This window comes from Micromonospora saelicesensis, from assembly GCF_900091575.1.
In the GTDB taxonomy this organism is placed as follows: domain Bacteria; phylum Actinomycetota; class Actinomycetes; order Mycobacteriales; family Micromonosporaceae; genus Micromonospora; species Micromonospora saelicesensis.
The window spans coordinates 1-115,343 of record NZ_FMCR01000008.1 but is presented as its reverse complement, the minus strand read 5'-3'; the positions used below and the strand labels follow the sequence as shown (position 1 = coordinate 115,343).

Annotated in this window: 102 protein-coding genes (1 of these 102 running past the window's edge); 56 read left to right on the top strand and 46 right to left on the bottom strand. The window is 72.5% G+C overall.

The genetic code is table 11. From position 1 onward, the window contains the following. Together pknB and GA0070561_RS28950 are read left to right on the top strand one after the other, a co-directional pair. Positions 1-1,080, top strand: partial view of a Stk1 family PASTA domain-containing Ser/Thr kinase gene (gene pknB, locus GA0070561_RS28955; protein WP_091407614.1) — the 3' portion only. 909 nt of this gene lie to the left of the window's left edge; 1,080 of the gene's 1,989 nt are visible here — the last part of the coding sequence; the start codon falls outside the window, past its left edge; it ends in the stop codon at positions 1,078-1,080. Beyond that, positions 1,080-1,949, top strand: a complete 870-nt coding sequence (locus GA0070561_RS28950; RefSeq protein ID WP_091407611.1) for a deoxyribonuclease IV — start codon at positions 1,080-1,082, stop codon at positions 1,947-1,949. Before pknB ends, GA0070561_RS28950 begins: the two co-directional genes overlap by 1 nt. Before the next feature lie 128 nt (positions 1,950-2,077). Here GA0070561_RS28950 and GA0070561_RS28945 read toward each other — a convergent pair whose 3' ends face one another. The 4 genes from GA0070561_RS28945 to GA0070561_RS28930 all read right to left on the bottom strand — a co-directional run bounded on the left by GA0070561_RS28945 (position 2,078) and on the right by GA0070561_RS28930 (position 7,013). Beyond that, a complete protein-coding gene (locus GA0070561_RS28945; RefSeq protein WP_373861511.1) occupies positions 2,078-3,118 on the bottom strand; it encodes a threonine aldolase family protein in 1,041 nt (346 codons plus the stop codon). Between the two features lie 87 nt (positions 3,119-3,205). Continuing rightward, positions 3,206-4,612 (bottom strand): class II 3-deoxy-7-phosphoheptulonate synthase, encoded by a 1,407-nt coding sequence (locus GA0070561_RS28940; protein ID WP_091407607.1) that lies wholly within the window; start codon positions 4,610-4,612, stop codon positions 3,206-3,208. A gap of 87 nt (positions 4,613-4,699) precedes the next feature. Next, positions 4,700-5,206, bottom strand: coding sequence for a nuclear transport factor 2 family protein (locus tag GA0070561_RS28935; protein ID WP_091408066.1), 507 nt, complete (start codon positions 5,204-5,206; stop codon positions 4,700-4,702). 181 nt (positions 5,207-5,387) lie between these two features. After that, positions 5,388-7,013, bottom strand: coding sequence for a glycosyl hydrolase family 18 protein (locus GA0070561_RS28930; RefSeq protein ID WP_091407605.1), 1,626 nt, complete (start codon positions 7,011-7,013; stop codon positions 5,388-5,390). Between the two features lie 167 nt (positions 7,014-7,180). On the opposite strand from GA0070561_RS28930, the gene GA0070561_RS28925 reads away from it, so the two are divergent. After that, entirely contained in the window at positions 7,181-7,672 is a 492-nt protein-coding gene (locus GA0070561_RS28925) for a glutathione peroxidase (RefSeq protein WP_091407603.1), read from the top strand. A gap of 365 nt (positions 7,673-8,037) precedes the next feature. Beyond that, positions 8,038-8,712, top strand: a complete 675-nt coding sequence (locus GA0070561_RS28920; protein WP_091407601.1) for an NADPH-dependent F420 reductase — start codon at positions 8,038-8,040, stop codon at positions 8,710-8,712. A gap of 31 nt (positions 8,713-8,743) precedes the next feature. Here GA0070561_RS28920 and GA0070561_RS28915 read toward each other — a convergent pair whose 3' ends face one another. Then, positions 8,744-10,345 carry a glycosyltransferase 87 family protein gene (locus GA0070561_RS28915; RefSeq protein ID WP_091407598.1) on the bottom strand — a complete coding sequence of 534 codons (1,602 nt, stop codon included), beginning with the start codon at positions 10,343-10,345 and terminating at the stop codon, positions 8,744-8,746. A gap of 69 nt (positions 10,346-10,414) precedes the next feature. Next, positions 10,415-10,960 (bottom strand): hypothetical protein, encoded by a 546-nt coding sequence (locus tag GA0070561_RS28910; protein ID WP_141710486.1) that lies wholly within the window; start codon positions 10,958-10,960, stop codon positions 10,415-10,417. Positions 10,961-11,072: 112 nt separating this feature from the next. Here GA0070561_RS28910 and GA0070561_RS28905 point away from each other — a divergent pair, with 112 nt between their 5' ends. From GA0070561_RS28905 to GA0070561_RS28895, 3 genes are all read left to right on the top strand, one after another. Then, positions 11,073-11,744, top strand: a complete 672-nt coding sequence (locus tag GA0070561_RS28905) for a class I SAM-dependent methyltransferase (RefSeq protein ID WP_091407592.1) — start codon at positions 11,073-11,075, stop codon at positions 11,742-11,744. Positions 11,745-11,852: 108 nt separating this feature from the next. Then, positions 11,853-12,722: a DUF4397 domain-containing protein gene (locus tag GA0070561_RS28900; RefSeq protein WP_091407589.1), complete on the top strand. Its 870-nt coding sequence runs from the start codon at positions 11,853-11,855 to the stop codon at positions 12,720-12,722. Beyond that, the gene (locus tag GA0070561_RS28895) at positions 12,719-13,396 is read left to right on the top strand and encodes a class F sortase (RefSeq protein ID WP_244166478.1); all 678 of its coding nucleotides are present in this window, start codon (positions 12,719-12,721) and stop codon (positions 13,394-13,396) included. Before GA0070561_RS28900 ends, GA0070561_RS28895 begins: the two co-directional genes overlap by 4 nt. A 14-nt stretch (positions 13,397-13,410) precedes the next feature. On the opposite strand, the gene GA0070561_RS28890 is transcribed toward GA0070561_RS28895, so the two are convergent. The 5 genes from GA0070561_RS28890 to GA0070561_RS28870 form a co-directional block, all read right to left on the bottom strand. Continuing rightward, a complete protein-coding gene (locus GA0070561_RS28890; protein WP_091407586.1) occupies positions 13,411-13,761 on the bottom strand; it encodes a DUF2203 domain-containing protein in 351 nt (116 codons plus the stop codon). Positions 13,762-13,807: 46 nt separating this feature from the next. Further along, positions 13,808-14,626: a pyrroline-5-carboxylate reductase gene (gene proC / locus GA0070561_RS28885; protein WP_091407583.1), complete on the bottom strand. Its 819-nt coding sequence runs from the start codon at positions 14,624-14,626 to the stop codon at positions 13,808-13,810. Between the two features lie 72 nt (positions 14,627-14,698). Beyond that, the gene (locus GA0070561_RS28880; RefSeq protein ID WP_091408060.1) at positions 14,699-15,727 is read right to left on the bottom strand and encodes a 6-phosphofructokinase; all 1,029 of its coding nucleotides are present in this window, start codon (positions 15,725-15,727) and stop codon (positions 14,699-14,701) included. Positions 15,728-15,889: 162 nt separating this feature from the next. After that, a complete protein-coding gene (locus GA0070561_RS28875; protein WP_091407580.1) occupies positions 15,890-16,393 on the bottom strand; it encodes a pyridoxamine 5'-phosphate oxidase family protein in 504 nt (167 codons plus the stop codon). Positions 16,394-16,471: 78 nt separating this feature from the next. Continuing rightward, positions 16,472-16,969 carry a polyadenylate-specific 3'-exoribonuclease AS gene (locus tag GA0070561_RS28870; RefSeq protein WP_091407578.1) on the bottom strand — a complete coding sequence of 166 codons (498 nt, stop codon included), beginning with the start codon at positions 16,967-16,969 and terminating at the stop codon, positions 16,472-16,474. A 269-nt stretch (positions 16,970-17,238) separates the two neighbouring features. Between GA0070561_RS28870 and GA0070561_RS28865 the strand changes: the two genes are divergently transcribed. Further along, positions 17,239-17,931, top strand: a complete 693-nt coding sequence (locus tag GA0070561_RS28865) for a Crp/Fnr family transcriptional regulator (RefSeq protein ID WP_091407574.1) — start codon at positions 17,239-17,241, stop codon at positions 17,929-17,931. 185 nt (positions 17,932-18,116) lie between these two features. On the opposite strand, the gene GA0070561_RS28860 is transcribed toward GA0070561_RS28865, so the two are convergent. Next, a complete protein-coding gene (locus GA0070561_RS28860) occupies positions 18,117-18,374 on the bottom strand; it encodes a hypothetical protein (protein WP_084597913.1) in 258 nt (85 codons plus the stop codon). A gap of 118 nt (positions 18,375-18,492) precedes the next feature. On the opposite strand from GA0070561_RS28860, the gene GA0070561_RS28855 reads away from it, so the two are divergent. After that, the gene (locus tag GA0070561_RS28855; protein WP_244166477.1) at positions 18,493-22,002 is read left to right on the top strand and encodes an AAA family ATPase; all 3,510 of its coding nucleotides are present in this window, start codon (positions 18,493-18,495) and stop codon (positions 22,000-22,002) included. A gap of 28 nt (positions 22,003-22,030) precedes the next feature. Here the strand turns inward: GA0070561_RS28855 and GA0070561_RS28850 are convergent, their stop codons facing one another. Beyond that, on the bottom strand, positions 22,031-22,723 hold the full coding sequence (locus tag GA0070561_RS28850; RefSeq protein WP_091407571.1) for a lysophospholipid acyltransferase family protein: 693 nt from the start codon (positions 22,721-22,723) through the stop codon (positions 22,031-22,033). 322 nt (positions 22,724-23,045) lie between these two features. Between GA0070561_RS28850 and GA0070561_RS28845 the strand changes: the two genes are divergently transcribed. Beyond that, positions 23,046-23,897, top strand: coding sequence for a hypothetical protein (locus GA0070561_RS28845; protein ID WP_091407568.1), 852 nt, complete (start codon positions 23,046-23,048; stop codon positions 23,895-23,897). 159 nt (positions 23,898-24,056) lie between these two features. After that, entirely contained in the window at positions 24,057-25,553 is a 1,497-nt protein-coding gene (locus GA0070561_RS28840; protein ID WP_244166492.1) for an alpha,alpha-trehalose-phosphate synthase (UDP-forming), read from the top strand. 19 nt (positions 25,554-25,572) lie between these two features. Here the strand turns inward: GA0070561_RS28840 and GA0070561_RS28835 are convergent, their stop codons facing one another. The 6 genes from GA0070561_RS28835 to GA0070561_RS28810 all read right to left on the bottom strand — a co-directional run bounded on the left by GA0070561_RS28835 (position 25,573) and on the right by GA0070561_RS28810 (position 30,890). Beyond that, positions 25,573-26,367 (bottom strand): alpha/beta hydrolase, encoded by a 795-nt coding sequence (locus tag GA0070561_RS28835; RefSeq protein WP_091408054.1) that lies wholly within the window; start codon positions 26,365-26,367, stop codon positions 25,573-25,575. Between the two features lie 79 nt (positions 26,368-26,446). Further along, positions 26,447-27,853, bottom strand: a complete 1,407-nt coding sequence (locus GA0070561_RS28830; protein WP_091408051.1) for a flavin-containing monooxygenase — start codon at positions 27,851-27,853, stop codon at positions 26,447-26,449. Positions 27,854-27,970: 117 nt separating this feature from the next. Then, a complete protein-coding gene (locus GA0070561_RS28825) occupies positions 27,971-28,663 on the bottom strand; it encodes an endonuclease/exonuclease/phosphatase family protein (RefSeq protein WP_091407563.1) in 693 nt (230 codons plus the stop codon). Positions 28,664-28,674: 11 nt separating this feature from the next. Beyond that, positions 28,675-29,622, bottom strand: a complete 948-nt coding sequence (locus GA0070561_RS28820; protein WP_091407561.1) for an ROK family glucokinase — start codon at positions 29,620-29,622, stop codon at positions 28,675-28,677. 76 nt (positions 29,623-29,698) lie between these two features. Further along, positions 29,699-30,403 (bottom strand): hypothetical protein, encoded by a 705-nt coding sequence (locus GA0070561_RS28815; protein WP_091408048.1) that lies wholly within the window; start codon positions 30,401-30,403, stop codon positions 29,699-29,701. 31 nt (positions 30,404-30,434) lie between these two features. Then, on the bottom strand, positions 30,435-30,890 hold the full coding sequence (locus GA0070561_RS28810; protein WP_091407559.1) for an SRPBCC family protein: 456 nt from the start codon (positions 30,888-30,890) through the stop codon (positions 30,435-30,437). Between the two features lie 118 nt (positions 30,891-31,008). On the opposite strand from GA0070561_RS28810, the gene GA0070561_RS28805 reads away from it, so the two are divergent. The 7 genes from GA0070561_RS28805 to GA0070561_RS28775 all read left to right on the top strand — a co-directional run bounded on the left by GA0070561_RS28805 (position 31,009) and on the right by GA0070561_RS28775 (position 39,445). After that, on the top strand, positions 31,009-32,823 hold the full coding sequence (locus GA0070561_RS28805; RefSeq protein WP_091407557.1) for an AMP-dependent synthetase/ligase: 1,815 nt from the start codon (positions 31,009-31,011) through the stop codon (positions 32,821-32,823). A gap of 14 nt (positions 32,824-32,837) precedes the next feature. Further along, entirely contained in the window at positions 32,838-34,529 is a 1,692-nt protein-coding gene (locus GA0070561_RS28800) for a sensor histidine kinase (RefSeq protein ID WP_091407555.1), read from the top strand. A gap of 7 nt (positions 34,530-34,536) precedes the next feature. After that, the gene (locus GA0070561_RS28795) at positions 34,537-35,205 is read left to right on the top strand and encodes a response regulator transcription factor (RefSeq protein ID WP_030337723.1); all 669 of its coding nucleotides are present in this window, start codon (positions 34,537-34,539) and stop codon (positions 35,203-35,205) included. 189 nt (positions 35,206-35,394) lie between these two features. After that, entirely contained in the window at positions 35,395-36,204 is an 810-nt protein-coding gene (locus GA0070561_RS28790; protein WP_091407552.1) for an SAM-dependent methyltransferase, read from the top strand. 79 nt (positions 36,205-36,283) lie between these two features. Next, positions 36,284-37,942 carry a putative bifunctional diguanylate cyclase/phosphodiesterase gene (locus GA0070561_RS28785; RefSeq protein WP_244166491.1) on the top strand — a complete coding sequence of 553 codons (1,659 nt, stop codon included), beginning with the start codon at positions 36,284-36,286 and terminating at the stop codon, positions 37,940-37,942. A gap of 235 nt (positions 37,943-38,177) precedes the next feature. Then, entirely contained in the window at positions 38,178-38,762 is a 585-nt protein-coding gene (locus tag GA0070561_RS28780) for a TetR/AcrR family transcriptional regulator (protein ID WP_091407547.1), read from the top strand. Between the two features lie 20 nt (positions 38,763-38,782). Further along, positions 38,783-39,445, top strand: coding sequence for a lysophospholipid acyltransferase family protein (locus GA0070561_RS28775; protein WP_091407544.1), 663 nt, complete (start codon positions 38,783-38,785; stop codon positions 39,443-39,445). A gap of 13 nt (positions 39,446-39,458) precedes the next feature. On the opposite strand, the gene GA0070561_RS28770 is transcribed toward GA0070561_RS28775, so the two are convergent. The 5 genes from GA0070561_RS28770 to GA0070561_RS28750 form a co-directional block, all read right to left on the bottom strand. Beyond that, positions 39,459-40,583, bottom strand: a complete 1,125-nt coding sequence (locus GA0070561_RS28770; RefSeq protein WP_091407542.1) for a glycosyltransferase family 4 protein — start codon at positions 40,581-40,583, stop codon at positions 39,459-39,461. Continuing rightward, complete coding sequence (locus tag GA0070561_RS28765) at positions 40,580-41,839, bottom strand: M48 family metalloprotease (protein ID WP_091407540.1); 1,260 nt, start codon at positions 41,837-41,839, stop codon at positions 40,580-40,582. Before GA0070561_RS28765 ends, GA0070561_RS28770 begins: the two co-directional genes overlap by 4 nt. A gap of 99 nt (positions 41,840-41,938) precedes the next feature. Further along, a complete protein-coding gene (locus GA0070561_RS28760; protein ID WP_091407537.1) occupies positions 41,939-42,157 on the bottom strand; it encodes a hypothetical protein in 219 nt (72 codons plus the stop codon). A gap of 617 nt (positions 42,158-42,774) precedes the next feature. After that, positions 42,775-43,494: a DinB family protein gene (locus tag GA0070561_RS28755; protein WP_208603880.1), complete on the bottom strand. Its 720-nt coding sequence runs from the start codon at positions 43,492-43,494 to the stop codon at positions 42,775-42,777. Between the two features lie 140 nt (positions 43,495-43,634). Continuing rightward, positions 43,635-45,086 carry an NYN domain-containing protein gene (locus GA0070561_RS28750; RefSeq protein ID WP_091407533.1) on the bottom strand — a complete coding sequence of 484 codons (1,452 nt, stop codon included), beginning with the start codon at positions 45,084-45,086 and terminating at the stop codon, positions 43,635-43,637. Between the two features lie 127 nt (positions 45,087-45,213). On the opposite strand from GA0070561_RS28750, the gene GA0070561_RS28745 reads away from it, so the two are divergent. The 5 genes from GA0070561_RS28745 to GA0070561_RS28725 all read left to right on the top strand — a co-directional run bounded on the left by GA0070561_RS28745 (position 45,214) and on the right by GA0070561_RS28725 (position 50,716). Further along, positions 45,214-46,968 (top strand): DEDD exonuclease domain-containing protein, encoded by a 1,755-nt coding sequence (locus GA0070561_RS28745; protein WP_091407531.1) that lies wholly within the window; start codon positions 45,214-45,216, stop codon positions 46,966-46,968. Positions 46,969-47,094: 126 nt separating this feature from the next. After that, entirely contained in the window at positions 47,095-48,888 is a 1,794-nt protein-coding gene (locus GA0070561_RS28740) for a RelA/SpoT family protein (RefSeq protein WP_091408046.1), read from the top strand. 52 nt (positions 48,889-48,940) lie between these two features. Then, complete coding sequence (locus GA0070561_RS28735; protein ID WP_091407528.1) at positions 48,941-49,483, top strand: NUDIX hydrolase; 543 nt, start codon at positions 48,941-48,943, stop codon at positions 49,481-49,483. Further along, entirely contained in the window at positions 49,480-50,349 is an 870-nt protein-coding gene (locus GA0070561_RS28730; RefSeq protein WP_091407526.1) for a nucleotidyltransferase family protein, read from the top strand. Before GA0070561_RS28735 ends, GA0070561_RS28730 begins: the two co-directional genes overlap by 4 nt. Positions 50,350-50,428: 79 nt before the next feature. Next, positions 50,429-50,716 (top strand): Lrp/AsnC family transcriptional regulator, encoded by a 288-nt coding sequence (locus GA0070561_RS28725; protein ID WP_074313163.1) that lies wholly within the window; start codon positions 50,429-50,431, stop codon positions 50,714-50,716. Positions 50,717-50,820: 104 nt separating this feature from the next. Here the strand turns inward: GA0070561_RS28725 and GA0070561_RS28720 are convergent, their stop codons facing one another. From GA0070561_RS28720 to ctaE, 5 genes are all read right to left on the bottom strand, one after another. Then, complete coding sequence (locus tag GA0070561_RS28720) at positions 50,821-51,513, bottom strand: DUF4142 domain-containing protein (RefSeq protein ID WP_091407523.1); 693 nt, start codon at positions 51,511-51,513, stop codon at positions 50,821-50,823. Between the two features lie 193 nt (positions 51,514-51,706). Continuing rightward, on the bottom strand, positions 51,707-53,338 hold the full coding sequence (gene qcrB, locus GA0070561_RS28715; RefSeq protein ID WP_091407521.1) for a cytochrome bc1 complex cytochrome b subunit: 1,632 nt from the start codon (positions 53,336-53,338) through the stop codon (positions 51,707-51,709). Next, the gene (gene qcrA, locus GA0070561_RS28710) at positions 53,335-54,423 is read right to left on the bottom strand and encodes a cytochrome bc1 complex Rieske iron-sulfur subunit (protein ID WP_091407518.1); all 1,089 of its coding nucleotides are present in this window, start codon (positions 54,421-54,423) and stop codon (positions 53,335-53,337) included. The genes qcrB and qcrA overlap by 4 nt, the downstream gene beginning before the upstream one ends. A gap of 64 nt (positions 54,424-54,487) precedes the next feature. Then, entirely contained in the window at positions 54,488-55,324 is an 837-nt protein-coding gene (qcrC, locus tag GA0070561_RS28705) for a cytochrome bc1 complex diheme cytochrome c subunit (protein ID WP_091407516.1), read from the bottom strand. A 70-nt stretch (positions 55,325-55,394) separates the two neighbouring features. After that, positions 55,395-55,994: an aa3-type cytochrome oxidase subunit III gene (ctaE, locus tag GA0070561_RS28700; RefSeq protein ID WP_091408043.1), complete on the bottom strand. Its 600-nt coding sequence runs from the start codon at positions 55,992-55,994 to the stop codon at positions 55,395-55,397. A gap of 108 nt (positions 55,995-56,102) precedes the next feature. Here ctaE and GA0070561_RS28695 point away from each other — a divergent pair, with 108 nt between their 5' ends. The 4 genes from GA0070561_RS28695 (at position 56,103) to GA0070561_RS28680 (ending at position 59,126) form a co-directional block, all read left to right on the top strand. Next, positions 56,103-57,023, top strand: coding sequence for a cytochrome c oxidase assembly protein (locus GA0070561_RS28695; protein ID WP_373861692.1), 921 nt, complete (start codon positions 56,103-56,105; stop codon positions 57,021-57,023). Between the two features lie 103 nt (positions 57,024-57,126). Continuing rightward, positions 57,127-57,522, top strand: a complete 396-nt coding sequence (locus tag GA0070561_RS28690; RefSeq protein ID WP_091407513.1) for a helix-turn-helix domain-containing protein — start codon at positions 57,127-57,129, stop codon at positions 57,520-57,522. A gap of 91 nt (positions 57,523-57,613) precedes the next feature. Next, positions 57,614-58,657, top strand: coding sequence for an anthranilate phosphoribosyltransferase (gene trpD / locus GA0070561_RS28685; RefSeq protein ID WP_091407511.1), 1,044 nt, complete (start codon positions 57,614-57,616; stop codon positions 58,655-58,657). A gap of 265 nt (positions 58,658-58,922) precedes the next feature. Beyond that, a complete protein-coding gene (locus tag GA0070561_RS28680) occupies positions 58,923-59,126 on the top strand; it encodes a hypothetical protein (RefSeq protein WP_091407508.1) in 204 nt (67 codons plus the stop codon). Positions 59,127-59,302: 176 nt separating this feature from the next. On the opposite strand, the gene GA0070561_RS28675 is transcribed toward GA0070561_RS28680, so the two are convergent. Beyond that, positions 59,303-59,728 carry a cytochrome c oxidase subunit 4 gene (locus GA0070561_RS28675; RefSeq protein ID WP_091407506.1) on the bottom strand — a complete coding sequence of 142 codons (426 nt, stop codon included), beginning with the start codon at positions 59,726-59,728 and terminating at the stop codon, positions 59,303-59,305. Between the two features lie 9 nt (positions 59,729-59,737). Beyond that, positions 59,738-60,709, bottom strand: coding sequence for an aa3-type cytochrome oxidase subunit II (gene ctaC, locus GA0070561_RS28670; RefSeq protein ID WP_091407504.1), 972 nt, complete (start codon positions 60,707-60,709; stop codon positions 59,738-59,740). A 230-nt stretch (positions 60,710-60,939) separates the two neighbouring features. Here ctaC and GA0070561_RS28665 point away from each other — a divergent pair, with 230 nt between their 5' ends. Both GA0070561_RS28665 and GA0070561_RS28660 read left to right on the top strand, forming a co-directional pair. Then, positions 60,940-62,091, top strand: a complete 1,152-nt coding sequence (locus GA0070561_RS28665; RefSeq protein ID WP_091407502.1) for a cysteine desulfurase family protein — start codon at positions 60,940-60,942, stop codon at positions 62,089-62,091. After that, positions 62,088-62,321 carry a sulfurtransferase TusA family protein gene (locus tag GA0070561_RS28660; RefSeq protein WP_091407500.1) on the top strand — a complete coding sequence of 78 codons (234 nt, stop codon included), beginning with the start codon at positions 62,088-62,090 and terminating at the stop codon, positions 62,319-62,321. The genes GA0070561_RS28665 and GA0070561_RS28660 overlap by 4 nt, the downstream gene beginning before the upstream one ends. A 133-nt stretch (positions 62,322-62,454) precedes the next feature. Here the strand turns inward: GA0070561_RS28660 and GA0070561_RS28655 are convergent, their stop codons facing one another. From GA0070561_RS28655 to GA0070561_RS28645, 3 genes are all read right to left on the bottom strand, one after another. Further along, positions 62,455-63,435 (bottom strand): carbohydrate kinase family protein, encoded by a 981-nt coding sequence (locus GA0070561_RS28655; protein ID WP_091407497.1) that lies wholly within the window; start codon positions 63,433-63,435, stop codon positions 62,455-62,457. Between the two features lie 198 nt (positions 63,436-63,633). Then, positions 63,634-64,002: an iron-sulfur cluster insertion protein ErpA gene (gene erpA, locus GA0070561_RS28650; RefSeq protein WP_091407494.1), complete on the bottom strand. Its 369-nt coding sequence runs from the start codon at positions 64,000-64,002 to the stop codon at positions 63,634-63,636. A gap of 181 nt (positions 64,003-64,183) precedes the next feature. Further along, entirely contained in the window at positions 64,184-65,323 is a 1,140-nt protein-coding gene (locus GA0070561_RS28645; protein WP_091408039.1) for a glycerate kinase family protein, read from the bottom strand. A 68-nt stretch (positions 65,324-65,391) separates the two neighbouring features. On the opposite strand from GA0070561_RS28645, the gene nadA reads away from it, so the two are divergent. From nadA to GA0070561_RS28615, 6 genes are all read left to right on the top strand, one after another. Beyond that, on the top strand, positions 65,392-66,591 hold the full coding sequence (gene nadA / locus GA0070561_RS28640; protein WP_091408037.1) for a quinolinate synthase NadA: 1,200 nt from the start codon (positions 65,392-65,394) through the stop codon (positions 66,589-66,591). 212 nt (positions 66,592-66,803) lie between these two features. After that, complete coding sequence (gene murA / locus GA0070561_RS28635) at positions 66,804-68,159, top strand: UDP-N-acetylglucosamine 1-carboxyvinyltransferase (RefSeq protein WP_030337972.1); 1,356 nt, start codon at positions 66,804-66,806, stop codon at positions 68,157-68,159. Positions 68,160-68,273: 114 nt separating this feature from the next. Continuing rightward, positions 68,274-68,867 (top strand): DUF3043 domain-containing protein, encoded by a 594-nt coding sequence (locus tag GA0070561_RS28630; protein WP_091407492.1) that lies wholly within the window; start codon positions 68,274-68,276, stop codon positions 68,865-68,867. A gap of 194 nt (positions 68,868-69,061) precedes the next feature. Then, positions 69,062-69,622, top strand: a complete 561-nt coding sequence (locus GA0070561_RS28625; protein WP_091407490.1) for a helix-turn-helix domain-containing protein — start codon at positions 69,062-69,064, stop codon at positions 69,620-69,622. 383 nt (positions 69,623-70,005) lie between these two features. After that, the gene (locus GA0070561_RS34390; protein WP_425255916.1) at positions 70,006-74,976 is read left to right on the top strand and encodes a WG repeat-containing protein; all 4,971 of its coding nucleotides are present in this window, start codon (positions 70,006-70,008) and stop codon (positions 74,974-74,976) included. Positions 74,977-75,020: 44 nt separating this feature from the next. Further along, positions 75,021-76,019, top strand: a complete 999-nt coding sequence (locus GA0070561_RS28615) for an aldo/keto reductase family protein (RefSeq protein ID WP_091407487.1) — start codon at positions 75,021-75,023, stop codon at positions 76,017-76,019. Between the two features lie 109 nt (positions 76,020-76,128). On the opposite strand, the gene GA0070561_RS28610 is transcribed toward GA0070561_RS28615, so the two are convergent. Together GA0070561_RS28610 and GA0070561_RS28605 are read right to left on the bottom strand one after the other, a co-directional pair. Continuing rightward, a complete protein-coding gene (locus GA0070561_RS28610; protein ID WP_091407484.1) occupies positions 76,129-76,923 on the bottom strand; it encodes a site-2 protease family protein in 795 nt (264 codons plus the stop codon). Beyond that, positions 76,923-77,123, bottom strand: coding sequence for a hypothetical protein (locus GA0070561_RS28605; protein WP_091407482.1), 201 nt, complete (start codon positions 77,121-77,123; stop codon positions 76,923-76,925). The genes GA0070561_RS28610 and GA0070561_RS28605 overlap by 1 nt, the downstream gene beginning before the upstream one ends. 144 nt (positions 77,124-77,267) lie before the next feature. Between GA0070561_RS28605 and GA0070561_RS28600 the strand changes: the two genes are divergently transcribed. The 4 genes from GA0070561_RS28600 to GA0070561_RS28585 all read left to right on the top strand — a co-directional run bounded on the left by GA0070561_RS28600 (position 77,268) and on the right by GA0070561_RS28585 (position 83,174). After that, the gene (locus tag GA0070561_RS28600) at positions 77,268-79,073 is read left to right on the top strand and encodes a serine/threonine-protein kinase (protein WP_091408031.1); all 1,806 of its coding nucleotides are present in this window, start codon (positions 77,268-77,270) and stop codon (positions 79,071-79,073) included. A gap of 49 nt (positions 79,074-79,122) precedes the next feature. Further along, the gene (locus GA0070561_RS28595) at positions 79,123-81,048 is read left to right on the top strand and encodes a bifunctional adenosylcobinamide kinase/adenosylcobinamide-phosphate guanylyltransferase (protein ID WP_091407479.1); all 1,926 of its coding nucleotides are present in this window, start codon (positions 79,123-79,125) and stop codon (positions 81,046-81,048) included. Next, on the top strand, positions 81,038-81,811 hold the full coding sequence (locus tag GA0070561_RS28590) for an adenosylcobinamide-GDP ribazoletransferase (RefSeq protein ID WP_091407477.1): 774 nt from the start codon (positions 81,038-81,040) through the stop codon (positions 81,809-81,811). The genes GA0070561_RS28595 and GA0070561_RS28590 overlap by 11 nt, the downstream gene beginning before the upstream one ends. Positions 81,812-81,878: 67 nt before the next feature. Then, positions 81,879-83,174 (top strand): DUF2314 domain-containing protein, encoded by a 1,296-nt coding sequence (locus GA0070561_RS28585; protein ID WP_091407474.1) that lies wholly within the window; start codon positions 81,879-81,881, stop codon positions 83,172-83,174. Between the two features lie 139 nt (positions 83,175-83,313). Here the strand turns inward: GA0070561_RS28585 and gcvT are convergent, their stop codons facing one another. Continuing rightward, complete coding sequence (gene gcvT, locus GA0070561_RS28580) at positions 83,314-84,444, bottom strand: glycine cleavage system aminomethyltransferase GcvT (protein WP_091407472.1); 1,131 nt, start codon at positions 84,442-84,444, stop codon at positions 83,314-83,316. 162 nt (positions 84,445-84,606) lie between these two features. Here gcvT and GA0070561_RS28575 point away from each other — a divergent pair, with 162 nt between their 5' ends. Further along, a complete protein-coding gene (locus GA0070561_RS28575) occupies positions 84,607-86,181 on the top strand; it encodes a leucyl aminopeptidase (protein WP_091407469.1) in 1,575 nt (524 codons plus the stop codon). Positions 86,182-86,231: 50 nt separating this feature from the next. Here the strand turns inward: GA0070561_RS28575 and GA0070561_RS28570 are convergent, their stop codons facing one another. Beyond that, on the bottom strand, positions 86,232-86,561 hold the full coding sequence (locus GA0070561_RS28570) for a hypothetical protein (protein WP_091407467.1): 330 nt from the start codon (positions 86,559-86,561) through the stop codon (positions 86,232-86,234). 178 nt (positions 86,562-86,739) lie between these two features. Between GA0070561_RS28570 and lpdA the strand changes: the two genes are divergently transcribed. After that, positions 86,740-88,131, top strand: coding sequence for a dihydrolipoyl dehydrogenase (lpdA, locus tag GA0070561_RS28565; RefSeq protein ID WP_091407464.1), 1,392 nt, complete (start codon positions 86,740-86,742; stop codon positions 88,129-88,131). Positions 88,132-88,197: 66 nt separating this feature from the next. Further along, a complete protein-coding gene (sucB, locus tag GA0070561_RS28560; protein WP_091407462.1) occupies positions 88,198-90,042 on the top strand; it encodes a 2-oxoglutarate dehydrogenase, E2 component, dihydrolipoamide succinyltransferase in 1,845 nt (614 codons plus the stop codon). 64 nt (positions 90,043-90,106) lie between these two features. Here sucB and GA0070561_RS28555 read toward each other — a convergent pair whose 3' ends face one another. Continuing rightward, positions 90,107-91,042, bottom strand: a complete 936-nt coding sequence (locus GA0070561_RS28555; RefSeq protein ID WP_091407460.1) for an SDR family NAD(P)-dependent oxidoreductase — start codon at positions 91,040-91,042, stop codon at positions 90,107-90,109. A gap of 154 nt (positions 91,043-91,196) precedes the next feature. On the opposite strand from GA0070561_RS28555, the gene GA0070561_RS28550 reads away from it, so the two are divergent. Together GA0070561_RS28550 and GA0070561_RS28545 are read left to right on the top strand one after the other, a co-directional pair. Beyond that, on the top strand, positions 91,197-92,534 hold the full coding sequence (locus GA0070561_RS28550) for a low temperature requirement protein A (protein ID WP_091407458.1): 1,338 nt from the start codon (positions 91,197-91,199) through the stop codon (positions 92,532-92,534). A gap of 102 nt (positions 92,535-92,636) precedes the next feature. Next, a complete protein-coding gene (locus tag GA0070561_RS28545) occupies positions 92,637-93,173 on the top strand; it encodes a hemerythrin domain-containing protein (protein WP_091407456.1) in 537 nt (178 codons plus the stop codon). Here GA0070561_RS28545 and GA0070561_RS28540 read toward each other — a convergent pair. Continuing rightward, complete coding sequence (locus GA0070561_RS28540) at positions 93,128-93,514, bottom strand: MerR family transcriptional regulator (RefSeq protein ID WP_091407453.1); 387 nt, start codon at positions 93,512-93,514, stop codon at positions 93,128-93,130. The two genes, GA0070561_RS28545 and GA0070561_RS28540, sit on opposite strands and share 46 nt — an antisense overlap. Positions 93,515-93,570: 56 nt before the next feature. Between GA0070561_RS28540 and GA0070561_RS28535 the strand changes: the two genes are divergently transcribed. After that, the gene (locus GA0070561_RS28535; RefSeq protein WP_091408029.1) at positions 93,571-94,569 is read left to right on the top strand and encodes an aldo/keto reductase; all 999 of its coding nucleotides are present in this window, start codon (positions 93,571-93,573) and stop codon (positions 94,567-94,569) included. 30 nt (positions 94,570-94,599) lie between these two features. Here the strand turns inward: GA0070561_RS28535 and GA0070561_RS28530 are convergent, their stop codons facing one another. After that, positions 94,600-95,451, bottom strand: a complete 852-nt coding sequence (locus GA0070561_RS28530; protein ID WP_091407451.1) for an NmrA family NAD(P)-binding protein — start codon at positions 95,449-95,451, stop codon at positions 94,600-94,602. Positions 95,452-95,763: 312 nt separating this feature from the next. Here GA0070561_RS28530 and GA0070561_RS28525 point away from each other — a divergent pair, with 312 nt between their 5' ends. Then, a complete protein-coding gene (locus tag GA0070561_RS28525) occupies positions 95,764-96,666 on the top strand; it encodes a TIGR01777 family oxidoreductase (RefSeq protein ID WP_091407449.1) in 903 nt (300 codons plus the stop codon). A gap of 198 nt (positions 96,667-96,864) precedes the next feature. After that, positions 96,865-97,779 carry an LLM class flavin-dependent oxidoreductase gene (locus GA0070561_RS28520; protein ID WP_091407446.1) on the top strand — a complete coding sequence of 305 codons (915 nt, stop codon included), beginning with the start codon at positions 96,865-96,867 and terminating at the stop codon, positions 97,777-97,779. A 128-nt stretch (positions 97,780-97,907) separates the two neighbouring features. On the opposite strand, the gene GA0070561_RS28515 is transcribed toward GA0070561_RS28520, so the two are convergent. Then, positions 97,908-99,125 (bottom strand): extracellular catalytic domain type 1 short-chain-length polyhydroxyalkanoate depolymerase, encoded by a 1,218-nt coding sequence (locus GA0070561_RS28515; protein ID WP_091407444.1) that lies wholly within the window; start codon positions 99,123-99,125, stop codon positions 97,908-97,910. Between the two features lie 218 nt (positions 99,126-99,343). On the opposite strand from GA0070561_RS28515, the gene GA0070561_RS28510 reads away from it, so the two are divergent. The 5 genes from GA0070561_RS28510 (at position 99,344) to GA0070561_RS28490 (ending at position 105,067) form a co-directional block, all read left to right on the top strand. Then, positions 99,344-101,176, top strand: coding sequence for a DUF6311 domain-containing protein (locus GA0070561_RS28510; RefSeq protein ID WP_091407442.1), 1,833 nt, complete (start codon positions 99,344-99,346; stop codon positions 101,174-101,176). Positions 101,177-101,233: 57 nt separating this feature from the next. Further along, complete coding sequence (locus tag GA0070561_RS28505; RefSeq protein ID WP_141710485.1) at positions 101,234-102,568, top strand: hypothetical protein; 1,335 nt, start codon at positions 101,234-101,236, stop codon at positions 102,566-102,568. Between the two features lie 97 nt (positions 102,569-102,665). Continuing rightward, the gene (gene lipB, locus GA0070561_RS28500) at positions 102,666-103,307 is read left to right on the top strand and encodes a lipoyl(octanoyl) transferase LipB (protein ID WP_091407436.1); all 642 of its coding nucleotides are present in this window, start codon (positions 102,666-102,668) and stop codon (positions 103,305-103,307) included. A 157-nt stretch (positions 103,308-103,464) separates the two neighbouring features. Next, positions 103,465-103,809, top strand: a complete 345-nt coding sequence (locus tag GA0070561_RS28495) for a YciI family protein (protein ID WP_091407433.1) — start codon at positions 103,465-103,467, stop codon at positions 103,807-103,809. 4 nt (positions 103,810-103,813) lie between these two features. Continuing rightward, on the top strand, positions 103,814-105,067 hold the full coding sequence (locus GA0070561_RS28490) for an RNA polymerase sigma factor (protein WP_091407431.1): 1,254 nt from the start codon (positions 103,814-103,816) through the stop codon (positions 105,065-105,067). Here the strand turns inward: GA0070561_RS28490 and aspS are convergent. After that, positions 105,057-106,343, bottom strand: coding sequence for an aspartate--tRNA(Asn) ligase (aspS, locus tag GA0070561_RS28485; RefSeq protein ID WP_091407428.1), 1,287 nt, complete (start codon positions 106,341-106,343; stop codon positions 105,057-105,059). The two genes, GA0070561_RS28490 and aspS, sit on opposite strands and share 11 nt — an antisense overlap. A 453-nt stretch (positions 106,344-106,796) precedes the next feature. Here aspS and lipA point away from each other — a divergent pair, with 453 nt between their 5' ends. Beyond that, complete coding sequence (lipA, locus tag GA0070561_RS28480; protein ID WP_091407425.1) at positions 106,797-107,792, top strand: lipoyl synthase; 996 nt, start codon at positions 106,797-106,799, stop codon at positions 107,790-107,792. A gap of 53 nt (positions 107,793-107,845) precedes the next feature. Further along, positions 107,846-109,558 (top strand): hypothetical protein, encoded by a 1,713-nt coding sequence (locus GA0070561_RS28475; protein ID WP_091407422.1) that lies wholly within the window; start codon positions 107,846-107,848, stop codon positions 109,556-109,558. A gap of 65 nt (positions 109,559-109,623) precedes the next feature. Here the strand turns inward: GA0070561_RS28475 and GA0070561_RS28470 are convergent, their stop codons facing one another. Together GA0070561_RS28470 and GA0070561_RS33815 are read right to left on the bottom strand one after the other, a co-directional pair. Further along, entirely contained in the window at positions 109,624-112,518 is a 2,895-nt protein-coding gene (locus GA0070561_RS28470; RefSeq protein WP_244166475.1) for a helix-turn-helix transcriptional regulator, read from the bottom strand. 203 nt (positions 112,519-112,721) lie between these two features. After that, positions 112,722-112,892 carry a hypothetical protein gene (locus GA0070561_RS33815; RefSeq protein WP_167362519.1) on the bottom strand — a complete coding sequence of 57 codons (171 nt, stop codon included), beginning with the start codon at positions 112,890-112,892 and terminating at the stop codon, positions 112,722-112,724. Positions 112,893-113,099: 207 nt separating this feature from the next. On the opposite strand from GA0070561_RS33815, the gene GA0070561_RS28465 reads away from it, so the two are divergent. Beyond that, a complete protein-coding gene (locus GA0070561_RS28465) occupies positions 113,100-113,786 on the top strand; it encodes a DUF4191 domain-containing protein (protein WP_091407420.1) in 687 nt (228 codons plus the stop codon). Between the two features lie 230 nt (positions 113,787-114,016). Here the strand turns inward: GA0070561_RS28465 and GA0070561_RS28460 are convergent, their stop codons facing one another. Next, the gene (locus GA0070561_RS28460) at positions 114,017-114,415 is read right to left on the bottom strand and encodes an RDD family protein (RefSeq protein WP_091407418.1); all 399 of its coding nucleotides are present in this window, start codon (positions 114,413-114,415) and stop codon (positions 114,017-114,019) included. Between the two features lie 263 nt (positions 114,416-114,678). Between GA0070561_RS28460 and GA0070561_RS28455 the strand changes: the two genes are divergently transcribed. Then, on the top strand, positions 114,679-115,343 hold a 665-nt coding region (locus GA0070561_RS28455; RefSeq protein ID WP_208603752.1), incomplete at its 3' end, for a glutamine synthetase beta-grasp domain-containing protein.

Here is a 115,343-nt window from a genome sequence, read left to right as displayed (position 1 = left end):
ACCGCCGTACTCCGTCCGGTCAGTGACGAACCGTCGCTCTCCCAGCCGACAATGATGGTCGCGACGGTCCAGCCGCCCAACCGCCCCTCGTGGGCACGACTGCCCGAGGGCGCCAGCAGCCAGGGGCCGGGGCGGCGTCGGGCCGCCCCGGAGCCGGCGGAGGGCCTGGGCGCCCGGCTCGCCGCGCTGCGCAGCACGGTGCTGAGCAACCCCCGTGGCCGGCTGGCCGTCGCGGCCGTGGTCGTGACGCTGGGCCTGGTGGCCGCGCTCGGGGGTTGGTGGTTCGGCGTCGGCCGCTACACGGACGCTCCGCAACTGGTGAGCCTGAGCAAGGCGCAGGCGCAGGCGCAGGCCGACCGCACCGGGCTTCTCGTCAAGTACGCTGAGCCGCGCTTCGACGAGAAGGCCCCGAAGGACAGCGTGCTGGAGCAGAACCCGGCGTCCGCTGCCAAGATCGTCAAGGGTGGCACGATCACCCTGACCCTCTCCCTCGGCCCGGAGCGTTTCCCCGTACCGGACGTGATCGGCAAGGAGTTCGAGCTCGCCGAGGCGGACCTGGTCAACGTGAAGCTGGTGGTGGCCAAGGGCACCCCCCGTTACGACGACAGCCTGCCGGCCGGGGTCGTGGTGGACAGCTCCCCCAAGGTGGGCACCGAGGTCAAACCCGGTGCGAAGATCACCCTCATCCTGAGCCGGGGCAGGGCGCCGGTGACGGTGCCGAACCTGGTCGGCAAGAGCCTGACCGACGCCCGGACGACCCTGGCCCAGCTCAACCTGGTGCTGAAGGAGACCTACAAGGACTCCGACAAGCCGAGGGACGAGATCCTCGGCCAGAGCCCGGCCGATGGCGCCGGCGTGGAGAAGGGCACCGAGGTCAAGCTGGACGTCAGCAAGGGGCCACCGCTGGTCGCCATGCCACGGGTGATCGACCTGCCGTGCCAGCAGGCCAAGCAGGCGTTGGAGGGTCAGGGCTTCCCGGTGACGATGGCGATCAACCCGAACGCCGTGGTCCGGATCCAGATTCCGGGCGAAAATTCGCAGGTGGCGCCCGGCACCCCGGTCACACTGACGTGCTTCTGATGCCGACGATCTCCGCGCGGCCGGTGGGCACGCACACTCCGACCTCGGGTGGGCTGGCGAAGGCTGCCCTGCCGTACGCCGACGCGACCGGTGCGCAGGTGGTGCAGGTCTACGTCTCCAACTCGCGAGGCTGGGCACTGCCCAACGGCGACCCGGTGCAGGACGCCCTGTTCCGCGACGGTTGCGCCGAGCGGGGCATTCCCGCGTTCATCCACGCCGCGCTGCTGGTCAACCTCGGCTCGCCCACCCCGGCCACTGTCGAGAAGTCGGGCGAGACGCTTGCGCACGCGCTGCGTCGGGGCGTGGCGATCGGCGCGCGGGGGGTGGTGTTCCACGCGGGCAGTTCGGTGGACGAGGGGCACGCCGAGGCGGCGATGCGACAGGTCCGCGAGGTGTTGCTGCCGCTGCTCGACTGGGCTGCCGACGCTGGCGGGCCGATGCTGCTGGTCGAGCCGAGCGCCGGCGGCGGCCGGTCACTGGCCTCCCGGGTGGAGCAGCTCGGGCCCTACCTGGACGCGGTGGACAGGCACCCCATGCTCGGGGTCTGCTTCGACACCTGCCACGCCTGGGCGGCCGGCCACGACCTGGCGGCCGAGGGCGGTATGACGGCGACCCTGGACACCCTGGTGGCCACCGTCGGCGCGGACCGGCTGCGGCTGGTCCACGCCAACGACTCGAAGGATCTGTGCGGCTCCACCCGGGATCGGCACGAGAACATCGGCAAGGGCAGCATCGGCGAGCCCGCCTTCGCCGAGCTGATGGCGCACCCGGCGACCGCCGGCGTCCCGATCGTCGTGGAAACGCCCAGCGAGAAGCAGTTGGGCCACGCCGCCGACATCGCCACCCTCACCCGCCTGTCCCACCCCTGACCCCCCTCCCCGGCGTCCCCGACACCACCCCGGTGATCATGAAGTTATTGCCATGACACGCCGACACGAGTGGCAATAACTTCATGATCACCGGGGGTGGGGGCCTGAGGGGGGCCTGAGGTGGGGTTTTAGGCGGCGGCGAGGATGCGGGGTAGGGCTGCCAGGGCGCGGTCGATGTCCGCGTCGCTGAGGCCCAGGTGGGTGACCAGGCGGGCGGTACGGGGGCCGAGCACCGAGATCAGTACGCCCTCGGCCCGCGCCGCGGCAGCCAGGGCCCGGGCGTCCAGGGTGTGCTTGGTGAGGTCCAGCGCGACCAGGTTGGTACGGACCGTGGTGGCCAGCACACCGAAGGGCGCGACCGCCTCGGCGAGCAGGGCCGCCTTCGCGTGGTCGTCGGCCAGCCGGTCGATGTGCTGCGCGAGCGCGTACCGACCGGCGGCGGCGAGAATGCCGGCCTGGCGCATGCCCCCGCCCATCCGCTTGCGGATCAGCCGGGCACGTTCGATCTTCTCCGCGCTGCCCACCACCAGCGAACCGACCGGCGCGCCGAGGCCCTTGGAGAGGCACACCGACAGCGTGTCGAAGAGCCGGCCGTACTCGATCAGCGGCACCTGGTCGGCGACGTGCGCGTGCCAGATCCGGGCGCCGTCACAGTGCAGCGCGACGCCCGCCTCGTCAGCGACCCCGCGCAGGTCCCGCAGGGTCGCCAGCGGAATCACCCCGCCGCCGCCGCGATTGTGGGTCTGCTCGACGGCGATCGCGCGGGTGGGGACGGCGAAGTAACCGTCCGGCCGGATCATCCCGGCCACCACCTCCGGGTCGATGTCCGCGCCCACCGCGGGCCAGGTCCGCGAGGAGATCCCGCCGTACGCGGCCGCGGCGCCGATCTCGTACGTGACCACGTGCGCGTCGGCGTCGCAGAGCAATTCCTCGGCGGGCGACACCAGCAGTTGCAGGGCGATCTGGTTCGCCATCGAACCGCTCGGGGCGAACAGCGCCGCCTCGTGCCCGAACAACGCGGCGACCTCGGCCTCCAGCGCGTTGACGCTCGGGTCCTCGCCGTAGACGTCGTCGCCGACCTCAGCGGCGGCCATCGCCTCCCGCATCCCGGCGGTGGGTCGGGTCACCGTGTCGGACCGCAGGTCCACGAACAGATCAGGCACTGTCATCCTTTCAACTGCCGACTGCGGGCTGGCAAGCTCACCCTCGCGTCAGCCATGGTCATCCTCTGACTTGCCGGCTGCGGGCTCGCAAGCTCAGCCACGCAGCATTTCCGCTACGAGGAACGCCAACTCCAACGACTGCTGGGTGTTCAGTCGCGGGTCGCAGGCGGTCTCGTACCGGTCGGGCAGGTCGAGATCCTCGATCCCCTGGGCGCCACCGAGGCACTCGGTGACGTCCTCGCCGGTCAATTCGACGTGCAGGCCGCCGGGGTGGGTGTCCAGCCCCCGGTGCACCTCGAAGTAGCCGAGCACCTCGTCGACGATGCGGTCGAAGTGCCGGGTCTTGTAGCCGTTGGACGACTCGTGCGTGTTGCCGTGCATCGGGTCGCACTGCCAGACCACCTTGGCCCCGGCGGCGGTGACCTTGGCGACGATCGGCGGCAGCGCGTCGCGTACCCGGTGGTTGCCCATCCGGCTGATCAGGGTGAGCCGCCCGGGGATGTTGTCCGGGTTGAGCTTCTCGCACAACTCGATCGCCTCGTCCGGGGAGGTGGTCGGGCCGAGCTTGACCCCGATCGGGTTGGCGATCCGGGAGATGAAGTCGATGTGCGCCCCGCTGATCTGCCGGGTGCGCTCGCCGATCCAGAGGAAGTGCCCGGAGAGCCCGTACGCCCGGCGGTCGGAGACCCGGGTGAGCGCCCGGTCGTACTCCAGGGCCAGGGCCTCGTGGGAGCAGTAGAGCGTGACGGTGCGCAGCGCCTCGTCGTCGGTCATGCCGCAGGCCCGGATGAAGGCCAGCGCCCGGTCGATCTCCCGGGCGATCGCCTCGTAACGCTCCCCCGCCGGGGAGTTCTTCACGAAGCCCTTGTTCCAGTCGTGCACGGCGTGCAGGTCGGCGAGCCCGCCGGCGAGGTACGCCCGGAGCATGTTCATCGCCGCCGCCGAGTTCGCGTACGCGCGGATCATGCGCTGCGGGTCGGCGACGCGGGCGGCCGGATCTGCCTCCAGCGAGTTGATCATGTCGCCGCGGTACGCGGGCAGGCCGCGGGCGTCGGTCGGAAGCGAGCGGGGCTTCGTGTACTGCCCGGCGACCCGGGCGACCTTGACCACCGGCAGCGACGCGCCGTAGGTGAGCACGATCGCCATCTGGAGCAGGGTGCGGGCGTTGGCCAGCAGGTGGCTCTCGGTGTTGTCCACGAATGTCTCGGCGCAGTCACCACCCTGTAGCAGGAACGCCTTGCCCTCGCAGACCAGGGCGAGCTTCTGCCGGAGCTGGTCCACCTCGTAGGGCGCGACGACCGACGGCACGGTGTCGAGGACCTTGCAGACCGCGGCCACGGCAGCCGGGTCGGACCACGGCGGGACCTGCTCGCGGGGCAGCTCCCGCCATCGGTCCAGACCGAGCGCGGCGTCCTCGGCGGAGTCGATGGTCGGTCGGCTGGTCTGCAGGCCCGGGCTGCCCACCGCGGGATGGCTCAGCTGATGCCACTCATGGCGCATGACAGAAAGCGTACGGCGACGGTCGGGGTGGCCGGGCGGCGAGGGTGACGGTTCCGGCAGATGGGAGATCAAACTGCCGGGCGCTGGTCAGGACGCGGGAGTAGGGGCGACGCCGCTCGGCGTCGGGGCGGCCGGCTGACCCGGCGCTTCGCCGGCGATGCACCAGTCGCTTCCGTCCCGGGTGACGGTGAAGACCAGTGGCCGGACGACGGTGCGCTTGCCGACCGCGACCGAGACCGAGACGCGGACCTCCTGCCCGAGCGGACCGGACCGGATGTCCGTGATGGCCGCCTCCGGCACCTGGAAGTGGTCGGCGAAGTCACCGTTGGGGCCGGTGGCGCCCAGGTCGAAGCCGTCGTGCAGCAGAGCGCAGAGCTGGCTGCGGCCGGCGGCGACGTCCTTGGCCGCCATCGCGTCGAGGTACGCCTGCACGCGCTCGCGGGAGCGGGCGGCGGCCTCGTCGGCGGGAGCTCGGGCCGGCTTGGCGGCGGACTTCTCCTCGTCCTCGCCGCCGATCCCGCAGCCGACCAGGGCAACCGGCAGCAGCATCAGCCCGGCGGCGGTCGCCGCCAGCCTGCGGTGGGTCGGGCGCATGATCACCTCCGTCGGCGGTGAGATCGAGACGTGCCGAGCCGCGAGTCTGCCACATCCAGCTGACCGAGCCCAACGGCGGCGGCCCGGTCGACGCTGGGCGTCGACCGGGCCGCTGTGTCACGGGCGGGAAGGGACGGTGCGGGCCCCTTCCCGCCGTGTGGGTGGTGCGTCGGCCCTCGGCTCAGCCGAGACCGCCCTTGATGGCGCCGATGAGCTCGCCGTTGCTCGTGTCACCGGAGAGCTCCCAGAAGAACGCGCCACCGAGGCCCTGGTTGTTCGCGTACGTCATCTTGCCGTTGATGGTCGACGGGGTGTCGTAGCTCCACCAGTTGCTGCCGCACTTGGCGTACGCGGTACCGGCGATCGTGCCGGTGGCCGGGCAGGTGTTCTTGAGGACCTTGTAGTCCTCGATGCCGGCCTCGTAGGTGCCCGGCGCCGCGCCGGTGGCGCTGCCACCCGGAGCGGCCTGGGTGACACCGGTCCAGCCCCGACCGTAGAAGCCGATGCCGAGCAGCAGCTTGTTGGCCGGGACGCCCTTGCTCTTGAGCTTCTGGATCGCCGCGTCGGAGTTGAAGCCCTGCTGCGGGATGCCGGTGTACGAGGTGAGCGGTGAGTGCGGTGCCGTCGGACCCTGGGCGGCGAAGGCGCCGAAGTAGTCGTAGGTCATCGGCATCAGCCAGTTGAGGTTGCCGATGGCGCCGGCGTAGTCGGTGGCGTCGATCTTGCCGCCGTTGCTGCCGTCCGCGGTGATGGCGGCGGTGACCAGGGCGCTGGACCCGAACTTCGACCGCAACGCGCTGATCACGTTCTTGAACGCGTTCGGGCCGCTGGTGTCACAGGTCAGACCGCAGGCGTTGGGGTACTCCCAGTCGACGTCGATGCCGTCGAAGACGTCCGCCCAGCGCGGGTCCTCGACAAGGTTGTAGCAGCTCTCGGCGAACGCGGCCGGGTTCTGCGCGGCCTGGGTGAAGCCGCCGGACCAGGTCCAGCCGCCGAACGACCAGATCACCTTGAGGTGGGGGTTCATCCGCTTGAGCTTGCGCAGCTGGTTGAAGCTGCCGCGCAGCGGCTGGTCCCAGGTGTCGGCGACGCCGTCCACGCTGTCCGCCGCGGTGTACGCCTTCTCGTAGTCGGCGTAGCTGTCGCCGATGGCGCAGCGGCCACCGGTGGTGTTGCCGAAGGCGTACAGGATGTGGGTCAGCTTGGCAGCGGAGCCGCTGGTCTGGATGTTCTTGACGTGGTAATTGCGCCCGTAGACGCCCCACTCGGCGAAGTAGCCGACAACCTTCTTGCCGCCCGGGTTCGGCGGGTTGGTGGTCGGCGGCGGCGTGGTGGGCGGTGGGGTGGTGGGCGGCGTCGTCGTCGGTGGGGTGGTGGTCGGCGGAGTGGTGGTCGGCGGGGTCGTCCCGCCGCCGCACGCGGCACCGTTGATGGTGCAGTTCAGCGGTGCCTTGTAGGCGCCGCTGCCGTTGTAGCCCCAGCTGAACGAAGCGCCGGGGGCGATGCCGCCGGCCCAGCTCTTCTTGACCGCGACGTAGTGGTTGCCGCTGCTGGTGACGTCGGCGTCCCACGCGCTGCTGATGGTGGTGCCCGACGGCAGGTCGAACTCGATGCGCCAGGTGGTGACAGTGGCGCTGGAGCCGTTGGTGACGGTCACCCTCGTCTCGTGACCGGTCCCCCAGTCCTGCGCCTTGGTGAAGGTGGTGGTGACCGTGCCGGCGCCGAACGCGGTGGTGACCGGCACCGCTGCGACGGTCAGGGCGACCACGGCACCGGCCCAGAGGGCCCGGCGGAGCGATCTTTTCATGAGGCGTCTCCCGAACTGTTAGGAAACTTTCCAAAAGAGATGGTGAGACGGTACTCACGGCGTCATCAGTTCGTCAAGATGTCCATGTTTCGATTTCTCCTGGTGCACGGAGTGCGTACGCTGCGCCCACCCCGGGTCGACACCCGGCCGGCGCGTAGCCTCGGCCCATGACCGTCTTCGACATCCCGATCGACGCCCTCAACGGCGGCCCCGCCGACCTGGCCCGCTACCGCGGCAAGGCGTTGCTGGTCGTCAACGTGGCCTCCCGCTGTGGCCTCACCCCGCAGTACGCCGGCCTCCAGACGCTCGCCGACTCCTACGCCGACCAGGGCCTCGTGGTGCTCGGCGTGCCGTGCAACCAGTTCGCCGGGCAGGAGCCGGGAAGCGCCGCCGAGATCAGCGACTTCTGCCAGGTCAACTACGGGGTCACCTTCCCGCTGACCGAGAAGGTCGACGTGAACGGCCCCGACCGGCACCCGCTCTACGCCGCGCTCGTGGGCACCGCGGACGCCGACGGGCACACCGGTGACGTGCGTTGGAACTTCGAGAAGTTCCTGGTGGCCCCGGACGGCTCGGTCGCCGCCCGCTTCGCCCCCACGGTCGAGCCCGGCTCCGACGACCTGCGCACAGCCATCGAAAAGACCCTCCCCACCCCCTGACACCCCCGGGGGTACTCCACGGCGCCGCCTTGATCACGCTCGAACATGGATGTGGTGGCCTCCCGACTCTCGGATGCCACTACATCCAGGATCCAGCGTGATCGTGCCGGGTCGACGCCGCAGGGACGGCCGGCGGTCCGGCACCCGCGCGAGCCGCTCGTCACCGGAGAGTGGCACGTCCCGGGAGAGCCGGTCGGCGACCCGCATGGGCAGTACGTTGTGCAGGACGGGCTCGTGGCGCCACCCAGGCACCCGCCGGGACGGCGAACGTCGCGAGCAGCCGGAGCAGCCGCCCGGCGGACAAAGCGAATAACCCACCAGCCTGGTCGGGAATGCGTCGCGGGTGGACGGAGTTGGGAACGAGCATGACAACTGTGGGACTGATCGGCAGTGGCAACATCGGCGGCACCGTGGCCCGGCTGGCCGTCGACGCCGGCTACGACGTGGTGCTGAGCAACTCGCGGGGCCCGGAGACCCTCACCGACCTGGTGGAGACCCTGGGCGAGCACGCCAGCGCCGGCACCACGCAGGACGCGGCGCAGGTCGGCGACCTGGTGGTGGTCAGTGTGCCGCTGAAGGCGTACCGCGCGGTGCCCGTGGAACCGCTGGCCGGCAAGGTCGTCATCGACACCAACAACTACTACCCGCAGCGCGATGGCACCTTCCCGGAGCTGGACTCCGGCGAGACCACCAGCAGCGAGTTGCTCCAGCGACACCTGCCGGACTCGCGGGTGGTCAAGGTCTTCAACAACATCTACTTCAAGGGTCTGGCCGCGCTCCCCCGGCCGACCGGCGCGGCCGACCGCAGCGCCCTCGCGATCGCCGGTGACGACGCCGCCGCGAAGGCTGAGGTGACCGCCTTCCTGGACCGGATCGGCTACGACACGGTGGACGTCGGCCCGCTGGCCGAGGGGTGGCGCTACCAGCCGGACACCCCGGCGTACGGCACGCTCTACTCCGCCAGCCCGACCGACTGGGAGCACCCGGCCCCGGGCGACACCGCGAAGCTGCGCGCCGCCCTGGCCGCCGCCACCCGCTGAGCAACGCCAGCCGCCGCCCTGCCGCGATCGCCTACCGGGTGGTCGTACGGAGGGCGGCGGCGAGTTCGTCGTCGTAGCTGGCGAACGGCCGCCCGTCCGCGGCGTACGCGACGAGCCGACCGTGGGCCATCGTCGCCGACCGGAACGAGAAGGTACGCGAACCCGGGTACGCGGCGAGCAGCGGAATGGCCCGGGGTGCTCCGCCCGGTGCGGAGTAGTACTCCAGGCGGGTCACCTGCGGGGAGACCACGCCGTTGACCCGGACCTTGGTCTTCTCGGCGCGGGTGCCGAAGGTGACCGGCGCATCGGTGGCGTATTCGGCGCACTCGGCCGGACCACGACAGACGAAGAAGTATCGCGGGTTGACCACGTCGTCGAGGGTGTACGCCTTGAAGGTGGGGTCGGCGCCGGCCGGCAGCGGCTGCACGGCGAAGAACGCGACGGCCACCGTGGCCGTGACGCCCACCCGCAGCCAGGCACGGCCGGCGGCCGGTCGTCTGCTCGTGCGCTGGGCGGCGACGGCGACACCGCCGAAGCCGACGAGGCACAGGAGGCACACCCCGACGGCACGGGCGTTCTCGAAGAGGAACTGCACCCCCGGCCGCGACGAGACCGGGCTGAGCACCGCGCCCAACGAGACGACCATGGCGGCGAGCAGTGCCGCGCCGGCGGCCCGCTGGGTGACACCGGACGCGCCGATCAGCAGCATCGCGGCGAGCACCGGCCACACCTGGTGGTGGGTCCAGGAAACCGGGGACGCGGCCACTGTGGCGCAACCGACGAGCACGGCGGCGTGCCCGGGACGGGCCTGCCGCGTCAGCTGCCGGGCCCGGAGCAGCGCCGCCACGCAGATCAGTGCCACCAGGGCGGCCCAGAGCACTGGCAGCGCCGTCTCGTCGACGCCGACGCGCAGCAACATTCCGTGCAGGGACTGGTTGCCCAACGAGGACAGATTGCCGATGCGCGAAGTCTGTCGCACGGTCTCGGTCCAGTAGGACCAACTCTCCCGGGGCAGCACGATCGCGGCGAGCCCCGCGCAGGCCACGAACGCGACCGCCGACCGGCCGGCGTCACGGTAGCGCCCGACGGCGAGGAAGTAGACCACGAACAGCAGCGGGGTGAGCTTGATCGCCGCGGCCACCCCGACCAGCGTCCCGCGCAGCCGCGGTGGGACGACGCCCAGCCCGTCGAGCAGGGCCATCAACACGATGAAGATGCTGACCTGCCCGAAGCGTAGGTTGCTCTGCACCGGCGCGGAGAGCATCAGCACGGTGGCCGCCAGCGCCACGACGAGCGGGCGCCGGGACTGTCGGGTGGTCAGCGCGACACCCACCGACCCGGCGATGGCGACGACCGCCGCGCACGTCGCCACCAGCCAGATCCCCTGGAGTACGCCCTCGCTGACGGCGGTGATCGGCCACAGCACGAGAGCGGCGAACGGCGGATAGGTGAACGGGCCGTCGTTCTCCGCCACATACCCGTACAGCGGCTTGCCGGCGCGCAGGTCGGACAGCGCACCGTAGTAGATGTGCAGGTCGGAGAGGCGATCCGGACGGCGCAGAACGAGCACACAGGACACCAGCGCGACGACGACGAAGGCCGCCCACGCCAGCGCCACCCGGCGATCCCGCATCGCCCGAGAATAGGCGACCGTCCTGGTCCGTGCGGACCCCGTAACGGCAGACGCGGGGCTTCGGCCGGGTCAGGTCGTGGGGGCGGGCGACGGCTCGTCGGCGACGCGGGCCACCCGGCGTGCCAGTTCGGCGCGCAGTCGGTGGACGTCCGGCGTGGTGGCGATCAGCGACACGTGGATCTCGTGCGGGCTCCGCCTTCGGGCCCTGTTCCAGAGGCCGACCCGGCCCCAGTCCCAGCGGTTTAGAACCGGCCGGGTCCGGTCCGGATCGGCGATGTCGACGACCAGGGTCGGGCTGATCCGGCCCCGCACCTCGGCGCGGTTGAGGTCGGGCCAGTCGACCTGAACCGTCCCGTCACCAGGCAGGGTCAGTTCGAGGAAGTCGCGGGTCAACCGAAGCGGCAGCCCGCCCTGGCCTCGCAGTTGCACGGGGAATCGGACCGCCGCCAGCACGAGTATCGGCCCGTGCGGAAGCGGGTTGTACCAGGCATTGCCGAACGCGACGCTGAGCAACGCGAAGGCCGGCAGGACCACAAGTGCCGCGCCGGCCACCCGGGCCAGCACCCGGCTGCGGGACCGCCGGAACCGGATCTCCCCTGCATCGACCTCCGCCACCATTGCTGCCCAGTTGCCACTCGTGAGCGAGCGCAAACGCCCGGGCCAGCTCCACGTCTGCCCTCGGAAGAACGGATGCCGCGGGTCAGGTGTCGATTCGTAGCCTCAGCGAATGGGGACGACGGGCACACCGGCGTACGACGCCCACGCGGACTGGTACGAGGGCTTCATCTCCGGCGGTGGCGACTATCTGCGGCGGGTGCACGCGACGGTGGCGGACCTGCTCGGCGCGGGCGAGGGGCCCTGCCTCGACATCTGCTGCGGTACCGGCGCGCACGCCTCGGTGCCGGCGGGTCTGGGTTGGACGCCGGTGGGCGTGGACCTGTCCGGCGGGCAGTTGCGGCACGCGCGAGGGCGGTTGCCGGTGCTCCGGGGTGACGCGGGCGTCCTGCCGGTCGCCGACGCGTCGCTGCCGGCCGCGATGTGCGTGCTGGCCAGCACCGACCTGCCCGATTACCCGGCGGTGCTGCGCGAGGTCGCCCGGGTGCTGCGCCCCGGCGGACGTTTCGTGCACCTGGGTGTGCACCCGTGTTTCGTGGGCGCGTTCGCCGACTGGAGTCAGTATCCGCGTGTCGTCGTCGACGCGCGGTACGCCGACCGGTCGCGCAGCTTCGACAGTTGGAACGCCAGCGGCGTGCGGGTACGGGTGGGTGCCTGGCATCTCCCCCTCGCCGATCTGATCAACGCAACCGTGGGCGTCGGTTTGCGGCTGGTCCGGGTCGTCGAGGCGGGCCCGGGCGGAGTCCCGGACCTGTTCGGCCTCCTCGCCCTGCGCGATCGATAGCGACAGCCGGCAGAAACATCGCTGTGGCAACTTGCGTCGCAGTCCTGTTCACGGGACCCTGTTCTCTGGGTTGCCGCCCGCTCACCGAACGTGTCCCCCGGAGGCGATATGCACACGCTCCGTACCGTGCCCCGCCGGCTGCTGGCCGGCTCCGGCGCGCTCCTGCTCGGCACCGCCCTCGCCACCGCCGCCATTCCGGTTCCGGCGAACGCCGCGACCGGCGCGGACACCGTCGGATACGTCCGGCTCGCGCACCTGTCCCCGGACACCCCTGCGGTGGACGTCTACCTTGCCGCACCGGGCGCGGCGAAGCCGCAGGTCTTCCCCGGGGTCGGTTACGGCGTGGTCTCCGACTACCTCGAACTCGCCCCGGGCCGGTACGCGGTGGCCATGCGCGAGGCCGGCGCCCCCGCCAGCGACCCCCCGGTGCTCACCACCGAGGTCGCGGTGACCAGCGGCGACGCCTTCACGGTGGCCGGTGTCGGTCGGCACGCCGACCTCGGCCTGCGGGTGCTCAACGACGATCTCAGTGCCCCCACCGACGGCCGCGCCAAGGTGCGGGTCATCCAGGCGTCGGTGCGGACCCCGGTGCTCGACGTGGCCGCCGCCGACGGTCCGATGATCGCCAACGGGGTGCAGTTCGCCACCACCACCGACTACCAGCAGGTCGAGCCGGGCAGTTGGCGGCTGAAGCTGACCGGTGCCGGCGGGCCGAGCACCGACGCCGAGGTGCGGCTCACCGGCGGCGCGGTCTACTCGCTGCTGGTGCTCGACGCGAAACAGGGCGGGCTCACCGCCGAGCTGCGCCGCGACGCCGAGGGCGGCACCGTCGTCCCGGCCGGCGGGGTGGACACCGGCGCCGGTGGCACCGCCGGGGCCGGGCTCGACGCGTACCCCCTGGTGGCCGGCGGTCTGGCCGCGGCGGCCGGCGCGGTGGCCCTGCTGCTCTGGCGTCGGCGGCGGCGCACCACCTGGTGAGCGCCGGGCCGGACCCGTCGATCCGGCGGCACCGTGACCGCCGGATACCGCTGGCCGCGCTGGTCGCGGCCGGCGCTGCGGTCTGCCTGGCCGCCGGCACCGGGGTCGGGCTGGCCACCACCGGCCCGCCACCACCGGTGGCGAGCTGGCACCCCGGCTGCGGCGACGACTGCCCGTCGGCGGCCGCCGCGCCCACGCCACACGGTCCACCCACGCGGGTACGCGTTCCGCGCATCGACGTCGACTCACCGCTCACCGTGCTGGGTCTGGACCGCACCGGCGCGTTGATTCCGCCGACCGACTTCCACACCGCTGGCTGGTACGGCGGTGGCCCGGCCCCGGGCGACACCGGTCCGGCCGTACTCGCCGGGCACCTGGACTCACGACGCGGCCCGGCGGTCTTCGCCCGGCTCGGCGAGCTACGGCCCGGCGACCTGGTGGAGGTGTGGCGCGGCGGGCAGCGGTTGCCGTTCCGGGTGACCGGGTCGCTTCGTACCCGCAAGGAGCAGTTTCCGACCGCAGTGGTCTACGGCCCGACGCCCGGGGCGGAGCTGCGCCTGGTCACCTGCGGGGGCGACTTCGACCGGCGGCGTGGCCACTACCTCGACAACGTGGTGGTGTTCGCGGTGACCGAGGCCCCCGACCCGATCCTGCCGACGTCCGCGGCAGGCTGAGTCGGCGCGGGGGGTCAGAGGGGGCGGCGGCCGGCGAAGCCGCACTCGGCCCGGTGGTACCAGCGCACGTCGGAGTCGCCCTCCAGCCAGCACCAGAGCACGGCGCGGCCAGCCCGCTCGCCGGGAAAGTCGAGCAGCACCGGGGCGATGCCCTTGACCTGGATGTCGTGCTGGTGCAGCTCGTCGACGACGGCGTGCAGCCGGGCTTCCAGCGCCTTGACCTCGGCCAGCCCGCCGAGCGCGCTCACGCCGTGGTCGGCCAGGTCGACGCGCAACTCGGCCAGGTCGGCCCGGACCCGGATCAACTCGTCGACGCGTGGTTGCAGGGTGGCCACCAGGTGCCGGGCCTGGGCAAGTGTGAACACCGGGCCAGTATGCGGCACGCACCGCCCCGCGACGCGCCCCGACCGCTCAGTCGGCCTGTGCCGCCAGCTCGCGGGCGCGATCCCGGGCGGCCTCCAGCGCGGCGAGCAGCGCCGCGCGTACGCCGTGCTTCTCCAGCTCACGAATCGCGGAGATGGTGGTGCCGGCCGGCGAGGTGACCGCCTCGCGCAGCTTGACCGGGTGCTCGCCGGAGTCGCGCAGCATCACCGCCGACCCGATCGCGGTCTGCACGATCAACTCGTGCGCCACCTGACGGGGCAGCCCGAGCAGGATCCCCGCGTCGATCATGGCTTCGACCAGCAGGTAGAAGTAGGCCGGGCCGGAGCCGGAGAGCGCGGTGACCGCGTCCTGCTGCGACTCGGGCACCCGGATCGTCTGGCCGAGCGGCTTGAACATCTCCTCGGCCAGCGTGAGGTGCGCACCGGTGGCGTGCGCGCCGGCGGAGATCGCGGTCATCGCCTCGTCGACCAGCGCCGGGGTGTTGGTCATCACCCGCACCACCGGGGTGCCCTCGGGCAACCGGCGGCTGAAGAAGCTGGTGGGCAGACCGGCGCAGAGCGAGATGACGAGCTTGTCGGCCGGCACCTTGGGGCCGATCTCGTCGAGGAGCGCGGCGGCGTCCTGCGGCTTGACCGAGACCGCGAGCACGGCGGCCTCGTCCACCGCGGTCAGGTTGTCGACCACCCGTACGCCGTACCGGGCGGTCAACTCCTCGGCGCGAGCGGGTCGGCGGGCGGTGGCCAGCAGCCGGTCCACCGGCCATCCCGAGCGCAGCAGCCCGGAGAGCATCAGCTCACCGATCTTGCCCGCGCCGATCACCGCGACCGTGTGCACTCCGGCTGACATGTCGGCCCGTACCCCCTCGAATTGGGTCGCGGCGCGGCGGACCCGCAGGCCCGCCGCGCCGCCGACGATCGATCAGCTGCCGAAGAAGACCTCGGCCTCGGCGTACCGCTCCAGCGGCACGGTCTTCAGCTCGCGGGTGGCCTCGGCGAGGGGCACCCGGACGATGTCGGTGCTCTGCATCGCGACCATCTTGCCCCAGTCGCCGTCGTTGACGGCGTCGATGGCCTGCAGGCCCAGGCGGGTGGCGAGCACCCGGTCGAAGGCGGTCGGGGTGCCACCGCGCTGGATGTGGCCCAGCACCACGGTGCGGGCCTCCTTGCCGGTCTTGGCCTCCAGCTGCTCGGCGAGCCACTGGCCGATGCCGCCGAGGCGGACGTGGCCGAACGAGTCGAGCTCCTGGTTGGCAAGGACCATCTGGCCGTCGAGCGGCTGGGCGCCCTCGGCGACCACGACGATCGGGGCGTACTGGTGCTGGAAGCGCTTCTCGACGTAGCCGGCCACCTGGTCGACGTCGAACTGACGCTCGGGCAGCAGGATCACGTTGGCGCCGCCGGCCAGGCCGGCGTGCAGGGCGATCCAGCCGGCGTGCCGGCCCATCACCTCGACGACCAGGGTGCGGTGGTGGCTCTCCGCGGTGGTGTGCAGCCGGTCGATGGCCTCCATCGCGATGTTGACCGCGGTGTCGAAGCCGAAGGTGTAGTCGGTGGCGCCGAGGTCGTTGTCGATCGTCTTCGGCACGCCGACGACGTGCACGCCCAGCTCGTAGAGCTTGGTGGCCACGCCGAGGGTGTCCTCGCCGCCGATCGCGATCAGCGCGTCCACGCCCTGGGCGGCAAGGTTGTCCTTGATCCGCTCGACGCCGTTCTCGATCTTGAACGGGTTGGTACGGGACGAGCCGAGGATGGTGCCGCCGCGGGGCAGGATGCCGCGAACGTCGGCGATGTCCAGCGGGCGGGACAGACCCTCGAGCGGGCCCTTCCAGCCGTCCCGGAAGCCCACGAACTCGTGACCGTAAGTGGCGACGCCCTTGCGGACCACCGCCCGGATGACCGCGTTGAGACCGGGGCAGTCGCCGCCGCCGGTGAGCACGCCGATACGCATGATCCGCTCATCCTCCTGGAGCATCAGGTAAAGCCCGATATGCCCCAGGGTATGTGTCAGGTCAGACCATCGGCGCCGTTGCCGGCCCGGGGCGGGCCGTCACTGCGAACTGTAGTCGGCCCGCCAGTACGACGACAGCGCGCCCCGGGCACCCACCCCCGGTCAGTAGGTCACCTCGTGGTTCTCGCCGGCCGTCGGTGGCCGGCCGGTGACCGCGGCCCTCGCGTAGTCGAGCAGGTTCACCACAGTGCTGTTCGGCGAGTCCCAGTACTCGGCCGAGCTGGCGTGCACCTTGATCAGCGTGAGACCGGAGGTGTCCAGCCCGTCGGGGAACCACGCCTTGAGCAGCGGGTTCCACAGCTGCTCGGCCCGGGCCCGGTCGAACCCCTCGGTGGCGGTGCCGGAGATCGACACCCACGCGTTGTGCTTCTGATCGGAGAAGGCGACGTTGACCTCCGGATTCACCCGGATCTGGCGGACCTTCGCCGAGTCGGCGTAGGCGAAGAACCACAGCTCGCCGTCGAACTCGGCCTCCTGGAGCCCCATCGGTCGACTCACCTGCCGCCCGTCCAGGGCAGTCGTGGTGAGCATGCAGATCCGCGCGGCCCGGGCCAGGCCGGTGACCCGGGCGCGTGCCTCCGCGGCGCTGCTCGGCTGGTCGCTCATGGCAATCTCCCTCGGCTCGGCTGGTCGAACCGTTGCCCGGGACAGAACCGGTCAAACCTACGGTGGAGCGGCCACCACTCAGCGGGCGGTCATCGCCCGCCAGCGGGCCAGATTGTGCCGGGCATCGACCAGAGCATCGTGCCGGGCCGCGTCCGCGTCCGGCAGGGGCGGCCGGCCCCGGTCGTCCCAGAGCTGCCGCAGCTCCTTGGTGTAGCGGGGAATCTCCCGGGGCAGCGCCGGCATCGCACCCCAGAGCTGGGCGAGCACCACGTGGTCGTACGCGGCGAACCAGGCCCACAGCTCCAGCTGCTCCCCCGGCCGGTCCCGGATCGGCTCCATCAGGAAGTCGTACAGGTCGTCGCGGATGCGCTCACGCGAGCGCCAGGCCCGGTCCGCCGGGGAGGGCAGCTTGTCCAGCACGTTGCGTCGGACCCAGGGCACGGCGCGGGAGTCGTCGAACTCGGTGGAGACCGCGTAGAACTCGCGGCCGTACTCGTCGACGACACCGATCGAGACGAGGTCGACGGTCGTGCCGTCCTCGATGAACTCGCAGTCGTAGAAGTAGCGGTAGACCATTCCGGGCATCCTCGCCCACTGCCGTACGGCCGCGCCCGGCGGGGCCCGTCCGGAGGCCGACCGAGCCACGATGACACCTCGTGAACGGCACGTCGCAGCTCGTGACGGTCACGGAAGTGCTTCGAGGGGTGTACAGCAAGCGACCGGACCGTCATGATCTGATGTGTACCGCTACCGGACGCCGAATCGGTGTCAGTTCACCTTGTCGGGGCCCATCAGGTTCGCCCGGTGAGCGAGTTGTGGTCCATGACCGGGGGAGGGGTTGGGCCGTGGAGGTTCGCCTGCCGGAGCCGGGTGACGCGCTCACGGGTGTCGAGATGTTCGCCGGGCTGGAGCCCGAGGTGCGGCAGCGTGTCATCGCCGCCGCCGTTCCACGCACCTACCGCAAGGGCCAACTGCTCTTCGTGGAGAACGACCCCGGCGAGTCCCTGATCGTGCTGCGCCGCGGCGCCGTGGCGGTCTTTCGCACCGCACCCACCGGCGAGCGGGCCGTGCTGTCGGTTATCCGTCCACCGGACGTGCTCGGCGAGGTCTCCCTGCTCGACGCGTCCACCCGGTCCGCCTCGGCGGAGGCCATCGAGGACTGCGCGGCGCTCGCGCTCTCTCGTGGCGCGTTCATGGAGTTGGTGCACTCCAACCCCCGCATCCTGGACGCCGTGATGCGCTCACTGGGCGGGCTGATCCGCCGGCTCACCGAGCAGAACGCCGACCACGTCTTCCTCGACCTGCCCGGTCGGGTGGCCAAGACGCTGGTGCGGTTGGCCGGCGAGAGCCAGGCACCGATGATCACGATCGAGCTCAACCAGAGTCAACTGGCCGAGATGGCCGGTGGTTCCCGGCAGAGCGTCAACCAGGCGATCGGCTCGTTCGCCAGCCGTGGCTGGCTGCGCACCGAGGGCCGCCGGATCGTGGTGACCGACGTGGCCGCGCTGCGCCGCCGCGCCGGCATGGCCGACCGCTGACCGACCGGCCCGTGCCGGCCTCGTCCCCCACCTGACCTCCGGTGTGGACGTCCGTCGCCGGTCGCCGATCGGCCCACCCGCACCCACGGCTGATGCCGGCCGCCACTGGCAACCGGCATCAGCGAACATGCAGGACAGACGAGTGCGGCCGGTGGGCCGATGGCCCGCCGACCGCACTCGGGCGATCAGTTCTCCGTGCTGTCGGCCGGCGGCGCACCCGGCCCCGGCCCGATCTTCTTCGGATCGGTCGGCTTACCAGCCGTGGACGTGCTCGACGAGGTGGTCGTGGTCTCCCCCGACCCGCCCGACTGACCCTCAGGCTCTTCCACCATGCCCTGCTCCTCCAGTTCGGCGAGAGTGACCGCATCGACGTCGATCGTGTCGCCCGGCGCCCACAGCGTGCCACCCGGATCGGTCCACGAGGCGGACAGTCGTACCTGCACGGCACTCTCCCTGACATGAAACTTCCTGGTACGGAACACTAACCCCGACCGATCGATGCCGTTGCCCGTCCGCACGTCGGGTACCCGACTGGCCGACCGGCCGCGATACTGGCCTCTCTTGCCCACGGAGCTGAACATCGACCTCAAGTGTGGACACTGCGCACGCGCGGCCGGGCCGGACGACCGCTTCTGCGGCGGGTGTGGCCAGCCGCTCGGGGTCAACTGTGCGCACTGCGGGCACGCCAACAGCACCGAGGTCAACTTCTGCACCAGCTGCGGTCAACCGCTGCGGGACCACGCAGTCGCGGTGCAGGAGGACCGGCGTCAGGTCAGCGTGCTCTTCGTCGACATCGTGGACTTCACCAGCTACGCGGAGCGGGCCGACCCGGAGCAGGCCCGCAGCCTGCAGCAGACCTACTTCGCCACGGTGCGCCGGATCGTGCACCAGTACGGCGGGGTGGTCGAGAAGTACATCGGCGACGCGGCGATGGCGCTGTTCGGCGCGCCGGTGGCCACCGACAACGACGCGTTGCGGTGCGTCCGCGCCGGCCTGGAGCTGCAACGGAACCTGGCCCGCCAGCCCGCCGGTCCGCAGCCGCCGCTGAGCTTCCGGGTCGGCATCGCGACCGGCGAGGCCCTGGTCGACCTCTCCGCCACCCGCGACGGTGGGCAGGCCTTCGTGACCGGAGACGTGGTCAACACGGCCTCCCGCCTACAAGGCTTCGCCCCACCGGGCGGTGTCGTCGTCGACGAGAGCACCTGGTCGGCCACCCGACACGAGATGGAGTACGCCGACCAGCCACCGGTCACCCTGCGCGGCCGGTCCGCGGTGAGCCGGATCTGGCTGGCCGTCCAGGTGCGACCACATCGGGACCCGCGCGGCGCCGAGCTGACTCCGATGGTGGACCGGGAACACGAGCGCGGCCTGCTGGTCAACGCGCTGCACCGGATGGTGACCGAGCGGACCTCCCAGTTGGTGACGGTGTTCGGCCCGGCCGGTGTGGGCAAGAGCCGGCTGCTGCGGGAGCTGGCCCGGCACGCCGGCAGCCTGCCCGGCCCACCGATCACCTGGCTCGTCGGGCAGTGCCCGCCGTTCGGCGAGAACGTCACCTGGGCAGCGCTGTCGGACATCGTGAAGACCTGGGTGGGCGTGCCGGAGGTCGACGGCCCAGTCGCGCTGCGCGAGCGGCTGCGGGCCCGGCTGGGGCAACTCGCCGACCCGCACGCAACCCGGTTGGCCGAGGCGCTCGGGCCGCTGATCGGTGTACCCGGCGAACGGCTCACCCCCGGCGAGACCGAGGCCGCCTGGCGGCGGTTCCTGCTCGCCCTGGCGACCGCCGGCCCGACCGTGCTGGTCTTCGAGGACATGCACTGGGCGGATCAGGCGATGCTCGCCTTCGTCGAGCAGTTGGGCGCGTCAGCGCGCGGCGTACCGCTGCTGGTCGTCGCAACCGCCCGGCCGGAGCTGCGGGAACGGCACCCGGCCTGGACCGGCACGATCAGTGGCGCGATGTCCATCTCGGTGCCGCCGATGCACGACACCGACATCGACACGCTCTACTCGCTGCTCCTCGGGCAGGCGACGCTGCCGTCCAGCTCGCGTACCCCGCTGATCGAGTTCGCCGACGGCAACCCGCTCTACGCCCAGGAGTACGCCCGGATGCTGCTGGACGGCGGCCTGCTCGACGCCGTCGGTTCGGCCGCCCGCCCCGACCTCGACGGTGGCGCGGAGATGCCCCGCACCGTGCAGGCGGTCATCGCCAACCGGCTCGACCTGCTGGACCCGGCCGACCGGGCGGTGCTCCAGGCCGCCGCCGTGGTCGGCGTGGTGTTCTGGGCCGCGCCGGTGGCGATGGCGTTGGGTCGGCCGGTGGAGTGGGTGGAGCGTGCGCTGGACCGCCTGCAACGTCGCGACCTGGTGTACGAGCAGAGCACGTCGACGATGCCCGGTCAGTCCGAGTACCGGTTCCGGCACATCCTGGTGCGCGACGTCTGCTACCAGCGGCTGCCCAGGGCCGAACGGGTGCTGCGCCACCAACGCACCGCCGACTGGATGGCACAGCTCACCGACGGCCGGCAGTACGACCTGGCCGAGGTGCTGGCCAACCATCGCTGGGCGGCCCACGAGATCGCCCGGACGGTCGGGCTGGACACCGCCCCCTACGCCCCGTCGGCGCGGGCCGCGCTGCACCGGGCGGCCCGCCGCGCGTACGAGCTGCACGCGCTGGACACCGCCGCCGCGCTGGTCGGCCGGGCGCTGGCCCTGGACGTCGGGCCGGACCCGGCGCTGGAGCTGTTCGACGCCGAGCTGGCGTTCTATCGGGACGGGGACGCCTTCCTGGTGGCGGGGGGCACGGACACCCTCACCCGGCTGGCCGAGCGGCTCACCACGAGCGGCGACCGGACGGGGGCGGCGCGCGCCTGGACGCTGCTCGCCACCGCCGCCTGGAGTCGGGCCGACCGGTCGGCGACCCTGCACTGCCTGGACCAGGCGATCGGCATCTACGGCGACCTACCGGACAGCCAGGAGAAGGCGAGCGCCCTGCTGGAGCTGGCCCGCGTGCACATGCTCAACGCGGAAACCGAGCCGGCGTGCACCGCAGCGCGGGCGGCAGCGTCCCTCGCCGAGCGGCTCCAGCTGCGCGAGGTCCAGGCCAACGCGCGGATCACCCTGGCCGTGGCGCGCTACCTGGCCGGCTCCGCCTCGGCGTTCCCTGAGTTGGCGGAGGTGACCGAGCACTGCCGGGTGGAGCGGCTGACCAGTCGGCGCCGGGCGGTGCAGAACCTGGCCTGGGCGTTGCAGGAGGAGGGCGACCTGGCCGGCTCGGCCCGGTTGGTCGACGAGCAGCTCACCCTCGACCTGGGCGGCGAGCACAGCCTGGCCACCAGCTTCGCCGACCAGTGGGCGCGGTCGTACTACGCGGCTGACTGGACGGCGGCGCTGGAGATGGCGGCGGAGTCGACCCGACGGCCGACCTCCGAGTGGGATCTGCACATCGTGGCGGTCTCGGGTTGGATGCGCGGGCTGGCCGGAGCCGAGCTGGTCGGCCCCGACCGGCCCGACGAAACTGCGGGGCCGGCCGCGAGGGGTGGGGATCTGGTCGAGCAGGCGCTGGTCGCGGCGCGGCGCACCGGCTTCCACCGGGTGCTGCGCTCCACCCTGGCGCACGCCGCCCTCTGCCGGGCGGTGCAGGGCCGCCGTGACGAGGCGATGGCGCTGCTCACCGAGCTGGACGAGGACTGGCAACGGACCCGGATGATTCCGTTCGCGGAGTGGGTGCCGGCCGTCGGGCACGTCGCCGGGGTGCTCGGCGCGGACGCGGCCCGGCTGGTCCGGCAACTGCTCGACCGGGCGCCCCGGATGACCCCGTGGGCTCACGCGGCCGGTCAGGTCGCCGACGCCACGTTGGCCCGGCACGCCGGGGACGCCTCGACCGCGGCGAACCTGCTGCGCTCGGCGGCGGAGAGCTACGCCCGGATGACCGACGTGACCGACGAGATCATCACGCTGGCGCTGGCCATCGGCCCGCTGGCCGAGACCGACCCACCCGCCGCCGCGGCGACCCGCGCCCGCCTGCACGACTTCGCCACCCGTCACCACGCTCCCGCCCTGCTCCACCTGCCCTGACCGCCGACCGGGCCGGCCCGGCGGTGGCTCAGGCGGCCAGCGGCGTCGGTACGGGCTGCTTGAGCTTCTGGGCGTAGACGTCCACGTACTCCCGACCGGAGAGCTCCATCAACTCGTACATGATCTCGTCGGTGACCGCGCGCTCGACGAACCGGTCGCCGACCAGCCCGGCGTAGCGGGCGAAATCCAGCGGCGCCCCGAACCGGATCTTCACTCGGTCGATCTTGGGAATGAGCTTGCCCGGCGGCTGGATCTCGTCGGCGTTGAGCATCGCCACCGGCACCACCACCGCGCCGCTCTCCAGGGCGAGCCGGGCCACACCGGTCTTGCCCCGGTAGAGCCTCCCGTCCGGGGAGCGGGTGCCCTCGGGGTAGATGCCGGCCACTCCCCCGGCCCGCAGCACCTGCAACTGGGTGTCCAGGGCGGCGCGCGCGGCCCGGCCACCGGAGCGGTCCACCGGAATCGTGCCGGTGCCGACGAAGAACATCTTGGTCAGCCAGCCCTTGATCCCCTTGCCGGTGAAGTACTCGGCCTTGGCGACGAAGGTGACCTTCCGGGCGGTGATCAACGGTGTGAAGATCGAGTCGGAGAAGGAGAGGTGGTTGCTCGCCAGGATCACCGGGCCGGTCGCCGGCACGTTGTGCAGGCCCTCCACCTGCGGGCGGAAGATCAGCTTGAGCAGCGGACCGAGGATGACGTACTTCAGCAGCCAGTAGAGCACCGGCGTCCTTTCCCGTGGTGTGCCCGCGACAGCGCCAGCCGTCGTCGCCGACGAGCCTACGAAGCGAGCGCTCTCACCACAACGGACGACGTTCGGGGGCCGAGGCATCGCCGTCCGCGATCACCGAGATCGCACTTGTCGCGCAAGAACGGACAAAGGAGCCGCGCCGCGACCTGCGGGAGCAGCCGTGACTTTGGAAGACGCGACACAACGCACTCCCGGAACCATGCCCTGACGTGTCACGATTCAGAGCACGGCGTGCGGACGGGCGCCGAAGGGCAGCGGCGGCCGCGCCGGCAGGCGCGTTAAGGGGGATGTCCGGGTGTCAGCGGGTGGGGCCCGCCGGGGACGGCGGGACAACGGGCTCGACGCGAACGAGTACGCCGTCGTCGGCGACGTCGATCCGCGCGTCGGTGAGCACCTGCTCGACGTGCTGGCCGCCGGCGGGATCGCCGCCTACCTCCAGCCCTCCGCCGACCTCAACCCGGTCACCCGCACCACCACCGTGCCGGCCCGCCCGGTCGACCGGCTCTACGTCGACCGCTCGCACCTGACCACCGCCCGGGACTACCTGACCCAGCTCGCCGACGAGACCGCTCCGGAGCAGCCACCCGCTCGCGACGAACCGGACATCGACGCCGAGTGGGCGCGGATCGTGGCGGGCTTCCACACCACCTCCACGCCCGGTGACCGCCCGTGGCCGGCCTCGGAGGACGTGGACGAGCGGGACAACCGGGACGAGTCGACCTCCGGACCGCTGACCCGCTCCGGCACCGACGAACCCGGTCCGACCGCCACCGACGTTCGCCGGCTGCCGTCCGCGACGGACATCTCCGGGATCTCCGTGGGGCGCGGCACCCGACCGGACGAGCCGTCGCTGCTGGACGGGTTGGACACCTTCGGCGCCGACCTGCCCGACGACGAGGACGACGAGGGTTACCACCCGCCGCCACCGCCGCCGCTGCCGCGGGTCAGCAAGTACGCGGTGATCGGCGTGCTCGGAGTGGTCGTCGGGTTCGTGCTGTTCCTCTTCCCGTGGCTGCTCCCGATCGACCGCTCCGCGGTCACGCTGTTCGGGTTCACCGGCATCCTGGCCGGTTTCGTCACTCTCATCTGGCGACTGCGCCCCGGCGATGAGGACGAGGACGACCCGGACAACGGCGCCGTCGTCTGAAGGCCGGCCCGCATCCCGGGACAGCAGCGCCCCGCCGGGGGCGTAACAGTGGTGTAACTTACTGTCAGTAGGAATACCGCTGAACGTCACTTCCCCCGCTGACTGACCGGTTTTTCCTTGCTCGCGGCGGTCAGTCCTCTGCTGATCGGAATGCCCGAGATGCGACAGAGTTCTCTCGTGGTGGTGGCCAACCGCCTCCCCATCGACGACAATCAGGCCCCCGACGGGGCCTGCGAGTGGCGGCGCAGCCCGGGCGGGCTGGTCAGCGCACTGCACCCGCTCCTGCGGCACACACCAGCTACCTGGGTCGGCTGGGCCGGTGGCACCGGGCCGGCCCCCGCCCTGCCGGACGTGGACGGCGTGCGGATGCACACCGTCGCGCTCAGCTCGGAAGACCTGCGCGACCACTACGAGGGGTTCGCCAACGCCACCCTCTGGCCGCTCTACCACGACTCCGTGGAGCAACCGCAACACCACCGCCGCTGGTGGGAGGCGTACCAGCGGGTCAACCAGCGCTTCGCCGAGGCGACCGCGGAGGTGGCCGAGCCGGGCGGGGTGGTCTGGGTGCAGGACTACCACCTGCAACTGGTCCCCGGCCTGCTGCGCGCGCTCCGCCCCGACCTGCGCATCGGGTTCTTCCTGCACGTGCCATTCCCGCCGCCGGAGCTGTTCATGCAACTGCCCCGCCGGGCCGAGCTGCTGCGCGGCATGCTCGGCGCCGACCTGGTCGGCTTCCAGCGGGTGCAGGCCGCGCACAACTTCGCCCAGTTGGTGACCCGGGTGCTGGAGCTGCCGGCCACCGACCGGCGGATCGGCATCGACGACAGGGTCGTCCGCATCGGCGCCTTCCCGGTCTCCATCGACACCGCCGAGATGGCCGCGCTCGCCGACCGCCCGGACGTGGCCGCCCGGGCCCACCGGCTCCGTCAGGACCTCGGCGATCCCCGGCAGGTCGTCCTCAGCGTGGACCGGATGGACTACACCAAGGGCATCGAGCAGCGCCTCAAGGCGTACAGCGAGTTGCTCGCCAGCGGCGACGTCAAGGTCCGCGACACGGTGCTGGTGCAGGTCGCCATGCCGAGCCGGGAACGCGTCGGCCAGTACCAGATCCTGCGCGAGCGCATCGAACGCGAGGTCGGCCGGATCAACGGCGAGTTCGGCCGGGTCGGTGAGCCGGCGATCCACTACCTCACCCAGCCCTTCGACCGGGCCGAGCTGGCCGCGCTCTACCGGGTCGCCGACGTGATGGCGGTGACCCCGTTGCGCGACGGAATGAACCTGGTCGCCAAGGAGTACGTGGCCGCCCGGGTCGACGACACTGGCGCACTGCTGCTCAGCGAGTTCGCCGGCACCGCCGCCGAGCTGTCCCAGGCGTACCTGGTCAACCCGCACGACCTGGAAGGGCTCAAGCAGGGCCTGCGCGCGGCGCTGCGGGCCGACCCGGCCGACACCATCCAGCGGATGCGGGCCATGCGCGCCCACCTGCACCAGCACGACATCCGGGCCTGGGCCCGCTCCTACCTGCGCGCCCTGGACGAGGGCGGCGGCCTGATCAGTCGCCTGACCAGCACCGACACCGTCTCCGACGGCGCTGCTCGGGTGCCCCGGCCGGCCACCCCGGCCGGCAGCCCGGGTGTCCACCAGGCCGGCGGCTGACCGCCGGCGGCCTGGCTGCTCAGTGCGCCACCGGCTCCTTCTCCAGCCAGTCCAGGATCGCGTCGATCGGCTCCGCCCACCGCGCGTCCAGCATCAGGTCGTGGCCCATCCCGGGAAAGAGCAGCGGGGCCGACCCGTACCGGCGGGCCACCCGGGTCAACGTCGACGCCGGCACCACCCGGTCGTCCGGGCTGCCCAGCACCAACACCGGGGGCGCGCCCACTGCCGGTTCGGCCTCCGGCTCACCCAGCAGCGCCCACTGCGCCCGCCGACCCGCCCGACCGAGGCGTCCGACATACCGCCGGGCCTCCTCGTCGGGCAACTCGCGGCTGAACAACTGCCCCCGGTTGAGCCGCAACGGCCCGCCGAACACCGCCGGCAACGTGCCCGCGGGGTTGCGGCGCAACGCCGCGCCCAGCACTCCCCAGCCGCCGAAGACCGGCGCCACCAGCACCGCGCCCCGCGCCGGGTAGCGGGCCAACGCGTGCGCCACCACCAGGGCCCCGGCGCCGTGCCCCACCAGCACCGCCTGCCGCGGCAGGCTCGCGGCCACCTGGACCACGTCGTGGGCGTACGCCCGCAGCGTCGCCTCCGGCGCCGGCTCGCTGCCACCGTGCCCGCGCAGGCTCACCGCGTACGCCGGGAACCCCCGCGACGCCACGTGACCCAACCAGTGCTCGGCGAACGCCCACGCGCCGTGCCCGAAGCCGGGTACGAACAGCAGCGGCGGACGCCCCTCCTCCAGCTCGGGGACCGCGCTGAGCACCTCCCGCCGGGCCGGCCGGACCGGCCGGGACCACTCCCGGCCCCGCATGATCCGCAGCTCACTACTCGCGCTCACCGTGCCAGCCTTTCGTTCGCGACTGCGGGGCTCGCAAGCTCACTCCTCGCGCTCACTTGCCCTCCAGCTCGACCAGGGCGCGTTGGATGGCGCGCAGATAGTCGGCGTGCCCGACCTCGAACCAGTGCCGGCTGCTGTCCTTGACCGGCCCGGAGTACCGCTCCCCCGCCCGGTCGCGCACCCGCTGCGCGAACGCCGTGGCCCGTTCCGGCCGGTCCCGACGGGCCTGTAGCAGCCGGGCGAAGAGCACCGTCTGCCAGTGCGACAGGGTGAACAGCCCGGAGTCCGGTTGCAGCAGGCCGGCGACGGCCAGTGTCGGATGCCCCGGGGTGAACGCGTTGAGCCACAGCGTGGGCCGGCCCGCGCCCGCGCTGTCGCCGAAAACCGACGCGTCGAGGAACTCGAAGCGCGGCAGGTAACCGGTGGCGAAGACGACCACCTCGGGGTCGATCTCGCGCCCGTCGGCCAACTCCACGGCGTACGGGTGGAACCGGGCGACGTCCGGCACCGGGCCGATCCCGCCGTGGCCCACGTAGTAGACGAGCTGACTGTTCGCGATCGGGTGCGTCTCGTACACCCGGTGGTCAGGCTTGGGCAGCCCGAAGCGGGTCAGGTCGCCGACGGTCAGCCGCAGCGTCCAGTGGTAGAGCCACTGCCGTACCCGCAGCGGCACCCGCAGCGCCAACAGGCTGTCGTTGACCTGGTCGGCGGGGCGACCGAGCACGTACTTCGGCGCGTACCAGTAGCCCCGGCGGGTGGAGTGCCAGCAGCGCGACGCCTGCTGGGCGGCCTCGACGGCGATGTCGCAGCCGGTGTTGCCGGCGCCGACCACCAGCACCCGCTTGCCGCGCAGCTGCGCCGGGTCCTTGTAGGACGAGGCGTGCATGATCTCGCCGCGGAACTGTTCGAGGCCCTCGTAGCGGGGCAGCTTCGGCGACCAGTTGTGGCCGTTGGCGATCACCACGGCGGCGTACCGGGCGGTGCGCTCGGGGCCGTACCCGCCGGTGGAGCGGGTGGTCACGTCCCACCGGTCCCCCTCGACGGGCTCGACCCGGATCACCTCGGTGCCGAACCAGATGTGCGATCGCAGGTCGAAGTGGTCGGCGTACCGCTCGAAGTAGGACAGCAGCTGACTGTGGTGCGGGTAGTCCGGCCAGGAGTCCGGCATCGGGAAGTCGGGGAACTGGGTGAACGGCTTCGACGAGATCAGGTGGGTGCTGGCGTACACCGGGCTGCGGTCGTGCCGCCAGTTCCAGGCGCCGCCGACGCCTGTCTCCCGCTCGTAGCAGTCCACGCCGAACCCGTGCTCACGCAGGTTCTTGATGGCCGTCAGGCCGCTGGCCCCGGCCCCGATGACGCAGACGGTGTCGCCCCGGTCGGAGACCGGGCGGCCGTCGCTGTTCGCCGCGGGCGAGGTCGCCTCCGGGTCGGGCCGGCCGTGGTCGGTGGAGGTGGACACCGGGGACATCTCCTTTTGGTACGGCAGGCGTGCCGGTCGCCGCGAAATCCTCTCCACAACCGGGCCGGATGTCCAGTCCTGGGCCGGACGTGCCGACGGTCGAGCCGGGGTCGGGGGTCAGTCGGTGGCGGGCAGCAGCAGGTCGACCAGGACCGGGAAGTGGTCGCTGGCCCGACGGGTCTGCGGGGTGTCCACCACGTCGTAGTCGACCACCGTGATCCGCGGGTCGACGAAGAGCGCGTCGATGCGTCGGCGCGGGTCGGCGCAGGAGTAGGTGAGCCGCTCGGCCCGGTCGGCCGCCACCGCCGCGTCGGTCAACCCCCGCGACACGGTGGCCCAGGCCGGCCCGTCCGGCCCCTCGTTGAGGTCCGCCCCGGCCAGCACCGGGCTGGTCGCCGCGTCCAGGCCACGCTTGAACTCGGTGGCCTGGGAGGGCCGCTCGGCCGGGTCGGTGGACAGGTGCGAGCCGGCGAGGGTGAACCGGGCGTCACCGACGCGGCAGTCGGCGTACGCGGCGCCGCGCAGGTGCCGGCCGGGGGTCAGCGGAAAGCGCTGGCAGCGGGTGTCCAGGACCTGGACCCGCAGGCTGGTCAGGAGCAGGTTGCCGAGGGCGGGCAGCCCACCGGCGGCCACCACCAGACCGAACGACTCGGCCAACGTGGCGGACTTCTGCCGCCACCGGAACCGGCGCGGCCCCTCCTGCACGATCACCACGTCCGGCGTCGCGGCCCGGACCACCGCAGCCAGCGCGGCGGTGTCGTCGCGCTGGCTGTGGACGTTGTACGACACCACGCGCAGCGGCACGCCCATCCCGGACCGCCTCAGATCCGGCGGGCCAGGTCGGCGGCGCCGATCACCCCGGCGCTGTTGCCCAGCTCCGCCGGGAGCACCTCGGCCACCGGCAGGCGACCGCGCTGGGCGAGCGCGTCGAGGTACGAGCGGCGGGTGGGACCGAGCAGCAGGTCACCGGCGTCGATCACGCCGCCGCCGACCACCAGGGTCTGCGGGTCGAGGATCTGCGCCATGTCGGCGAGGCTGGTGCCCAGCCACCGACCGATCTGGGCGAACGCCTCGGCGGAGACCGGGTCGCCCCCCTGCGCGGCGGCGGTCACCATCGGGCCGGTGATCGCCTCGGCCTCACCGCCGGCCAGCTTCAGCAGGGCGGTGGCCCGGTTGGGCTCCTGCCGGGCGCCGGCCCGGGCGAACCGGACCAGTGCGCTGCCGCTGGCGTACTGCTCGATGCAGCCCAGCCGGCCGCAGCCGCACTGGTGCCCGTCCGGCACGGCCAGCATGTGGCCCAGCTCGGCGGCGATGCCGTGCGCGCCGCGCATCAGGTCGCCACCGAGGACGATGCCGCCGCCCACACCGGTGCCGATGGTGAACATGATCATCGAGTCGTCGGCGTCGCGGGCCGCGCCGTAGCGGAACTCGGCCCACGCGGCGACGTTCCCGTCGTTCTCCACGATCACCGGCAGCCCGACGGCCTCGCTGACGTACTCGCGCAGCGGTTCGTCACGCCAGGCCAGGTTGGGAGCGAAGAGCACCGTCGAACGGCTGGCGTCGATCCAACCGGCCGCACCGATGCCGACGGCCTCGATGGTCCGCCCGGCAGCCAGCTCGCCGACCAACTCGATGATGACGTCGCGGGTCTTGGCCACGTCATCGGCGGGAGTGTCCCGTCGGGTCTGCACGAGGACCGTGCCGGTGTCGTCCACGACACCGCCGGCCACCTTCGTGCCACCGACGTCGACTCCGATGGTCAGCGTCACCGCTACCGCCCCCCTCTGCTGTGCTGTCCGGCCCAGGTTCCGGCCCAGTGCCGGTCCGGGTCGGAAGGTCCCGCGCTCAGGCGCCGTCGCCCGATGCTTCCGCGTCGGCGTCATCGGGCACCCGCGAGGCGGGCACCACGGGACGGGTGGTCGGTGCCGGTACGGTCGCCGTCCCGGCCTCGTCGACGGGTGGTACGGCGGCCGGGGCGAGTGGGTCCGCCGTCCGGGTGGCGACCGACCAGACATCCCGCTCCGGCGCCGGCTGAGAATCATGCCCGGTACGGGTGGCATCGCGCCACACGTGGTCGTCGACGGCAGCGGTCTGCGGGGCGCTCGGGGGTGGCTCGGGGAGCACGTCGTGGGTGCTCGTGCCGGGTGCCGGCGATGGCGGGGTGGTCGGCTCGGTGGCCGGCGCGGCGGGGCTCGGCGCCGACGGTTCCGGCGGGGAGAACGCGCGGAGCAGGCTGGCGACGCCCGCGGCGAGGTCACCGGCGCCGGTCGCGAGTCGTTCGGCGAATTCCGGACTCGGGTCCCGCAACGCGGCGATGCCCCGACAGACCGGGCAGACGCAGCATTCGGCCGAACCGGTGGCGAAAGCACCACCGGTGCCGGGGCGGGCGTCGGGGCCCGCGCTGTGACCGAGGACACCGGACAGCATCCCGCCCAACGAGCCGAACGCGCCGCCCGCCGAGCCGGCGGACGCCAGTCGCGCCCCCGCCAGCAGGGTGGCGACCAGCCGCTCCGCCTCTTCCCGGGCCGAACCCGGATCCGTTCCGCCCACCGTCGGCTCCTCTACCGTGCCACCGGACACGTCACTGCGCCGCACCGGTTGCTTCTACCCGGCGCTTGAGCTGCTTCAACGCGGTGTCCATGATCATCTTTTCGGCTTTGCGCCGAAACATCCCGAGCATGCCGACCGACAGGTCGACCTCCAGCGTGTAGGTCACCGTCGTGCTGCCGTCCGGGTTACCCACCAGGTCGTACGAACCACGCTGGGCCTTCTGCATCTTCGAGGGGGCGACCAGGTGCCACTCGATCCGGGACAGGTCCTCGGCGTACTCGTAGGCGAGTACGTACTCGTCGGCCATCACCCCGGCGTCGATGGTGAAATGCACCTGACTGGCGTAGCCGTCCTCGTACTCCTCGACGACCTCGGCGCGACGCACCGCGTCGGTCCACTCCGGGTAGCGCGCGAAGTCGCAGATGACCGCCGTCACCCGATCCGGTGCGGCGCCGATGATGATCGACTGGGTGGAGGAGTCCGCCATGGGGGGAGGCTACCCGCCTCCTGGTTGTCTCCCCCCGACCGCCCGCCGGGTAGGTTTCGACACATGCCGACGCCACGGCGGCGGCCGGCCCAACCAGTGCGAGCACGAAGGAGTGCAGGTGCGCGAGTTCTCCGTCCCGCCGATCGTCACCGTTGGCGACGCGGCCAACCTCACCGACCCGGTCTGGGACAACGCCGAAGTCGCGCCCGACACCGTCCAGTTCGCCCGGCCCACTCCGCGCGCCGACGGCACCGTCACCGAATGGACCGAGGTGACCTGCCTCCAGTTCCGCGACGAGGTGGCCGCCGTGGCCCGCGGGCTGATCGCCGCAGGCATCGAGCCCGGTGCCCGGGTCGGGCTGATGAGCCGCACCCGCTACGAGTGGACACTGCTCGACTACGCCATCTGGGCCGTCGGCGCGGTGACCGTGCCGATCTACGAGACGTCCAGCGCCGAGCAGGCCGCGTGGATCCTCGAGGACTCCAACGCGGTCGCCGTCGTGGTGGAGAGCGAGGCGCACGCCGCCCTGATCGCCGGTGTCCGGCACCGGCTGCCCGAGCTGGGCCAGGTCTGGCAGATCGACCTCGGCGGGGTCGACGAGCTGGTCACCACCGGCACCACGGTCGAGCTGGCCGAGGTCGAGCGGCGACGCAAGGCCGTCCGCGCCGGCGACCTGGCCACGATCATCTACACCAGCGGCACCACCGGTCGGCCCAAGGGCTGCGTGCTCACCCACCGCAACATGTACGCCGACATCGCCAACGCGGTGCCGGTGCTGCCGAACCTGTTCAACGCCGGCGCGAGCACCCTGCTCTTCCTCCCGCTGGCGCACGCCTTCGCCCGACTCATCCAGATCGGCGTCGTGCAGGCGCGGGCCACCATGGCGCACTGCGCCGACACCAAGAACCTGGTCGCCGAGCTACAGGCGTTCCGGCCGACCTTCGTGCTCTCCGTACCCCGGGTGTTCGAGAAGGTCTACAACGCCGCCAAGCAGAAGGCCGAGGCGGACGGCAAGGGCGGCATCTTCGCCCGCGCCGAGCAGGTCGCCATCGCGTACAGCGAGGCGCTGGAGACCCCGGGCGGCCCGGGCCTGGCGCTTCGCGCCCAGCACGTGGTCTTCGACCGGCTGGTCTACCGCAAGCTGCGCGCCGCGCTCGGCGGACGGTGCCGGGACGCGATCTCCGGCGGCGCGCCACTCGGCGCCCGGCTCGGCCACTTCTTCCGGGGCATCGGCGTGACGGTCCTGGAGGGCTACGGCCTCACCGAGACCTCGCCCGCCGCCGCCGCGAACCTGCCCAGCGGCACCCGGATGGGCACCGTCGGCCGTCCGCTGCCCGGCGTGACAGTGCGGATCGAGGACGACGGCGAGATCCTGATCTCCGGCGAGCTGATCTTCCAGGGTTACTGGCGCAACGAGACCGCGACGGCCGAGACGATCAGCGCCGACGGGTGGTTCCGCACCGGCGACCTGGGCCAGCTCGACTCCGACGGCTACCTGAGCATCACCGGCCGCAAGAAGGAACTGATCGTCACCGCCGGCGGCAAGAACGTCGCCCCGGCGGTGCTCGAGGACCTGGTCCGTGCGCACCCGTTGATCAGCCAGTGTGTCGTTGTCGGTGACCGGAAACCCTTCATCGCGGCGCTGGTCACCGTCGACGAGGAGGCGCTGCCGACCTGGCTGGAGAACGCCGGGATGCCCCTCGACACCCCTGTCGAGCAGCTGCGCGAGCACGAGGGGCTCCGCAAGGAGATCCAGGCGGCGGTCGACGCCGCGAACCAGGCCGTCTCGAAGGCCGAGGCGATCAAGGTGTTCCGGGTCCTGCCCCACGACTTCACCGAGGCGACCGGCGAGCTGACCCCGTCGCTCAAGGTCAAGCGCCAGGTTGTCCACAAGACGTACGCGGCGGAGATCGCCGATATCTACCGAGGCTGACTACCATCCGTCACGTGCCCGCATCCACAGCCACCACCCCGCACCCGCATCCCCTCGCCGCGGCCGCCCGCGTGGTGATGCTGGCGCTGATCGCCATCCTCACCCTGTTCGCCACCCGCGACGTCACCCAGCTGTGGTGGATCGCGCTGCTGGCGGTGGCCGGGCTGCCGTCGCTGCTGGCACCGCAGCACCGGCTGGTCGGCCCGCTGAGCCGGGTGGCCGAGGTGGTGGTGCTGGGGCTGGCCGCGAGCCACGTCGCCGCGGTGGCGTCCATCGGCGGCACGGTGGACGGCCTGGGCGCGTCGGCGGTGCTGCCCTACCTGGCGGTCCCGGTGACCGTCACCGCGCTGCGCCGCCGCTTCCCGGAGGGCGCCGCGCTGCTCGTGGTCACCGCCGCCACCCTGCTGCTCAGCGGCGCGCTGACCCGGGTCGACGGTGGTCTCCAGCTCGGCCAGCTGGGTTACCTCGCGGTCTGCGCGCAGTGGCTGATCCTGGCGGCGCTGGGGCTCTACGCCGCCGGCACTCTGCACCGGGTGATGGCGGTCCGCGGTGAGGGCAAACCCCAGCCGTACGCCGAGGCCACCCGGCTGCTGACCCAGCTGCGGACGGTGGCCCGGCAGCTGCCCGGGGCGACCCTGGACCCGGGCGGCATTTCCGAGCACCTGCTGGAGGAGCTGCGCACGGTGGCCCGCGCGGACCGGGGCGCGGTGCTGTCGGCCAGCGGCGGAGGTCGCCTCGTGGTGCTCGCCCAGGCCGGCGTCGACCGGGTGGACTGGGAGACGACGCTGGACGCGGACTCCGCGATCGCCGACGCCTGGGCCACCCAGCAGGCCACCACGGCCGCCCGGTCGCAGTCCCGCTCGCACCGCGGCGGCGACGTGTCCGCGCTGATCATTCCGCTGGTCGCCGGGGTGCGCACGGTGGGGCTGGTGGTGCTGGAGGCCGACGCCGCGCACGCGTACCCGCCGCCGGTGGTGTCCCGGGTGACCGCGCTGACCCGCCCGGCCGCGCTGCGGCTGGAGGCGGCCCTGCTCTTCGACGAGGTGCGCTCGCTGGCCACCAACGAGGAGCGGCAGCGGCTGGCCCGGGAGATCCACGACGGGGTGGCCCAGGAGCTGGTGATGGTCGGCTACGGCATCGACAACGCCCTGGCCACCGTCTTCGACGACGCCGACGAGACCGCCGAGGCCCTGCGTACGCTGCGCGGCGAGGTGACCCGGGTGATCCAGGAGCTGCGGCTGAGCCTCTTCGAGCTGCGCAGCGAGGTGGACCGGCAGGGTGGGTTGGCCGCGGCGATCGCCGAGTACGCCCGCACCGTGGGCGCGTCCGGCGGGCTGCGGGTGCACCTCTCGCTGGACGAGTCCACCGCCCGGCTGCCGGCCGCCACCGAGGCCGAGTTGCTGCGCATCGCGCAGGAGGCGGTGACCAACGCGCGCAAGCACGCCGGGGCGTCGAATTTGTGGGTCACCTGTGAGATCGACCCCCCGTACGCGCAAATAGAAGTGTCGGATGACGGTCAGGGGATGGCTGACCAGCGCCCGGACGGGCGGTACGGTCTTGCGATCATGGCCGAGAGGGCGGAACGTATCCGAGGCCGGTTGGAGATCAGGCCGCGGCAACCCAGCGGCACGACCGTGGCGGTGGTTCTCGGCACCTCGGCCCGGCGCGATAACGTGCGCGGCAGCGCAGCACCAGAAGGGGAGTAACCCGAGGATGACCACAAGTCCGATACCGGCCACCCGTACCAAGGTCCTCCTTGTCGACGATCATGACCTGATTCGCAAGGGTTTGCGGCACGCCTTCGAGCGCGACCGCCAGTTCGAGGTCGTCGGTGAGGCGGCCACGGCGGCGGAGGGGGTACGCCAGGCCGGCGCCTTGCAGCCGGACGTGGTGATCATGGATCTGCGGCTGCCCGACGGCAGCGGCCTGGAGGCCACCCGCGCACTGCGCAAGTCCAGCGCGTCGATGGGCATCGTGGTGCTGACCATGTACGCCGGCGACGACCAGCTCTTCGGCGCTCTGGAGGCCGGCGCGAGCGCCTTCGTGCCGAAGACCGCCCCGGCCGACGAGGTGGTGGCCGCCGCACGGCACGCCGCCTCCTCCCCCAGCGCGTTCACCGCGGCCGACCTGGCCGAGGCGATGAAGCGCCGGCTCGCCCCGTCCGGCCCGCAGTTGTCTCCCCGGGAGGGGCAGGTGCTGCGGCTGCTCGCCGACGGAATGAGCGTGGCGGGCATCGCCAAGCAGCTGTTCGTCAGCGAGTCCACGGCGAAGACGCACATCTCGAAGCTCTACGAGAAGCTCGGCGCGGCCAACCGGGCTCAGGCCCTGATGACCGCGCTCCGGCTCGGCCTGCTCGAGGCACCGGACGCGCCGAAGTTCTGACCTGCCCCCCGCTCGTCGAGCGGGACGACGCGACCGACGGTCCGCGCCAGCTTCGGCCGGCGCGGACCGTCGCGCATCGACCGACGTCGGCGGCCAACCTTCGGCGCGCTATGGTCTGGCGTGCGTGGCGGGTGCACAATACCCGCGCGGGCGACGATGCTCGCGTCGCGGATTCGAGGGGTGAAACGCATGCAGCGGCCGGACTGGGCACCCGACACCATCGACATCGAGCGCCCGAGCGTCGCGCGGATGTACGACTACTACCTCGGCGGCTCACACAACTTCGCCGCCGACCGGGCCGCGGCGCAGGCGATGGTCGCCGCGGTGCCCGAGGCGCCGTTGATGGCCCAGGCCAACCGGGCGTTCCTGCGCCGGGCCGTGCACCACCTCGCCGACGCCGGGATCCGGCAGTTCCTGGACATCGGTTCGGGCATCCCGACCGTCGGCAACGTGCACGAGATCGCCCAGCAGCTCGACCCGCAGTCGCGAGTGGTCTATGTGGACGTCGACCCGGTGGCGGTGGCGCACAGCCGCGAGATCCTCGCCGGCAACGAGCAGGCCGCGGTCGTGCAGGAGGACCTGCGCAACCCGGAGGCGATCCTGGCCCATCCGGACGTCCGCAAGCTGCTCGACCTGAGCCAGCCGGTGGCCGTGATGGTCGTGGCCGTCCTGCACTTCGTCTCCGACGACGACCGGCCGGCGGAGCTGCTGCGGACGCTGCGGGACGCGTTGGCGCCCGGCAGCTACCTGGTGCTGTCACAGGCCAGCGACGACGGGCGCAGCGAGGACGAACGCGCCGAGGCGGAGCGGGTCTACCGGCGCACGGACAACCCGCTGTGGGTGCGCAGCCGGGCCGAGCTGACCGCGCTCTTCGACGGCTTCGAGCTGCTCGACCCCGGCGTGGTCTGGGTGCCCGAGTGGCGACCGGACACTCCGGAGAGCGCGGAGGACGCCGAGCGCGCGGTCTTCATGGGCGGCGTCGGGCGCCTCGGTGACTGAGTCGCCCGGGGCGACCCCCTGCCCGGGGGCGTTCGCCCGGGCCTGGGCGAAGGCGGTCTCCGGCACCAGCTACCTACCGATGACCCAGGCCCAGTTGGAGGCCCTGCTGGACCGGCTCACCGGGCAACTGGCCGGGGCGTTGCTCACCGAGCCGTTCGACCTACGTGCCGGGCACCGGGTCGGCGCCGAGCTGGTCGCCGCGCACATCGCTTCCGCCGAGGGGCTGGGTCGTACCGTCGAGGTCATCCAGCTCCGCCTGGTGCGCGACCTGGGGTTGGTGGCCGAGGACGTCGAGGACCGGATGGCCCGGCTGCTGGCGGCCGTGGCGACCGGCTACGCCCGCGCGCTGCGTGACCGGACGCTCGACGAGCAGGAGTCGATACGCCGCGCCGCCATGCGGGCCCGCACCCAGGCCGAGCGGGCGCTGCGGGCCAGCGAAGCCCGGTTCCGGCATCAGGCCACCCACGACCCGCTCACCGGCCTGCCCAACCGGACGCTGTTCACCGAGCGGCTCGCCGCGGCGCTGAACGAGCCGGGCCGGGGCGCGCAGCGGGTCGGGGTGTGCTTCCTGGACCTGGACCGCTTCAAGGTGGTCAATGACACGCTGGGGCACCAGATCGGTGACCTGCTGCTGGCCACGGTGGCCGAGCGGCTGCGCAAGGCCATGGGTGAGCACCTGGTGGCCCGGCTCGGCGGCGACGAGTTCGTCATCCTGGTGGAACACACCGCCGGCACCGACGACATGGTGGCGGTGGCCGAGACCGCGCTCGCCGCGGTACGCACACCGGCCCTGGTCGACGGGCACGAGCTGCAGATCTCGGCGAGCATCGGCATCGTCGAGCGCCAGGTGGCCGGGGCCAACCCCACGGACCTGATGCGGGCCGCCGACAGCACCCTGCACTGGGCGAAGTCCGCCGGTGGGGCGCGCTGGTCGCTCTACGACGCCGAGCGCAACCAACGTGAACTGGCCCGCTACGCACTCTCCGCGGCCATCCCGGCGGCGTTGGAGCGGGGCGAGTTCTACCTCGACTACCAGCCGCTGACCTCGCTGCGCGACGGCAGCCTGGTCGGCGTGGAGGCGCTGGTCCGCTGGCGACACCCCGAGTTGGGGGTGCTGCGCCCGGACAGCTTCATCGGGTTGGCCGAGGAGACCGGGCTGATCGTCCAGCTGGGCGGTTGGGTGTTGGCCGAGGCGTGCCGCGAGGCCGAGGCGTGGTCGGCCGGGGGTGTCGCCGCGCCCTTCGTCAGCGTCAACCTTGCGGTACGGCAGGTGCACCGGCCCGGGTTGGTCCAGGAGGTCCGTGCGCTGCTGCGGCAGACCGGCCTGCCACCGGAGCGCCTCCAACTGGAGATCACCGAGAGCACGATGATGAGCACCGCCGAGGAGCCGGTCCGCGCCCTGCGGGTCCTTGCCGATCTCGGGGTGCGCATCGCCATCGACGACTTCGGCACCGGCTACAGCAACCTGGCGTACCTGCGGGACCTGCCGGTGACCGAACTGAAGGTGGCCGGGGAGTTCGTGGCCGGCCTGCGCTCGCCGTCCGTCGGCCGTACCGACGAGCGGATCCTCGCCTCCCTGGTCTCGCTGGCGCACGCGCTGGACCTGACCGTCACCGCCGAAGGGGTGGAGACCGCCGGGCAGGCCGAGCGGCTACGGGCGATCGGCTGCGACGCAGCTCAGGGCTGGCACTTCGGGCGCCCGGCCCCCGCCGATCGCATCCTGGCCCGCATCCGCTGAACCACCCCGCCCCGACCACTCGGCTGACCGGGGCCCGGGACGAGCCCAGGTCGATGAAAGGCGATACCTCAGAGGTATTTATATGACTCAGAGGTATACCGCTCACCCAGATATCCGGCACCACGGGCAGCGCTGGCGGCAACGGGATGAGCCTGCGTCGGCGAACGGCAGACTGCGCCGGAGAGATCCGGCACCGCAGGTAGACACCGTCTACGACGGCTGGTAGACAGTGTCTATGGACGCGGACGAGACGGGGCTACGAGCGCGGTTGGTGGCCGCCGGGGTGGACCTGGTGCTGCGCGAGGGCCAGTCCGCGGTGTCGCTGCGGGAGATCGCCCGGCGTGCCGGGGTTTCGCACGGCGCACCGCGCCGCTACTTCCCCACCCACGTCGACCTGCTCTCCGCCATCGCCCGGGAGGGCTTCGCCGACCTCACCGCCCGGGTCGAGCGAACGTTGCGCGACGTCGATCCGGACCCGCGTACCCGATTGACCGCGTTGGCCCGGACGTACCTGGACTTCGCGGCGGCCCACCGCGGCATGTTCGAGCTGATGTTCCGCCACGACCTGCTGGACAGCGGCCGGCTTCGACTGCGCGAGACGAGCCTGCCGCTGTTCGCCGTGCTGGCCGACCTGGTGGCGCAGGCGCGCCGGCCCACCGACGCGCCCGCGGCGGTGCTGGCCGGCGCCCTATGGGCGAACCTGCACGGCATCGCCCAACTCTGGGCCTGGGGCAGCCTGCCGCTGGCCACCGGCGCCACCGACGACGATGCCCTGCTGCGTGCCGCGTTGGACGCCCACCTCGGCCCGGCGCCCGCCTGAAAACCGACCCCGGAGGACACGTGCCCCTGCTGTACGACGTCACCAAGCTGACCGTCGGCACCGTGCTGCGCTTTGGCTGGCAGCCCCGGGTGGAAGGGCTGGAGCACCTACCCCGACACGGCGGCGCGATCCTCGCCGGCAATCACCTGTCCGTCGCCGACGAGTTGTTCCTCGTCACCTCGACGCCCCGACACGTCACCTTCTGGGCGAAGGTCGAGTACTTCAACGGCCGGGGTCCGGGCGGCTGGCTCAACCGGCGGATCGTCGCCGGCATGGGCGCCATCCCGGTCGACCGCTCCGACGGCCGGGCCGCCCTGCGCGCCCTCGACGCCGCCGTCCCGGTGCTGCGCGCCGGCGGCCTGGTCGCCGTCTACCCGGAGGGCACCCGATCCCCGGACGGGCGGCTCTACCGGGGCCGGGTCGGGATGACCCGGCTGGCCCGCGACGCCGGCGTGCCGATCATCCCGGTCGGCGTGCTCGGCACCGCCGAGGTGCTGCCGGTGGACGCGCGGCTGCCCCGTCGACACCCGATCACCCTGCGGTTCGGCCCGCCGATCCCGGTCGCCGAGCGGATCAACGGGCCGCGTGACATCCGAACGGTCACCGACGAGGTGATGGCAGCGATCCAGCAGCTCACCGGCCAGGAGTACGTGCCGCGCTACGCGCCCACCCGGGAGAGCTGAACGCGGGCGGTGATCAGCCGGCGAGCAGCGCCGCCATGCGTTCCGCCTGCGCCTCCCAGCGCCACTCCCGTTCCACCCACGCCCGGCCAGCCGCGCCCAGCTGACGGGCCAGGTCCCGGTCGGCGAGCAGCCGGGCGACCCGGTCGGCGAGCTGGGTGACGTCCCGACCGCGCACGACGTAGCCGGTCTCCCCCTCCCGGACCGCGTCCGGTGCGCCCCCGGAGTCACCGGCCACCACCGGCAGGCCGGCCGCGGACGCCTCCAGGTAGACGATGCCCAGCCCTTCGACGTCGAGGCCACGGTTGCGGGTGCGGCACGGCATCGCGTAGACGTCACCGGCCGCGTAGTGCGCCGGCAACTCGACCGACGGCACCGTGCCGGTGAACACCACATCCCGTTCCACACCGGCCTGGCGGGCCAGCTTTTCCAGGGTCGCCCGGTACGGCCCGCCACCGACGATCAGCAGCGCCGCGTCGGGCACCCGGCGGCGGATCTCCGGCAGGGCCCGGATCAGGGTGTCCTGACCCTTGCGCGGCACCAGCCGGGAGACACAGACGACCACCGGCCGGTCGGTCAACCCGAGTCGGGCCCGGACCTGTTCACCGTCCACGCTCGGGTGGTAGGTGTCCACGTCGACCCCGGGCGCGAGACGGCGCAGGTCGGTCACCCCGTCCAGCACCCGGGCCAACCGGCTGCGGGTGTACTCGCCGAGATAGGTGGTCACGTCCACACCACGACCGATGCGCCGCAGCGCCGGCCGGGCGGCCGGCACCGCCGCCCAACCGATCTCGTGGCCATGGGTCTGCGCCACCACCCGGCGGATGCCGGCGCGCCGCCGCAGGCCGGCCGCGAGCAGGCCCAACGGGGCCGCCGCGCCGAACCACACCGTGTCGCAGTCGTACGCGCGAGCCAACCGGGCCGCCCTGCGGGCGATCAACGGGGTGGGCAGCAACACCCGGGTACGCTCCCGGATCACCTCGAACGGCTGGTCGGCGTCGAACTTCGCGGCCCCGCGCCAGCTCGACGCGTAGACGACCACCGAGCCGGCCGGTTGACGGACCGCGAGATTGTGCACGAACGACTGGATCCCACCCGGACGGGGCGGAAAGTCATTGGTGATCAGCAGGGTACGGCTCATCGGCCGACCTCCCGGGCGTACGCGCGGGCGGCGGCCATCCGCTCCACGGTGGACGGATGTGAGGCCGAATAGAGGTATTCCCAGCGGGGCGGGTCGGGGTCGCCGAGGTTGACCGAGCCGAGCCGGCGCTGCATCGACTCGAAGGACTCCGGGTCGTTGGTGAGCGCGAGCGCGTGCGCGTCGGCCCGTGCCTCCACCCGTCGGGACATCAGCGCCTGCACCGGAGCGGCAACCAGCCCGGCCACCGTGACCAGGGCGACGAGCAGCGGGAACGCGCGCGGTTGGGCCACCGAGTCGACCCCGGCCAGCCGCAGCAGTGGCCCCCACGAGCCGAGCAGGTAGAGCGCCACCACGGCGGCCGCGGCACCCAGCGCCCCGGTCAGCGTGCCGGCCGCCACGTCGGAGTCCTTCGCGTGCCCCAACTCGTGCGCCACGACGGCGGTCACCTCGGCCGGGGTCGCCTCGCGCAGCAACGTGTCGTAGACGACCACCCGTCGGGTCGGCCCGAGACCGGAGACGTACGCGTTGACCGCCCTGGTGCGCCGGGAGGCATCGGCGACCAGCACGTCACGCACCGGCACCCCGTCGCGGGCGGCCATGCTCATCAGCTCGGTGCGCAACTGGCCCTGCTCCATCGGGGTGAACCGGTTGAACACCGGCTCCACCACCACCGGCAGCACGAACGACAGCAGCACCACCAGCACCGCGGCGCCGGCCGCACCGAACGCCCACCACCAGCGTGGCGCGAGCCGGATGACCGCGTAGAAGCCGAACAGCGCCACCGCGCCGATCACCGCGCTGACGGCGTACGACTTGAGCAGGTCGACCGCCCAGCCGCTCCAGCCGTTGGTGCTCAACCCGTAGCGGGTGAGCACGCTCTGCCGCCAGGCGGCGAACGGGAGCGTCACCAGGTCGGCGACGAGCACCACCGCCAGCCCGCCGAGCACAGCCTGCGCTGCCCAGTGCCCACCGAACGGCCGGCCCACCAGCTCGACCAGGCGACTGCCCAGCGGGGTCAACCCGAGCGCGAGGGCGATCAGCAGCCCAACGGCGAGCGCGGTATAGCCGCCGGGACGCAGCGCGGCCCGGAACTCCCGCCCCTTGGCCACCTGCTCGGCCGGCAGGTCGCCCAGCGCGGCGAGCTGGTCGGCCCGGGGTGCCGGCGGGCGGTGCCACGGGATGAGCAGCGCGGCCAGCACGACCAGCGCGATGGTCAGCCCGGCCAGGGTCAGCAGCGCCCAGCCGCGCGGGGTCACCGCGTCACCGCCCGTTGTTCCCCGCTCATCGCGCTCCTCCCGCCGTGACCGCTCATCCTATGGGCCGCGAGAAGCCCGCTTCCGGGCGCGGTGTCGCACTCAGGCGACGCGGCGGGTGGCGCGACGGCGAGCTGCCTCCGGGCGTGCGGGCGCGGCCAGCACCTCCACGTCGAAGCCGGCCCGGGCGAGCACCTCGATGGCCTCGACCTCGGCGGCGACCAACCCGGCCGCCGGGGACGTCTCGTCGAACAGGGCGGTCAGCGGGCAGCCGGAACAGCCGTCGGCCCGCTTCGCGCACCCGTCGCAGTCGATGAGCATCACACCTCCTGGTCGGCTCGCGGCGCCCGGGCGACTCCTGTCGTCGCCGGCCGAGCACCGTCGGTGACATCGACACTAACCACCGGGTACGACAGGAACCCCGTCCGACCGCCCCTTTCAGGGCTAGATCCACTCCAGATCAGCGATATCGGGGTATCCCACCCGGCCGGGACCGACGGCATCAGGGAATTCATGCCGATCGAGCGATGGGAGGCATCGTTTGGCCGAACGGCCTCCCGGGCACTGGGCGACGGTGGCCGACCTCGATGGTTCGTCCGTCGTGGACTTCCGGTACTCCCCGCGCCGACATCGCCTCGCGAAGTCCTCGCCGTGCTGGGCGCAGCGGCTCTCCTGGCTGCCCACGCGACGCTGTTCGACGAGCCCTGGTGGCAGGCGCTGCTGCGGTTCGGCTTGATCGGCGTCGTCGTCGCGCTGACCACCAACTGGCAGCTACGCCGTCAACCTCGTCTGCCGCTGCGGTTGACCGACGAGGCGCTGCACCTGACCGGACCGAACGGGACCAGGCTCAGCATCGACTGGGTCAACATGGCCGGCGCCCGGGTCCGGGGCCGCCTGGATCCGCGCCGGAGGGAGCAAACAGCCGTTGGGGCGAGGTCTCAGCCCTGCGCGTCGAGGTCACGCAGGGCGAAGCGGAGGTGCTGCCACTCCTCGTCGAAGATGACGTGAAGGCAGTGCAGGACGGACACCTGCTTCTCGGGCCACCAGGCAGCCGGCCGAGTCTCGGCGAGCAGGTCCGGCGTGACGGCCGCGAGAAAGTCGCGCACCATCGCCTGCCGTTCGGCCCGCAGCTCCAGGGTCTCGGCGAACGTCGGCGGCTCGACGGCGAAGATCGACATGTCGAAGCCCTCCGTCTCGTACTCGGCATGGGGTTGCCCGAGCGGGTGGAAGGGCTGCGGCAGTCGCAGGATCGCCTTGCCCAGCCAGGTGTCGGCGGCGAACGCGAGGTGGCGCAGCGTCTGCGCGAACGACCACTCCCCGTCGACCGAGACGTCGACCGCACCCTCGGGCATGGACACAGCCCGGTCGACCGCCGCCGCCCAGGCCCGTTCGAGTGCCGCCCACGCCACGCGGAGGTCGTCCGGGTTCGTGGCCTGCCGGAGGTCGCGTCCGGGAAATCGTCGGTTGAGCTCGGCCTCGACCAGCGGCACGACATCGACGCCGTTGATCAGGAACGTGCCCTCGGCCAGCCACGGCGCGTCGATGTCCAGGGCATCCACATCGACGCCGCGCATCACCGCACCGGCCAGCGTCGACCTGTTGAACCGGGCACCTCGCAGGTCCCGGTCGACGAAGACCTTGACGTCGGCCTGTGCCATGGCGACTCCCATCCCTCGGCGGTCGCGGCGATGCTAGCGCCGGGGTGGGACAGGTTGAGGCACAGTGCGACGTGTGGTGCGCCGGCCGGGCTCGCCAACCATGGCCGGGACCCGGCCCGCCGGCGTGTCGGCCCGCGCGCTCAGGAGCGGGCGAGCCGCCGTAGCAGCGAGTCCGCGCCCAGCGGGTACGCGCCGTGCCGGCGTACCCCGTCGGCGACCTCGCGGTCCGACGAGACCACGACCACCGGCCGGCCCGCCGGCTCGGCACGGACGAGTCGCCGGATCAGCTCGTCGGCGGTCTCACCCTTGCGGGAGAAGAGCACCCGTACGCCGCGCGGCGCGGGCGGCAGCCCGTGCATCCGCTCGGCGCCGTCGAAGACCACTGTGACCTCGTCGCCGGTCTGCGCGGCGATCCCGCCCAGCCCGGTGATCAGGCGTTTGCGCTGCTGCTCCAGGGACATCTCGCCGAAGCCCCGCTTGGTGACGTTGTAGCCGTCCACCACGAGGTGTGCCCGGGGCAGGGCGAGCAACTGGTCGAGCCGGGCCGGGTCGTCGGTGTCGCGGGCGCGGGCGGCGGGGCCGGCCGGGGCGGTGCCCGGCTGCTCGGCGAACGCGTCGGCGACGAAGTCGGCGGGGAGTTTGTCCACCGGGTCGAGCGCCAGCTCCCGGCGCAGCCCGACGGCGGCCTGGCCGATGGTCTCCAGGAGCAGCCAGAGCCGGGCGTCGTCGACCGAGCGCGCCTCCTTGGCGCTGGCCCGGGCAACCCCGGCGGCGGCCTCGGCCTCGGCCAGCCGGGCCCGGGCGCGGCGGAGTTCGGCGTCCACGTCGGCGCTGGCGCGGGCGGCCCGGCCGCGCTCGGTGGCCAGCAGCTCGGTGGCCTTCCGCTCGCGGGCCTGGGTCTCCCGCAGGGTGCGGGCCACCTGTCGGGACTCCTCGCGGAGCTGACCCAGCTCCTCGCGGACGCGGGCCAGCTCGTCGCGGAGTTTCTCGGCCTCGACCCGGGCCACCGCACGGTCGTGCTCGGCCCGGGTGGCCCGCTGCTCGGCCTCGCGGACCAACTCGGCGACGACGGCGCTGTCCGCCTCGGCGCGCACGGCCGCGCCGCTGGCGTCGATCAGTTCCCGCCAGCCACGGGGCCGGGCCAGGTAGGCCAGCGCGGCCACCTCGACCGGGTCGGCGGCGGCCGGGGCGGTGCCCTCGACCACGGCCGCGCCGAGGTCACCGGCGTCGGTCAGGACCCGCGCGGTGACCCGCTGCCGGAACAGCGGGTCGGCGGTGAGCTGGGCGGCGATGACCGGCGCGCCGAGCCGGGCGCGTCGGTTGGGGGCGAACTTGGCCACCCGGCGCAACGGCACCGGGACCTCGTCGGTGGGGAGGGTGGGCAGCACCGCGGCGGTCAGCGTCACGATCCGCTGCCGGACCGGCTCGGGCAGGGTCGGCTCCGGCTCGGCGGCGGGACCGTCGCCCGTCGTCGGGTCCGATGCGCCCGATGTGTCGTTGACTACGTTGTCGTCCGGGTTGCCCACAACACCGTCGAGCGCGACCGCATCCTCCTGCGGGAGGTGGTCGTCGTACGGCTCGGTGAGGGGCATGTGGCAAGTCTCCCACCGCGACCGGGCCCACCGCCCGGTGAGTGAGCCGATCTCTCATCCTAGCCCCATGGTGACGGATGGGACGGCTGCGACGGGAGTGTCGGACCGGGGCGCTAGCGTGCCGCCGATGGCACAGGCGGAGTACGTCCAGGAGTCACTGGCCGGTCTCGACCCGGCGGTGGGCGGGGTGGACCCGGCGCTGCCGCTCTACGCGACGACGTTCGTGGTGGTCGACCTGGAGACCACCGGCGGCGCGCCGGACGGCGGCGGCATCACCGAGATCGGCGCGGTCAAGGTGCGCGGTGGCGAGCAGTTGGGGGTGCTGGCGACCCTGGTCAACCCGGGCCAGCCGATTCCGCCGTTCATCACCGTGCTGACCGGCATCACCCAGGCCATGCTGGTGCCGGCGCCGCCGATCGAGCAGGTGCTGCCGAGCTTCCTGGAGTTCATCGACGACGCGGTGCTGGTGGCCCACAACGCTCCGTACGACGTGGGCTTCCTCAAGGCCGCCTGCGCCAAGCACGGCTACCGCTGGCCCAACCCCCGCGTCCTGGACACGGCGGCGCTCGCCCGCCGGGTGCTGACCCGCGACGAGGTGCCCAACCGCAAGCTGGGCACCCTGGCCGCCTACTTCCGCACCGCCACCCAGCCCACCCACCGGGCGTTGGACGACGCGAAGGCCACCGTCGACGTGCTGCACGGGCTGATCGGTCGGCTCGGCGGACACCGGGTGGACACGATCGGCGACGCCATCGAGTTCGCCCGCGCGGTCACCCCGACCCAGCGCCGCAAACGGCACCTGGCCGAGGGGTTGCCCAAGGTGCCGGGGGTCTACATCTTCCGGGCCGCCGACGACCGGCCGCTCTACGTGGGCACCTCGGTCGACATCGCCACCCGGGTGCGCAGCTACTTCACCGCCGGCGAGAAACGTGCCCGGATCTCCGAGATGCTGGGCGCGGCCGAGCGGGTCGAGGCAGTGGAGTGCGCCCACTCGTTGGAGGCCGAGGTCCGTGAGCTGCGGTTGATCGCCGCGCACGCCCCGCCGTACAACCGCCGGTCCAAATACCCGGAACGAATGGTCTGGCTCAAGCTGACCGACGGTCCGTACCCTCGGCTGTCGATCGTCCGCGACCTCTCCCCCACCGACACCGCGTACCTCGGGCCGTTCACCTCCCGGCGGGCCGCCGAGCTGGCCGCCGCCGGTTTCCACGACGCGGTGCCACTGCGCCAGTGCACGCACCGGCTCTCGCTGCGCACCGTCACGCCGGCCTGCGCGCTGGCCGAGCTGGGTCGCTGCCCGGCACCCTGCGAACACAAGATCACCCCCGAGGAGTACGACGACAGCGCCGCCGCGCCGTTCCGTACCGCGACGGCCAGCGACCCCCAGCCGGTGGTGGACGCCCTGCTCGCGCGGATCGACGTGCTCTCCCGCGACCAGCGCTACGAGGAAGCGGCCGTGGTGCGGTCCCGGCTGGCCGCCGTGCTGCGGGCCACCGTGCGGATGCAGCGGCTGGCCGCGCTGACCGGGATCGTCGAGTTGGCCGCGGCCCGGCCGGCAGCCCGGGGCGGCTGGGAGTTGGCGCTGGTCCGACACGGCCGGCTGGCCGGCGCGGGGGTGTCCCCGCCGGGCGCGCACCCGCGTCCCACGTTGACCGCGATCCGGGCCACCGCCGAGACGGTGTCGGGCGGGCACGGTCCGGTGCCGGCCGCCACCGCCGAGGAGTCCGAGCGGATCCTGTCCTGGTTGGAGCGACCGGAGACCCGACTCGTCGAGATGTCCTCCGGTTGGTCCTCTCCGGCGAGTGGCGCGGCCCGGTTCCGTGACCTGCTGGCGAAGGCCGAGGGCGGCGCGTCCCACCAACTCTCGACCGAACGCTCATGACCAACTGACCGATCGGACTACGTCGACTCGCTTAGGCTGTTAGAGAAGTGCAGTCCTGCCCGATTCGTGGGCCTGCTCCCCCGCCGGCTTCCGGCGGTGCGGAGCCGGGGTGAGGAGGTGTCCCTCGTGGACGTCGACGCCGGACACGGCGCCGCCCTGGGGGGCGCCCTGCCGACACAGCCGGGTGAGCTGCCGCTCGCCCGCCGGCTGCGGTCGCTGCTCAGCTGGCCGACCACCGACTCGGACCCGGTCACCCAACTGGTCCGCACCCACCGGGGCATCCACGCCGGCACCGACCCCGCGGTGCTGCGCCGTGCCTACACGATCGCGGAGAACATGCACCGCGGGCAGTTCCGCAAGAGCGGGGAACCGTACATCACCCATCCCCTCGCGGTGGCGCAGATCTGCGCCGAGCTGGGGATGGACACCACCACCCTGGTCGCGGCGCTGCTGCACGACACCGTGGAGGACACCCGCTACACCCTCCAGGCGCTCTCCGAGGACTTCGGCGGCGAGGTGGCCCACCTGGTCGACGGGGTGACCAAGTTCGACAAGGCGTTCTACGGCAAGGCCGCCGAGGCGGAGACGGTCCGCAAGATGATCGTCGCGGCCGCCAAGGACGTCCGGGTGCTGATCATCAAGCTGGCCGACCGGCTGCACAACATGCGGACGCTCGGGGTGCGCTCCGCGTCGTCGCGGGAACGGATCGCCCGCAAGACCCAGGAGGTGCTGGTCCCGCTCTGTGACCGGCTGGGCATTCAGACCCTCAAGCGCGAGCTGGACGACGTGGTGCTGCTGCACCTCGAGCCCGACGAGCACGCCCGGCTGGCCCGGCACGTCCACGATCGGCCGGGCTGGGATTCGTACCTCGACTCGGTGGTCACCCGGACCCGGGTGGCGCTGCGCCGCAGCCGGGTCGACGCCGAGGTGAGCCCCCGTCCCCGGCACCTCTACTCGATCTGGAAGGACACCATCGCCGGCGGCCACACCGCCCCGTACGATCTGCCCCGCATCGTGGTGGTGGTCGACGGCCCGGCCACCGACTGTTACGCCGCGCTGGGCGCGATCCACGGCACCTGGCGACCGGTGCCCGGCCGTTTCAAGGACTTCATCGCCTCACCGAAGAACAACCTCTACCGTTCGCTGCACACCAGCGTCTGCGGCCCCCAGGACCGCACTGTTGAGGTGCTGATCCGCACCGAGGAGATGCACCGCTCGGCCGAGTACGGCATCGCCGCCGACTTCCGTTTCCCCCAATCGGGGCGTGGCAGCGCGGCGGCCCGTGCCGAGCAGCTGGACTGGCTGCGCCGGGTGCTCGACTGGGAGCCGGACGCCGCCGACCCGGCACAGTTCTACGAGTCGCTGCGCTGCGACCTGGCCGAGGGGCAGATCCAGGTCTTCGCCGACGGACGACAGGTCGTGCTGCCGGCCGGTGCCACGCCTGTCGACCTCGCATACGAGCTGGGCAACGACCGGGGCGACCGCTGCCTCGCCGCACGCATCAACGGTCGGCTGGCGCCGCTCAGTTCGGAGCTGGACGAGGGCGACGTGGTGGAGATCTTCACCGAGAACGACGGCGACAACGGCTTCGAGGCCGGTGTGGCGCCGCGCGGCCCTCGGCGGGAGTGGCTGACCTTCGTCAAGTCGCCGCACGCGCAGATGCAGATCAACCGGTGGTTCGCCGAGCACACCGAGCCGGGCATCACGATCAGCGACAAGGTGCGCCTCGGTCGAGCCACCATCGGGCTCGCCCTACGCCAGCACAACCGGGGCCTCGCCAGTGACCTGCCGTTGCTTCGCCTCTCCGAGGAGTTGGGCTACCCCGACCTGGAGACCCTGCTGGTCGCGGTCTTCGACCGGGTGATCGAACCGGACACCGTGGTCCGCCAGCTCATCGACCTGGTCGACCATCGACAGTGACCCGGCGGCCCCAGCGCGTCCGAAGAACATTCGTGACCACTAGCCTGGAGTCATGATCCCCCGCTCCCGCGCCACCGGTCGGGCCCTCTTCTATCAGGCCTTCTACCGGCTGCCGCTGCCGGTGCGTCGGCGCCTGGTCCGGCTGGCCGTGCCCAAGTACATCGTCGGCGCGGTGACCCTGGTCCGGGACACCGAGGCGACGGGCGCGGGCCGGTTGCTCATGCTGCGCCAGCCGCCCGGCAAGGGTTGGTCACTCCCCGCCGGCCTGCTCAACCGGGGTGAGGCCCCGGTGGTGGGTGCGGCCCGCGAGCTGTTCGAGGAATCCGGCGTCCGGCTCCCACCGTCACGGCTGCGTCCGGCGGTGCCGAACGCGATCGTGCACGCCAAGGGCTGGGTGGACATGGTCTTCGAGGCCGAGGTGCCGGCGTCCAGCACCGAGCTGACCGTCGACGGCGGGGAGGTCTTCGAGGCCGCCTGGCACCCCCTGGACGACCTGCCCAAGCTGACCTGGCCGACGGCCCGGCTGCTCGCCTACTACGACATCGGGCCGCTGGCCGGGCAGTTCCCGCCACCGGTGCCCGACGACACGCCGTGACCGGGGCGGCCGGGCTGCCGGCGGATCTGTGCGCGGTGGTGCTGGCCGCCGGCGAGGGCACACGGCTGCGCCCGCTCACCGAACGGGTACCCAAGGCACTCTGCCCGGTGGGCAACGTGCCCCTGCTGGATCGGGCGTTGGCGCGGCTGGCCGGCCTGGGCCTGACCGGTCCCGACCGGGTCGCGGTGAACGCCTGCTACCTCGGCGACCAGGTGGTGGCGCACGTCGGCGACCGCGCACACCTGTCGGTGGAACCGGGCGACCCGCTGGGCACCGCGGGTGGCGTGGCCAACCTGCGGGACTGGATCGACGGGCGGCCGGTGCTGGTCGGCAACGCCGACGCGTACCTCGCCGACCCGGCTGCTCCCCCGGGCCCGGACGTGGCCGCCCTGCTCGACGGCTGGGACGGGCACACCGTACGCCTGCTCGGCCAACCCGCCGCGGACCCGGCGGCGCCGGGCACCTTCGCCGGGCACTGCTTCACCGGCTTCTCGCTGCTGCCCTGGCGGCTGGTCCGGGACCTGCCGGTCGTCTTCTCGGACCTGGTTCGCGCCGTGTGGCGTCCGGCCGAGGCGGCGGGCGCCCTGGCGGTGGTGCCCTACCCGGGCACCTTCTTCGACACCGGCACCCCGGCCGACTACCTGGCGGCCAACCTGCACGCCGCGGCCGGCGGCGTTCTCGTCGAGGAGACCGCGACGGTGACCGGCCACTGCGTGGAGTCGGTCGTCGGCGCGGGCGCTCGGGTGGACGGCGACGTGTCCCGCAGTGTGGTGTGGCCGGGCGCGACAGTACGGGCCGGCGAGCGGCTGCGAAACGTGATCCGGGCCGGGAGCGACCTGACCGTGCCCTGCCCCGCCCACGGCTGAGCCCCGACGGCTCCCGCCTCCGGTCCCGCTCCGGAACATCTAGCATGGGCGACGACGCCGACGAACGGAGAAATGCCCCGTGATCACCGCGATCGTGCTGATCGACTGCGCCACCGATGCGATCCCCGAGGTGGCGGAGAACCTGGCCAACCTTCCCGGTGTCAGCGAGGTCTACTCGGTGGCCGGGCACGTCGACCTCATCGCCATCGTCCGGGTCCGCGAGTTCGACCAGATCGCCCAGGTCATCGCGGGCAGCATCTCCAAGGTCCCGGGCGTGCTCAACACCGAGTCGCACATCGCCTTCCGGGCGTACTCGCAGCACGACCTGGAGGAGGCGTTCGCGATCGGTCTGGCCAGCGCCGACTGATCCGCTCGCCGTTTCGGGGGTCGTACCGGCCGCACGGCGGCGCGTAGCGCGCGCAGGGCGGCCGGCCCACCGCGAGGGTGGACCGGCCGTCTGCTGTGGCTACGTCAGCTCTCGCTGGGAGCCGGTACCTCGGTGGTGCCGCCGCCCGGAGCCGGCGACTCGGTGCCGGTGCCGCCCGGAGCCGGCGACTCGGTGACAGTGCCGCCCGGAGCCGGGGACTCAGTGCCGGTGCCGCCCGGGCTGGGCGTACCGCTGGCGCTGGTCTGCGGAACCGGGATGCCCAGCTTGTTGGCGAGCGCCACCAACTCGTCGTAGTGCGTCTGCAGCGTCGGCAGTGCCGTCTGCGCCAACTGGACCACCGACTGCTCGGAGCCCTGCGAGATCTCCGTCTGGGTGGCCTGGATGGCCTGGACGTGGCCGGCCAGCTCACTGGTCACCCAGAGCCGGTCGAACTCCGCACCGCTGGCGTTGTTCAGCTTGTCGATGACCGCCTGCTGATCGGCACTGGGCTCGTTCGGCAGTTCCACCCCGAGCTGCGACGCGGTCTGCTGCACCGTCTGGTCCAGCTGGGTGTGGTCGGTCTTCAGCATCGCGCCCAGGTCCTTGACCCCCTGGTCCTGACCCTTCTGCTGAGCCAGGTCACCAGCGGTGATCTCGAACAGGTTGACCTGGTGTACCGCCTGCAGGTACTGGGTGTCCTGCGTTGACGGCTGTGCCGCGGCCTGCGCGGCCGCAGCCGGCGCGACACCGACCAGTACCAGCGCGGCCAACAGGCCGAGGCGTTTGATACCCAACATGCTTCCCCCCCTTGAGACGTTGGACCGCACGGATACCCGGCTCACCGGGGTTATTCCTGCGATCGCCCGTCGCGCGGGGTCGACCGGTCCCATCAGGGCCGTCCGACTCCTGGTCGGATGGGTCGGGGGGTGTGAATACGAAGGGGCGCCCGCCGGAATCCGGCGGGCGCCCCGTTCAGGTGCGAATGGGCGGTCAGCGGCGGCTTTCGCCGCTGCCGATCTCCTCACGCTCGGGCCGGGCCTCGACCGGCGGGTGCCCCGGCGAGACCGGTGCCTCGACCGGCTTCTCGATCGGGTAGAAGAAGCCCCGGATGGCCGGGCCGAGGGCTCCCAGCCGGTTCATCTTCTTGGGCACGACCCAGCCGACGTAGTCGAGCTGGCCGTGACCGTCCGCGTGCCCGTTGGACGCGCTGAGCGGCTGGTGCACCTCGACGAACCGGCCGTCCGGCATGCGCCGGATGATGCCGGTCTCCACGCCGTGCGCGAGCACCTCCCGGTCGTGCTGCTGCAGACCCAGGCACAGCCGGTAGGTGACGTAGTACGCCAGCGGCGGGACCACCAGCAGGCCGATCCGGCCCGCCCAGGTCATCGCGTTCAGGCTGATCTGGAACTTGTCCGCGATCACGTCGTTGGCGCCGGAGAGCGTCAGCACGATGTAGAACGAGACAGCCATGGCGCCGACGGCGGTCCGGGCCGGAGCGTCCCGGGGACGCTCGAGCAGGTTGTGGCTGTTTCGGTCCTTGAGGTGCCGGGCTTCCAGGAACGGGTACATCGTCGACAGGCCCACCAGGATGCCGGGCAGCACGACCGTCGGCCAGAACAGCGGCGGGATGACGTACCCGTCGCCGATCGGGATGGGGATCTCCCAGGCTGGCATGAGTCGGGTCGACCCGTCGAGGAACATGACGTACCAGTCGGGCTGGCTGGCGGCCGAGACCACCCACGCCTCGTACGGGCCGAACAGCCAGATCGGGTTGATCTGGAACAGGCCGCCCATCAGCGCGATGACGCCGAAGACGACCATGAAGAAGCCGCCCTGCTTCAGCGCGTACCGCGGGAACATCCGCTCGCCGACCACGTTGTTGTTGGTCCGGCCCGGGCCGGGCCACTGGGTGTGCTTCTGCTTGAAGACCAGACCCAGGTGGACGCTGATCAGCGCGACCAGCAGACCCGGGATGAGCAGCACGTGGGCGATGAAGAACCGGCTGATGATGATCGTGCCGGGGAACTCGCCGCCGAAGACCGACGAGGTGACCCAGGAGCCAATCACCGGGATGGACAGCATGATCGCCGAGGCGATCCGCAGGCCGGTGCCGGACAGACCGTCGTCCGGGAGCGAGTAGCCGGTGAAGCCGGCCAGGAAGCCGACCCAGAACAGCAGCGAACCGATGATCCAGTTGGTCTCGCGCGGCTTGCGGAAGGCGCCGGTGAAGAACACCCGCAGCATGTGCACGACGATCGCGGCCATGAACAGCAGCGCCGCCCAGTGGTGCATCTGCCGCATCACCAGACCGCCGCGGACGTCGAACGAGATGTCCAGGCTGGAGGCGTACGCGGCGGACATCGGGGTGCCCTGCAACGGCGCGTAGCTGCCGTCGTAGACCACCTCGGTCATCGCCGGCTCGAAGAAGAAGGTGAGGAACACACCGGTCAGCAGCAGCACGACGAACGAGAACAGCGCGATCTCGCCGAGCAGGAAGGACCAGTGGTCCGGGAAGACCTTGTTCAGCAGCTTGCGCAGCGGGGTGGCCACCGCGAAGCGGTCGTCCACTCCCACCGCGGCCTTGCCCGGCGTCGCCGCAAGGTCAAACTTTCGACGCTTCATGGCCGCTCCCAGAAATCAGGCCCGACGGTCTCGGTGTAGTCGGACTTCGCCACGAAGAAGCCCTCGGAGTCCACCTCGATCGGCAGCTGCGGCAGCCGCCGGCTGGCGGGGCCGAAGACTGGCCGGGCGTTGTCGGTGATCAGGAACTGGGACTGGTGGCACGGGCAGAGCAGCCGGTTGGTCTGCTGCTCGTACAGGCTGGCCGGGCATCCCGCGTGCGTGCAGATCTTGGAGAACGCCGCGTAGTTGCCCCACATGTAGTCACCGTGGCCGACCTTCTCGTTGGCCCGGCGCGACTCCTGCGCGTCGGAGTCGCGGAGGTGGATCAGCAGCGTCGGCGAGTCGGCGTGCCTGTTGCTCACGCCGTGGTCGATGCCGGGGAAGACGGTCAGCTGCCCACCGCTGCTGATGTCCGCGGGGCGGATCGGCCGGCCATCCTCGCGGACCAGACGGATCCGCTGGCCGCCCTCGGCCGCGGCGAACCCGGTGGTGAACATCTGGTTGTTCTTGTGCGGCTGCGAGATCAGGCCGCCGACCAGCGGCGCCGCGGCGACCGCGGCGACCGGCGCGAGACCGGCCAGCAGCGAGATGCCGAGCAGGGGGCGACGCTTCACGCCCAGCTCGTCCGCCATGTAGAGCATGGTCTGGCCGGTGATGGTGCGGCCTTCGGAGTCCACCTGGCCCTCGTGCCGGTCCTGGATCGAGACCTCCTTGGGCAGCAACTTCTTGCCCCAGGTCAGGATGCCGAAGCCGACGGCGAGCAGCGCCACGCCGAGGGTGAAGCCGAGCAGCGGGGTGTAGAACTTGTCGCCACCCCGGCCCGCCTCGTACTGCCACGGCCACCAGATGTAGATGGCCAGGAAGGCGGTCGATGCCAGGCCGGTGATCAGGAAGAAGCCGGCGACCACCCGGGTCAGCCGACGCTCCGCCTTGGTGCCCGGCAGCACCTGCGGCTCGTAGTGGACGATCTCGATGTCGTCCCGGCGCGCGCCCTCACGAACGATGTCGAAACGGGTCAGCTTGGGGTCGTTCACGTCGAGCGGCTCCGGGCCCTGTGAGGCCTGGTGCTCGGTGTGGGTGCTCATGCCGTCACCTCGCTACGGGTGGCGCCGAGCGGCACCACAGCACTGAATCGGATGGCCTGCTCGATCACGACTTACCCGCAATCCACAGGCTAGCGAAGACGAGCGCCACGATGCCAACCAGGAAGATCGCCAGGCCCTCGGTGGACGGGCCGTACCGCCCGAGGTTGAACCCACCCGGGTCCTGGTCGTGCTTCAGCGTCTCCTGGATGTAGGCGATGATGTCGGCCTTCTGCTCCGGCCGGAGCTGGTTGTCGCCGAACACCGGCATGTTCTGCGGGCCGCTCAACATCGCCGCGTAGATCTGGCGGTCGGTCGCGGGGTGCAGGCTCGGGGCGAACTTGCCCGAGGAGAGCGCACCACCGCCGCCGCCGAAGGCGTGGCACTGCGAGCAGTTGATCCGGAACAGCTCACCGCCGGCGGCGATGTTGCCGTCCTCGCGGAGGTCGTCGCCCTCGGGGACGACCGGGCCGCCGCCAAGCTCCTGGATGTACTGGGCCAGCTGACGGGTCTGCTCGTCGGTGAAGACCGGGGGCTTGCGGTGCGCCTGGGCCTCCTGGCGGGCCAGCGGCATCCGCCCGGAGCTGACCTGGAACTCGACAGATGCCGCGCCGACGCCGATCAGGCTCGGCCCGCGGCCCTCGACGCCCTGGGCGTTGCGGCCGTGGCAGGTCACGCAGCTCACGTCGAACAGCGCCTTGCCCTCGGCGGCGGCGCCGGTCAGCTGCGGGTTGTCCTGCGCCTGGGCGCCCGGGGCGAAGACGGTGTACGCGCCACCGGCGAGCATCAGCGCGGCGATCAGCCGGACCGCGGCGCCCAGCCGGCGGCGGCCCCTGCTGCGCGCGGCGGGCCGCTCACGCAACCGCGCGAGCAGACCGCGTCGGCGGTCGTTGTCAGAAGTCATGAGCGGTGTCCTTAACCGGTTGGACCTGTCTCAGGGGACGGAGCAGCAGCGCGGAATGTGACGCGCAAGATCACTGGAGCCAGTAGATCATGGCGTACAGCCCGATCCACACGACGTCGACGAAGTGCCAGTAGTACGACACGACGATCGCCGACGTCGCCTGCGCCGGAGTGAACCGGCCCATGGTCGTACGGACCATGAAGATGATGAAGGCGATCAGACCACCGGTCACGTGCAGGCCGTGGAAGCCGGTGGTCAGGTAGAACACCGACCCGTACCCGTCTCCGTTGATCTTGATGCCGTCGGCGACCAGGTGCCGGTACTCGTTCAGCTGGCCGAGGACGAAGATCAGGCCCATCACGAAGGTGACGGTGAACCAGCGCCGCAGCGCGTGCACATCACCCTTCTCCGCCGCGAAGACGCCGAGCTGGCACGTCACCGAGGACAGCACCAGGATCACCGTGAAGGTGGTCGCGTACGGGATGTTCAGCGCCTCGGTGTGCTTCTCCCACTGCTCCGGCGCAGCCGCGCGGATGGAGAAGTACATCGCGAACAGCGCCGCGAAGAACATGAGTTCGCTTGAGAGCCACACGATCGTCCCGACGCTGACCATGTTTGGTCGGGTCAGAGAGTGGATCCGGCTCTTGTCAATGGCTGGGGCCGCAGTCACGCCGTCATTATTGCCCCTGACCGGGGCCGCCGATCAGCGGGGTGGCAAACCTGCGCCTTCCGTGGCCCGAGCGTCAGGGTCCGGTTCGCCTGGCCTAGCCTGAAAAGCGTGCTGCACGTCGATCCGATCTTCGCTGCCACCTCGGCCCCGCCGCCGTTCACCGTCGGCGCGGTGCTGACCGAGACCCGGCTGGACAGCTGGCTGGCCCTGGGGCTGGTGCTCGCCGCCGGCCTGTACCTCTACGGGGTGTACCGGCTGCGCCTGCGTGGCGACCGCTGGCCGATCGCCCGCACCGTGTTCTTCCTCGGCCCCGGCCTGGGCGGCATCGCGCTCGTCACGGTCAGCGGGCTGCACGCGTACGACACCGCGCTGCTGTCCGTGCACATGATCCAGCACATGGTGCTCTCCATGGTGGCGCCGATCTTCCTGGCGCTGGGCGCGCCGATGACCCTGGCCCTGCGGACCCTGCCGGTACGGCCGCGCAAGCGCCTGCTCGCGATCGTGCACAGCCGCGTCGCCCGGGTCTACAGCTTCCCGCTGGTGGCGTTCGCCATCTTCGTGGTCAACCCGTTCGTGCTGTACTTCAGTGATCTGTACCGCTACACCCTCGAACACGCCTGGGCGCACGAGCTGGTGCACGCGCACTTCATCATGACCGGCTGCGTGTTCTTCTGGCCGCTGCTCGGCCTCGACCCGCTGCCCGGCCGCTGGCCGTACCCGGCGCGTGCGCTGCTGATGCTGCTCTCCGTGCCGTTCCACACAGTGCTCGGCCTCACCATCATGCAGAGCAGCACGCTCTTCGGCGGTGACTGGTACCCGTCGCTCAACCTCGGTTGGGTCGACCCGTGGCAGGACCAGGTGGTGGCCGGCGGCATCCTGTGGGCCGGTGGCGAGTTCGTCAGTGTGACCATGCTCGCGGTGCTGGTGGTGCAGTGGGTCAAGCAGTCCGAGCGGGAGGCCCGCCGGGTGGACCGCGAGCTGGACCGCCAGGAGGCCCGCGAACGCGCAGCCGACGCCGCGCCCGCCTGAGCTGCCCGGACGGTACGCCCCGACGCGCGACGCCGGGCGGGATGTCGGCTACGTCACGCCGACCGGTACGATCTGCGGGCAGCTACGAGGTGGGAGTTCCGGCATGACCGATCGTCTTTGCACCGTGTTGCTCTACAGCGACGACCCGCAGGTCCGTGATCGGATGCGGATGGCTGTTGGCACCCGGCCAGCTCCCGGTCTGCAGATCGAGTTCGTCGAGGCGTCGACCTATGCCGAGACCATCCGGCTGGTCGACGACTACGAGATCGACCTGCTGCTGCTCGACGGTGAGGCGAGCCCGGGCGGCGGCATCGGCATCGCCCGTCAGGTCAAGGACGACCGGGACGACGCTCCCCCGACCTGCCTGGTGATCGCCCGCGCCGCCGACCGATGGCTCGCCGCGTACGCCGAGGTCGACGCGACGCTGGTCCACCCGCTCGACCCGGTGACCACCGGCGGCACGGTGGCCGAGCTGCTGCGGACGCACGCACCCGCCTGACGTCCCACGCTCCTCCGGCACCCCCACGGCGCCGGATCTCCTCGGCGCCGGTTCCAGCCCACCCGCACTTCGCATGCTCGGGAGGCCCGCCATGGGCGATCGGACCTGGCCGCACCTGCTCAACGCGCTGCTGCGCGGTGACGAACTCTCCACCGCCGACACCGCCTGGGCGATGGACGAGATCATGACCGGCTCGGCGAGCGCGGCGCAGATCGCCGCCTTCGCCGTGGCGCTGCGGGCCAAGGGCGAGACCCCTGCGGAGCTGGCCGGCCTGGTGGAGGCGATGCTCGGTCGCGCGGTCCCGGTGGCGCTGCCCGAGGAGCTGCGCCGTACCGCGCTCGACGTGGTCGGCACCGGCGGTGACCTCGCCCACACGGTGAACATCTCCACTATGACGGCGCTGGTGGTCGCCGGCACGGGCGTCCGTGTCGTGAAGCACGGCAACCGGGCCGCCTCCTCCCTGTGCGGCACCGCCGACCTGCTGGAGTTCCTCGGCATCCCACTGGATCTCGGCCCGGAGCAGGTTGCCCGCTGTGTCGAGGAGGCCGGCATCGGGTTCTGCTTCGCGGCCCGCTTCCACCCCGGGATGCGGCACGCCGGCCCGGTCCGCCGCGAGGTGGGCGTGCCCACCTTCTTCAACTTCCTCGGCCCGCTGACCAACCCGGCCCGTCCCCGGGCCGGCGCGGTCGGCTGCTTCGACCTGCGGATGGCCCCGGTGATGGCCAGCGTGTTCGCGGCCCGTGGCGACTCGGCGATCGTGATGCGCGGCGAGGACGGGCTGGACGAGTTCACCACCGCCGCGCCGACCCGGATCTGGGCGGCGCAGGGCGGCACCGTACGCGAGGCTGTGCTGGACGCGACGGACCTGGGGGTACCCCGGTCCACCCTCGCCGACCTGCGCGGCGGTGACGCCGCGTACAACGCCGGCGTGGCCCGTCGCCTGCTGGCCGGCGAGACGGGTCCGGTCCGGGACGCGGTGCTGGTCAACGCGGCGGCGGCGCTGGCCACCCAGGGCCCGCTGGACGGCGACCTGACCGAGGCGCTCCGCGCCGGCCTGGCCCGTGCGGCCGAGTCGATCGACTCCGGCGCGGCTGCCGCTACCCTGGACCGCTGGATCGAGACCGCCACCGCCTGACCTCACCACCGCCCGGCCCGTCGGGCGGCGGCGTCTTGGCCGGTGATCGACTCGGGTTCCGTGAAGCCGCGGTGTCCGGGCAGCCCGGATGCCCCGACGTCAATGATGTCGAGTGGATCACGCGCGGATGCCGACCAGCGGGCGACGGTGCGCGGAGATTTGTCGGACCCGTCTGGGAAACTACAGCTGAGTAGTTCTCTGCTGCCGTCGGTGCGTCACTGTCGCATCCGGGGGCGGTCCGCCTGGTATCCGAGAGGAGACGCCCGTGTCGCACCGCGAGCTCTACTGCGACGTCTGCGAGGGCGTGGCGCTGTTCGAGGCTCCGCCCTGCGTCGACGGCCACGGCACCGACTGTCCAGAGCTGATCTGCACCGACTGCGGCGCCGCCGTGGTGGTCAGCGCGTTCGCCTTCCCGGTCACCCGGTTGGCCGCCCGCCGCCGTCAGCCCGTCCGCCGCCGCGCCGCCTGATCACAGCACCGCAGCACTGCCTCACCGCCGCGCCGCCTCACCCCCGGGCCGCCGGGCCGCCGGGCCGCCGGGCCGCCGCGCCGCCGAGGCGGGGTGGGACATGACCGAAGGCCCGCTCCCCTCTCGGGGAACGGGCCTTCGTCGTGCCGGGTCGGTCGCGACGGCGACCGGGTGGGTCAGTGCTCGGCGGTACGCCGGGTGCCGCTGTAGTACTCGAACAGGAGCCCACAGGCGGAGAAGACCACGGCCAGCAGGCCGGCACCGATCAGCCAGTACTGCCAGAACACCATGCCGAGCGCGGCGATCGCGGCGGCCAGCGCCAGACCGAACGGCCAGTAGCTGCCCGGGCTGAAGAAGCCGACCTCACCAGCGCCGTCGGCGATCTCGGCGTCCGGGCGGTCCTCCGGGCGCAGGTCGATGCGGCGGGAGACGAACCAGAAGAAGCCACCGCACATCGAGCAGAGCAGGAACGACAGCAACAGGGCGACGGTGCCGACCCACTCGATGCCGCCCGACGCACCGTTCGTCCAGGCACCGTAGAGGATGGTGGCGCCGAAGAGGAACCCGGCGATGATCAGGAAGATACGCCACTCGGTCTTCATGCGGCTGCCTCAGCTTCCCGTGCGGGCCGGAACGTCGTCCGGGTTGAAGTTGTCCTGCGTCCGCCGCGTGTCGAACGGCTGCGTGGTCGTCGCGTACGGCTGCTCACCGATCGCGGACAGCGCATCCTGGGTCGACTTGCCGCTCTGCTTGGCCGCGAGGAACTGGTCGTACTTCTCCGGCGAGACCACCCGCAGCTCGAAGTTCATGAACGCGTGGTAGCTGCCGCACAGTTCGGCGCAGCGCCCGACGTAGGCACCCTCGGCGTCCAGGCTGGAGACCTCGAACACGTTGCGGATCTTGCCCGGCATGACGTCCCGCTTGAAGAGCAGCTCCGGCACCCAGAACGAGTGGATGACGTCGCGGCTGGTCTCCTCGAACCGGATGGACCGGTTGGTCGGCAGCACCAGCACCGGGATGACCTCACTGGTGCCGAGCGTCGACGCGGTGGTGCGGGCTTCCGTGCCCTGGCCGTCCCGGTAGTTGAACTGCCAGTTCCACTTGAACGCGACGACCTCGACCGTGACGTCCGGGTTCTTCGACAACTTGTCGACGTCGGTCTGCACGATCGCCGTGTAGTAGAAGAGCACCGAGACGATCAGGATCGGCGCGATGGTGTAGAGGAACTCCATCGGCATGTTGTAGCGGGTCTGCACCGGCAGCGCGTTGCCACGCTTGCGGTAGCGCACGACGCACCAGAAGATCAGGCCCCACACGAAGACGCCGACCGCGAGCGCGGCGATGCAGGAGGCGATCCACAGGTCGTACATCCGCTTCGACTCCGGCGAGATGCCGCCCTGCGGCCAGCCGAAGCCGTCGAACGTCTGACCCACGTCACAGCCCGTGAGCAGAACCAGCAACGCCACGCCACCGAGACCGAGCCCGGCCAGGCGACCAGCACCACGCCCCCGGCGTCCACCAACCCCTGGGGAAGCGCTGTGCCGTACGGCCGACGGCCGTACCTCCGAACTCCTTGCGACCACCTGGTCCTGCCTCCCTAGCGCGCCGCGGTGCGTCGTTCCTCAGCACCCGCGGCAAAGGCGTCACCGACGGTCGCAGATTACTCGACCATGACGGACTCGGCCGTGGTGGGGTCACTGTCCGACCCCCATCGGGGGGATCCTAGGCATACCGCCGCGATAGCGTCTTGGTCTGTGAGCGCGAGGAGCGAGCCGGGGTCGCGAGCCCCGCAGCCGCGAACGAAGGCAGGTCTGTGAGCGCATCCCCGGTCTACCTGGACGCGGCGACCGCCGCGCCGATGCATCCGGTCGCGCGGCAGGCTCTGCTGGCCGCGCTCGACGACGGCTGGGCCGACCCGGGCAAGCTGTACACGCAGGCCCGGCGGGCCCGGCAACTGCTCGACGCCGCCCGCGAGGCCACCGCGCTGACGCTCGGCGTCCGCGCCGATGAGGTCTCCTTCACCCCCAGTGGTACGACAGCAGCCCACGGCGCGGTGCTCGGCGGCCTGACGGGGCGGCGCCGGGTCGGGTCGACGCTGGTGCACTCGGCGATCGAGCACTCGGCGGTACTGCACGCGGCGGAACGACATGTCGGCGCGGGCGGGACCGCCACAGTGGTGCCGGTCGACCGGTCGGGCCGGCTGGACCTGACCGCGTGGTCGACCGCCGTTCGGGCCCCGGGGGTCGCGCTGGCCGCGTTGATCACCGCCAGTCACGAGGTGGGGACGGTGCAGCCGGTCGCCGAGGCGGCGGCGGCGTGCGTCGACGTGGGTGTGCCGCTGTACGTGGACGCGGCGCAGTCGGTGGGCCGGGTGCCAGTGCCGGCCGGCTGGTCGGTGCTCACGGCGAGCGCCCACAAGTGGGGTGGGCCACCCGGCGTGGGGGTGCTGGCGGTCCGGAAGGGCGTTCGCTGGGAGTCACCCTGGCCGGCCGACGAGCGGGAGAGCGGACGTACCCCCGGGGTGGTGAACCTGCCCGCGGTCGTGGCGGCGGCGGCGAGCCTGCGGGCGGCAGCGGCCGACGCGGCGGCCGAGGCGGCCCGGTTGGCCCCCCTGGTGGACCGGGTCCGGGAGCGGGTCGCGGCGGAGGTGCCCGACGTGGAGGTGGTCGGCGACCCGGTGCTCCGGCTCCCCCACCTGGTCACGTTCTCGTGCCTGTACGTCGACGGGGAGGCGTTGCTGCACGCCCTGGACCGGCGGGGGTTCGCCGTGTCGTCCGGCTCGTCCTGCACCTCGTCCACGTTGCGTCCGTCGCACGTGCTGGAGGCGATGGGTGTGCTCTCGCACGGCAACGTGCGGGTCAGCCTGCACCGGGAGACGACCGAGGCGGACGTGGAGCGGTTCCTGACCGAGCTGCCGGGAATCGTCGCCGGGCTGCGCGCCGAGGCCGGGGTGGTGGGGCTGTGACGATGCCGGACGAGGTGATCGACTGCCGGGGGCAACGCTGCCCGCTGCCGGTGATCGCGGCGGCGCGACGGATGCCCGAGGTGCCGGTCGGCACTGTGGTCCGGGTGCTGGCCGACGACCCGGCGGCGGCGGTCGACATCCCCGCCTGGTGCCGGATGCGCGGCCAGGAGTTCCTCGGCTCCGTCAACGGCCCCGACGGCCCCGCCTACGACGTACGCCGCACCCACTAACCCCGCGCCACCCCGCGACCCCCCCTCGCCCCTCGACACCCCCGCGATCTTGCAGTTTCTGCGGGGACAAAGCGGTGCAGAAGCCGCGATACGGCGACAGAAAGTGCAAGATCGCCGGGGTGGGGGCGGTAGATTACGCCGGGAGGAGGTGGGGGCGGACCTCTTCCGCCGCAGTGTCGCCGTAGGACTCGGCGAGCCGCTTGACGAACAGGTCGCGGCGGACGTCGTACTCCTGGGTGCCGACGGTCTCCAGGACCAGCGTGGCCAGCAACGAACCGACCTGGGCGGCGCGTTCCAGGCCGAGGCCCCAGGAGAGCGCGGTGAAGAAGCCGGCCCGGAAGCCGTCGCCGACGCCGGTCGGGTCGACCGCGCGGATCTCCCGCGCGATCGGTACGTGGATCGGGTCGATGCCGCGGCCGGCGATCTCCACACCGTGCTTGCCCAGGGTGGTGACCCGCACCTTGACCAGGTCCAGCAGTTGGTCGTCGCTGAGCTGCGCCTTGCTCTGCAACAGCGACTTCTCGTAGTCGTTGGTCATCAGGTACTCGGCGCCCTCGATCAGCGCCACCACGTCCTCGCCGGGCATCCGGGCGAGCTGCTGGGACGGGTCGGCGGCGAAGGCGTACCCGCGGGTGCGGCACTCGGCCGAGTGGCGCAGCATCGCCTCGGGGTCGTTGGCGCCGACCAGCACCAGGTCCAGACCGCCGAGCCGGTCGGCGACCGGGGCCAGCTCGATGTTGCGGGCCTCGCTCATCGCACCGGCGTAGAACGACGCGATCTGGCACATGTCGGTGTCAGTGGTGCAGACGAAGCGGGCGGTGTGCGCCACCTCGCTGACGTGCACCGAGTCGCAGTCCACGCCGTGGCGTTCCAGCCAGGAACGGTAGTCGGCGAAGTCGGCGCCGACCGAGCCGAGCAGCACCGGGCGCAGCCCGAGCTGACCCATCCCGAAGGAGATGTTCGCCGCCACGCCACCGCGGCGGAGCACCAGGTCGTCCACCAGGAAGGAGAGGGACACCTTGTGCAGTTGATCGGCGATGAGCTGGTCGGCGAAGCGACCGGGGAAGCTCATCAGGTGATCGGTGGCGATCGAGCCGGTGACGGCGATCTTCATGTCAACCCTCGGGGTCGGGAGCAGGGCGCGGTCAGCCTACCGGGACGGCAACCCGATGGTCACCGCTCGGTCGGACAACGGCAACCAGCCCGCCACGGCCCCCTTCGAGACCGTTCCCCGGCCGGTGCGACCGCCGACCGGTACGGCGATGGGGCCGTCCCGAAGAACGGCCCCATCGTCGCTGGTGTGTGGTGTGACTCAGTTGAACGAGTCACCGCAGGCGCAGGAGCTGCCCGCGTTGGGGTTGTCGATGGTGAAGCCCTGGGCGTCGATCCGGTCGGCGAAGTCGATCGTCGCGCCGGAAAGGTACGGGGCGCTCATCCGGTCGACGACGACCTCGACACCACCGAAGTCGGTCACGACGTCACCGTCGAGCGAACGCTCGTCGAAGAAGAGCTGGTACCGCAGGCCGGAGCAGCCGCCCGGCTGCACGGCGACGCGGAGCCGCAGGTCGTCGCGGCCCTCCTGCTCGATCAGGGCCTTGACCTTCTGCGCCGCGACGTCGGTGAGGACGACGGAAGTAGGGGCCTTGGCCTCGGTCGACTCGGTCTGCGCTGGCGTGGTCACGTGGAAGTCTCCCTGCGCGGTTTGGGTCCGGACGCACTGGCCAACGTCGCGCGTCGTCCAGTGATTCCCGGTTGTGGTCCTCAACCGATCGTACGCCGCCTTGGCCGGGCTCACCCGCGTGGCGTGACCCCCGCCGCAGGTCGGCCCTCGGTCGGGGCGGGGGCGCGGGCGGTCGGGACGCTCAGCGGCTCCACTGCCGGGCCAGGCGGGCACCCAGTTCGCGCAACCCCTCTGCGGGCCGGCTCAGCGCCGCGTCGAGCCCGCCGCCCTCCTCGCCGCCGAAGTGCTCCACCAGGCTGTACGCGTCGGTCACCCCGGCCGAGGCGGCCTCCCGTCGGCCGGTGCTCACCTGCCCGGCCACCACCACGCAGGGCACTCCCCGGTCGCGGGAGGCGCCGGCCACCCCGGCGACGACCTTGCCGCGCAGCGACTGGTGGTCGAACGACCCCTCACCGGTGATCACCAGGTCGGCGGTGTCCAGCGCGGTGTCGAGTCGGGTGGCCCGGGTGACCAGGCCGATCCCCGACTCGCAGTCGCCGCCCAGGGCGAGGAGCGCCGCGCCGATGCCTCCGGCGGCACCGCCCCCGGGCAGCGTGCCGAGCCCCGCCGGGCAACCGGCCAGGTCCCGTTCCAGCACCGCCGCGAAACGCTCCAGGGCCGCGTCGAGCAGCAGCACGTCGGCGCGGTCGGCGCCCTTCTGCGGGCCGAACACGTTGCTCGCGCCGTGCAGGCCGAGCAGAGGGTTGTCCACGTCGGTGGCCGCGACCAGCCGGACGCCGCGCAGCCGGGGCGCGCCGTCCAGCGCGTCGGCCGCGGCGAGCGCCGCCCCGCCGTACGGCAGCGCGGCACCGCCCTGGTCGAGGGGGGTCACGCCCAGCGCGGCGAGCATTCCGGCGCCGGCGTCGTTGGTGCCGGAGCCACCCAGCCCGATCACCACCGTGCGGGCGCCGCTCTCCACGGCGGCGGCCACCAACAGACCCAGCCCGTACGAGGTGGTGGTCTTCGGGTCGCGCTCGGCCGCGGAGAGCAGGTGCAGGCCGCACGCCTGCGCGCTCTCCAGGTAGGCGGTCGAGCCGTCGGCGGTGAGCAGGATCTCACCGGCCGCCGGCCGGCCCAGCGGGTCGACCGTCGGCACCGCCACGCGGCGGCCGCCGAGGGCTTCGGCGAGCACCTCCACGAAGCCCGGTCCGCCGTCGGCGAGGGGCCGGATCAGCAGTTCGTCTCCGTCGGTGACGGTGCGCCAACCGGCGGCGACGGAGGCGGCCACCTCCGGTGCGGACAGGGTGCCGGCGAACTTGTCCGGGCAGAGCAGCACGCGCATGCCGAGCAGTGTGGCAGCCCACACCGAGCGAGGCTGCGTCGCGCTCGCGCTGTGGGACCATGGGCTACGTGACTTCGACCTGGGTGGAACCCTCCAACACGGCGACGGCTCTGCTGCTGCTCGGCCGGGGCAGCGACCCCGACACTGAGCGCGGCGTGGAGTGTCCGGGCGACCTGCCGGCGCCCAGCGATCCGGATCTGGTGGCCCGTGCCACCGCCGCGAAGGCGAAGCTGGGCAGCAAGGTCTTCGTGCTGGGGCACCACTACCAGCGCGACGAGGTGATCCAGTTCGCCGACGTGACCGGCGACTCGTTCAAGCTGGCCCGGGAGGCCGCGGCCCGCCCGGACGCGGAGTACATCGTCTTCTGCGGCGTGCACTTCATGGCCGAGAGCGCCGACATCCTCACCACCGACAGCCAGCGGGTGATCCTGCCCGATCTCGCGGCGGGTTGCTCGATGGCGGACATGGCGGTGCTGGGCCAGGTCGAGGCCGCGTGGGACACGCTGACCGAGCTGGGCATCGCCGGCGACACCGTGCCGGTGACGTACATGAACTCCTCGGCCGACATCAAGGGTTTCGTGGGCCGCAACGGCGGCGTGGTCTGCACCTCGTCCAACGCCAAGCGCGCCCTGGACTGGGCCTTCGAGCAGGGGTCGAAGGTGCTCTTCCTGCCGGATCAGCACCTGGGCCGTAACACCGCGGTGCTGGAGATGGGCCTGTCGCTGGACGACTGTGTGCTCTACGACCCGCACAAGCCCGGTGGCGGGCTCACCCCGGAGCAGCTGCGCGACGCCAAGATGATCCTGTGGCGGGGGCACTGCTCGGTGCACGGCCGGTTCACCCTGGAGAGCGTCAACGACGTACGGGAGCGGGTGCCGGGGGTCAACGTCCTGGTCCACCCGGAGTGCCGGCACGAGGTGGTCACGGCCTCCGACCACGTCGGGTCCACCGAATACATCATCAAGACGATCGAGGCGGCTCCGGCCGGCTCGGCGTGGGCGCTCGGCACCGAGCTGAACCTGGTCCGCCGGCTCGCGCTGGCGCACCCGGACAAGCAGATCATGTTCCTGGACAAGGCCGTCTGCTACTGCTCGACGATGAACCGGATCGACCTGCCGCACCTGGTCTGGGCCCTGGAGGAGCTGGTCGCGGGCCGGGTCGTCAACCAGATCACGGTGGACGCCGACACCGCGTACCACGCCCGGGTCGCGCTTGATCAGATGCTCGCGCTGCCCGGCGCGGACACTCCGCCGCCGACGGCGTCCTGATCACGATCCGTAGCGCTCTTGGTACGCAAAAGTGCCGGATCACCGATTAATGCCACACACGCCGATGTGACCGAGTCCTTTTTCGTCACCGAGGGCTATGCTGCCCAAGCGACGACACACGCGGGCCGTTTCGACATGGCCGCATCCGGGGTAGCGACAAGGTTCAGGCACCCCACCATCAACACGGCAGCACCGACGCGCTGGAGGTTGCGTTGACCGACGACGTCCTGGTTGTGCACGGAGGTACTCCGCTCGAAGGGCGGATCCGCGTGCGCGGCGCGAAGAACCTGGTATCGAAGGCGATGGTCGCCGCGTTGCTCGGTGACAGCCCGAGCCGGCTGTTCGACGTGCCCAAGATCCGCGATGTCGAGGTGGTGCGAGGTCTGCTCGGCCTGCACGGCGTCAAGGTCACCGACGGCACCGAGGACGGCGAGCTCGTCTTCGACCCGGCGAACGTGGAGAGCGCCAGCACCGACCAGATCAACGTGCACGCCGGCTCCAGCCGGATCCCGATCCTGTTCTGCGGCCCGCTGCTGCACCGCCTCGGGCACGCGTTCATCCCGGATCTGGGTGGCTGCCACATCGGCCCGCGCCCGATCGACTTCCACCTGCAGGCGCTGCGGGAGTTCGGTGCCACTGTCGACAAGCGGCCCGAGGGGTTGCACCTGTCCGCGCCGAACGGGCTGCACGGCACCAAGTTCGCCCTGCCGTACCCGAGCGTCGGCGCCACCGAGCAGGTGCTGCTGACCGCCGTGATGGCCGAGGGCGTCACCGAGCTGCGCAACGCCGCGGTGGAGCCGGAGATCATCGACCTGATCTGCATCCTGCAGAAGATGGGCGCGATCATCAAGGTCCACACCGACCGGGTGATCGAGATTCAGGGTGTGCCCAAGCTGCACGGCTACACCCACCGGCCGATCCCGGACCGGATCGAGGCGGCGAGCTGGGCGGCCGCCGCCCTGGCGACCCGTGGTCACGTCGAGGTGCTGGGCGCGCAGCAGGCCGACATGATGACCTTCCTGAACATCTTCCGCTCGGTCGGCGGCGAGTACGAGGTCACCGACGCCCGCGCGCCGAAGCTGGGCGACCCCGGCCAGGAGGGCGGAATCCGCTTCTGGCACCCGGGTGGCGAGCTGAACGCGGTGGCGTTGGAGACCGACGTGCACCCCGGCTTCATGACCGACTGGCAGCAGCCGCTGGTCGTGGCGCTGACCCAGGCCCGCGGCCTGTCGATCGTCCACGAGACGGTCTACGAGCAGCGGCTGGGCTACACCGAGGCCCTCAACTCGATGGGCGCCAACATCCAGGTCTACCGGGACTGCCTCGGCGGCACCCCGTGCCGCTTCGGCCGGCGTAACTTCAAGCACTCCGCAGTGATCGCCGGACCGAGCAAGCTGCACGCCGCCGATCTGGTCATCCCGGACCTGCGGGCCGGGTTCAGCCACCTGATCGCGGCGCTCGCGGCCGAGGGCACCTCCCGGGTGTACGGCGTGGACCTGATCAACCGGGGCTACGAGGACTTCGAGGCGAAGCTCGCCGACCTGGGCGCGCACGCCGAGCGTCCGTAACCTCGGTCACCCCATCGTTCGACTACGACGGCTCCAGGTCACGCTGCGACCTGGAGCCGTCGGTCGTTGTACCGCGATGTGCAGCGGGCGCGGACCGTTGGCTACCCTTGCCGCGTGCCGTCGCTCTTTCGCCGCAAGTCCACCGACCTCGTCGACGAGGCCGTCACCTCGGTGACCCCCGAGGAGACCGCTGAGCGTTCCCGGGGTTACACCCCGGCCAAGGGTCGGGAGACGCCCAAGCGGCCGACCGTCGGCCGTCGCCCGGCCGGCCCCACTCGTCCCCTCACCAAGGAGGAGGAGCGGGAGCGTCGCCGTCAACTGCGCGCCGAGGCGGCGTCGGAGTTCCGCCGCGAGGGTGGCCCCCGCGACCGTGGCCCGGAGCGGCTGCTGGCCCGCAACGTGGTCGACTCCCGGCGTACCGTCGGCACCTGGTTCTTCGGCGGCGCGCTGATCGTGCTGGTCGGGTCGAACGCGGCCATGCCGCCGCTGGTCCGACTGATCTCCAACGTGCTCTGGGGCGCGCTGGCGCTGGGTGTGGTCGTCGACTCGGTGCTGATCTGCCGCAAGATCAGCAAGCTGGTCCGGGAGCGCTTCCCGAAGACCGACCAGCGGATGGGCTCGCTCTTCCTCTACGCGGTCATGCGGTCGATCACCTTCCGGCGGATGCGCGCTCCGGCGCCCCAGGTCAAGCTGGGCGACAAGGTCTGACCCCCGGGCTCCCACGCCCGCACCCGCCCGCGCCCGCGCCCGCAAGATCGGCACGACTTCAGCGAAACTGCTGCCTCAGACATCTCCGAGGCAGCAGTTTCGCCGTATCTGCGCGGATCTTGCCGCGCGTTCATCATGCTGAACGGGTTGCCGTTGTTCGCCACACCGAACGTTCGACCCAATGGAGCGAAGGCATGCCTTCGGAACCGGCTGCCCCGCTGCCCACCATCGCCGCCGCCCTGCGCCGGGAGCGGGAACGGGTCGGCATCTCGCTGACCGAGCTGGCCCGCCGGGCGGGCGTGGCCAAGTCCACCCTCTCCCAACTGGAGTCGGGCACCGGCAACCCGAGCGTGGAGACGCTCTGGGCGCTGGGCGTCGCACTCGGTGTGCCGTTCAGCCGGTTGGTGGAGCCGGTCGACGACGTCGTACGGGTCATTCGGGCCGGGGACGGGCCGCACGTCCGCTCGGAGCAGGCCGACTTCAGCGGAACGCTGCTCAGCGCCGGTGCGGCGCACCTGCGCCGGGACGTCTACCTGATCAGGCTGGAGCCGGGCGCGGTCCGAGCCGGGCAGGGACACACCCCGCGCAGTATCGAGCACGTGGTGGTCGCTGCCGGCCGGCTGCGGGTGGGGCCCGAGGCGACACCGGTCGAACTCGAACCCGGCGACTACGCCACCTTCCCCGGCGACGCGCCGCACCGTTACGAGGCGCTCGCTCCCGGTACGTTCGCCGTCCTCATCATGGAGCACCCCTGAACGAGGACGGCGATCCCGCCGCAGCCGGGCGGTCTTCGAGTGCGGTATGGTCGGAGACCAGATTCGCTTATAGGACCAAATGTCCGAAACCAATGGGATAACGTTTGCGCCGGTGGGCGGCACCACAGTGGCGGTGAGCGAGCCCACGCCGTTACCCTCCATCCGCAGCCACGGCCTGCCGGAGCGGCGATCTGACCGGCACGTGCGGCCCCAGCGCGACAATTTGCAACGAGGTGACAACGCGTGAGCGAGCGGACGCGAGCCGGCCACCGGGGCGTGGCAGGCGGCGACCGGACGCCCAGCGGTCCCCCGACGGCGGCTGCGGACAGCTCACCCTCGGCGAGAATCGGCCCAGCGGCCGGGTGTGGCGACGGGCTCGACGGATGAACGGCCGCTACACCGACCGGTGGTCAGACCCGAACGAACCGTCCTGGGTGGTCGAGCCGACCACCGAGTGGCACCCCCAGTTCCCCGGCCAGCGTTACGCCGGCGACATCGGCATGCCGCACCAGCCGCCACCGCGCGGCCGCGCGACGGTGTCCGGTCGCGCCGAGGTGCCACCGCTGGCGCCCACCCGCCCGGACGGCACCTACCTCGGCCGGTCCTGGTCCGACGAACCACCGGAGGAACAGGCACCGCACGGCCGTTCCTGGGTGGACGACGAGCCGGGCGAGACACCCGCCTACGGACGACTCCGCGGCGACGAGCGCTCGGCGGACACCTCCGCCTACGGCCGGCCCGACAGCGCCGACTCCCGCCACTACGACCACGAGCCGTACCGTCGTCCGCTGCCCGAGCCACCCCGCCGCGACGACCGCCGTTCGCCCGAGTCGGACCGGCGTACCGCCTGGTCCGACCGACGCCCCGCCGACGAGCGGGGGCCCGCGCGGGAAGCCGCCTGGCACCGGGACCAGCCCACCCCCGAGCGGTACGACAGCCGCCGTCCCCGGCAGGAGCCCACCGAGCGGGACCGGGGTTACCGGGGCACGCCGCCGGTCTCCCCCGCGCCCCGGCCCGAACCCGGCTGGGTGCCCGAGCCGGACGACACACCACGTCGGCGCGGCACACCGGAACGACCGGCCGCCGGTTACGAACGGCACACCGACGACGGGTACGGCGCCCGACCCACCCGCGACCACGACGGCCGCATCGCCGACGCGGCCGACCCGTGGGCACCTGTGGACGGCCGCACGCGATACCGCGCCGACGGGTACCCGGACCGGGCCGCCGACGACCTGCGCCGCCCGGAGTCGCGCTACCGCGCGGACGAGGGGGTCGGCGCAGCGCCCTCACCCAACGGTGGACGACGGCGCCGCCCCGAGGCGGACCTGCCCGACCAGCCCCGTCTCGACGACGACCGGCGGCGGCCCGACACCGACCCGCACCGGCACCAGCCCCGTGAGGCGGCGGCCCGCGCCGAGGCGTACCCGGACCGGCGCCCCCGGGAGCAGGCCCGCCCGGACGGGTACCGCGACAACGGGTACCGCGAGGACGCGCCTCGTGAGGACGCGTACCGCGAGCCCCGGCCACAGCCGGGCCAACGGTCGGACGGCAGTCTGCCCTGGCCAGCGCCGGGTCCGGTGCGCCAGGACCGCACCTCGGACCGCACCCGGGAGCCCGGCCACCGCACCGACCCGCACCGCGCCGACCCACACGGCAGCCCGGACCCGCACCGCACCGCGGACCCGCACCGCACCGCGGACCCGCACCGCACCGCGGACCCGCACCGCACCACAGACCCGCACCGCACCACAGACCCGCACCGCAGCGCCGAGCCGGGCATCGCGTCGCGGCCGGCCGCCCGGCCCGACCGGCCGGCCGCCACGCCGTCCCGGCCTGACGAGCGCCCGGCGGCCACTCCGGCACGGTACGACGAGCGACAGGTACGCCCGGCCGCGACGGCGCCGCCCGCCTCCGGCCGTGCCATGCCGGTCCCACCGGTCTCCCCGGAGCGACCGGTGTCGCCAGCACCCGTCTCACCCGCTTGGGACCGACCGGTGTCAGCAGCCCCGGTCTCCCCGGAACGACCGGTGTCGCCAGCACCCGACTCCCCCGCCAGCCGTGGCTGGGACCGACCGGTGTCGCCAGCACCCGACTCCCCCGCCGCCCGCGGCTGGGACCGACCGGTGTCAGCAGCCCCGGTCTCCCCGGAACGACCGGTGTCGCCAGCACCCGACTCCCCCGCCAGCCGTGGCTGGGACCGACCGGTGTCAGCGGCCCCCGTCTCCCCCGCCGCGACCGGTTGGGATCGGCCGGTGTCGGCCGTTCCGGTCTCGCCCGCCTCCGACCGGCCCGTCTCGGGGCCACCCGCCGCGCGTCTGCGGCTGGAGTACCTGCCCGCACCGGTGGACCCGCCCGGCGCCGACGAGCGCTCGGATGCCCCGCCAGCATCGGGACGCCGGCCGCTGGCCGAACCGCCACCGGCGTCCGGGGCGCATCCTGCCCCGCCGCCGCGTTACCCCGGCCCGGACACCGAGGACCGTCCGGCGGACCAGCGGCGCGGCGAGGAGCCGGGCCCGGACCGCCGCAGGGTCGGCGACCCGCTGGCTGGCACCCCACCGACCGACCGCCGCCCGGCTGCCCCGGACCGCTCGTCCCCGGCGGAGCGGCCGCACCCCGCCGATCGCCCGGCCGCGCCGCAGCGTCCGTACTCGCCGGAACGACTGGCCCCGACGGCGGACGCACGCCCGTCGGTGGCCCCGCCACCCACCTGGCAGGCACCGCCGCCACCGGCGACCCGCCCCGACCCGACCCCGGCCGACCCGATTCGCGCGGTTCCGGCTCCGGAGGCCTCGCCGCCACCGACGGCGGAGGTCGCGCCGACGCTTCCGCCGGCCCCCGGTACGCCGCGCCGCTACGTACCCCCGCCGCCCTCGGAAGAGCCGGTGGCGGCCGTTCACGAGCCGGACGACGTCCCGGGCACCCGCGGGCCAGAAGCGTGGTTCAGCCCCGCTCAGCCCGCCGAGTCCGACCAGGCCGAGCCGGCTACGGACCAGCGGTCGTTCGACCCGGTCGACGACGAGTCGACGGCCGGCGACCCCGGCGTCTCCGCGACACCGGACGCGCAGACGTCGACGCCGACGGCCGACACCCGCCTCGACGTGGCCGACGAGCACACCGGCGGGTCGACACCAGACGACGCATTCGACCCGGTCTCCGCGCCGCCCGCCCACCCGGTCTCCGATGCGCCCCGGCTCTGGGCGGACGACCTGGACGACGACCCGCAGCCCGATTTCGACACGGGAACGGTGGACGGCTACCAGCCCGTCTCCGGCGCACCTGTCGTCGCGATGCCCCACCAGCGGACCGAAGCCGACCCGCAGCCCTTCGCCGCTTCGCCCAGCGACGACACCGATCCGGTCGAGCACGCCCCGACGGACGAACTCGCGCCACCCGACGAGCCTGCGGACGCGATCGACGATCCGAGCGCGAGCCCGGTGGACGGCTCGCAAGTCGACGAGTGGCGGGGCGACGCGGCGCTGCACGTCACGGCTATGGACGACACGAGCCCGCCGGTCCCGGCACCGCCCGTCTCGGCACCGCCGTTCTCCGCACCGCCCGCCTCGGTCACGCCGGTCTCCGCTCCTCCGGCACCGCCGGTATCGGCCCCGCCCGCGGCACCCGTCTCCGCACCACCAGCGTCCGCGACAGCGCCCATCTCCGCGCCGCCAGCGCCCGTCTCCGCGCCACCATCACCCACCGCAGCGCCCGCCTCCGCGCCGCCCTTCTCCACCGCGCCCGTCTCCGCGCCGCCAGCGTCGACCGCAGCACCCGTCTCCGCACCACCCGCCTCAGCGCAGCCGTACTCCGGAGCACCGGTCTCCGCGCCGCCAGCGCCCACAGCAGCGCCCGTCTCCGCGCCGCCAGCCGCGACGCCCATGACCGCGCCCCCACCGCCCGCCGCGGCGCCCGTCTCCGGGCCGCCGGCGTCGGTGGTGCCGACGTCCGGGCCACCCGCCTCGGCCGTACCCGGCCCGAGGATCGGCTCGGACGGGGACAACGAGCCGGTGTCCGCGCCACCCGACGACGCACCGCCGATGGTGACCCGCCCGTCGCTGGCCGACCCGGGCGACCCGGAGCAGGTGCTGGCCGCGTACCGGTGGCGGTTGGACCCGGTCACCCTGCGCGAGGAGCTGACGGAGCCGGACGACCTGCGGGCCATCCGGCGGCGCCTGACCGAGAAGTTGGGCTCGGCGGTCGACAACCGTGCCCGGGCCCGGCTGCTCAGCCTGCGGGCGGTGGCCTCGCGGATTCTCGGCGACCTGGACGACGCGCTGGCCGACGGTCGGCTCGCCCTCACCTACGCCGAGGCCACCGGCGAGCTGCGCCGGACCGCGCTGGCCCAGGCCCGGCTGGCCCACGTGCTGCGCTGGCGCGGTGACTTCGCCGAGGCCGACCAGCTCTTCGCCCAGGCCAACTCGGTCGAGTTGCCCGACCGGCTGCGGGCCGCGCTGCACGAGCACGCCGGGCGGTCGTGTTACGACCAGGGGCGGCTCATGGAGGCATGTGAGCACTTCGAGAAGGCGCTCGACCTGCGCGGCGCGGGCGACTCCGAACTGCTGGGCCGGGTCCGGGTGGCCCTCGACGCGGTCACCGTCCGGGCCGAGAAGGATGGCTTCGGGGCGTACCCCCGGAGTCGGGACGAGGTGCTCGACCGGGACCGACCCCCGTTGCCGGACCGCGACGGGCCGCTGTGGGGTTACACCAGCCAGGACGGCGACATGGTCGTGCCCGCCCGGTACGCCGAGGCGCAGCCCTTCCACGACGGGTTGGCCTGGGTCCGCAGGCCGGACACCGACCGCTGGTCGCTGATCAACCTGCTCGGTACGACGGTGATCCCGCCGTCCTTCCGGGCCGCGCAGCCGTTCAGCGACGGCCTGGCCTGGGTGGTCGGCGAGGGTGGTTGGACGGCGATCGACGCGACCGGGGCGGTGCAGGTCGCGCCCAACTTCGCCGAGGTACGACCGTTCCGGCGTGGGCTGGCCGCGGTGCGGCGCGAGGGGTGGGGGGCGGTCGACCGGACCGGTCGGGTCATCGTGCCCACCCGCTACCACGGCTTCGTCACCGAGTTGGCCGACGGCCAGCAGATCGACGGTTTCACCGACGAGGGGCTCGCGGTGGTCGACGTGGCGGGTCGAAGGGGCGTGGTGGACCGCACCGGCACTGTGCTGGTCCCGCCGGCGCACCCGATGCTGGTCATCCACCCGGTGGCGTTCCTGATCGAGAGCGACAACGGGCGGTGGGGCGCGCTGGACCGGCGCGGCGTGCCGCTCATCGATCCGGTGCACCGCGATCGCGCCGAGGTGCTGGAGGAGATCGACCGGCTACTCACCGACGCCAACCCGGTGCTCTGAGTCGCCGGTCGCCGGTGTTGATCCACTGGAGCTAGGGTCGGTACATGGAATTCCGACACCTGGGCCGTTCCGGCCTGATGGTCAGCGAGATCTCGTACGGCAACTGGATCACCCACGGTTCGCAGGTCGAGGAGGACGCGGCGTTCGCCTGCGTGCGGGCCGCTCTCGACGCGGGGATCACCACCTTCGACACCGCCGACGGGTACGCCGGGGGTCGAGCCGAGGACGTGCTCGGCCGGGCGCTGCAGAACGAGCGCCGTGAAAGCCTGGAGATCTTCACCAAGGTCTACTGGCCGACCGGACCCAGCCGCAACAACCGTGGCCTGTCCCGCAAGCACATCATGGAGTCGATCAACGGCTCGCTGCGCCGACTGCGCACCGACTACGTGGACCTCTACCAGGCCCACCGCTACGACAACAGCACCCCGCTGGAAGAGACGATGGAGGCGTTCGCCGACGTCGTCCACTCCGGCAAGGCGCACTACATCGGCGTCTCCGAGTGGACCGCCGCCCAGCTGCGCGCCGCCTACCCGCTCGCCCGGGAGCTGCACATCCCGCTCATCTCCAACCAGCCGCAGTACTCGCTGCTCTGGCGGGTCATCGAGGCCGAGGTCGTGCCGGCCAGCGAGGAGCTGGGCATCGGGCAGATCGTCTGGTCGCCGATGGCTCAGGGCGTGCTCTCCGGCAAGTACCTGCCGGGCCAGCCGCCGCCGGCCGGTTCCCGCGCCACCGACGAGAAGTCGGGCAAGGGCTTCATCTCCCGCTTCATGAACGACGACGTGCTGACCCGGGTCCAGCAGCTCAAGCCCCTCGCCGAGCAGGCCGGGCTCAGCATGGCCCAGCTCGCCGTGGCGTGGGTGTTGCAGAACCCGAACGTCTCCTCGGCGATCATCGGCGCGTCCCGCCCGGAGCAGGTGCACGACAACGTGAAGGCAGTCGGTGTGAAGCTCGACGCCGACCTGCTCAAGGCGATCGACGACGCCGTCGAGCCGATCGTCGAGCGGAACCCGGCGAAGACCGAGTCCCCCGCGCAGCGTCCCTGACGCCGTTCCGGCCCGGCCGGCGCGAACACCTCGCGCCGACCGGGCCGGGTCAGGTCAGGTCCGTCTGGTCGCCGGGTCAGGTCAACCCTGCCTGGTCACCGGTCACCGGTCACCGCCAGAAGCGGATCAGCTCCAGGCCGGTGGCGTAGAGCCACGACGGCAGACCGAGCAGGTCACCGACCGCGAAGACCGCGTCGAAGAACCAACCGCCGATGCGCGGGTTCCACAGCAGCGCGAAGAGCAGGATGAAGCCGTACGGCGCGAACAGGTCGTACATCTTGCGCCACTGCGGGTTGAGCCACGGCTGGATCATGTTGCCGCCGTCCAGGCCGGGCACCGGCAGCAGGTTCAGCACACTGGCGGTGAGCTGGAGGAAGGCGAGCAACGCCACCCCGGCCCAGAACTCCACCGGACCATCCGACTGGGTGCCGAGCCGCACCGCCGCCACCAACACCAGCGTGAACAGCACGTTGGTCGCCGGGCCGGCGAGGCTGACCAGGGTGTGCCGCAGTCGGCCCGGGATGGCGTGCCGGTCCACCCAGACCGCGCCACCCGGCAGGCCGATACCGCCGAGCAGCACCACCACCACCGGCAGCACGATCGACAGCAACGGGTGGGTGTACTTCAACGGGTTGAGCGTCAGGTAGCCGCGATGGGCGATGTCCCGGTCGCCGGCCCGGTAGGCCACCACCGCGTGGGCGTACTCGTGCAGGCAGAGCGACACCAGCCAGCCGGACACCACGAAGAGGAACACGTTGAACCGGACGCTGCCGTACCCGTTCCAGGTCAGCACCCCGCTGACCGCGAAGAGCGCGACCAGGCCGAGGAAGACCGGGCTGGGCCGGAACGCCGCCTTGGGTACGCCGAGGACCAGCCCGTCACCGCCCGGGCGGTCGTAGGCCATCACTCGGCCGTGGGCAACAGGCTCATCCGGTACTCCACCCGGTCGTCCTCCACGAGCGCGACCGAGGTGACGCCGGACGCCGCGAGCTCCCGCCAGGCCTGACCGATCCAGGATTCGGCGTCGGCCTGGCTGCCGAACGACTCCGCCGGTCCCTCGACCGTCTGGCCGTCCGTGCCCTCGTACCGCCAGCTCCACGCCATGCCGCGTCTCCCCTCGCCGCTGAAGTCCCCGTGGGACGAACCCTCGCCAGCGTAGTCGGCCCGGCGCGCAACGGCCGCTCGCTCGCCCCGGCGGGACCGACGGGGTGGATCAATTCGATCGACGCCGGCCGGTACGGTGGCTCGGTGCTGACACGGGGAGTGCTGCTCGGCGACCGGTACCGGCTGGGCGAGCGGGTGGCGACGGGTGGGATGGGCGCGGTCTGGCGCGGCACGGACGTGCTGCTGGAGCGCGAGGTCGCGGTGAAGGTGCTGCTGCCGTCGCTGGTCGCCGATCCGGAGTTCACCGCCCGCTTCCGGGCCGAGGCGCGGATGCTGGCCGCGCTGCGGCACCCCGGCGTGGTCCCGGTGCACGACGTGGGGCAGGCCGCGCTCGACGACGGCAGCCAGGTCGACTACCTGGTGATGGAGTACGTCGAGGGCGAGCCGTTGTCCGCCCGGGTGCGCACGGTGGGGCGGCTGGATCCGGCCACCACCATGTCCGTGCTGGCCCAGGCCGCCGGCGCGCTGCACACCGCCCACCTCGCCGGCATCGTGCACCGGGACGTGAAGCCGGGCAACCTGCTGGTCAAGGCCGACGGCACTGTGGTGCTCGTCGACTTCGGCATCGCCCGGTCCCGCAACATGGCCGGGCTCACCGCCGCGAACATGGTGCTCGGCACCGCCTCGTACATGTCTCCCGAGCAGGCCACCGGGCAGCCGGTCTCGGCCGCCACCGACATCTACGCGCTCGGCGCGGTGGCGTACTTCTGCCTTGCCGGGCAGCCGCCCTTCCACGGTGACAACCCCCTCGCGGTGGCGCTGCGGCACGCCCAGGAGGACCCGGCGGCGCTGCCGGCGGACACCCCACCGGCGGTTGCCGCCGTGGTGACCCGCGCGCTGGCCAAGCGTCCGGAGGACCGGTTTGGCAGCGCGGCCGAGTTGGCCGCTGCCGCCGCCGATGCCCGCGACGCGACCCTGGCGAGCATTCCGGTCTCGGCCCGCCCACCGTGGGCGCTGGCCGCTCCCAGCTCCGGGACGCCCTCGGCCCTGCCGGTCACCCCGCCGGTCCCGACCCCCGCAGCGCCGACCCCCGCGCCGCCGACTCCCTCGGCCGGGCCGACGCCGACCGGGCAGCCCGCGCCGAGCGGGACCGCCGCCGCGCGCACGCCGGCAGGCTTCGCGGCCTCGCCGGTGAGCGAGCCCGGGTCGACCCGGGAGGACGTGTTGGGGAAGGGGTCGTCCGGCCGAGGGCGGCACCTGCTGGTCGGGGTCGGCGCTGTCGCTGTCGTCGCGCTGATCGCCGTGGCCGTGGCGGCCCTACGACCCGACGGGGAGCCGGGTGGGGCGGACAGTCCACCCGCGCTGGCCGGCGGGTCGGCGGCGGCCCCGGACGGCGGCGCGCTCCTCGACGGAGGTGCGAGCACCGCGGGGCCCTCACCGAGCGGCGTCCCGGGCGCCAGCCGCACCGCGTCCGCCGCGCCGACCGGCTCCGTCGCTGGGACCGACGCGCCGACCGCCGCCGGGGACCCACGCACCACGACGCCGGGCAGCACACCGACCGGTACGGCCAGCAGTCGACCGACGCCCAGCCGCACCCCGTCGGGCCGGCCCAACCCGTACACGGCAGCACAGGCGTGCGGCAGCGGCTACCAGGTGATCGACTCGGCGACGCTGACCGGCGGGGACGGGCAGCGCAAGGGCCGGGTCTTCCTGCTGTACCACGCGGGCACCGGCACCAACTGCGTGGTCACCCTCAAGGACAGCGCGGTCGGCGCGAAGTCGGCGGCCTCGGCGTACCTGGAGGTGCAGGGGCGGGCACGCAGCACCGACAGCGGGTCCTTCGAGTACTACGCCGGACCGGTGCGGGCCACCGCCGCCGGGACGTGCGTCAAGTGGGGCGGCTCCACCGGCGGGGTCAGTTACGGCAGTGGGTTCGAGCACTGCGACTGAACGACGGGCCGGCAGGCACCGCGACCCTGGGCGGCCTTAAGGTACGGGCATGTCCGTAGACGGGTGGAACACGGTCCTGGTGCTCGGCGGTATCCGGTCCGGCAAGTCCGAGTTCGCCGAGTCCCTGGTCACCGACGCGCCGGTGGTCCGCTACGTCGCCACCGCGCCCGAGGGCGACCCGGAGGACACCGAGTGGGCGACCCGGCTGGCGGCGCACCGCGCCCGACGGCCGGGCAGCTGGACCACCGAGGAGACCACCGAGGACCCGCGCCGGCTGGCCGACGTGCTCGAGTCCGCCGAGCCCAACGAGATGCTGCTCGTCGACGACCTGGGCGGCTGGGTGACGGTGCTGCTCGACCCGGACCACCAGCCCGCCGACGACGTGGCGACCATCGCCGAGCTGGCCGAGGCGATCCGCGGGTGTGCCGCCCGGGTGGTGCTGGTGAGCCCCGAGGTGGGGCTGTCGCTGGTGCCGACCACCCCGCTGGGCCGGGCGTTCACCGACGCGTTGGGAGCGGCCAACCGCGCGGTCGCCGACGCCTGCGACGCGGTCGTACTGGTCGTCGCCGGTCAGCCGGTCTGGCTCAAGTCGGTCGCCACCGCGACCGAGCCGGCCGCTCCCGCCACCGTGACCACGCCGACTGTCGCTGCCAGCCCAACGGTGACGAGCCTGGCCGACGCCGAGCCCACCCCCGAGGTGCAGCTGCCCGACGTGCTGACCCACACACCGCCGGCCATCCCGACCCAGGAGCCGGGCAACGCCTGGGCCGCGCCGACCATGGCGTTGCCGATGGTGTCCACCGGGCTGGTCATCCAGCCCGGCATGGAGCTGCCGATGCCCGACGAGTACGCCGGCCCGCAGGCGGTCGACCGGCTGACCACGCTGGACGTACCGGGCGCCGGGCTGGGCGTACTGGACCGGGTGGTGGGCTTCGCCGCCGCCACCCAGGGCACCTCGACCCCCGCCCCCTGGGGCTCGGTGCGGGTGCTGCTGCTGCACGGCGACCACGCCGGCGGGGCGGCGGCCGGCACCGTCGCCGGTGAATCGGCGCGCCGCGCCGCACAGGCCCGCGCCGGCCAGGGCGCGTTGGCACGGCTGGCCGCCGAGAGCGGCGCGAGTCTCCAGGTGGTGGACACTCCTGCCTCCGCGCCGATCGAAGACCAACCGGCCCTCGCGCCAGAGCAGGTGGAGTCCGCGCTGCGCTACGGCTGGCGGTTGGCCGAGCAGGCCGCCGACGCCGGCGTACAACTGCTGGTGCTCGGCGCGTGCGGCGCCGGCACCGAGGCGGCGGCCGCGGCGGTGCTCGCGGCGACCGCGGGCGCGGAGCCGCCCGCCGTGCTGGGTCGGGTGATCACCGACTCCGGCGAGATCGACGACGCGGCGTGGATGATCCGCTGCGCGGCGGTGCGCGACGCGTTGCACCGCACCCGACGCTCGTCGCGCGGCGCCAAGGACATCCTGGCCGAGCTGGGCGGCGGCGACGTGGCGGTGGCCACCGGCGTGCTGCTCGGCGCCACCGCCCGCCGGGTGCCGGTGCTGCTCGACGGGCCGGTCGGGTTGGCCGCCGGCATGGTGAGCCGCGACCTGGCCGGGCAGGCCCGGCACTGGTGCCTGCTGGCCGACCACGGCGGTCACCCGGCCGTACGGCTCGCCGCCGACGTGCTCGGCCTCACCCCGCTGCTCGACCTGCGGATGGATCTCGGCGAGGGCGCGAACGCGCTTGTCGCGCTGCCGCTGCTGCGCTCGGTGCTGGCGCTGTCCGCCGCGCTGCCGGTGCACCCGTCGCTGGCCGGCACGGACGACACCGACCCGGCCGCCGACGAGCCGGAGTCCACCGACCCGAGCTACGCCGACCCCGATCTCACCGAGCCGGACTCGACCGAGCCCGACTTCGCCGAGCCGGAGCCGGCCGGGCCGGGCCCGGCCAGCACCGGAGCGGACGAGCAGCCGGCGACGGGCTGGCGTGCCGGCTGAGCCACGGCTGCTCGCGGGAGCCCGGCTGGCGGTCACCACGTTCACCACGCTGCCGGTGCGGGCCGGGCGCATCGACCGCCCGGTCGCCGGCACGGCGATGGCCCTCGCCCCGGTGGTCGGCGCGCTGCTCGGCGCCCTGCTGGCCGGTGTGCTGCTGCTGGCCGGGGCGCTCGCCCCACCACTGGTGGCGGCCGGTGTGACAGTCGGCGTCGCCGCGCTGCTCACCCGGGGGCTGCACCTGGACGGGCTGGCCGACACCGTGGACGCGCTCGGCTCGTACCGGCGGGGCGCGGCCGCCCTGGAGATCATGAAGAAGCCGGACGTCGGCCCGTTCGGGGTGGTCGCCCTGGTGGTCGTCCTCCTGGTGCAGGCGGCGGCGCTCGCCGACCTCGCCGGTCGGTCCTGGCCGGCGTGCCTCGCGGCGGTGGTCGCGGCGACCGCGGCCGGGCGGCTCGGCGTCACGGTGGCCTGCCGGCGGGGAGTGCCGGCGGCCCGTCCCGACGGGCTGGGCGCGCTGGTCGCCGGCACTGTCGGCCCGGTGGCAGTGGCCGCCGGCGCGGTCGCCGTCGTGCTGCTGGCGGTGCCCACGGTGCCGGGTCGTCCATGGCAGGGGCCGCTGGCCGTCGTCGCCGCGATCGCCGTCGCGCTACCGCTGCTCAACCACGTGGTACGCCGCCTCGGCGGGATCACCGGCGACGTCCTGGGCGCGACCGTCGAGGTGGTCACCACGCTGGTCTACCTGGGTCTGGTGCTGTCCGGCTGAACCGGCCCCGGCGGGCCGGGTAGCGTTCGGCTCGACAACACCGGCGCGGCCACCGGGGGATCCCACCATGCTCATCACGGACGACTTCCTGCCCGTTCCGGTGCCGGAGTCGCTCAGCGCGACCTACCTGGTGCCGATGGCGGGGCTACCGAAGGTCAGTGCGAAGACCGCGGTGGCGGCCCTGACCGGCCGGCTGGCCGAGCCGGTGCACGGGCTGGCCCGGCAGATGCTCGACAGCCCGCTGATGAGCGTCGACACCCGGCCGATCACCGAGTTCCCCGAGCTGCCACCGGACCTGCTCACCGCGTTCGGTGCCACCAAGGAGCAACTGGACCGGCTGGCGGCGGCGACGCACCTGGTGGTCGTACAGGCCGAGTACCGGCCCGGTTGGCCACCCGCGCACGAGTGGGCCGCCCGGGCGGTCGCGGCCGCCGTGGCGGAATCCGTCGGAAGCGACGTGGTGGACGTCTTCGGCCTCCAGTTCCTCGACCCGGCGACCGCGTTGCGCTCCCTCCCCGACGAGCAGGGCCGCATCCGCCTTGTCGACTGGGTGCTGGTGCCGTACTCGTCGGACACCGAGGGCCTGTGGTTCACCACCAAGGGGCTGCGCCGCTTCGGTCTGCTCGAGTTGCAGACCCAGGGGGTGCCGGACCACCTCACCCGCGCCTGGGGTGCGGTGATGACCGGGGCGGCCCGCCGACTGCTGCGGGACTGGACCGACGGGCTCACCGGCGAGGAGGTGCCGGCGTTCGTGCAGCTGCCCGTACTGGCCACGGTCACCGGCCACGACATCGCGGTGGCGTACGGCAACCCGGAGCAGCACGGCGCCACCGCCCCGGTGCTGCTCCGCCTCGAACTGGACCCGGCGACCGACCCGGAGGCCGACTCGTTCCTCAGCCTGCGCCCGCCGGCCGGGCACCCCGGCCCGGACGGGCGCTACTACGCCGCCGCCTGCGCGACCCTGTTCTCCGGGATCCAGCCGGACGTGCGCTACGCCCGCTCCGGTGACGCGATGAGCCGTGCGGTCGCCACCGCCCGGGCCGCGCTGGACGACGCGCGGGCCCGGTTCGTCGCCGGCCAGTTCCCCACCGAGTCACAGCTGGTGGTGAAGTACGGCCTGCCCGGGGACGACGGCCCGGAGTACGTCTGGGCGGGCGTCACCACGTGGGAGACCCCGGAACGCATCGTCGGCGTGAGCGCCAGCGACGCCAACACCGACCAGAGCGTGCGCATCGGCGCCCCCGTGGTCGTGGAGACGTCCGACGTGGTCGACTGGGCCGTCCTGGACGCCACAGGCGTCATAGAAGGCGGCTGGACCCAGGCAGTCCTGGATTCAGGCGAACCCCCAACCCCCTCCCGCTGACCCCCACCCAACCCGCCCCACTCCCGGTCCGCCCGGCTACCTCTCCGCGTTGATCATGAAGTTGTTGCCACCGCCGTCGGCGTGTCGTGGCAATAACTTCATGATCAACCGGGTCTGGGGGTGGGGGGTGGGGGTGGGGTTACTTCACTGAGGGGGTTACGAAGGGGGGTTTGGTCAGCTTCAGGGGGGCTCGGCGGCCTCGGATGTCGATCTCGACCTCGTCGCCGTCGGTCAGGTTGGCGTCGGTGTTCAGCAGGGCCAGCGCGATGCCCTGTTTGCGGGTTGGGGAGAAGGTGCCGCTTGTCACCTCACCCACCTGCGTGTCGCCGACGTGCAGGGTCATGCCGGGCCGCGGGATGGCCCGGTCGACGGCCACCAGGCCGCGCAGCGTACGCCGGGGGCCGGCGGCCTTCTCGGCGAGCAACGCGTCGCGGCCCCAGAAGGCCGGCTTGTCCCAGCCGACCGCCCAGCCGGAGCGGGCCTGCACCGGGCTGATGTCCAGGGAGAGGTCCTGCCCGTGCAGCGGGTAACCCATCTCGGTCCGCAGCGTGTCCCGGGCGGCCAGCCCGCAGGCGCGCAGCTCGAACGCCGCGCCGGCGGCGAAGAGCGCATCCCAGACGGTGACCGCGTGCTCCGCCGGCACCACCAGCTCGTAGCCCAGCTCACCCGTGTAGCCGGTACGGCAGACGGTCAGTTCCACCCCGGCCAGGCTCGCGGCGGAGAAGCTCATGTAGCCGTGTTCGGTGGGCAGGTCCAGGGCGGCAAGCAGCTCGGCCGAGCGCGGGCCCTGCACGGCCAGCACTGCGTACGCCTCGTGCTCGTCGGTGACTGTCACCTGCGCGGGAGCGGCGGCGCGCAACCGGCGCACCACCTCGGCGGTGTTCGCCGCGTTCGGGATGAGGAAGACGTGGTCGTCGGCGTAGAGGTAGGCGATGATGTCGTCCACCACACCGCCGGTGGCGTCGTCGCAGCAGAGCGTGTACTGCGCCCGGCCCGGACCGATCCGGCCCAGGTCGTTGCTGAGGCAGGAGTTGACGAAGTCGGCCGCGCCAGGGCCGCTCACCCGGGCCTTGCCCAGGTGTGACACGTCGAAGACCCCGACCGCCGTACGCACCGCGGTGTGCTCCTTGAGCACTCCGCCGCCGGCGTACTCCAGGGGCATCTCCCAGCCCCCGAAGGGGGCGAACTTGGCTCCGGCGGCGGTGTGCCGCTCGTGCAGCGGGGAACGGCGCAGCCGGGTCGCGGCGGCGTCGGAGGTCACGTCGGTCATGGGTGGCAACTTACCGGGGGCAACGTCGCTGGTTAGCATCGGCGGGAGCCCGCTGGCGCTGTCGGCGGGACAGCCATGACGTCCGGCGGGTAGGTTCCGCCGGAGACCTTCACCGCTGGTACGCGACGCCGCGACCGGCCCGGCCCGCCCGGAGTAGCTTCAGTGACTTCACCCCGCACCACCAACCTGAGCCTGGTCGACACCGACCCGGCCGAGCTCGCCGTCGACGCGATCGTGATCGGCGTGCACAGCCAGACCGGAGAGCAGGGCGCCACCAGCGGCCTCGCCGGCACCCTGCTGCTCGCCAGCGGCGCGGAGAGCATCGCGGCCGCGTTCGACGGCAAGCTGACCGAGACCCTCGCGCTGCTCGGCGCGACCGGCGGGGCGGGTGAGGTCATCAAGCTGGCCACGCTGGGCACCGTGACCGCCCCGCTGGTCACCGCGGTCGGGCTCGGCCCGGAGCCGTCGGGTGCCGCCCCGGCCCCGGAGACGCTGCGCCGGGCCGCTGGTGCGGCGATCCGGGCCCTGGCGGGCGCACCCACTGTCGCGCTGGCGCTGCCGCTGCCGGACGACGCGGACGCGTCGGCCGAGCTGCGCGCGGTCGCCGAGGGCGCGCTGCTGGGTGGGTACCGGTTCGCCGGTTACAAGACCCGACCCCAGCCGACCCGGCGGGAGCCGGTTGCCGAGGTGCTCATCGCGGTGCCGGACGCCGCCGACGCGAGCGCCCAGGCGGAGATCGCCCGGGCGCAGGCGGTGGCGGGCGCGGTCCGGCTCAGCCGGGACTGGGTGAACACCGCGCCGAACGAGCTGCGTCCGCCGTCGTTCGCCGACGCGGTCGCCAGCGCGGCGCGCGAGGCGGGCCTCGGCGTCGAGGTGCTCGACGAGGCGGCGCTGGCCGCCGGCGGCTACGGCGGCATCGTCGCTGTCGGGCAGGGCTCGGAGGCCCCGCCGCGGCTGGTGAAGCTGACCTACACCCCGCAGGACGGCGGCAACGGCAAGCGGGTCGCACTGGTCGGCAAGGGCATCACCTTCGACACCGGCGGCATCTCGATCAAGCCGGCGCAGGGCATGTGGGAGATGAAGTCCGACATGGCGGGCGCCGCCGCGGTGGGCGCGGCCATGCTGGCGATCGCCGCGCTGAAGCCGACGGTGGCGGTCAGCGCGTACCTGCCGATGGCGGAGAACATGCCGTCGGGCACCAGCTACCGGCCGGGTGACGTGATCACCATGTTCAACGGCAAGCGGGTCGAGGTGCTCAACACCGACGCCGAGGGCCGGATGATCCTGGGCGACGCCATCGCCCGCGCCTGCGCGGACGGCACCGACTACCTGTTCGAGACCTCCACGCTGACCGGCGGCCAGGTCATCGCGCTGGGCAAGCGGATGGCCGGCGTGATGGGCACCCCGCAGCTGTGCGACCGGGTGAAGGTGGTCGGCGACTCCGTCGGCGAGCCGGCCTGGCCGATGCCGCTGCCCGACGACGTCCGTAAGGGCATGGAGTCGGATGTGGCGGACATCTCGCAGGTCAACGCCGGGATGGACCGGGCCGGTCACATGCTGCAGGGCGGCGTGTTCCTGCGCGAGTTCGTGACCGACGACGTGGCGTGGGCGCACATCGACATCGCCGGGCCGGGCTACCACTCGGGTGAGCCGACCGGCTACTGGACCAAGGGCGGCACCGGTGTTCCGGTCCGCACGCTGGTGCAGCTCGTCGAGGATGTCGCCACCAACGGCTGACGGGACACGCGAAAGGGGCCCCTGCTCAAAGGGGGCCCCTTTCGCGCGTCTCAGTACAGCTCGGGGCGACGCTTGCGGCGCTCGTTGAAGTCGCGCATCCGCTGCGGGTAGCCCATCAGCCGGACGTCGTACACCGGGATGCCCATCCGGTACGCGAAGCGCCGGGCGCCGTCCGGGCCGTCGATGCGCCGGCGGGTCCACTCCCCGTCGTCGGCGATCAGGATGACGGTCGTCTCCGTCACCGTCGTGCGGGGTTCGATGTACGCCTCGACGCCGCGCCGACTCCGGATGAAGTTCTCCAAATGGTCCAGATCGCCGCGACTCGCGGCACGGTCATGGCTCGGCACAGCCGCCTGTTTGCGGCGCCGGAACAAGCCCACCGGATCTCTCCCCCACGTTGCGTCATCGACGACGGTGCCAAGGGTACGTGTCGATGACGTGTCGTTGGGCACCTCAGTACGCACCCTGTGCCCAGTGGTGACAAGATGACCGAGGTGGGGTGTGTCCGTGTTACATCCCCGTGACCCCCGATGCAGCGACGCGACCTGGGAGTTGGACGTGAGCGAGCCGAACGAAGCGACCTTCGACATTGTCATTCTCGGAGGTGGCAGCGGCGGCTACGCGACCGCGCTGCGCGCCGTCCAGCTGGGCCTGAAGGTCGCGCTGGTCGAGAAGGGCAAGCTCGGGGGCACCTGCCTGCACAACGGCTGCATCCCGACGAAGGCCCTGCTGCACGCCGCCGAGATCGCCGACCAGGCCCGCGAGTCGGAGCAGTTCGGCGTGAAGGCCGAGCTGATCGGCATCGACATGGCCGGGGTCAACTCGTACAAGGACGGCGTGATCGCCCGCCTGTACAAGGGCCTGCAGGGCATGTTGAAGGGCAACAAGGGCATCACGATCGTCGAGGGCGCCGGCAAGCTGGTCGGCAAGAACGTGGTCGAGGTGGACGGCAAGCGCTACACCGGCCGCAACATCGTCCTGGCCTCCGGTTCGTACGCGAAGAGCCTGCCCGGCCTGGAGGTCGACGGCGAGCGGATCATCACCAGCGACCACGCCCTCACGATGGACCGGGTGCCGTCGTCGGTGATCGTGCTCGGTGGCGGCGTGATCGGCGTCGAGTTCGCCAGCGTGTGGAAGTCCTTCGGCGTGGACGTGACGATCGTCGAGGCGCTGCCCCGGCTGGTCGCCGCCGAGGACGAGGAGTCGTCCAAGGCGCTGGAGCGGGCGTTCCGCAAGCGGAAGATCAACTTCAAGGTCGGCAAGCCGTTCGAGAAGGTCGAGAAGACCGAGGGCGGCGTCAAGCTGACCATCCAGGGCGGCGAGACCGTCGAGGCGGAGCTGCTGCTGGTCGCCGTCGGTCGCGGCCCGAACACCGCCAACCTCGGGTACGAGGAGCAGGGCGTCAAGATGGACCGCGGCTACGTGCTGACCGACGAGCGGCTGCGCACCAGCGTGCCGAACGTCTACGCCGTCGGCGACATCGTGCCGGGCCTCCAGCTCGCGCACCGGGGCTTCCAGCAGGGCATCTTCGTGGCCGAGGAGATCGCCGGGCAGACCCCCGCCGTGATCGACGAGGTCGGTATCCCGCGCGTCACCTACTGCGACCCGGAGCTGGCGTCGGTGGGTCTCACCGAGGCCAAGGCCAAGGAGCAGTACGGCGCCGACAAGGTCAAGACGTACAACTACAACCTGGGTGGCAACGGCAAGAGCCAGATCCTCAAGACCACCGGCTTCGTGAAGCTGGTCCGGGTCGAGGACGGCCCGGTGGTCGGCGTGCACATGATCGGCGCCCGGGTCGGTGAGCTGATCGGTGAGGCGCAGCTCATCTACAACTGGGAGGCGTACCCGGCCGAGGTCGCCCAGCTCGTGCACGCCCACCCGACCCAGAACGAGGCCCTGGGCGAGGCGCACCTGGCCCTCGCCGGCAAGCCGCTGCACGCGCACGCCTGATCATCCAAACCGCGGCGTCCGGCGACGGGCGAAGATCCCACCAGGGGAATGAAGGAGTCTCAGAAAATGCCGGTATCGGTCACCATGCCCCGGCTCGGCGAGAGCGTCACCGAGGGCACCGTCACTCGCTGGCTCAAGCAGGAGGGCGACACGGTCGAGGTTGACGAGCCCCTGCTCGAGGTCTCGACCGACAAGGTCGACACCGAGATCCCGTCGCCCGCTGCGGGCGTGCTGAGCCGGATCGTGGTCGGCGAGGACGAGACCGCCGAGGTCGGCAGCGAGCTGGCCGTCATCGCCGGTGAGGGCGAGTCGACCGGCGGTGGCGAGGCCGCCCCGCAGGAGCAGGCCCCGGCCGAGTCGGTCGAGCCGGCCGCCGAGCCGACGGCCGCCGCCGAGGGCACCGCCGACGAGGTGGCCCAGGACGAGGCCCCGGCCGAGGCACCGGCTCCGGCCGCCGCCTCGTCGGGCGAGGGCACCGCGGTGAAGATGCCCGCCCTGGGCGAGAGCGTCACCGAGGGTACTGTCACCCGCTGGCTCAAGCAGGTCGGCGAGACCATCGAGGTCGACGAGCCGCTGCTGGAGGTCTCCACCGACAAGGTGGACACGGAGATCCCGTCGCCGGTCGCCGGCACGGTGCTGGAGATCAAGGTCGCCGAGGACGAGACCGCCGCGGTCGGCGCCGACCTGGCGATCATCGGCGTTGCCGGTGCGGCCCCCGCCCCGGCGCAGCCCGAGCCGAAGCCCGAGCCGAAGGCGGAGGCCAAGCCGGCGCCGAAGGCCGAGCCGAAGCCGGAGCCGAAGGTCGAGGAGCCGACCCCCGGCATGTCGTACAACGAGCCCGCCGCGGAGACCGAGAGCTCGGCGCAGCCGGCGAAGACCGAGCAGGCCGCGCAGCCGGCCTCGTCGACCTCGACGCCGCCTCGCCCGTCCGCCCCGGCACCGGGTGCTGGCGAAGAGGCCGCCGGCTACGTGACCCCGCTGGTGCGCAAGCTGGCCGGTGAGCACGGCGTCGACCTGGCCGCGCTCAACGGCACCGGCGTGGGTGGTCGGATCCGCAAGCAGGACGTGCTGGAGGCCGCCGAGAAGGCGAAGGCCGCCAAGGCCGCTCCGGCTCCGGCTCCGGCGGCCGCTCCCGCCGCCGCCGCGCCCCCGGCCAAGCCGGCCGCGAAGCCGCAGCCGAGCGCCAAGCGGGGCACCACGGAGAAGCTGCCGCGGATCCGGGCGACGATCGCCAAGCGGATGCAGCAGTCGCTGCACGAGACGGCGCAGCTGACCACTGTCGTCGAGGTCGACGTCACCAAGGTCGCCAAGCTGCGGGTCCAGGCGAAGGAGTCGTTCCAGGCCAAGCACGGCGTGAAGTTGTCCTTCCTGCCGTTCTTCGCCCTGGCCGCCATCGAGGCGCTGCAGACCCACCCGATCATCCAGGCCAGCATGGACCTGGACGGCGGCACGATCACCTACCCGGCCGCCGAGCACCTCGGCATCGCCGTGGACACCGAGCGCGGGCTGCTCGTGCCGGTCATCCACAACGCCGGTGACCTCAACATGGGCGGCATCGCCAAGCGGATCGCCGACCTGGCCGAACGCACCCGGGCCAACAAGATCACCCCGGACGAGATGGCCGGGGCCACCTTCACGCTGACCAACACGGGCAGCCGGGGCGCGCTCTTCGACACCCCGATCGTGCCGTCGCCGCAGTCGGCGATGCTCGGCACGGGTGCCGTGGTGAAGCGTCCGGTCGTGGTCAACGACCCGGAGCTGGGCGAGGTCATCGCGGTCCGGTCGATGGTCTACCTGGCCATGTCCTACGACCACCGGCTGATCGACGGTGCCGACGCGGCCCGCTTCCTGACCGCGGTCAAGGAGCGGCTGGAGGCCGGCAACTTCGACTCGGAGCTGGGCCTGGCCTGATCCACCCGCAACGCCGAAAGGGCGCCCCGGTCGTCGACCGGGGCGCCCTTTCCGTCTGCGGTCCTCAGCCCTTGAGCAGCGCGGTCGAGACCTGCCAGAGCCGCTCGGCGGCCTCCGGGTCCAGCGCGTAGTCGGCGACGCCCGTCCGCCCACCGGGCTGGGCGGGGGCAGCCTGCTGACAGTCCTCGAAGTAGCGTCCGCCCACGCCGTCGAGCAGCGGCGAGGCGGCGACCAGCACGGAGGTGGCGGCACCCTGTTCGACGGTCTTCCAGGCCGCCGCGTTGCCCGCGCGCAACCGCGCCAACTCCTCCTCGCTCACGTAGCGCTGGAGGTTGGTCCGGATCGCGCCGGGCATCAGCGAGTTGGTGAGGATGCCGTCGTCGGCCCAGCGCCGGGTGGCCTCCACGGCGAACAGCACGTTGGCCGTCTTGGACTGCCCGTACGCCTGCCACGGCTCGTACTCCCGCTTGTCGTACTGGATGTCCTCGAAGACCACCGGTGAGCGCAGGTGGGCGGCGGAGCTGACCGAGACGATCCTGGCCCCGTCGCCGGCGGCGAGTGCCTGGCGCAGCCCGGTGGCGAGCGCGAAGTGCCCCAGGTGGTTGGTGGCGAACTGCATCTCCCAGCCCTGCGGGGTGCGGGACAGCGGTGCGGCCATGATGCCGGCGTTGTTGACGAGGATGTGCAGCGGACCGTCCCAGTTGGCCACGAAGTCGGCGACGGAACCCTGGTCGGCGAGGTCGAGCGGGGCGACTAGGACGCGGTCGTTGCCGGTGGTGCCGGTGATGTCGTTCGCGGCCTGCTGACCCGCGTCCGGGTTGCGGACGGCCAGTGTGACCTCCGCGCCGGCGCTGGCCAGGGCGCGGGCGGTCTCCACGCCGATCCCGGAGGACCCGCCGGTGACGATCGCCCGCCGCCCGACGAGGTCCACGCCCCGGATCACGTCCATGGCGGTGGAGTGATGGGCGAACGAAGTGGTGATCGGGTTGTTGGTCGTCATTGTCCATCCTTGTCCGGGGTGGGCGGACCGACCGGCCCGCTGCGAGAGGCCGCGGCCCCGGTGTTTCCCCGACCCGGGCCGGAGGTAACGCCGGACCCCCGTCGCCATCGCCGTTCGGGCCTCCGACCAGCCCGGACGCTGCCAGAGTGGGATCGTGGGCGGCTACCGGCGGGGCGGACAGCTGGGACCGGCCGTCCCGATCGCCCCGGGTGCCCGGGTGGACAAGTTCGAGGTCTTCTTCGACCTGGTCTTCGTCTTCTCGTTCTTCATCATCACCCGGGCCACCGCCGCGAACATCTCCAGCCGGCAACTGCTGCACGCCGGCCTGGTGCTCGCCGTGCTCTGGTGGATCTGGGTGGTACACAGCCTGGTCGCCACCCGGGTCCGGCTCGGCGAGGGCTACGTCCCGGTGCTCATGGTGATCGCGATGGTCGCCCTGTTCGCGTTCGCGCTGGCACTGCCACAGGCGTTCACCGACCCGAAGGGGAGCGCTGCCGGCCCGATGCTGGTGGCGATCAGTTACGTCGTGGTCCGCGGCATCCACTGGATCCTCTATCAGCACGTGGTGCGGGACAGCCCGCAGGAGCGGCGGCAACTGCGGCGGTTCGCCCCGGAGCTGGCGGTGAGCATCGTGCTGCTGCTGGCCGCCGCGCTCATCCCGCCACAGATCGCCGACCCCGACCAGGCCGCCATGATCCGCGACGGCCTGTGGATCGCCGTGGTGGTGGTGCAGTACGCCACCGGCTTCATCGTCGGGACCTGGGGTTGGGGGGTGACCAGCGCCGAGCACTGGACGGAGCGCTACGACCTCATCCTGATCATCGCGCTGGGCGAGTCGATCATCTCGACCGGCGTCGGCGGCAACCTGCTCGGCAAGCCGGTCACCTGGCCGGCGGTGGCCGCCGCCGCGCTCGGCATCGTCGTCACCGCCGCCCTCTGGTGGGCGCACTTCGACTTCATCGGGCCGGCCGCCCGGATCGCCCTGCACGCGGCGGAGGGCGGTCCCCGGGTGGCGATGGCCCGCGACGCGTACGCGTATCTCTACCTGCCGATGATCGCCGGGGTGATCCTCTTCTCGATCGGCAACGAGGAGGTCCTGCACAAGATCACCGACCCGGCCGGCGGAATCGCCGAGAAGGTCGAGGGGCCGGCGGTGCCAATGCTGTTCGGCGGGTTGATCTGCTATTTCGCCGTCAACCTGCTCTTTCAGTTACGCACCCTGCACACCGTCACGTGGACCCGCGTCGGCGTCCTCGTGGCGCTCACGGCGGCCCTCCCGGTCGGTCAGCACCTGCCGGCGCTGGGCGCGCTCACCCTCGCGACAGTGATCTGCGTGGCGCTGGTGGCCGTGGAGGTGATGGTGATGGCGCAATCCCGGCACGCCCTGCGAGCCGCCGTCTTCCAGGAGCGGACCAGCCACGAGGCCCACGAGGCCGCCTGGCGGGCGCGCTGGCACGACGTCCGGGAGACCGACGAACCGACCACGCCGTGATTCCCGGGTTTGGGGGCGTGGCCGGCCGGCCCTAGACTTCGGCGCAGCGTCGCAGTGCACCCGGCCCGAAGGCCGCCGTGGGCATGGAGGCGCGGGGACAGCATGGGACGAAACGTGCACCCAACCGGTTCACCGGCCGGCCGGCTCGCCGCCGTCGGCAATCAGATGATCGAGATCCACCTCTGGCTCAGCGCGGAACTGGCCCGGCTGCAGGCAAGCCTCGACACCCCGTCCCGGGACCTGCGGGCGCACTGCCTGACCTTCTGCGCCGCGCTCGGCCGACACCACACCGGTGAGGATGCGGGCGCGTTCCGGCTGCTGGCCGAGGAGGCCCCCGAGCTGCGCCCGGTCATCGACAACCTGATCACCGATCACGAGGTGGTGGCGGGGATCCTGGAACGGGTCGAGGCGCTGCTGGGCGGCGACGCGGCAATGCCGGTCGCCCAGGTGCGCGCCGAGTTGGGCGGGTTGGCCGCCCTGCTGGAGTCGCACTTCCGCTACGAGGAGAAGCGGCTGGTCACCGCCCTGAACGCGCTCACCGGTCGAACCGGAACGACCGAGGAACTGCTCGGCCTCACCGCACCCGGTGCCCTTCAGCCGGCCTCCGACCCCGGTGCGGTGCCGGACAGTCGCTCGTAGAAGCGGATCTTCTCCCGCAGGTGGTCGTACTGGCGCTGGAGCAGGCGCATCTGCTCCTCGACCCGCGCCGCGTGGTGGCACAGCAACTCGTGCCGCTCGTCGGTGGTGTGCTCGCCGTCGCGGGCCAGTTGCGCGTAGCGGCGCATCTGCGCGATCGGCATCCCGGTGTCGCGCAGGCAGCGGAACAGCACCAGCCAGCCGAGGTCGTCGTCGGTGAAGACCCGCTGCCCGCCTGCCGTCCGCTCCACGTCCGCGAGGAGGCCGATCTTCTCGTAGTACCGCAGAGTGTCGAGGCTGAAGCCGCTGCGGCGGGCGGCCTCCGAGGGGGCGTAACCGCTCATGTCGCGAGATGGTAGTGCTTGACCTGGAGCGCGCTCCAGGTTGGAGGCTGGTGACCATGACGACGACACGGACGCTGGGACGCAGCGGCATCACGGTGAGCGCGATCGGAATGGGGTGCTGGGCCATCGGCGGCCCGCTCTGGGGTGACGACGGGCAGCCGTTCGGCTGGGGCGAGGTGGACGACGACGAGTCGATCCGCACCATCCACCGGGCACTCGATCTCGGGGTGACCCTGTTCGACACCGCCAGCAACTACGGTGCCGGGCACAGCGAGCGGGTCCTCGGTCAAGCCCTGGCCGGGCGACGGGACAGCGTGGTGATCGCCACCAAGTTCGGCAACGTCAGCGAGGAGAGCACCCGGCGGGCGCTCGGCACCGACGCCAGTCCGGCCTTCGCGGTGCGCAGCCTGGAAGACTCGCTCCGCCGGCTCGGCACCGACCACGTCGACCTCTACCAACTGCACATCAACGCACTGCCGGTGCCCGCCGCGCTCGATCTGGTCGACACCCTGGAGGCCCTGGTCGACCAGGGCAAGATCCGGGCGTACGGCTGGAGCACCGACGACCCGGCCTCGGCCGAGGCGTTCGCGGCCGCCGGCCCGCACTGCGCGGCGATCCAGCACGACGAGTCGGTGCTGCGCGACAACGCGGCGGTGCTGGCGGTCTGCGACAAGCACGACCTGGCCAGCCTCAACCGTGGGCCGCTGGCGATGGGGTTGCTCACCGGGTCGACCCGGGCGGTCGGGGCGGACGATGTGCGCGGACGGGCACCGGAGTGGCTGGAATGGTTCACCGACGGCCGGCCGACGCCGCGCTGGGCGGCCCGGGTCGACCAGGTCCGCGCGGCGCTCACCGCAGACGGGCGCACCCTCGCACAGGGCGCGCTCGGCTGGCTGCTGGCCCGCAGCCCCCGTACCGTGCCGATCCCCGGCCTGCGCACGGTGGCCCAGGCCGATGAGAACCTGGCCACCCTGACGCTCGGCCCGCTGAGTGCCGAGTCGTACGCCGAGGTGGAGCGACTGCTCGCCGACCTGCGCCCGGCCCACGCGGCCTGACCACCGGGCCGGTCCACGCCCCGGGCGTTGTCACCGGAAGTCGTCCGCGTGCTCGGCGGCCCACTGCCGGAACGTGCGCCCGGGGCGTCCGGTCACCCGCTCGACGTCCGGGGCGACCCAGGCGTTGCCGTCGAGATACCGCCCCATCTCCAGGAACCACTCGATCACCTCGGCGGGATAGTGGTCCTTCCAGTACTCGCGGGCCTGCTCCGGGGTCAGTTCGTCGAAGCGCACCGGACGGCCGATCGCCTCGCCGATCATCCGGACCGCGTCCCGGCGACGGACCGGCTCCGGCCCCGTCGGTTGGTACACCCGACCGGCGTGGCCGTCCTCGGTCAGCGCGGCCACGATGACCGCTGCGATGTCCGCCTCGTGGACCAGCGCGCTGTTCCAGTCCCCGAATGGCGCCCGCACCACCCCCTCGGTGCGGATGCCGGCCGCCCACTCGCGGGTGTTCGCCATGAACTCGCCCGGGAAGACGTGCGTCCATTCCAGGCCCGAGTTCTCGACAGCCCGGTGCAGCGGCCGGTGCGGTGCCTCGAGCGGGTCGTCGTCGGCACGGCTCGGATCGTTGTGACCGAGGTGGGTGATCCGGCGGACGCCGGCCTTCCGGGCCAGCTCCAAGATCTCCGCACCGGTGCTCAGCGGCCCGTACCCGTCCATCGCGACCAGGTGCATCCGCGTCACGCCACGCAGCGCCGACGCCAGCGTGTGGGGCCTGGCGAAGTCGCCCCCCACCACCTCCACCCCGCTGGGCAGCGCGGTGGCCGCCGGCGACGCGGGATCACGGGTCAGCGCGCGTACGTCGTGGCCGGCGCTGACCAATTGTCGGACCACACTGCCTCCGACGGTCCCGGTCGCTCCGGTCACCAGGATCGGCATGGTTCCTCCTCAGGGATCGCCCGACGGCGGGCACGGCGAGCCGACCCCGCCAAACGGGAGCGCTCTCGGATGACTCATGGTCAGCCAGATCGATGCCGCAAGCAATCGCGAACATGGCATTCATGTTTGCCCTGACCTGCGGAAACGCGCTGACCGCCGACGGCGCGCGGCAGCCATTTTCGGCCCTGGGAACATTCGTTGACCTGCGCTTTCACGCCGCACAAGGATTCCGCGCACATTCGTTCGTCGAAACGCCCCCACCTTCGGCAGCCCCACGCATCCACCGGTGGCGTTCTGGACGAAGATGGGGGTATGCGGATCCTTCTGGCCGGCGCGTCCGGCTTCCTTGGCACCCGACTGGTCGACCTGCTCGTCCGCGACGGGCACGAGGTCACCCGCCTGATCCGTCGGGCGCCGGGCGGGCCGCAGGAGCGGCGGTGGGACCCGGCCGCGGGGCAACTCGACCCGGCCGTGGTCGCCGAGGCCGACGCCGTGGTCAACCTGGCCGGCGCGGGTGTCGGCGACAAACGCTGGAACGACGACTACCGCCGGTTGATCCGCACCAGTCGGGTGGACAGCACCACCACGCTGGCGACCACCATCGCCGGCCTGCCCGCCGCGGACCGACCCCGGGTGCTGCTCAACTCATCGGCCGTCGGCTGGTACGGCAACACGGGTGACCGGGCGGTCGAGGAGGACGCGCCGGCCGGCGAGGGCTTCCTGGCCGACGTCTGCCGGGTGTGGGAGGCCGCGACGCGGCCGGCCGAGGACGCCGGGGTACGCGTGGTCCGGCTGCGTACCGGTCTGCCGCTGCACCGCGAGGGCGGGCTGCTCAAGCCGCAACTGCTGCCGTTCAAACTGGGCATCGCCGGCCGGTTGGGCAGCGGCCGGCAGTGGCTGCCGTGGATCTCGATGGCCGACTGGCTGGACGCGACCCGCTTCCTGCTCGACCGCGACGACATCGCCGGCCCGGTCAACGTGGTGGGGCCGAACCCGGTCACCAACGCCGAGTTCACCCGCGAGCTGGCCCGGCAACTGCACCGCCCGGCGATCGTCCCGATCCCCGCGCTGGCACTCAAGGTGGTCCTCGGCGGCTTCTCCCACGAGGCCCTCACCAGCACCCGGGTCCTCCCCGGAGTCCTGACGAGAGCCGCGTACCCCTACCACCACCAGACCCTCCCCCAAGCCCTCCAAGCAGCCCTGACAACCCCCTAGACCCACCCCGCCTGCCCATCCTTGTTGATCAAGAGGTTTGCGTCAGATTCCGGCTTCCGGATGACGCAAACCTCTTGATCAACAGGGGCGAGGGGCGCAGCCCTCGGGCTTCAGTCTGCGCACTTCGGTGGTTCGGCCCTTGGCAGAATCGGCGGTCGGTGGGTCGTCGGCGGGCCGGCGTGGGCCGATGCTGGACCAATGGCGACCTTCTCCCTCCAGGCCACCCCTACCGACGCGGTGAGCTGGGCCGAGCTGGCCCGTCGGGCCGAGACCGCCGGCTTCGACGCTCTGCTCGCCGCGGACCACCCCGGCGACGTGACGTCACCGTTCGTGGCGCTGGCCGCCGCCGCCCCGGTCACCTCGACGATCGGGCTCGGCTCGTACGTGTCGAACCTCGGCGTACGGGAACCGATGCTGCTCGCGGCCGACGTGGCCACCCTCGATCTGATCTCCGGCGGACGGGCCCGGCTCGGTGTCGGCGCTGGTCACACCCCGGCGGAGTGGCGCGCGGTGGGCCGGGAACGCCCCGACGTGGCCGGCCGGGTCCGCCGTTGCGTGGCCGTCGCCGAGGCGGTCCGCGCCCTGCTCGACGGTGCCTCGGTCACCGTCGACTCGGCCGAGCTGACGATGCGCGAGGCGGTGCTGCGCGAACCCCGGCCGGTGCAGGAAAGGATCCCGCTGACGATGGGTACGGCGAACTCGACGCTGCTGCGCTGGGCCGGCGCGCACGCCGACGTGGTCGGGCTGACCGGCTTCGGACGTACCCTCGCCGACGGCCACCAGCATGAGGCGCGCTGGCGGGCCGACCAGATCGAGGCGCAGCTGGCCTGCGTGGCCGCCGGCGCAGCCGGCCGGTCCGACCCGCCTGCGCTGGAGGCGCTGGTGCAGACGGTGGTGGTCACCGACGACGCGGAGGCTGCCGCCGCGGAGCAGGCCCGGCGCAACGGCATGACCGCCGTCGAACTGCTGGCCACCCCGTTCGTGCTGATCGGCACGGTGGACGAGATCATCACGGCGGTCGCCGAGCACGAACGGCGCTGGGGGGTGACCCGTTTCGTGGTCCGCACCAATGCGCTGGAAACGCTAGAGCCGGTCCTGACCCGCCTAACCTGACCGGCCCCCCCAGCCCCCAGCCCCCAGCCCCCGCCGACAGCCCTGTTGATCAAGAGGTTTGCGTCAGATTCCGGCTTCCGGACGACGCGAACCTCTTGATCAACAGGGACAGGCCGGTGGGGGTGGGGTCAGCAGCCGACCACCCAGTGGTTGGGGCCGGTCTGCTTGAGGGCGCTGGTGTAGAAGGTGTTGTAGAGGCCCATCCGCTGGTTGGAGCCGTTGGCGTAGGCGTAGCCGCCGGACTGGTAGGCCCGACCGGCCACCACGTGCGCGTAGTTGCTGGCCGTCACGCAGGTCGGCGGCGTGGTCGGGGTGGCCGTCGGGGTCGGCGTGGGGGTGGCCGTCGGGGTCGGGGTCGGGTTGGTCCCGCCGCCGTTCAGACCGAAGAAGAGCGCGTCACGGTACGTCGAGCAGATGGTGTCCAGGAAGTACGCGCCAGCGGTGCCGCACTGCTCGGCCGCCGAGCCCGGGTCGACCGGGGTGCCGTGGCCCATCCCGGAGATCCGGTAGAGGCGCACGTCGTCGTTGCCGTACACCTCGAGGCTGGTGTTGCCGGGCAGCGACGAGGTGCTGGTCGGGGTCTGCGACACGCCCCGCACATTGGTCCACTGGTCGCGGGACTCGGTGCCGTTGAGCGGGGTGACAGTGGTGTCCGAGGTGCCGTGCCAGATGGCCACCCGGGGGCGCGGGCCGGTGTAGCCGGAGTACGCGCCACGGACCAGGTCGCCCCAGGCGGCCGGGGTCTTGTCCGCACCCGGGTTCATGCAGCTGAACGCGTTGACCATGCTGGTGGCGCAGCGGTACGGGATCCCCGCGATGATCGATCCGGCGGCGAAGACGTCCGGGTAGGTGGCCAGCATGACCGCGCTCATCGCCCCGCCGGCGGAGAGCCCGCTGACGTAGACCCGGGAGCCGTTGATGCCGTAGTTCGTCTTGGCGTGGTCGACCATCTGCTTGATGGACAGCGCCTCACCCTGGCCTCGGGTGGTGTCGCCCGCCTCGAAGAAGTTGAAGCAGGAGTTGGCGTTGTTGCCGGAGGGCTGCTGGGCGACGATCAGGGCGAACTTCCACTGGTCGGCGTACTTCTGCCAGCCGGAGTTGGCGAAGTAGCCGGAGGCGTTCTGCGTACACCCGTGCAGCAGGACGACGGCCGGGGAGTTGGCCGGCAGGCCGTCCGGCCGGTAGGCGTACATGGCGAGGTTGCCGGGGTTGGAGCCGAACCCGGTGACCTGGGTGAGGGTGGCGGCCTGGGCTGGTGCGGCGACGGCGACCGCGCCCGCTACGGCGAGGGCGAGCCCGGCGACCGCACCGAGCAGCCGGGTGAGGGTGGACGAGGAGCGGCGCACGGCGGCCTCCTGAGGGGGCGGACTGTGAACTGGGTCACGGTCGAGTTGCCGTGACGTTACGACGATGTGTCGCGGCTATGACATGGGGCACACTCACACATTCACGACGGATGCTGTGTACGCCAAACCGTCGACGTGGCAGGCCGAATCCGTCCCCAACGGTCCCGTCCTTGCAGGTCTGACCGGCCCGTCCAGGTCCGGTTGGTAACGTCCGCTGCGTGCCGTCCTCCCCGTCGCTGGCCACCGGGCCCGCACCCGCGTCACCGCCGCGCACCGTCCGGGACCGCCGGGCCGACCTGATCGTCGTGCTGGTGGCGCTCGCGCTCGCCGTCTGGGTGACCAGTGGGCTGTGGCGGGACCCGAACGTCCGCACCATCACCGTCAACTCCAGCGACCAGGCGCTCTTCGAATGGCTGCTGGCCTTCGGCGGGCACGCGGTCACCCACTGGGACAACCCGCTCTTCACCTACCTGATCAACGTCCCGGACGGCGTGAACCTCGCGGTCAACACGACGATCACGGTGTACGCGGTGGTCTTCGCCCCGCTCACGTACCTGATCGGGCCACCGGCGACGTTCCTGGTGATCCTCACCCTGAACCTGCTCGCCACCGCGCTGGTCTGGTACTGGCTGCTCTCCCGGCACCTGGTCCGCAGCCGGCTGGCCGCCGGGGTCGGCGCCCTGTTCATCGCCTACTCCCCCGGCATGGTGTCGCACGCCAACGCGCACCTGAACTGGACCGCCGGTTGGCTGGTGCCGCTGTTGATCTGGCGGCTGTTCGCGCTGCGCCGCGCCGGGCACTGGCTTCGGGACGGGCTGATCCTCGGCGTGCTGGTCGCGGTGGCCTTCTCGATCGCCGCCGAGGGGCTCTTCTTCACCGCGCTGGCGTTGGGGGTGTTCGTCGCCATCTGGGCGCTGCACCCGGCCAACCGGGTGGAGGCCCGCGCCGTGCTGCCCAATTTCCTGCGCGGGCTCGGGGTGACCGCAGTGGTCGCCGGGGTGCTGCTGTCGTACCCCCTGTGGTTGCACTTCGCCGGGCCGCAACGGTTCCACGGCACAGGCTTCGACCCGGTGATCCACTCCGAGGACATCGCGGCGTTCGCCGCCTTCCCGCGCCGCTCGCTGGCCGGCGAGGCCGGGTTGGGCACCTCGCTGGCGCCGAACCCGACCGAGGAGAACTCGTTCTTCGGCATCCCGCTGCTGGTGCTCACAGTGATCTGTTTCGTCGTGCTCTGGCGGCGGGCCGACCCGCACCGCCGGGCCACCCTCTGGGCGCTGGGCGCCCTCGCTCTGATCTTCACGGTGCTCTCCTTCGGGCCGGTCGCCAAGGTCGACGGCCGACGCACCGATCTGCCCATGCCGTTCGACCTGGTCGGACAACTGCCGGTGGTGAACGCCGCGCTACCGGCCCGGCTGGCACTGGTGGTCGCGCCGGTGATCGGGCTGGTCCTGGCGTACACCGTCGACCAGTTGCGCGCCGCGCCACCCCGGTACCGCCCCACGGAGTTGGCCTGGGTGCTGGGTTTCGCGGCGGCCCTGGTGCCGCTGCTGCCCACCCCGCTGCTGACCGACGAGCGGGAGCCGATCCCGCGCTTCATCACCTCCGGCACCTGGCGGGACTACGTGTCACCCGACGGGGTGCTGACCCCGGTGCCCCTGACGGTGGACATCTACCCGGACGGCCAACGCTGGCAGGCGTACGCGTTGTCGCACCGCCAGGGCGAGTTCGCCATCCCGGGCGGCTTCTTCCTCGGCCCCGGCGGGCCGGACGGGCGGGGCCGGATCGGTCCGGTGCCGCGCACGCTGAGCGCGTTGATGGACCAGGCCGGCCGCACCGGGCTGGTCCCCATCGTCACCGACGGAACGATCCGGGAGGTCCAGTCGGACCTGCGGCACTGGCGCATCGAGACGGTGGTGCTCGCCGACGAGGTGCACGGGGCGAAGTTCGAAGTCGACGAGGCGGCGCTGCTGCGTACCGGCACCGCCCTGTTCGGCGAGCCGCAACGGGTCGACGACGTCTGGCTCTGGCGTATCCCGCCCGCCGATCGGTAGACCGCGACGCGGCCGGCCGGGGCATCACGACCGACCGCCGTCGCGTCTAATGGGCCGATGGGATTGACCGGTGGGCGATTGCGACGTGCCGCCGTGGTCGGGCTCGCGCTGGGTCTCGTCGCGCTCAGCGCGCTCAGCGCGCCAGCCGCCACGGCCGCGAACAGCGTCGCGCTCAGCGCGCCAGCCGCCACGGCCGCGAACAGCATTGTCACCGACAGCACGGCCGGCGGGAGCACTGTCACCGACAGCACGGTCGGGGTGGTGCCGAGCCGGGTGCGCGATCCGTGGTTGTGGCAGGCCACAGTGGGGCAACGCCCGGCCGGTCCGGCCGCCCTGGTGTTCTTCACCGACCGCACCCGCTATTTCGAGTCGACCGGGGTGCTGGTCGCGCGGGACGGCGCCTACCGGCTCATCCCGATCGGCATCGCCGAGGGGCACGGGCTGCTCTCCCCCGACGGGCGCCACTACCTGCGGCCGCAGTCCGGCGAGTTGCTGGACCTCACCACCGGCCGGCAGCGCCGCACAGTGAAACCCGGGCTGCACCCTTTCGCCTGGTCACCGGACGGGCGGAGCGTGCTCGGCACCCGCAGCAACGACGATCAAGTGATCAGCTACGGGCCGGACAACCAGCAGCTGAACGACCCGGAGAAGCCCGACGACCTGCTCGTCGTCGACCCGTACCAGGGCACCGAGCAGGTGGTCGCGGCCGGCACCTTCGCCGCCCACAACGGGGCGGCCTGGTCACCCGGTGGCGACCTGGTGGCGGTCACCGGCTCGCCGGACGTGCCTGCCCAGCTCGCCGAGCGCCAGCGACTGGTGGTCCTCGACCCGGCCGGCGGCGGTCTTCGCTGGCAGGTCGACCTGGGCGACCGGCGGATACTGGCCGGCCCCGCCGCCTGGCACCCCGACGGCCGGCGGCTCGCGCTGCTCGCCTTCGACGGCTGCGCCGGGCCCAGGTGCACGGCCGAGCAGACGGCGGCGCGCACCTGGCGAATCGAGTTCCTGGACACGGCCACCGGTCAGGCGGCCGGCCAGGCGCTGCCGGTCGGCACCTCGGCCAGCGGGATCATCGGCTGGCGCGGAGACGACCCGATCCTGCGGTATGTCAGCGAGACCGAGCAGGACACGGACCGGCAGGCCTTCCTCGCCGCGCTGTCGCCCGACGGCGGTCGCGAGGTGCTGGTGACCACGCCGGTCGGGTCGACCGACCTGATGGTGCCGGGCGACCTGCTGACCCGGGCCGCGTTCGGTGGGCCGGAGCCCCGGCCGTCACCGTTCGCCGCCCCGCTCTGGGTCTACCTGACGCTGGCCGTGCCGACGCTGCTCGCGATCGCTCTCGTCGTCAGCAGGATCCGCCGCCACCGCGCTGCCACGGTCCCTGCTCCGGCGTGACAACGAGCCGCCGAGCGATGCCGCGACCGGCACGACGACGGCCTCGTGAGGCGGCTCACCAGGGAAGATCGCCTCTGACGGGACTAGGCTGGTTGCCGTGACGACGACGACCCCCGGCCTGACGGCCGTTCGTGCCGGCCTGCTCGACTACCAGGCCGCCTGGGACGAGCAGCGGCGCCTGCACGAGTCGGTGGTGGCTGGCGAGCGCGGGGACACCGTGCTGCTGCTGGAGCACCCGAGCGTCTACACGGCGGGCAAGCGCACCGAACCGTGGGACCGGCCCATGGACGGCACTCCGGTCGTCGACGTGGACCGTGGTGGCAAGATCACCTGGCATGGGCCGGGGCAGCTCGTCGGTTACCCGATCCTGCGCCTGCCCGACCCGGTGGACGTGGTCGCCTACGTACGCCGGACCGAAGAGCTGCTCATCGACGTGTGCGCCGAGTTCGGGCTGACCGCCGGGCGGGTCGAGGGGCGCAGCGGGGTCTGGGTGCCCGAGGACGACCGGGGGCCGGCCCGCAAGGTGGCGGCCATCGGCATCCGGGTGGCCCGGGGCGTCACCCTGCACGGCTTCTCGATCAACTGCGACTGCGACCTCACGTACTTCGACCGGATCGTGCCCTGCGGCATCCGGGACGCGGGCGTCACCTCGCTCACCGCCGAACTGGGCCGCCCGGTCAGCGTCGCCGACGTGCTGCCGGTGGTCGAGCGCCGGCTCTCCACCCTCGTCGAGGTCTGAGCGCCGCGTCGGCGGCCCAGGGTTCGCCGACCAGAAATTCCGCACCGAGTGTCCCGTGGGGCGTCCGACCGATCGTCCCTATGGTGGAGTCGGCGACCAGCGCCGGCTCGACACCTGAGCCGGCGGCCACCGCCCGGCCCGGACGCGAGGAGCGGACATGCCCACCTACATCGCGCTGACCTACACCGCGGACGTCGACTGGAGCAGCCCCGAACAGGCTGACGAGATGGCGGAGTACCGGGAGTTCGGTGCTGCCGCCCGTGCGGTGATCAGGGGCGGCAGCGCGCTCTACCCGACGGCCACCGCGACCACGGTGCGGGTCTCCGGCGGCAAGGGCGGTGACGTGCTCACCACCGACGGCCCGTACGCCGAGACCAAGGAAGCCCTGACCGGCTTCTACCTGCTGGAGTGCGCGGACCTGGACGAGGCCGTGGCGACGGTCGCGGCGATGCCCGCGGCCTGGAACGGCGCGGTCGAGGTCCGTCCCGTCATTCCACTGTGACCCGATGCTGACTGGTGACGCGGAGACCGCCGCCAACGCGGCGCAACAGGTGGTCCGGGCCGAACGGTCCCGGATCCTGGCCACGCTGATCCGCGTCACCGGCAGCGTCGACCTGGCCGAGGACGCCACCCAGGACGCGGTGCTGCGCGCCCTGCAGACCTGGCCGCGTGACGGCGTGCCGGACAACCCGCGCGGCTGGCTGCTGGTCGTGGCGCGACGACGCGCGGTCGACCTGATCCGCCGGGAAGCCCGCCGCGCCGGGAAGGAGTCCGAAGCCGTGGCGCTGCTCGACCCCGCGCCGGACTCACCCGAGGCGGTCCGGGACGACCTGCTCAGACTGGTCTTCACCTGCTGCCATCCGGCGCTGTCACTGGACGCGCAGGTGGCGCTGGCGCTGCGTACCATCGGCGGGCTGGCCACCGCCGAGGTGGCCCGCGCCCTGGTGGTGCCCGAGGCCACGATGGCCAAGCGGCTCACCCGGGCGAAACAGAAGATCACCCAGGCGGGCATCCCCTACCGGATACCGCCGGCTGAGGAGTTGCCCGGACGACTGGCCGGTGTCGCCGCCACCGTCTATCTGATCTTCAACGAGGGTTACGCGGCCGGCGTCGGCGACGACCTGATCCGGGTCGGGCTGGCCGACGAGGGCCTTCGACTCGCCCGGTTGCTGGTCGAGCTGATGCCTGACGAACCGACAGTGCTCGGCCTCTTGGCCCTGCTGCTGTTGCAGGACTCCCGGCGGGCTGCCCGGGCCGGCGTCGACGGTCGACCGCTGCTCCTGGCCGAGCAGGACCGCACGCGCTGGGACCGGGCCGCGATCGCCGCCGGGGTCGACCTGGTCGGTCGGGGGCTGCGTCGCACCCCCGACCATCCCGACCGGTACGTCGTCCAGGCCGCCATCGCCGCCTGCCACGCCCTCGCCCCGTCGTACCAGCAGACCCCGTGGGACGCGGTGATCTCCTGGTACGACGTCCTGCTCACCGTGCACGACACACCGGTGGTACGGCTGAACCGGGCGGCGGCCGTCGCCGAGCGCGACGGCCCCGCCGCCGGGCTGCCGCTGGTGGACGCGATCGGCGGGCTGGCCGGCTACCCGTGGTTCCACGCCACCCGTGGCGAGTTGCTGTACCGCCTCGGCCGAGCCGACGAGGCCGCCACGGCGTACCGGGCGGCACTCGCGCTCGACCTCAACGACCCGCAGGCGGCCCGGCTACGCGACCGGCTCGCCGAGTGTGGGCCCGCCTCCGTCAGGGAGTGAGGCGGTGCAGGTCACGCGGGAACGCGGTGACCTCCCGGATGTTGGCCGCGCCGACCAGCCGGGCCACGAACCGTTCCAGGCCGATGGCGAAGCCACCGTGCGGTGGCATCCCGTGCCGGAACGCGTCCAGGTAGCCGACGTACGGCTCGACCGGCTCACCCCGGGCCGCCAACGCCGCCAGGTAGTCGGCGTGCCGGTGCAGCCGCTGCCCGCCGGTGACCAGCTCCAGACCCCGAAAGAGCAGGTCGAAACCGTTCGAGTACGCGGGCCGCGCCGGGTCCGGGTGGGTGTAGAAGGGCCGCTTCGCCATCGGGTAGCCGGTGACGAAGAGGAAGTCCGACACGTGTTCGCGCCGGGCCCACTCCCCCAGCGCCCGTTCGTGCGCGGGCGCGAGGTCCGGCTCGTCGGCCGGCGCGCCGGCGATCGTCAGCGCCTCGGTGAAGTGCACCGCCGGGATCTCCGCCGGCACCTGCGGCGGCGTGACGCCGAGCGTCGCCAGGGCGCTGCCGGCCCGGCCGCTCACCGTGTCCAGCATCCCGGCCACGGTGTCGCGCAGCACGCCCATCACGTCCCGGTGGTCGGTGACGAAGCCCAGCTCCGCGTCGAGCGACGTGTACTGGGCGAGGTGCCGGACGGTGTCGTGCGGTTCGGCCCGGAAGACCGGCCCCACCTCGTAGACACGTTCGAAGACGCCAACCATCAGCTGCTTGTAGAACTGCGGCGACTGGGCCAGGTACGCGGGTCGGCCGAACCAGTCCAGCGCGAACACGTTCGCCCCGCTCTCGGTGCTGGAGCTGACCACCTTCGGCGTGTGGACCTCCACGAAGTCCTGGGCGTCGAGTGCCGCCCGGAACCCGGCCACCGCGGCGGCCGAGATCCGCAGCGCGGCCGACCGGGTGGGGTGCCGCAGCGCGGTGGGCGCGTTGTCGAGCTGGGTGGGCAGGCTCGCGGTGAGCGCCGGCCGGTACAGGTCGAACGGTGGTGGTGCGGCGGGCGACCCGAGGAGACGTACCGTCGGGTCGGTCAGCTCGACCCCGGCGGGCGCCGTGCCGTTCGCGGTGGCCGTCGCGGTGACCTCGACGACCGTCTCTTCGGTGAGTTTCTCCAGCTCGGCGCGGACGGCCGGGTCGGTGACGACCACCTGGGCCAGGCCGGTGGCGTCCCGCACGATCAGGAAGGCCACCGACTTGAGCAGTCGGCGGCGGTGCACCCAGCCGGCGATCCGCACTGTCGTGCCGATCCTGGCGGGCAGTTGCTGGGACAGGGTTCGTTGCATGGCGGGCTGCTCCTCGGTCGATCGCCACGCCTTCGCCGCCCTGGGGTGGTGAAAGCGTCGCATCAGCCCCAGGGAGGTGTGGGCGAGCGGGAACCTCGCGGTGCCACCACACCTTCGCCCCCGCCGAAGCGGGGGCCTCGTTCGTCGCCTGATGACCGGGGCCAGCCGGGCGGGCTCTACTGGGCGCGGGGGACCCGCGGCCGTTCTTCCCGCAGCTCGGGAGGGTCTTCGCACCCCGGTGCCAGACCGCCTCTCAGCACCGGCGGCTCTCTGCACTGGCGGGTCGGGGGCTACTCGGCTCCGTCGTCGCTGTTGGCGGAGACCGTAGCACCCGAATCCCGCTCGTGTGACGCACATTTTCGACACCCCGGTGTCCGGCGTCACAACGTTCGGGGCGTGACGCCGGTCGCCTGACGCACATAGACACCTGCCGTCCGGCGTAGGCTCATTTTCGTGACGATCGAGCACTCCGCGCCGACGACCGGCCAGGCAGCGCGCACCGCAACGGCGGCCCCCGAGGGGCGGCGCCTGCTGCGGATCGAGGCGCGTAACGCCGAGACGCCGATCGAGCGCAAACCGCCATGGATCAAGGTCAAGGCCAAGATGGGCCCGGAGTACACCCAGCTGCGCGGGCTCGTCTCGCGCGAAGGGCTGCACACCGTCTGCCAGGAGGCCGGCTGCCCCAACATCTACGAGTGTTGGGAAGACCGGGAGGCCACCTTCCTCATCGGTGGTGACCAGTGCACCCGGCGCTGCGACTTCTGCCAGATCGACACCGGCAAGCCGGCCGAGTTCGACGCCGACGAGCCGCGTCGCGTCGCCGAGTCGGTGGTCTCGATGGGGCTGCGTTACGCCACCATCACCGGTGTCGCCCGTGACGACCTGCCCGACGGCGGCGCCTGGCTGTACGCCGAGACCGTCCGACAGATCCACGCCCTGCAGCCCGGCTGCGGCGTCGAGCTGCTGATCCCGGACTTCAACGCCGTCCCCGAGCAGTTGGCCGAGGTCTTCAGCTCCCGCCCCGAGGTGCTGGCCCACAACGTGGAGACCGTGCCGCGCATCTTCAAGCGCATCCGGCCGGCGTTCCGCTACGACCGCTCGCTGGACGTGATCCGGCAGGCCCGCGCCGACGGCCTGGTCACCAAGAGCAACCTCATCCTGGGCATGGGCGAGGAGCGGGCCGAGGTCTCGCAGGCGCTGCGCGACCTGCACGAGGCCGGCTGCGAGCTGATCACCATCACCCAGTACCTGCGCCCCTCGCCCCGGCACCACCCGGTGACCCGCTGGGTCAAGCCGGAGGAGTTCGTGGAGCTGCGCGAGGAAGCCGAGGAGATCGGCTTCGCCGGGGTGATGAGCGGGCCGCTGGTGCGTTCGTCGTACCGGGCCGGCCGGCTCTACAAGCAGGCCATCGACGCCCGCGCCGCCGCCTCGGTCGCCACCGCCAGCTGACTCCGCCGGCAGCGCCGCACTGCCGTTCGGCGTCCGGGTGTCATGATCCTGTGATGACCGTCGGCGTACGCGAGCAGCCGCGCGGCGCCGACTCGCCCCGCCCGCGACCCGGCGCACGGCCCGGCCTGGTCGGTTGGCTCACCGGGTTGGCAGTGCTCGCCGGGGTGGGTTACCGGCTCTGGCTGCTGCTGCACGCCGCCCCGCCGACGAACAGCGACGAGGCCACCATGGGGCTGGCCGCGCTGCACATCGCCCGGGGTGAGGGCTTCCCGGTCTGGTTCTACGGCCAGCAGTACATGGGCACGCTGGAGGCGTACCTGGCCGCGCCGGTGTTCGCCCTCGCCGGTGGGCCGTCGCTGCTCGGGCTGCGGTTGCCCACGCTGGCCCTGTACGCGCTGTTCCTGCTGCTGGCCTGGCGGTTGACGCTGCGGCTGACCGGGGACCGGTGGTTCGGGCTGCTGGTGGTGACGCTGCTGGCCCTCGGTTCCGACCGGATCGTCAAAAACCAGCTGATCGCCGGCGGCGGCTACCCCGAGATGAACGCGGCCGGGGCAGCGCTGGCCCTGCTCGCCGTGGATCTCGCCACCGGTCGACCGGGGCGGCGATCGGCCGATGCCGGGCGACCCGGCGGGCGGACGGCCGACGCCGCGCGACCCGGCCGGCGGCTGGCGCGCTGGGGCGCGTGGGGGTTCCTGGCCGGGCTGATGCTCTGGGTCGACCCGCTCGTGCTGCCGTACGTCGCGGCGACCGGCGCGGTCCTCGTCGTGTTCTGCCGCCGGGAGCTGTGGGGTGCCGCCGGGGCGCTGCTCGGGGCGGCGGCCGCGCTGGGGGCGGCCCCACTGCTGCTGCACAGCCTGCTGACCGGGCGCAACCCGCTGCACGCCGTGCTCGCGGCCAGCGGTGCCAACGCCAGCGCGGGCTGGCCGGACCGGCTGCACGGCGGCCTGGTCCTCGGCCCCGGACTGGGCATGGGCTTCTGCGCTCCCGGCCAGTGCGCCACCTGGCAACTGTGGTGGGCGCTCGCCCTGCCGCTGCTGCTGGCCATCGGCGCCGCCACCGCCTGGCGGGCCCTGCGCATCCCCGGCCCTGCTGGCCCTGCCGCTGTCGGCCCCGACGCGGTGTCGCCTCGGGTGGCGGCGGCGGCACGGCTGGCGCTCGTGCTGGCCGCGGTGGCCACCCTCGGCGCGTACACAGTGAGCAGTTCCGCCGGGCTCACCCCCGTGGAGAGTTCCCGCTACCTGTCCTGCCTGCTCATCTCCCTGCCGGCGCTGCTCTGGCCGGTGTGGACGGTGGCGCGGCACGGGCTGCGCCCGGCGGCGATCGGCCGGCGCGGTGTCGGGTCGACGCTGGCCCGGTCGGTCGCTGTGGTGTTGCTCGCCGCCACGCTGGGCACCGCCGCCCACGCCACCTGGCGGGCAGCGGAGACCGTCCCGGCGACCCAGGCCGCCGAGGCCCGGCACACCGAGCTGGTGGGCACCCTGCAACAACTGGGCGTACGGCACGTGCGCGCCGGCTACTGGACCTGCAACCGGCTCACCTTCGCCAGCGCGGAGCAGGTGGTCTGCGCGGTCGTCGACGACACACTGCGCCCCGGTTTCGACCGCTACCCCGCGTACCGACGGGAGGTGGACAGCGCGGCGGCACCGGCCTGGGTCGCGCCGGCCGGCTCGCCGCTGGCGGAGGTGCTCGACGAGCGGCAGCGAGTCGCGCCGGGCAGCCTCGACCTGGTCACCATCGAGGGCTGGCGCATCTACCTGCCGCGCTGACCCCGGCGGTCCACGTCAGCGCGACGGTCTCGGTGCGCGTCAGCGCGGGAGCTTCGGTGCGCGCGTCAGCGCGTCGCGGGGGCCTCGGTGAGCAGGCCGAGGCGGTGGGCCAGGGCGGCGGCCTCCACCCGGTTGGTCACACCCAGCTTCGCGATGATCCGGGAGACGTGCACGCTTGCCGTCTTCGGTGAGATGAACAACCGCTCGGCGATCCGGCTGTTGCTGTGCCCCTCCGCGACCAGGCGCAGCACCTCCCGCTCCCGGGCGGTCAGCAGGTCCGCGCCGGCCCCGCCCCCGGCACCGCGCAGGCCGACCCGCCGCGCCAGGGTGGCGGCCGCCTCGACCAGCGGGGTCGCACCCAGCCGCCGGCCGATCTCGGTGGCCTCGGTGACCGCCGCCGCCGTCTCGTCGCGTTCCCCGGCTGCGGCGGTCGCCTCGGCCAGCGCCAGCAGCGCCCTGCCCAACGGGTAGGGCTGCCCGTCGGCCCGCCACGCGTCGACCGCCGCACGCCACGCCGGCAGCGCCTGGTCGCCGACCGCGAGCAGCGCGGTGACCTGCGCGGCGTGCCCACGGGCCGCCGGGTGCCGCGCCGGCAGGTCGGTGGCGAGCGCCGCCACCGCGCCCGCCAACTCCCGGTCACCCACCCGGGCCGCGGTACGCGCGGCGGCGCTGAGCACCGGCCAACCCTCCCGGGGCAGCAGCGGCAGGCTCTCGTCGGCCACCGCGACGCGGGCCGCCCGTACCGCCTCGACCTTGTCGTCCGCGGCCAGCGCCGCCTCGATCGCCAGCTCGTGCAGGGGCAGGCGGTGGTTCGGCCACAGGTACGGCCGGTTGAGGAAGGTGAGCGCCCGGTCGACCAGCTCGTCGGCGCCCGGATGGGCGCGGGCCAGCCGCAGCCCGGCGCCCAACTGGAGCCAGTGCAGACCGGTGACACCGGACAGGTCGATCCGGGCGGCCTCCGCGCAGACCGCCTCGGCCTCGTCCCACCGGCCCAGCGCGATGAGCGCCTCGGCCCGGTTGGAGAGCAGGTACGCCCCGGTGGAGCGGCTGATCCCCACCCGTCGCGCCTCGGCCACACCGGCCTCGGCGGCCTGCGCGGACTCGGCGTAGCGGCCCAACTCGCAGAGCATGTCCGACTCGAACACCATGGCGAGCACCAGGGTCGGCGCGTCCCCCGCCGCACGGGCGGCGGCGGCCGCCTGGCCCAGCTCGGCCAGCCCGCCGGTCAGGTCCCGCTCGCCGTGACAGAGCAGCGCGATCCGCGTGGACAGCAGCGCCACGTGTTCACCGAGCGCCTCGGCGTCGGCGGCGGCCTCGGCTGCCACCCGGGCCGCCTTCTGCGGGTCGATCTTGACCAGGTGGGTGGCGATGTCGGCGAGCAGCCGGACCCGCTCCGCGCCGGGCGGGCCACCGGCCGCCAGCCGGTACGCCTCATCCAGCTCGCGGCTGCCGTCGCTCTTGCCGAGCAGGGCCATCAGTCGACCACGCTGGTCCAGCAGGCGGGCGGCGCGCAGCGGCGCGGCGTCGACGTCCACCTCGGCCAGCCCGGCCCGGGTCAGCGTGATGGCCCGACTGAAGTCACCGGCGGTCACCGCGGCGTCCAGGGTCTGCTCCAGCAACGCCAGGTGGTCCATGCCGAGCAGGTCGGCGGCATCCGGCACCAGCTCCCACAACTCCAGTGCCCGCTCCAGCAGTCGGCGCTGCTCGGCGTACGCGTACCGGTCGGCGGCGGCGCACGCGGCGGCTCGTGCGGCGACGAGGGCGCGCGGGTGGTCGTGGGCGGCGTGCCAGTGGTGGGCGATCTCAGCCGGGGCGCGGCCGGCGGCGACCAGATGCGGCTGGGCCTCGATGGCGGCGGCGAAGCGGGCGTGCAGCCGGGCGTGCTCACCGGGCAGCAACTCGTCGTGTACGGCCTCGCGGACCAGCGCGTGTCGGAACTCGTAGTCACCGTCCCGGTCGGCCACCACCAACTGGGCGGCGACTGCGGCGCGTAACGCGTCCTCCAGCTCGGTCTCGGGCAGCCCGGCGACCTCGGCGAGCAGGTCATGGGCGAAGCGGGTGCCGCCGGCGGCCGCGATCCGCAACACCCGCTGAGCCGGCTCGGGGAGCCGGTCCACCCGGGCCAGCAGCAGGTCACGCAGCGTCTCGGGGAGCGCCGCGCAGCCGATCGGGTCACCGGCGACGGCCAACTCCTCGATGAAGAAGGGGTTGCCCTGGGTGCGGTCGTGGACGTCGTCGACGGCGCGGGCGAGCGGCTCGGCGCCGAGCAGGTCGGCGAGGATCGCGGCGGTGCCGTCGCGGTCCAGGCGAGCCAGCTCGATCCGCTCCACACCCCGGGCCCGGTCCAGCTCGGCGAGGAACGGGCGCAGCGGGTGCCCGCGCTGCAACTCGTCAGTGCGGTAGGTGCAGACCAGCAGGAGCCGGCCCGGCCTCGCCGCCCGGACGAGGAAGCCGATCAGGTCGCGGGTGGAACGGTCGGCCCAGTGCAGGTCCTCGATGATCAGGACGAGCGGGCGAGCATCGGCCAGCCGCTGGAACAGCTCGGCGACCAGGTCGAACAGGTAGCCGCGCGGGGCGTCGCTGAGCGGGACGGCACGCGGGGTGGTCAGCGCCGCGGAGGCGCGGCCCAGCTCCGGCAGGAGCGGGGCGAACTCCGCCTCGTAGCCAGCGAAGACCTCGGGGCCGTCGGCGCGGAGCACCGCCCGCAACGCGGCGGCGAACGGCGCGAACGGCAGACCCGCCTCGCCCAGCTCCAGGCACTGGCCGACGAGCACCCGCGCCGCGCCGTCGGTGGCCCAGCCGGCGAACTCCTCCAGCAGCCGGGTCTTACCCACACCCGCCTCGCCGCCGACCAGCACGGTGGTCGGCTCCCCGGCCCGCGCCCGGCCCAGCGCGTCTCGCAGCGCCACGGTTTCGCGGTGGCGCCCGACGAGGACGGAGCTGGCGGCGCGTACGGTCACGTGTTCGAGCATGCCATGGCGGCCCGCCCCGCCGGCCCCGCCGATCGGCCGGCGGCCGGGCGGCGGGGTCGGATCGGGTCGAGCAGCCAGCCCGACCGGTGCGGTGGACGTGGCGGCCGCGCTGGGCGCCGTGGACGTGGCAGCCGCGCTGAGCGCGGTGGACGCGGCGGCCGTGGTGGATGTGGCAGCCGCGCTGGGCGCGGTCACCGGCGGGCGTCGCCGGTGCGACCGGCCTGCCTGCGCCGGCCCAACCACCCGCGGCTCACCGGCCGGGACAGCGACCGGGCCAGCCGGTCCGCGGCCGCGTCGGCGCGCAGCTCGGCGGCGTGGGTACGGTGCAGGGTGAGCAGGAAATCTGCGTCGTTGCCGAACATGTCGGGCTCCTTCGTGGGGTCGTCGTCTTCTGCTGACGACTCTTCGCGCGAAGGCCCCACCCGGGCATGGGCATGGTGCCTCATCTTCCCCGCCCACAGCCTCCTTACCCGGCCGCTCCGGGCGCGTACGGCGACGTAAGGTACTCAGCTGCCCCAGCACCCGGACGCGGATCAACCGGGCCGGCGGCGACCACTAGACTCTGCGGCATGGCAAAGCCCCAGGAGAAGGTCTCGTTCGGCCAGCGGCTGAAGCAGATCGGGATGGTGTTCCAGTTCACCGCCAAGCAGGACCGGTGGTTCGCGCCGCTGGTCGCCGCAGCGGTGCTCATCCCGCTCGCGCTCACCGTGGTCGCGGTCATCCTCTGGAGCTGGATCTGGCTCCCGATCGGCATCCTGTTCGTCCTGCTCGCGGTGCTGATCGTGCTCAACCTGCGGTCCAACAAGGCGATGATGAACGCCGCCGAGGGGCAACCCGGCGCGGCGGCGCAGATCATGGAGAACATGCGCGGCGACTGGCGGGTGACCCCGGCGGTCAGCTCGACCACCCAGATGGACATGGTCCACCTGGTGATCGGCCGCCCGGGCGTGATCCTGTTGGCCGAGGGCAACCCGCAGCGGGTGCGCGGCCTGCTCGGCCAGGAGAAGCGGCGGCTGTCCAAGGTGATCGGCTCCGCTCCCCTGCACGACTACGTGATCGGGCAGGAGGAGGGCGAACTGCCGATCCGCAAGCTGCGGACGACGCTGCTGCGCCTGCCCCGCGCCCTCTCCGGCAAGGACGTCAACTCGCTGGACAAGCGACTCAAGGCGCTCACCGCCCGGCCACAGATGCCCAAGGGCGCGATCCCGAAGAACATGCGGCCGCCAGGCGCCTTCCGCCAGTCGCGGGGCCGCTGACCCCTCAGGTGTACGCGTAAAGGAGCCGGACCCGCACGGGTCCGGCTCCTTCGCGTACACCCTCTTGTGCACCCGCCTGACGCGCCGCCCGCCTCCGGCCGCCCTCGCCCTCGCCATGATCGTGCTCGATCCTGGATGTAGTGGCCTCGCACGCGGCGGATGCCACTACATCCTGGATCGAGTGCGATCTTGCGGTTCGCGCGGCCCCGGACCGGCCTTGGCAGGGTTGGTCAGCCGCGGGGGGCGTCGACGATGACCGATCCGGCGATCCGGTCGTGCAGGCCGCGCCGGTGCTCGTCCATGATCAGCGCGGGGACGACGAGGGCCAGCAGCAGTCCACGGATCAGCCCCCGGAGCACGCCGATCCGGCCACCGTCGTGCCAGTTCACGCAACGGATCTTGGTGATGTACATGCCCGGCGTCTGGGCGAACAGGCCGAGGAAGATGCCGTACATCAGGACAAGCACCAGCACCGGGGCCCAGCCGTCGCGTACCGGGTCGGCGAAGATGTTGGACACCAGCAGGCAGAGCACCCAGTCGATGATCAGCGCCCCGAACCGCCGACCGAGGCTCGGCGCGGTGAAGGTGGGGTCGGTGGCCGGCGCTGCCGGTAGGTGCGGATTGGTCACAGCGGTCAAGGGTATCCGCGCCGGGATGAGGGCTTGCCGGGTGCCGCCGCCGCTGTGTGCCGATTCAGGCTAAAGCGATCAGATGTCATTACACTGGCACAGTCGGTACGGCGTTCCTGGCGGGCCGGAGGCGTGGAACGGGGCGTCGCTGACGCTCCGCGAGGGACGTAACACGGCAGAAACAACGGAGACACGGCCGGGCAACCCCCCGGCCCTAGCGTCGCCAGAAGCCTAGCCACCCCGTGGACGTGCCAGGAGGATGTGTGTTCGCCAATCCCGAGGAACTGCTGCGATACCTCAAGAACGAGGACGTGAAGTTCGTCGACGTTCGTTTCTGTGACCTGCCCGGCGTGATGCAGCACTTCAATCTGCCGGTCGAGTCCGTCAACGACGACCTCTTCACCGACGGCCTCGCGTTCGACGGTTCGTCGATCCGCGGTTTCCAGGCGATCCACGAGTCGGACATGCTCCTGCTCCCGGATGTCGCCACCGCGTTCATCGACCCGTTCCGCGCGCAGAAGACGCTCGCGCTGAACTTCTTCATCCACGACCCGTTCACCCGCGAGGCCTACAGCCGCGACCCGCGCAACGTGGCGAAGAAGGCCGAGGCGTACCTCGCCGCCAGCGGCATCGCCGACACCGCCTACTTCGGCGCCGAGGCGGAGTTCTACATCTTCGACTCGATCCGCCACGAAACCTCGGCGCACCAGTCGTTCTACTACATCGACTCGATCGAGGGCGCCTGGAACACCGGCCGCGAAGAGCCCGGCGGCAACCGCGGCTACAAGACCGCGTACAAGGGCGGCTACTTCCCCGTCCCGCCGGTCGACCACTACGCCGACCTGCGTGACTCGATCGTGCGCCGCCTCGTCGACACCGGCTTCAACGTCGAACGCTCACACCACGAGGTCGGCACCGCCGGCCAGTC

Bases quoted from the DNA above. Each gene is read 5' to 3' on its own strand.
- GA0070561_RS28950 (WP_091407611.1), top strand. From the start codon at position 1,080: ATGCCGACGATCTCCGCGCGGCCGGTGGGCACGCACACTCCGACCTCG.
- GA0070561_RS28945 (WP_373861511.1), bottom strand. From the start codon at position 3,118: ATGACAGTGCCTGATCTGTTCGTGGACCTGCGGTCCGACACGGTGACC.
- GA0070561_RS28940 (WP_091407607.1), bottom strand. From the start codon at position 4,612: ATGCGCCATGAGTGGCATCAGCTGAGCCATCCCGCGGTGGGCAGCCCG.
- GA0070561_RS28935 (WP_091408066.1), bottom strand. From the start codon at position 5,206: ATGCGCCCGACCCACCGCAGGCTGGCGGCGACCGCCGCCGGGCTGATG.
- GA0070561_RS28930 (WP_091407605.1), bottom strand. From the start codon at position 7,013: ATGAAAAGATCGCTCCGCCGGGCCCTCTGGGCCGGTGCCGTGGTCGCC.
- GA0070561_RS28925 (WP_091407603.1), top strand. From the start codon at position 7,181: ATGACCGTCTTCGACATCCCGATCGACGCCCTCAACGGCGGCCCCGCC.
- GA0070561_RS28920 (WP_091407601.1), top strand. From the start codon at position 8,038: ATGACAACTGTGGGACTGATCGGCAGTGGCAACATCGGCGGCACCGTG.
- GA0070561_RS28915 (WP_091407598.1), bottom strand. From the start codon at position 10,345: ATGCGGGATCGCCGGGTGGCGCTGGCGTGGGCGGCCTTCGTCGTCGTC.
- GA0070561_RS28905 (WP_091407592.1), top strand. From the start codon at position 11,073: ATGGGGACGACGGGCACACCGGCGTACGACGCCCACGCGGACTGGTAC.
- GA0070561_RS28900 (WP_091407589.1), top strand. From the start codon at position 11,853: ATGCACACGCTCCGTACCGTGCCCCGCCGGCTGCTGGCCGGCTCCGGC.
- proC (WP_091407583.1), bottom strand. From the start codon at position 14,626: ATGTCAGCCGGAGTGCACACGGTCGCGGTGATCGGCGCGGGCAAGATC.
- GA0070561_RS28880 (WP_091408060.1), bottom strand. From the start codon at position 15,727: ATGCGTATCGGCGTGCTCACCGGCGGCGGCGACTGCCCCGGTCTCAAC.
- GA0070561_RS28875 (WP_091407580.1), bottom strand. From the start codon at position 16,393: ATGAGCGACCAGCCGAGCAGCGCCGCGGAGGCACGCGCCCGGGTCACC.
- GA0070561_RS28870 (WP_091407578.1), bottom strand. From the start codon at position 16,969: ATGGTCTACCGCTACTTCTACGACTGCGAGTTCATCGAGGACGGCACG.
- GA0070561_RS28840 (WP_244166492.1), top strand. From the start codon at position 24,057: ATGCGACAGAGTTCTCTCGTGGTGGTGGCCAACCGCCTCCCCATCGAC.
- GA0070561_RS28835 (WP_091408054.1), bottom strand. From the start codon at position 26,367: ATGCGGGGCCGGGAGTGGTCCCGGCCGGTCCGGCCGGCCCGGCGGGAG.
- GA0070561_RS28825 (WP_091407563.1), bottom strand. From the start codon at position 28,663: ATGGGCGTGCCGCTGCGCGTGGTGTCGTACAACGTCCACAGCCAGCGC.
- GA0070561_RS28810 (WP_091407559.1), bottom strand. From the start codon at position 30,890: ATGGCGGACTCCTCCACCCAGTCGATCATCATCGGCGCCGCACCGGAT.
- GA0070561_RS28795 (WP_030337723.1), top strand. From the start codon at position 34,537: ATGACCACAAGTCCGATACCGGCCACCCGTACCAAGGTCCTCCTTGTC.
- GA0070561_RS28790 (WP_091407552.1), top strand. From the start codon at position 35,395: ATGCAGCGGCCGGACTGGGCACCCGACACCATCGACATCGAGCGCCCG.
- GA0070561_RS28785 (WP_244166491.1), top strand. From the start codon at position 36,284: ATGACCCAGGCCCAGTTGGAGGCCCTGCTGGACCGGCTCACCGGGCAA.
- GA0070561_RS28780 (WP_091407547.1), top strand. From the start codon at position 38,178: ATGGACGCGGACGAGACGGGGCTACGAGCGCGGTTGGTGGCCGCCGGG.
- GA0070561_RS28770 (WP_091407542.1), bottom strand. From the start codon at position 40,583: ATGAGCCGTACCCTGCTGATCACCAATGACTTTCCGCCCCGTCCGGGT.
- GA0070561_RS28760 (WP_091407537.1), bottom strand. From the start codon at position 42,157: ATGCTCATCGACTGCGACGGGTGCGCGAAGCGGGCCGACGGCTGTTCC.
- GA0070561_RS28755 (WP_208603880.1), bottom strand. From the start codon at position 43,494: ATGGCACAGGCCGACGTCAAGGTCTTCGTCGACCGGGACCTGCGAGGT.
- GA0070561_RS28750 (WP_091407533.1), bottom strand. From the start codon at position 45,086: ATGCCCCTCACCGAGCCGTACGACGACCACCTCCCGCAGGAGGATGCG.
- GA0070561_RS28745 (WP_091407531.1), top strand. From the start codon at position 45,214: ATGGCACAGGCGGAGTACGTCCAGGAGTCACTGGCCGGTCTCGACCCG.
- GA0070561_RS28735 (WP_091407528.1), top strand. From the start codon at position 48,941: ATGATCCCCCGCTCCCGCGCCACCGGTCGGGCCCTCTTCTATCAGGCC.
- GA0070561_RS28720 (WP_091407523.1), bottom strand. From the start codon at position 51,513: ATGTTGGGTATCAAACGCCTCGGCCTGTTGGCCGCGCTGGTACTGGTC.
- qcrB (WP_091407521.1), bottom strand. From the start codon at position 53,338: ATGAAGCGTCGAAAGTTTGACCTTGCGGCGACGCCGGGCAAGGCCGCG.
- qcrA (WP_091407518.1), bottom strand. From the start codon at position 54,423: ATGAGCACCCACACCGAGCACCAGGCCTCACAGGGCCCGGAGCCGCTC.
- qcrC (WP_091407516.1), bottom strand. From the start codon at position 55,324: ATGACTTCTGACAACGACCGCCGACGCGGTCTGCTCGCGCGGTTGCGT.
- GA0070561_RS28690 (WP_091407513.1), top strand. From the start codon at position 57,127: ATGACCGATCGTCTTTGCACCGTGTTGCTCTACAGCGACGACCCGCAG.
- trpD (WP_091407511.1), top strand. From the start codon at position 57,614: ATGGGCGATCGGACCTGGCCGCACCTGCTCAACGCGCTGCTGCGCGGT.
- GA0070561_RS28675 (WP_091407506.1), bottom strand. From the start codon at position 59,728: ATGAAGACCGAGTGGCGTATCTTCCTGATCATCGCCGGGTTCCTCTTC.
- GA0070561_RS28655 (WP_091407497.1), bottom strand. From the start codon at position 63,435: ATGAAGATCGCCGTCACCGGCTCGATCGCCACCGATCACCTGATGAGC.
- GA0070561_RS28645 (WP_091408039.1), bottom strand. From the start codon at position 65,323: ATGCGCGTGCTGCTCTGCCCGGACAAGTTCGCCGGCACCCTGTCCGCA.
- GA0070561_RS28625 (WP_091407490.1), top strand. From the start codon at position 69,062: ATGCCTTCGGAACCGGCTGCCCCGCTGCCCACCATCGCCGCCGCCCTG.
- GA0070561_RS34390 (WP_425255916.1), top strand. From the start codon at position 70,006: ATGAACGGCCGCTACACCGACCGGTGGTCAGACCCGAACGAACCGTCC.
- GA0070561_RS28615 (WP_091407487.1), top strand. From the start codon at position 75,021: ATGGAATTCCGACACCTGGGCCGTTCCGGCCTGATGGTCAGCGAGATC.
- GA0070561_RS28610 (WP_091407484.1), bottom strand. From the start codon at position 76,923: ATGGCCTACGACCGCCCGGGCGGTGACGGGCTGGTCCTCGGCGTACCC.
- GA0070561_RS28605 (WP_091407482.1), bottom strand. From the start codon at position 77,123: ATGGCGTGGAGCTGGCGGTACGAGGGCACGGACGGCCAGACGGTCGAG.
- GA0070561_RS28595 (WP_091407479.1), top strand. From the start codon at position 79,123: ATGTCCGTAGACGGGTGGAACACGGTCCTGGTGCTCGGCGGTATCCGG.
- GA0070561_RS28585 (WP_091407474.1), top strand. From the start codon at position 81,879: ATGCTCATCACGGACGACTTCCTGCCCGTTCCGGTGCCGGAGTCGCTC.
- gcvT (WP_091407472.1), bottom strand. From the start codon at position 84,444: ATGACCGACGTGACCTCCGACGCCGCCGCGACCCGGCTGCGCCGTTCC.
- sucB (WP_091407462.1), top strand. From the start codon at position 88,198: ATGCCGGTATCGGTCACCATGCCCCGGCTCGGCGAGAGCGTCACCGAG.
- GA0070561_RS28555 (WP_091407460.1), bottom strand. From the start codon at position 91,042: ATGACGACCAACAACCCGATCACCACTTCGTTCGCCCATCACTCCACC.
- GA0070561_RS28545 (WP_091407456.1), top strand. From the start codon at position 92,637: ATGGGACGAAACGTGCACCCAACCGGTTCACCGGCCGGCCGGCTCGCC.
- GA0070561_RS28540 (WP_091407453.1), bottom strand. From the start codon at position 93,514: ATGAGCGGTTACGCCCCCTCGGAGGCCGCCCGCCGCAGCGGCTTCAGC.
- GA0070561_RS28535 (WP_091408029.1), top strand. From the start codon at position 93,571: ATGACGACGACACGGACGCTGGGACGCAGCGGCATCACGGTGAGCGCG.
- GA0070561_RS28530 (WP_091407451.1), bottom strand. From the start codon at position 95,451: ATGCCGATCCTGGTGACCGGAGCGACCGGGACCGTCGGAGGCAGTGTG.
- GA0070561_RS28525 (WP_091407449.1), top strand. From the start codon at position 95,764: ATGCGGATCCTTCTGGCCGGCGCGTCCGGCTTCCTTGGCACCCGACTG.
- GA0070561_RS28520 (WP_091407446.1), top strand. From the start codon at position 96,865: ATGGCGACCTTCTCCCTCCAGGCCACCCCTACCGACGCGGTGAGCTGG.
- GA0070561_RS28505 (WP_141710485.1), top strand. From the start codon at position 101,234: ATGGGATTGACCGGTGGGCGATTGCGACGTGCCGCCGTGGTCGGGCTC.
- GA0070561_RS28495 (WP_091407433.1), top strand. From the start codon at position 103,465: ATGCCCACCTACATCGCGCTGACCTACACCGCGGACGTCGACTGGAGC.
- GA0070561_RS28490 (WP_091407431.1), top strand. From the start codon at position 103,814: ATGCTGACTGGTGACGCGGAGACCGCCGCCAACGCGGCGCAACAGGTG.
- aspS (WP_091407428.1), bottom strand. From the start codon at position 106,343: ATGCAACGAACCCTGTCCCAGCAACTGCCCGCCAGGATCGGCACGACA.
- GA0070561_RS28475 (WP_091407422.1), top strand. From the start codon at position 107,846: ATGACCGTCGGCGTACGCGAGCAGCCGCGCGGCGCCGACTCGCCCCGC.
- GA0070561_RS33815 (WP_167362519.1), bottom strand. From the start codon at position 112,892: ATGTTCGGCAACGACGCAGATTTCCTGCTCACCCTGCACCGTACCCAC.
- GA0070561_RS28465 (WP_091407420.1), top strand. From the start codon at position 113,100: ATGGCAAAGCCCCAGGAGAAGGTCTCGTTCGGCCAGCGGCTGAAGCAG.